This is a genomic window from Streptomyces sp. NPDC087440, from assembly GCF_044744005.1.
In the GTDB taxonomy this organism is placed as follows: Bacteria; Actinomycetota; Actinomycetes; order Streptomycetales; family Streptomycetaceae; genus Streptomyces.
Window position 1 is genome coordinate 1 of record NZ_JBIUXN010000003.1, and the last position, 113,568, is coordinate 113,568.

The following is a 113,568-nucleotide window of genomic DNA, read 5'->3' on the forward strand; positions in this document are numbered from 1 at the left end:
GTCCCTGGTCCGTCCGACCGAAGAGACACGCTCTAGTTGGTGGATCAGGTCAGAGAGAGCAGTTCGCGCTCAACACGCTCTACTTGACAGAGAAGGGGTCGCTGTTGGTGCGACGGCGTGCGGCTATCACCGCTCCGCCTCCTGCGGCGAGCAGGAGTCCGGCACCACCGACGATCCACACGGTGCCATCTGCGCCTGTGCGGGCGAGCGCTCCCTCCGGCGTGGGGTGGTTCTCGGGCGGCACGGACTCTTTGGAGGCCGGTGTGGGTGTGGCCGGGGCGGGAGTGCCGGGAGTTTCCGTGGTCGGGGTCGGGGGCTTGACCGGCGGGATTGTGCCGGGCTTGGTGGGCTCAGGCGTGGGTGTCGGCGTCGTCGGCCTTTCCTTGGCCGTGTCGGCGAAGGCGGCGACGACGGACGAGCCCGGCTTGAGGGTGATGGTGACCGGCTTGGCGTCGAGCTGGTAGCCGGCAGGCGCCTTGGTCTCGGTGGCCGTGTACGTGTTGCCGGTGCGGGAGGAAACAGGGAGGCTTCCCTTGGCGGTGCCGTCCTGGCCGGTGGTCAGGGTGATCGTGTCGCCCTTTCCGTTCGTCGGTACGACGTTGATGACGGCCCCGGCCAGAGGGGTTCCTGTCTTCCTGTCGCGCTTCTTCACGATCACGTCTCCCGGCTTGAACGGGTCGATGATCGTCAGGCGGCTGCTCTGTCCGGGGGTGACGATGACGTCCTGGTCAGCGACGGTGTCGTGGAGCGGGCTGCCGGACGCGGTCTCCGTCAGGCGGTAGATGCCCGGGGTGAGGCCGGTGAGGGTGAGCGTTCCCTGGGCGTCGGTGGTGCCCTTCCCTGCTTCCTTGCCGGTGGCATCACGGAGCAAGAATGCGGCTCCTGGGAGAACGTCTCCGGCGGGGTCCTTCTTGGAGATGGTGATACTGCCCGGCTCTGGTTCGGGAGCCGTGCTGGAGGTGCGGTTGGGCGGCGGCTCCGTCGACTGGGCGGAGGCAGTCGCTGGCCAGGTGAGTGTGCCGGTCACCACGGCAGCGAGTACGGCGGTTCGGACGGCACCACGGGGCATGCGGATGTGCACGAGCGGAGGGCTCCTGTGTCTAGGGGAAAAGTTAGGTCAACGAGTGCGGCCAGAACTGCACTCGGCGAGGCTTAGCGGGGGAGAACCTTCACGGTCTGCGTGGGGTCAAGCCCAAGGAGGGGATTGCTGTAAGCCCGCGCGGAGCGCCGGGGGACACGGACTGAGGTTCATCGCGTAGGGCCACCGCTGCGGGCAGCTGGCGGAGTGGGGACCTTGGATGCGGTCCGGACCACCGGGCGGGCCGGCCATGCGCCGGGGAACCAGATGGCGGCGTACTGCTCGATGGCGTCGCGCAACCCGCCGGTGACGGCACCCTCCCAGGGCGGGTGGCCGGGGCGGTGGTAGGTGTCGAAGGTGCCGTACTGCTTGGAACCTGGGCGGGTGTTGTGCGCCTCGTCGCGGCGGTGGAAGGTTCCGTGGCCTAGGAAGCTGAGTACCACGGCATCGATCTCACCTCGTTCCGGGTGGACTACTGCAAGGCGCAGGCCGCCGTAAGTGTTCTCGTAGATGGTTCGGGAGAAGTCGATCCGCAGCCGCAACGGTGAACCGGGGACGGGGACGGCGTAATAGGTGTTGCCCACGACCGTGCTGTCGGGGAAGGGGAAGCAGAGTTCCGCGAAGAACTCGGGGGCCTGTAGGGACGACAAGGAGCCTCCTGTCGAATGCGAACCGGTTAGCGGCGGGGGCCGGGCAGGGCGGGACGGCTGGCGGTGCTCCAGCGCGGGACGCTGGAGGTCGTCAGGGCTGCCGGTCGGCGTGCGGAGGCCCGTTGAATTTCCAGCGGAGTCGGGACCGGTGGGCTGGGCGGAAGGATCGGGGTCAGCTCGGCCAGGCCCTTGACGTAGCTGAACGTCGCGCTTCGCCAGCGCGGGAGGGGTGCGGGGTCGGCCACACACTGGGTGAGCGCCTTGAGCAGGGCCACGGGGGTGTCCGTGCTCGCGGTGGCGTACCAGGCCGGGCGATCTATGGACGTGCCGGCCCACAGCTGCCAGCGGGCGTCGCGGCTGTCCAGTTCGCCGGCCGGGTCGAGCTGACCGGAGGTGAACTCCAGCCCCGCGAGCCCGTCGGCGGGCTGGGCCGTAAAGACGCCCCAACGGGGATGGCCGACCTGCCAGTTGCTGTTGATGAGCGGTTCCACCGCGAGAAACGGGTCTCGGTCCGCGTGTCCGGGCACCGGGCCTGCGAGGTAGGCGCCCGGGCCGTCTGCGTACGCCTCGGCGAGGGCGGTGGTGAAGGCGGCGACAAACTCCGTGGGACACATGTCGTTGAAGCACACGCCCCAGGTCGGTGCCCCGAACGGGTCTTTGTAGGCGTTGATGCGCCAGAGCCCGTCGTCCTCGCCTTCGGGAAGATACCCGAGTCGGATACGGCGCTCGGGCGAGTGGACGTAGACGTTGCCGAGGTCGTCGTGCTGGAGGTCCCAACCAAGGGCCAGCAGCGGATCGAGCGCGACATCGCCGGACCCGGTGGTGCCCGCCAGGTACCGCGGGGAGACGTACACGTCTCCGTCGATCACACCCGGCGCCTCGGCGTGCGTGGTGGCCGCCTTCACACGGCCACCGTGGCTACCGGCTGAGCGGTGGGTTCGACGTCGATGACGAGCGCGCGGGCCACCTCGTCGGCACGGAACCGTGCGACCGCTGCGGTGGGTCCGGTCGTGATCGCAAAGCCAATGCGGGAGCTGTCCAGGTCCCCGCCGTCCTGCGGGAGCAGCAGCTGGTCGCCCACCTGGCGCTGCCAGTGAAGCCGGTCCAGCCAGGGGGCCCGGTCGGCGGCCCGGCCCGGGAAGTGACGGGCGACGAGCGTGCCGCTGGTGTCCGGGTAGAGCAATTCTATCGCTGCGGCCTCCGCGCGGTCCGGGGTGAGGTCGGGGGCTGTGCCGCAGGCGATGTCGGCGGCGGCGCGGGGCAGCGAGATACCGGTGGCCCGGTGCACGAGGAGGCCGATCAAGTCGCCTCCCACGCGGCCGTTCAGCTCGATCATGCGCGGCTGGCCGTCGACGAGCCGCATTTCCACGTGCTGGATTCCGTCGGTGATGCCGAGCGCTGCAACGGCGGCAGCGGCGACGGGCGCGACGGTGGCGAGCAGTGGGTCGGCCGCGTCGACGCTGTGCGCGATCTCCTCGAAGTGCGGCTCCGGGCCGAGGGATTTACGGGTGACGGCGACCACCAACGTCCGGCCCTGGTAGGTCGCGCACTCGACCGAGATCTCCGGGCCCGCCAAATACTCCTCGACCAGGACCTGCTGGCTCTCGACTCCATGGCTGGCGCCTGCGGCGGCGAAGGAGTAGCCGTCCGGCAGGTCGTCCGCGCTGTCGACGCGGATGACGCCGATGCTGGCCGCGTGGGCGGCGGGCTTCAGTACGACGGGGTACCCGATCGTCTCGGCCGCGAGCGTGGCCTCCTGAAGAGTGCTGACGGATATCGACTCCGCGGAGGGCACCTGGTGCTGGGCGAACAGGCGTCGGCCGACTGCCTTGTTGCGGGCGGCCTGCATCGAGGTCGGGTCGCTGGTGGGCAGGCCAAGCAGCCGGGCCAGTCGGGCGACGGGGACCAGATAGTCCTCGAACCACGTCATGACGCCGGACAACTGGTGGCGGGCGGAGAGGGCCTGGCCCGCCGCTGCGAGTGCAACTTCATCGACCGGGTCGGCAAGAGCGTGATCGGTGATGAACCGGGCTTCCCACGTGGGCTCTGCACCGCTGATGAGGACGACGTCATAGAAAGCAGCGACGTGCTCCAGGCAATACCCCCTGTACGCCTCGGACTCAGGGTCGGCGGAGGAAACGATCATGATCGTCGGGCGAGTGGACAAGGTGGTGCTCCTCAGAAGGTCAGGCGGGTAGGGGGTTCGGGGTGGTCGGCTTCACGCGCTTCGACGGCGCCGGACCTCGATCGCGGAGGCCCATTCCGGGTGGTCGGTGAGCAGCCGTCGCGCGTACAGCGCGGTGAAGTTGTTGTTGAGGCCCTCGACACCGTGCGGAAGGCGCCAGCGCAGGGCCTCGAACAACGCCTTGGTGCCGATCCGCTGAGCTCCGGCGGCCAGGCGCTGGGCCACCAGGCGCTCCAAGGTCCGGTACACGCGGGGGTGTTGGGCGTCGAAGGCGTGGAACTGTTCGCTGATGGTGGTGGACCGGTGGCGATGGCGCGTGCGGCCGAGGCCGGGGGTGTGGTCCTGGGGGGACGCGGACATGGGCTTCGGGGGTCCTCTCGTGGAGGTCAGGCGCGGGCGGCGGACAGTGCGGGGAGTGTCCGCAGGCGGGCGAAGGCGGCGGCGAGGCCGACTGCCTGCAGGACTGCAGCGCCGGCGATGATGTGCCCCAGCTGGGCGGGTGGGACGGCGGCGACCAGGAGGCCGGCGGCGGGGAAGGGCAGCAGCAGCACGAGGACGGAGACGGCGAGCGTGCTGCCGAACACGGCGGACGGGATGAGGTGGGAGCGCAAGGTGCGCAGGACCACGGTGAGGCCGCCCTCGCCGGCCATCAGGACGGCGATCAGGACGAGATAGGTGCGGTATGTCTCCGCTTGGGAGACGGCGAGGGTGGCTCCCGCCGCGACCGCGGCGGCGACCGCGCCGACGGGCCACAGCCCCCACCGGTCGATCGCCATGCGGGAGGCCGTGACGGCCAGGAGTGAAGCGACCGCCGCGGCGGACCAGATGAGCCCGGCGTCCGCGCTGGAATGTCCTAGCTCGCTGACGACGATTACCGGCATTGCTGCTTGGAGGAGGGCTACCGCTCCGTTGGAGACGAGCAGCCCGCCGATCAGCCAGGACAGGGCTGGCAGCGACCGCAGGGTCGACCAGCCGGTCCTGAGCCCCTTCTTCTGCACCTCAGTGGCCGGGGCCGCGGACCGTGGGAGGCCGAGAAGCGCGGCAAGGAGGGAGAACGCTGCGAGGCAGCCGAGCATGAGGGCGGGTCCGCCGTACTCGACGAGCAGCCCGGAGACCGCAGGGCCCGCGAGCATGGCGCTCTGGTCGATCCCCAGCAGGACCGACTGCACCCGGTGCGCACGCTCCCCCGCTCCCCTGCTGGCTTCGCCGCCCTCCGTCTCGACCGCGATGTAGCTGAACTCGGTGAGGACCCCGGTCAGTGCGGCGAGGCACATCACCGTCGCCGTAGCGGCCAGGGTGTGGTTGTCGAGGCTCGTCAGGACGGCGGCGGCGGCGAGCACGAGCACGGCCCGCGCAAGGCAGGCAGCCCGGAAGATGCGGGCCGTCCCGTAGCGGTCGACGAGCGTGCCGGCCACGGTGAAGGCGCCGATGCGCGGTACCCATTCCAGCGCGAACGCCAAGCCCGTCAAGCCTGCCGATCCGGTGGTGGCCAGGACCAGAAGCGGAATGCCGTACGTGGTGACCGCGAAGGCAATCCCGTCCGCTGTGCGGGGAAGGTAGACGCCGCGCAGCAGGCTCGGCGTGCGGCGGCGCGCGTGCCGCGCGCTGCGGCGGGGCGTCACGCGGCAAGCTCAACGTCAGCGAACGGGAGAGTCGGCTCGTAGACCCGCAGCCACTGGTCCAGAAGGGTCCATACCTCGGCGAGGGCTCTGGTGGCCTCCTCGCTCACCGGCAGGTGACCGGAGGCAGGTTGGGCCTTCGTGAGGACGCTGAGGACCTGTGGAGCGGACAGCAGGGCGAGAGTGTGACGGATGCGCCCTGCGAAGTCGCAGGTCGGGGCCGGGTAGGCGAAGCGGCGGGCCCAGCGGGAAATCGCGTCGTACAGCTCGGCGACGTGCAGTCCGGACTCGGTGAGTGACAGCCCCTGGCCGGCACGGACGCGGACCAGGCCGAGGTCGCGGGCGCGCTCGGTGGCCCGGCGAACGTGATGCGGGGTGAGGTCGGGAAGGGCACTGGCCAGCCCGCGGGGCGGGATGGTTCCGTTGTCGTCGATCTCAGTGATCAGCCGGACCAGGCTAGCGGTGGACAGAGCACGGCAGGCGCCTTGGGCCCGTACGAAGCGGTCGGAGAGGATCATCGCCGCGCGCCTCCGGCGGAAGCGGTCGTCGGCTGGGCCGGGACGGTGTCGGAGAAGAGGGAGCGCTTCTGCCACACAGGGCGAACGGGCTGGGCGGCTCGTGCCGGGGTGGTCGCGGGCGGAGCTATGGGTTTGCGCGAGGGGTGGCTGGCCCAGTTCTGCCGCGTGGTGTCCTGGTTGTTCGGGCCCGGCTTCCAGAGCGGGTGGGGGGTCGCCTCGGAGAAGGTCTGTCCGCTCGCCCAGGCCGAGAGGGCTCCGAAGACGTCTCCCAAGGCGTGCCCGGCCGCCGAGAGGCGGTAGGGCTGGCCGGTTCCGTTGGTGTCGACGAGGCGGTCGTCGACGAGCTGGCGCAGGGGTGAGTAGATGTGGGTTCCCTCGACGCCGGGCATGACCACGCTTGCCAAAGCCTTGCCGCTGGTTTCGCCCCGGCTTTTGAGGGTCCACAGGATCGCGGTGGCGTGCCGACGGGTGAGCAGGGTGAGGCTGTCCTCGATCTGCTCGATCGCCGGCAGCGGACGGTCCGGCTTCTCCAGGAATTTCTCGGCCCAGGTGACGACCAGGGGAAGCACCGGCAGGAGTGCGGTGCCACGGTCGGTCAGGCCGTAGGTGACGTGCCGGGGGCCGTGTTCGATGCGTTCGGCCAGGCCGCTGTCGCACACCGCGCGCAGCCGGGGATGCAGCTGACCGCTGTGCAGCCAGGGCAGTCGGGTGGCGACTTCGGTGTAGCGCAGGGGCTTGCCGGCCAGGGCCAGCAGGACCCGTACGTTCCATCGCGGGGTGATCATGGCGAGTGCTTCGGTGACCCGGGCGACGTCGGCGTCGGTGGCAGGGGGCAGTCCGGTGGTGGCCAAGGTGCAGAACTCCTGGGTGGGTTGGGGCCGAGGGCGCTCGGGTCAGCGGCTCGGTGAGGTGTGTGCCGCTGTCACGGGCGGGGAGGGCACGGCGGAGGCAGTGGTGGGTGCGGGTGCTGACGTGCGGACGAGGCTCTGCAGTACCGCTGCGGCCGTCTGGGACTGGGCGGCGTGGACCGCGATGCCCTCGGCCAAGCGGCGGGCACAGTCCACGACGTGCGGCGCATCGTGCGAGGTGAACTGCCGGTCTGGGTGAACGAGGTGCAGGAGCCGCTCGCGGTGGAAAGCGATGCTCTGCTCGGCGAAGGCCAGCTGGCTGTGGATCCCCAGGAGCGCGGCGAGCATCCCGGGAGGGCCGTTCTGAGCGTGGGCCTGCAGGTCGGCCAGCGGGGCCCCGTAGAGGTCTTCGATCCGGCCGGCAACCTCAGTGGAATCAAGCGGCTGTTGGGTCAATCGGCGGAACCTTCAGGGTCGGCGGGTGCGGGAGATCCCTGCGCGCTGTGGTTCCGGTTCGGTACGGACAGGGGCGGGGGTGACCGTGATCGTCTGCCGTGGCGGAGGCGCCAGGCGTACCTGCTCGCCTTGCTTCGGCATGGTGCGCAGCAGGTCGTCCAGGGCCGTGCGGCAGCTGTCGCGGGCGCCGAGTGCCGCCTCCAACCAGCGGGCGTCCATCCGTAGGTCGTCTGCGTCCAGCTCGTCCATGTCACGCTCGGGTTCCATGGCCTGGTGGATGCGCGCGCGGATGCCGTCGACGTGCTCCTCGGCCAGAGCGAGGAACGAGCGCAGCTCCAACGCTCGGGCCAGGGCTACCGGGGCGTCAGTGCCGACGGCCCTCTCGTACAGCTCGACGACCGGGGCGCTGAAAACCACTTGGAGGCGATGATCCTGGGTGCACGGCTTGTCGCGGACGCTCACCGGCTGGCTCCTCGGCCGGTGGCTGGTGCCGTCACAGGACGTGCCGCTGGCGGGCTGGTGGGTACGGCCGGGCCCCGGCGTCCGGCACCGCTGAGCAGCGTACGACGCGCGGCATCGCGCCCCTGCAAGCCGACGGCGGTGGGATCGAGCATCCAACGGATGACCATGGCCCGAGCGTCCCTGGCTGCGACGGCGTCATTGACGCGGAAGGCGAGTGCCAACGTCGGATCGTCAACTTCGCTGGGCTGTGTCTCCAGTGAGGCGAGGAGGTCGTCCTCTGCCTTCCCGAGGGCGGTCTGAGATTCCGTGAGGAGGTCGTGCCACCTCACGAAGGATGTGGCCTCGGAGTTGGCGTCCGGGGCCGCGGCAACCGTCATCTTGAGTTCCGCCATACCCATGGAAAAGCGGCGCTCGATTTGTTCGGTGAGGACGCCAACGACGTCTTCTAGCGCGTCGTACACGGAGAACTCCATCCTGTCTGATGCGGAATAAGGGAGGACCAAAGGACCGGCTGCAAGTCCTTTACAGAGAAGGGCTCTGCTGGAGCCCGGCTCAGGTCTGCGCGCACGCGGCATCGCGATGCTGCCGTCGTGGAGTGGTGGCGCTGAGGTTGGAACTGCTTGTCCGCAGGGCTGGTGTCGCAGCCCTGTGGGGTGGCTGCCCTCAGAACCGGACGGTCGGGGCGGTGGCCAGCGCCAGGACCGCGACCGTCGCGGCGACGATCGGTAGAGCGAGGAGACCGAACAGCACGGACGAGAGCACCACGCGGACGAAGGGCATGCGGAATTAGCCTCCAGACAAGGAAAGGGGGAATGCCAGAAGCCGGGCCGGGTGTGGGCCCGACGGCTGTTTAAGAGTCCGCGGATTCGCCGGTTTGGCCAACCGGCGTTCCTCGGTTATGTTCCGCCCCGCGCCGCACAATTGGCGGTCACCGGCTTCGGCGCACAGTGCGCGGCGCGACGGAGGGTGCCGCCGATTTGGCGGGCCGGGTAGTGGGGGCGGTCACCGTGACCGGTGGCAGCGGGCCAGCCTCTCCGCCGAGGCAGTCTGCGTACCATTCGAAGGCTTCCTCGGCGGTGGCAAACCCGCCTTCACGCAGGGTGTGGGTCCACGTCTTGGAGTTCAGTTCCTCGTGCAGTACGCGGTACGGAACAGGGTTGCGCGGATCACGGGCGCGCAGGACCACGAGCGTGGACATCGGCTCGGCGTCATGGGTGTAGCTGTCCATGGGAACGAAGTCCCTCCCGTTGCTCAGCAGTTGCTGTTCCAGCGTGCGAGTTGCTTCGTCCGCCGCTGCGCTAAGGCCGGGCACCAGGCCGATGGCGTCCTGCGGGCACCCGCGGCGGACGAGCCAGGACTGCGCCATCACCGGCAGAGGCATCACCGCGTGCAAGAACGAGTACGTCCGGGCCTGAAGATCACGTTGCAGATGAAGTGCCACGAGCTGTGGCGATCCAGGGATTCCCCAGGTGACGGAACCGTCATGCAGGACGTAGTAGCTGTGGGTGCCGTCCTCGGAGTGGTGCTGGGCAAGCGGCGTAAGTTCGCCGAGGCTGCTCCCAATCGCGTGCCCGAAGGCTTCCTCGGTGCGCGCGTCGGCGGCGTCGAAGCCGTCGAGACGAAGGTCAAATTCAGGTTGGGGCAAGGGCGGGTTTCCATCATCTGTCGGGAAGGAGCGGTCAACGACGGCCCCGGGCGGTGGCGGGCCACGTCCCGGGCGGCGGCATTGACGGTGTTGCGGTCGTGCTCGGACGCTGGCTGCTGACCAGGGCCGCACGGCCCGTGTCGGTGAGAGCAACCGGCTGCCCGGCGTGCACCGCATGGCTTGTGTCCCGTGTGACCAGCCCGGAGGCTTCGAGGCGTTCCAGGTGGTCGTGCGGGATGCGGGTGCCGGAGGCGGTGGCCACGGACCGGCGGTTGGTCAGAAGGTGCTCGTGGAGCTTGGCGCCGCCCGCAATGGCCAGCAGCGCTGCCCGGTCGGCGGCCGGCAGCGGCTCACGGCCACCGGGCAGTGCACTGAGTTCCGCGGATTCGATCGGCTCCAGTGCCTGCAGCACGCGCGCTGCGGCATCGTCGCGGGCGTTCGCCGCCTCCTCCAGCTGGTCGACGGTGCGGTCGATCCGCTCGAACAGTGCGGAGTCGATGTCGAATTCGCCGCTGCTGAGCCGGTGGAGCAACGTGCGGTAGAAGATCACGCCGGTCTGGGCCTGCGCCAACTTGCGGTGCCGGTCGACCAGAAGGGCGTGCGCTTCGTCCAGGACACCGCGGTCTCGGTAGGACCAGAGCAGGTCGACCGTGTGGCCGGTCGCGGCTTCGACGCGGTGGTCGAGCGGGGACACGGCGGGCCTGGTCGGCCCCGTATCAGGGGCAGAGGGCATGGAGAACTCCTTGCTTCAGCGGGCACGGTGGTACTGCTCTGCGCCGTGGGGAGGCCGAAGCAGGCTGGACGCGGGCGCGGTCCGCGGGCCGGGCTTGGGCACGGACGCGCGGGAGATGAGCTGCGGGGACTGGGACCGGGCAGCGTGGGTCCTTGCGCTGAGCGGTCGGCGGGCCATGCCCAGCCGGGCGCCCACGGTGTCGTAGACATCGTTCTTGGCCCGGGGCCGGACAGCCACTACATGGACTTCGCTCCGGTGCGTGGACGTCATGGGCGCGGGCCGCACGGCGTAGACGATCCGCCACTGGGCCCGGGAGTCGACCTGAAGTTTCCGGTAGCCCGCGAGGTCTCCGGTCAGCTTGGTGCCGAACCGGTTGGCGTTGACGACGTCCTGGAGCAGGCTGAGCGCCAGGTCGCGGATGTCACTGGATGCCTGGAGGAGATCGGTCAGGGCTCGCGGATCGAAGGAGAGCCCGAATGCCGGCTCTTGCCCTGCGTTCACGAGGCCGACTCACCGGCTCCGGGCTCCGCGTTCGGGGTCGTGTTCGTCTTCTCCGTACGGGCCGAGCGCTGCGGTCCCGGCAGCACCCGGTGGGCGGGGCGGTCCGGCGAGGTCATACAGGCCGACAACGGTCCCCCTGGGGATCGGATGGCGGCGATGGCGTGCGTGAGGAAGTCCCGGTGCCACACGAACATGCCACTCAAGCCCGCCTCGGGGTCCTTGTGCTGCTGGTAGGCGAGCCACAGCGCGTGGACCCAGGCCAGCACGTCGGGGTGTTCCTGCCACTGCAGGCACCAGGGGGATGCCGTGGTGACCTCGGTGCCGTAGGTCGGCAGCAGGAAGTCATCGACCCAGTCGGTGAGCGAGTCGATCTCGTCCTCGAACTCCTCGCCCTCCAGTTCCAGGATTGGTCGCGGTTCGGGCGGTGCAGCTGGGGCCGGGCCGCCGAACCCGGGCGGCATGCCAAAGGCCGCGAACGGAGACGGTGAAAGCTCCGGGGCCGGAAGCGGTGCGGCAGCAAGGTGGTCCAGCTGCTGGGCCTGTTGCTCGGACTGCTCCATCAGCCTCCGGACGCGGGCCTCGATATCCTCCAGGTCGGAGTCCGGAATTCGGATCGGCTCCAACTCCCCCTGGGAATCAGTGTTTTCGGGCATGGACAGGTGGATCTCCTAGAGGCATGGGAAAGCGAAGCACATTCCCCCGACGTGACACCCGGCATCCGCGTCGCCGAATGGACACGGGCACCGGGGGTGTGCTCGGAGGGTTCAAGCGGTCAAGGTGACGTCGTCCTGGGAAAGGGTCTTCCGGACGGTTTCACTCAGCCGGTCGGCTGCGACGGAGGCGTAATGCTCCGTCTTTTCCACGCCGATGAAGTCACGGCCCTCCAGCAGTGCGGCGACGCCCGTGGAGCCGGAACCGGCACAGAAGTCCAGTACCGTCCCGCCTTCCGGGGCGATCTTGACGAGCTCGCGCATCACCTCGACGGGCTTCTGTGTGATGTGCTGGCGGTTCTTGCCCGAGGGCTGCGATGCGGAGTAAAGGCCGGGCAGGTAAACCGGGTTGCGGGAGCCGTCGATGGCCCCCTTCGAGCCCCAGATGATGAATTCACAGTTCTGGGTGAAGCGGCCCTTCTGGGGCCTGGCCTGCGGTTTGTGCCAGGCCAGCACGCCACGCCACAGCCAGCCGGCGGCCTGCAAAGCGTCCGTCGTCGTCGGCATCTGTCGCCAGTCGGTGTACAGCAGCGCGGTGCCGCCGGTCCTCGTGGTCCGGTGGGCCTCGGTCATGATCTGCGTCAGCCAGAAGCCGTACGACCGCTGGTCCATGTTCTCGCCGGTGAAGTCCGGCAGCTCGTGCTGGGCGTCGGCGGAGGTGTACTTCTGACGCGCCGTCTTGGAGGTTCGCTCCTTCGCCGTCCTGCCCCCGCTGTTGTACGGCGGATCGGTGATCACGGAATCAACGCAGGCGTCCGGCAGGGTGGCGAGAACGCTGAGGGCGTCGCCGTGGTGAAGGGAAAAAGGCAAAGAGGTACCCCGAATCGGGTGGGAATGTGCGGGAGGAAGTGCCCGTCGCGCAGAGATATCCCCGCAGGGTCGCTATTGGGCATGCAGAAGCCCAGACCACAGAGCGGGGAAAGGCGAGGGGAGTCCCAGAACTTTAGGCCCGGATCGCCGGTCAACCAAGAAGCGCGGGTCAAGGGGACGGATTCCGACCCTTCGCTCCGGCTTTTTGGCTGACCGGCGATCCGGGCCTACTGTTTTGAACCTGCCGCGGCGCACATCGCCGCCGGCCTCCCCACCCCCTCATTCCAGGGGTTCCTGCCTGCCCGGCAGCACACGGCTCCGCCCGCCGACGAGAAGCAACTCGTCCGCGTCATAGCCCTTTTACCCGCCGCCCCCGTGCCCATCACGCCGGACACCGCTTCCCGAAGGACCACGTTCATGACGTCTCGATATCTACCCCTGCCCGAATCCGCTGCGGCGCGAGCAGCCCGCACCGGTTGAAGGCTCTCGCCGCCGGCCTCGGCGTCGTTGTGCTGCTGCCCCTGATGCTGGCCGGCCCTGCCCTGATGATGACGTCGGCCAGCGAAACCGTCCCCGGCGTCGGTGCCCTTAACCCGTGCCTGCCCGCCCTGGACACGGACACCGTCACCGAGCAGGTCAACAAGATCCTCGACGGCGGCAACGCCTCGACCGTACGGATCGAGGGCCTGGACCTGCCTGCCCAGCAAGTCCCGCACGCACGAACCATCGTGGCCACCGGCATCAGCCTCGCCGTCCCACGCCGGGGGCAGATCGTGGCACTGGCCACCGCCCTGCAGGAATCACGGCTGCGCAACCTGTCCTCCGGGGACCGCGACTCGCTCGGCCTGTTCCAGCAGCGCCCGTCGCAGGGCTGGGGCACCGCCGATCAGATCCGCGACCCCCTCCACGCCTCGGAGACGTTCTACAAGGCGCTGCTCAAGGTGAGCGGCTGGCAACAGATGACCGTCACCCAGGCCGCCCAGGCCGTGCAGAAGTCGGGTCACCCCAACGCCTACGCGCAGTGGGAGCCGCTCGCGACCGCACTGCAGAAGGCCATCGCCGCGTCCTTCCCCGGCGCCGACAAGGGGAACACCGACACGGGCACCAAGCCCGCTCCCCCGGCAGCCAACTGCGGGACTGCGGACGACGGTTCCTCCTTCGGGAAGATCCCCGAAGGGGCCATCCCGAAGGGCTACAAGATCCCCAAGGATGCCGACCCCAGAGCCCGCACGGCCATCTCCTGGGCCATGCTGCAGCTCGGCACGCTGTACCAGTGGGGCGGACACTGCACCAACCCCCACGGACCTGACCCGATGGGCCGCTGCGACTGCAGCAGCCTGATGCAGCAGGCGTACGCCAAGGCCGGCGTCCCCCTCACGCGTACCACGTATACGCAGGTCAACGAGGGCAAGGCCGTCTCCCCGAAGGCGCTGCAGCCTGGGGACCTGATCTTCTCCCGCGGTACTGCCGCCCGCCCCGAGCACGTCGGCATGTACCTCGGCCAGGGTCTCGTCATCGAGGCCCCGCGCACCACGAAACCGGTGCGCATCACGCCGCTGAAGGACTGGACCGTCCTCGCCGTGCGCCGCGTCCTCTAACGCCCCTCGCGCCTCGCGCTCCCCCTCCTCTTCCCCGCCTGCCGGGCCTTTCGGCCTGCGCAGACAAGGAGCCTCGCCATACCCATGCTCCCCCTTGCCGACCACCTCATCCAACTCGCCTACGACCCGGGAATCTCCCCCCAGCCCGGCGGTCTCCCCGGCCTCACCGTCCTCAAGAACGTCGTCAACTCGATCAACATGTTCGCCCTCATCGCCGTCGTCGGCGCCCTGGCCGTGAGTCTCGGTGTCTGGGCCTGGGGCCACCACACCGGTGGCCACCAGGCGGAGGCCAACGGCAAGAAGGGCGCCCAAGTTGCCGCCATGGCCGCCCTTGGCCTGGGTGCCGCGAACGGCATCGTGAGCTTCTTCTCGGTCCTCGGGGCGCAGGTCCAATGAAGAAACGATTCCTCTCCCTATCGGGCTACGGGATCGGCTGGTCGTCGAAGCGCCGCATTGCCGTGCTCGCGGGGGTACTGGCGCTTCTGCTGGTCCTCGCAGGAGCCGTCGCGCTCTTCACCGGCCGCGACACCCAGCCCGCCCCGTCCTCCGGCAACGGCAGCCTTCCCCCCGCGTCCCCCGCCAGCACGTTCCCCGCCGAGCCGGGCACGACCGGCAAGACGGGTTCCGTGCCCCGCCCCCCGCGGATCTCGGACCCTCTCCAGTTCGCCCAGGCCGCTGCCGAGATGCTCTGGACCTACGACACCCGCAGCACCACCCACGAGCAGCAACTCGCCGGGATGCAGGCGTGGATGACGACCGACAGCCAGTACGGCGACTGGCCTTCGGTCTCCGCCCAGATGCCCACCCCTGCCCTGTGGGCCCGGATGAGAGACCAGCAGCAGAACGCGACTGCCACGGCCACTCGGGCTCACTACCCGGCCGCGTTCAAGCAGGCTCTCGCCGAGGACCCTGCGGCGATCACCAAGGCGTACATCTACGCCGTCACGGTCACCGGCAAGCAGACCATCGCCTGGGCCAAGGGCGGCCAGGGGGCGGAGGACCGCTCCACCACCCTCGCCGTGCAGTGCCGGCCTTCCCACGACTGTTCGCTCGTCGCTATCGCCCCACGCGTCGCGCCCTGACCGAAAGGAGGTAACACCCCATGGGGTTCTGCGATCTCCCCGTCGCGAGCGCTCTCTGCTCGGTCGGCGAAGCCGTTGACTTCGCCTCCGACCCGGGCAAGGCGATAGGCGACTGGCTGGCGAAGAGTGCCGGTGAAGTCGCCGCCACCGCAGCCGACCTCGCCGCCGAAGCGGTCGACTCCACCACCAGCGTCGACCTCAACGCGGTTTGGTTCATCGACAATTACCGGCTCATTCTGCCGATCGGTCTCGTGCTGCTGGTGGCCACGTTCTGCGCCCAGCTACTGCGGGCCGCCATCCGCCGCGACGGCCAGGCGCTGTCCCAAGCCTTCACCGGAACCGCCAGCGGCGTGATCTTCGCGTTCGCCGCCGTCGCGCTCACCACCGTCGCCATCGAGGTGGTCGACGCCCTCTCCGCCGGCCTGCTGAAGGCCGCGCACTTGAACATCTCATCGGCAGTACGCCGCATCATCAAGATCGACCAGCTGACCCTGCTCAACCAACTCGGCTGGCTGGTAATGGTCCTGTGTGCCCTCGGTGCGGCCGTCGGCGCCATCCTGTGGTGGTGCGTGATGCTGGTCCGCAAGATCGGCATCCTGGTCATGGTCACTCTGGCCGTGTTCGCCGGGGCCGGTGGAGGCTGGGAAGCCGCACGCCGGTGGCGCCGGGGCTGGATCGAAGCCACCGCCACCCTGGTGGCCAGCAAGCTCCTGATGACGATCATCTTCGTCCTCGGTATCGCCGCCATGGGTAAGGCCGACCCCGACAAGGGCCTGGCCGCCTTCGCCGACGTCCTCGCCGGAATCGTCGTCCTGGTCCTGGTCCTGATCTGCCCGTACGCCACCTTCAAATTCGTCCACTGGGCCTCTGAAGGCAGCGACGGCGAGTCCCTGCACCGCGCTGGCGGTGCAGGAGCGACGATCGTCAAGCAGCATGCCGAGCGCGCTGCCAAGAAGGCCGCTTCGGCTGCGATGGCAGCAGCCTCCAGTGGTGCCGGAGCCGGGGCCGGAGCAGGAAGCGCCGCCCCGCAAGGCCCGGATGCGTCCCCCGGCGGAGGCTTCCCCGGCGACGTCGCACCGGGCGGCGGAGGCGACGAGAAGGAGAGCTCGCAGGACAGCGGCATGGGCTCCTTGCCCGACGCGGCATCTGTGAAGGACAGCGTCTCGAAGGCTGTTCAGCCGCCACCGATGCGCGCGTCCGACGACACGAGCGGCCAGGTGGGCGGCAGTCCGGGATCCAGCGGATCCGGGGAAAGCACCGCAGCCGGTCCGTCCGGCGGATGGCAGTCCACTCCGCCGAGCACACCGCCTCCGCCGCAGGGCGCCCCGCCGTCCGCCAGTTCCCGGCCCACCGGGACCAGCTCGGCAGCCCCGCCGCCGCCCCCGTCCGGGCCCTGATCCCCTGTCCGTTCCCTGGGGACGGGAAGCACTCGAAGCCTCCCGCCCCCGGGCCCTCACCGCGCCACCAGGACCAGCCCTTTGTCTGCTCTTTCCGTCGCCCCGGTCACGGTCAAGTTTCCGTATCGGTCGCGCCGTGGCATCATCCTCGGCCTCTCCCTTGCCCAACTCCTCCTCGTCTCGGCCGCTCTCGCGCTGCTGCTGCTGACCGTCCTCACCACCGGCCTGCTCGGCTCGCTGGTCCTGACCCCCTTGTGGGCAGCGGTCGTTGCCCTGGTCGCGATCCGTCGGCACGGCCGCTCCCTGATCGACTGGGCGCCGATCGTCCTGCGGTATGCCCAGCGCCGTCGCTCCGGCCAGACCCTCTGGCTCGCCCGCCCGGTCAGCCGGCCCCGCCAGGACGGCCTCCTCCACCTGCCCGGCACTGCGGCCTCTCTCTCGGTCGTCACCCCGGGCGACTCCGTGAACGGCGCCGCCGCCGTTCACGACCCGCACCACCAGACCCTGACCGCCGTCGCCCGCGTCACCAGCCGGGCCTTCGCCCTGCTCGATCCGGCAGTCCAGAACCACCACGTCAACAGCTGGGGCCGTGCGCTCGCGGGCATCGCCCGCAGCGGACACGTCGCCACCGTGCAGGTCCTGGAACGCACCGTTCCCGACTCCGGCGACACCCTCACCCGGCACTGGGCCCAGCACGGCCAGCCCCAGACCCCGGTCGCCGGAGAGATTTACGCCGAACTGGTCGCCTCCGCCGGGCCTGCCGCAGCCCCCCACGAGACGTACCTGGCCATCGCCCTCGACCTGCGGGCCGCCAAGCGCCTGATCGCACAGGCCGGCGGTGGATTGCCCGGTGCCTTCACCGTCATGGAACAGACCACTGCTGCCATCTCCCAGGCCGCCCGAAACGCCGGGCTGACCGTGACCGGGTGGCTGACCAGCAGGGAGATCGCTGCTGCCCTTCGCACTGCCTACGACCCCAAGGCGCTCGGTGCACTTCAGCAGTGGTCCGAGTCCGGCCGCGCCGAAGCAGACCCCGCAGCCGCCGGTCCGGTCGTTCAGGTCGAGGAGTACGACCGTCTGGGCACCGACACTGCCCGCCACGTCACCTATTGGATAGAGAACTGGCCACGGGTCGAAATGGGTGCCGGATTCCTGCACGGCATGATGTACACCGCCGGCGTGCGCCGCAGCCTCTCCCTCATCTACGCACCGCAGAGACTCGAATCCGCCCTGCGGGACGTCCAGCGGAAGAAGGCCGCGATCGTCGCCGACGCCAACGAGCGCTCCCGCCGCGGACAGGTCGACAGCGAAGAAGACTCCGTCGAGTACGCCGACGTCAAGAACCGTGAACGGCAGCTCATCGCCGGCCACGCCGACGTCGCCCTGACCGGCCTGGTCACCGTCACCGCCGAGACCGACGCCCTCCTCGACTCCGCCTGCGCACACATCGAAACCGCCGCTGTCACCGCCGGCGTCGACCTGCGCCGCCTGGTCTTCCAGCAACCCGAAGCGTTCGCCCTCGCTGCACTTCCCCTCGCAAGGACCGCCCTGTGACCCCCGAGCCGACACCGACGCCCTCTCCGCTCTTCGACGACCTGCTGGCACTGCTCCCCCCGCTTCGGGAGATGCAGCAACGCCACCAGGAACAGCTCGACCGCTACCGCGACGCCGACGGCGAACCGATCTGGGAGAAAATAGCCGACTACGAGGAGGCCCGCCGGGAAACGGCCATCGAAGCCAGCGACCACCTGGACACCCTCGTCCCGCGCCTGGAGCAGCTCGTCGCGGACCCTCCCCTGCGGGCCCACACGGTCCTGGTCTCCAGCTCCAGCCACGCCGTAGAGGATGACTGGCGCCTGTTCATCGTCAACGCCACCGACGTCCCGGATGCGGTTCGCGTTCTCCAGACCCTGCCCTCCTACCAGGGGTGGCTGCGCGAGGAATACCCCCTGGGTCACTACGGAGTTGACCCGCAGGTGTCCCTGGAGAGGAGCTACGCCGGGGCGGGCCCGTCCAACGCGGGCACGGATCTACGCGACGAACAAGCCCGGCTCGTCTCCGTCCGCCCCGCCCCCCGCAGCAGGCCCAGCGCCCCGCCACCGAATCCGCCACCGTCCACTCCCGGACGCTCCCGCTGAGCCCCCCGCCGCTCTTCTGCCACCCCGGCAGGAAGGACTCACCACCGCCCTTGTCCTCTCCCTCCACCGCCGACCCGGCATACCCCTACCTGCGCGCCGCCACCGCCGGACTGCGCCACCACACGGCAGCCGTCGCTGCCGGGCCCCCGCTCGCCCCCCGCCCGGTGGACCGGGTCCACCTCGACACTCTGCACACCCACCTCACCGGGCTGCACCTCCTGCTCGACCAGCTCGCCGAGGCCACCCGGCCGCCGCATCCCGCAGCCGGACGACATCTGGGCACGGCCCACACCCGCCTCTGGCAGGCCGCCACAGAAGTCCACTCCGCCTTCCACCTGCTGCCGGCCTCCGGCACGAGCGAATGCGATCCGGACCGGTTGCCCGACGGCCCGCAGGTTCTGACCATCTGCCAGCGCCACCTCGCCGCCGGGCACAGCATCCGTCGCAAGACCACGCCGACGGACCTCCGCCCGCCCGTCACGGGCTGCCTGCGATGAACACGAACCGAACCGAGGCAACCTCATGACCAGCCGGCCCGCCCGCCGCGCCCGCCGCGCCTCCGCATCACCTCTTTTCACCCCGCACGGCACCGACCGGGCCAGCCGCAGAGCGGCTCGCCGTCAGCTCGCCGAGGCCGTCGCCAAGGCGCGAAGTGAAGCGACCGCACACGAGCCGGGCACTCTCACCTCGGACGAGATGCCTGCTCCCCTCTACCCAGCGAGCGGGCGCCCCGGACCGGCCTCCGCACGCGGAAGCCGCCTGAAGCTGCCCGCCCACCGGATGACGACCGCCGTGGCCGCCGGGGCGTATCCCTTCCTCGCCGAAGGCGGACTCGGCGCCGAGGGCATCTACATCGGCAAGGACGTGCACGCCGAAGGATCTTTCACCTTCGACCCGTTCACCTTGTACGGCCGCGTCGAAGGGTTCACCAACCCGAACCTGCTGCTGGCCGGTGTGATCGGCCAGGGGAAGAGCGCGCTGGCCAAGAGCTTCGCCCTGCGCTCGGTCGCGTTCGGCTACCGCGTGTACGTCCCGTGCGACCCCAAGGGGGAATGGACGGCCGTCGCGCAGGCGCTGGGAGGCACGTCCGTCGCTCTCGGTCCCGGGCTGCCCGGCAAGCTCAACCCCCTGGACGCCGCCCCCCGCCCTCCAAGCGTCGCCGAGGGCGACTGGGACGGAGAGATCCGTAAGCGGCGGCTCTTGTTGCTCGCCTCGTTGGCCCGGACCGTACTCGGCCGGGACCTGCTGCCGATGGAGCACACCGCTCTCGACGTCGCCCTCGACGCGGTGGTCACCCACGCCGCCGCCACCGGCCAGACCCCGCTCCTCGGTGACATCGCCACCGCTCTCAACAACCCCGACGCCCTCGACCACGCCGCCGGGATGATGTCGGGGCGGCTCGGGGAGGCAGCCCGTGACCTCGCCCACGCGGTACGCCGTTTGGTACACGGTGACCTGGCCGGGATGTTCGACGCGCCCTCCACCGTCCGCTTCGATCCCACCGCCCCGATGCTCACCATCGACCTGTCACGGCTGGGCGGTTCCGCCGACGACACCGCGCTCGTACTCGCCATGACCTGCGCCTCCGCGTGGATGGAGTCCGCCCTCAGCGACCCCGGCGGCGGCCGACGGTGGATCGTCTACGACGAGGCGTGGAGATTGATGCGCCACCCCGGGCTCCTGCAACGGATGCAGGCCCAGTGGAAACTGTCCCGCGGCCTCGGCATCGCCAACCTGATGGTGATCCACAGGCTCTCCGACCTGCTCACCGCAGGCGACGCAGGGTCACAGGGACGCGCGCTCGCCGAGGGTCTCCTCGCCGACTGCTCCACACGCATCATCTACCGGCAGGAATCCGACCAGCTCCAGGCCGCCGCCTCGCTGCTCGGCCTGACCTCCGTCGAGATGGACGCCATCGCCCACCTCAACCGCGGGCGCGGCCTCTGGAAGGTCGCAGGACGGAGCTTCATCGTGCAACACCAGCTACACGCCCGCGAGCTGGCGCTCTTCGACACAGACGCGCGCATGCACTGAAAAGACGCCGAGTTCACGAATTCTGAAGCGCCACTGAATACCGCAGCGCGGGCGGCTGCTCACTCTCCCGTCAGGCACCGACCTAGGAAGCCCTCATACCCCACCCCACCCGACCGCCTGCCGCGTCGGCACCGTCGAACATAACTCCGCACTCCGTGTACAGGAGCGCCCCGGCAGCCTGGTTCATGGCGCTCGCATTTGCCTACCTGCTCGCCTTCAACCTGCTGCAGCAGCTCCCGGCCACGACACACGCACCCACTCCGCTCCCCTATTTGTTCTTGGTCGTCCTCGACGGATTCATCGCCTTCGCCCTCTACACCGCCGTACGGCTGCACGCCGACGAGAACACCGCATCCACCGCATGGGTCTTGGCATTCATCGCCGTCGTCACACGCGGAGTGACGGTGCTCGTGCTCGGCCACCTGGGCACACGCCAAAGTCCAGGCGCCGTGTGGCAGCCTGACGACGTAGCCGTCACGTGGATGTCAGCCCTCGCGCCCCTCGTCCTTGCCTTCGCCGGATGCCTCTACGCCATGGCCGCCAGCGACAGGAACACTCCGTCGCATGGCTCGTGAAGACAGCCGGCCATCGCCGTCCCCCGCCTCAGCCAACCGGACCAACAACCTCGCACCCACCGCCGTCGGCTCGCGAAAGCTGCTCAAGGACCTGGGCATCACCCCCCGCCAGCTCTGGGGCCTGCACCCGGACGACAGCACCGAGGACGTCCTCGCCAACTTCGTCGTACGGTCCGCCCGGGCCCTGGACCACCTGCACGAACGACTCGTCGATGAAGCGCGGCATTCCGCCGACAACCTCACACGCCTCGCCAACGGAACATCGGTCATCAACTCCCTCGGTGTGCTGCAGAACTCGGCGACACAGATCGACATCCTGGCAGCCCGACATGCCGACGCCGTCGAACATCTCGACGAAGCAATCCACATGTACCGGCAGGTCGCCCGGCCCGCAGAGGCCGCCTCACCCCGCCCGCCCCAGCTCGGCACGGAACCCTCCCAGGCACCTGCCGCCTCTACGCGCACCACGCGCCCTGAGCGCGGCCGATAGCGCCCCTCCTGCCTCGCGTACAAGCCCCCGGAGTCCATGCCCCCGCCTCGCACCCGCCTCGCCACATTCGCCGCTGCACTGGCCGCACGCCTGCCCGGCACCTGGACCAGCGAATACCACCACCATGCCGCCTACAGCGACCAGTTCCCCCTCGCCAGCGAGATCTGGGATGCCGGGCACGCCCAATGGGCCCTCAGTACCTTCGTCGTCCGCCACGACGCTCTGCTCCACGGTCCCGACGGACAGAGCCTGTGCGTCATCGACCGCCCCACTCATCTCGACCAGTTCCTCGTGGTGCCCCTCCTGCCCGATGACGACGTCAAGCCTCATCACTTCGACGGGGTGGAAGAGCCCAACGGGATCAAGGTGGCCAACTCGCCGGCCCGCGCCGCCGCCACCGTTGCACGCCGCCTCCTGCCCCGCTACCAAAAGGCGCTGGCCACTGTCCACGACAACGCACTGCTCATGGCTGATCCGGTGCCACGTCCGACGCCACCGAAGGTGTCCCAGGTCCTCACCCTGACTCGGTACGCGGACGGGGCACTCGGTGCCCCGTCCGCGACGGTCCCAGAGGCAGCTCGCCACACGCTCTACGCCCACGACTTCAACCACCACGAGGGTGCCTTCCTCCTGGCCGCGGAATACGGCGACGTGGGCCAGGCCCTGCGCCTGTTGGCGGTAACCGAACACCTTGCCCAGCGCGGGATCGGCGTCAACCTCCGCGTATCGCCTCCGGCGGCTGCCGACTCACGCGCCCGGGGTATCCCGCCCTCGGCCCAACCGCCCCACTCCATAACCCCACACAGGCGCGGCGCCGCCATCACCCGGTAGCTCCGCTGCGAAGTCCTCACGCCAACGGAGATCCCGCTGCCCTCACCCACCCCCGACTACCTGCACGCCAACACCCCCACCGACCCGACAACCCACTACCGCTACGGCCGCGACGTCCTGGATCTCACGGACAAGCTCAAGGAATCCGCTTCCCCCGAGCACGCCGCCGGCCTCGTCGACCAGGTCCTGGAACCCACCGACGGACTCCTCGAAAGGCTCGCCGAATTCTTCGAGTCGGCCGCCGAGAAGGTCAAGGAACTCGGTGACGAGGAGTACGACCTGCACTACGACCTCGACGACGCCGCAGCCGCCCTGCGCGAGGTCGGCGAGAACCTGCACTTCACCGTCGACAGGATTCAGGCCCTGCCGCCCCGAACCACCCCCGCCATGCGCCCCCGGGGCAACACCGCCAGCCTCGTCTCCCCGAGCGGCCGACCCCCCGTCCTCCCCGGAGCCCCCACGCGTCCGTCAACGAGGACCCGGTGACCACGCCGCAGCCACCCGCTGCTTCCCCCGGCCTCGTCGAGCGCATGTACCTGCGCTCGGTGGCCGACCGTCTCTACGGCGCGGCAGACGACCTGCCGCGCCCCGACCTCCGCCAAACCCGCCGGGACATCTCGTACGACCTGGAGGAGCACCTTCACTCCCTGACGAAACTGCTCGCCGAGATTGCCCTCCAGAACGTCCGGCACAGCCGCACGACGAACCCCGACACCCTTGCCCGGCGCCGGATCGGGTCTCTGACCCGCGCGGCGACGCCGTTGGGTCTCGCTCTGGCGGATCTCGGCGAAGTGCTGACCCAAGTCGGCTTCCTCCAGGAGATCGCCGGCCACCCTCGAACGCCCGACCGGGCAGAGGCCGTACGGTCTGCGCGCGAAGTCCTCGACGACCGTCTCGACAGCGCCCGCGGCTACCTCACCGAAGCGTCCGGCCAGCTGCACCGCGATGCCGAGCGGCTCACTGCGTCGGCCCCGGCCCGGCGCATGTCACCGACCCCGTCGGCCACCCCCGCTGCCGCGCACCCCGGACCTCACCTGCTGTCCGCGCCCAGGGGCCCGGCACGCTGACCTCTCCCCCCTACCTCTCACCGGAGCCACCCGATCCAGCCCTTTCCCATTCCCCGCTTCCTGTCCGCGACCACCGCAGCAGTCGGCATGGCTCTCGCCCTGTCCTCCTGCGGAACCAGCGACCACGGCGCTCCCGTCGCCCAGAAGAGCACGCCTACCATCACGGCCGCACCGCCCCTGGCCCCGGCACTCAGCCCGGCCCAGGCCCGTGACGCCATCGCCAACTATTCGAAGGTCAACAACACGGCCAACGCCACCCAGGACCTGAACCTCCTCGGCAGCGTCGAAGGCGGTCCCCGGGAAGCCATGTCGAAGGCCGACCACAAGGGGCAGGCAGCACTGCCGATAGGTGAACGCCGCGCCTACATTCCGTGGTCGTACCGCCTGTCGGAAACCGACCTGTTCATCCCTCGCCTCGGTTCCGGAAAACCCCGCTGGTTCGCCGCGATCACCCGGGGCGGCAACCAGCAGCAGTACGCCCGAGTCCTCGTCATGGCCGAGAACACGACGACGAAGCAGTGGGAAATGGTCTCCACCGTCGACCTCGCCGATCCTCACCAGCTCCCGACGATCGTGCGGGACAAGGACGGCTACGCCACCGCGGTCGACGCCACATCGAAGTCCCTCGCGACTCCGGTCGACCAGCTCCGCGCCGCAGTCGTCGACAACTTCGTCACCGGCGGCCTGTCCGGACAGAAGGTGCTCGCCCCCACCGCCTCCTCGCAGCAGCAGATCAAGATCCACAACGAGGCGGCCCGAAAGTTCGGCACGCGCGGCACCACCAAGTTCTCCGCCGTGCCGCCCGAGTTCACCGGCTCGTACGCACTGAAAACCACCACGGGCACCTTCGTCGTCTTCGCCCACACCCATGCCCAGAACGACGCAGTGACCGCTCCGGGATACCGCATCGTGCCGGAGATGCAGGACCGCGCGTGGCTTGGCACCACCCCGGCCCCGGGCTTTAACTACCGCTTCACCTGCTCTGATGCCGCTGCGGTTCCCACCGGCTCCGGGTCGTCCAGCCTTCTGGGATACGGCTGCCGCCGCACGGACGCGAAGCCCGTCGGCCCGAGCGAATCGGTCTAGAGGCCGACCATGCAGTACCCCGACTTCGAGCTGTACCAGCCCGCGGACCGCCACGCCGAGCAGATCGTCGCCGCCCGCCGTGGCAGCGCCACGAACAACGATCCGCGCCGGCGAGCCCGGCGGGACTCCGAGCATGTCGTCCTTCCCGGAGATCCCCTGCCGCTGGTGCTTCTACTGGCCCCCGACTCCCGCCGATAGCCGGGAAGATTCTGGAGACCCTTGTCAACGCACTCGTTCATCGCTCGCCCCACGGAAACCGGCTACGACGGGATCTACGTTCACTTCGACGGCGTCCCCAGCCACCAACTTCCCCTGCTGCTTTCCGCCTTCAACTACCGGTTCAAAGCCGACCTGGAGGCCATGACCCGTCATCTCGTCGACGACGTCTCCGTGGGCTGGGACGAACTCGGCACCGACCTTCTCGACGACGCTCCGCCCGCCCTCGTGGCCGCGCTGACCGGCGGAGAACAGTGGCCCAGCCGCAGCCTCGACCACCTGAAGACCCTGGATGGTTCGCCGCCGGTACGGATGGTGGTCAACGACGCCACCGCGGTGGCACAGGACATGAAGTGGGGGTACGTCCTGCACCCGCATGGAATCGAAACGATCAGCGTGGACTACGCGGACAGAGGCCCGGTCGTCAGCTGGCGTACGGCACCGCACACCGTCTTCAGCGACCATCCGGCCCTGTGGGCCTCCCCCCAGTTCGCCCCGGTCGTCACCTCCAGACGGACCACCCCACCGAGCACCACCCCCGCAGCAGCCCCTACCGCCACGGCCGCCACTCCACGCACCTCCGCTCACCGCTAACCCCAGCCCTCTTCCCCGGAGATCCGCCCTGTCCTCGCGCACCACCCCACCGATCACAGTCGTCATCGCCACCCGCCTGCGCGCAGACCGGCTGGACTACCTGACCGCCATGCACGCCAGCCTCACCCGCCAGTCCGTTCCGTGGGAAGCCGTGATCGCCCTCGACGGCGCCGACCCGGCCCGCCTGCCCGCCCCGCTCGCCGACGACCCCCGGGTACGCACCCTGGCCCTGCCTCGCGCGGTGGGTGCCGCCTGCGCCAGGAATCTGGCCTTGAACGACGTGCGCACCGCCTTCGTGAACTGGGCGGACGATGACGACGTATTTTCCGACGAGGCCATGTCCATGCGGCTCAGCGTCCTGGAATCGACCGGGGTCGGCTGGTGCGCGGGGTGGAGTGAGGACCTGCACCCGGACGGATCGACCGCCCTGTGGCGCTGCCCGACGCCGCCTGGACGGCACGAGGCCGGCGACGTGTGGACGTACTGGAAGAGGCCCACCGACACCATCCCGATCGGGCCCACGACGATTCTCGCGCGTACCGACCTCGTCCGGGCCGCCCCGATGGGCGGCCTGGTCCAGGGCGAGGACTACATGGCCGCCGTAGGAGTCACCAGCCTGGCACCGGGGGTACTGCTCCCGCTCCCGGTCTACCGCTATCGCAAGCACGAAGGCCAGATGACCCGGCAGAGCTCGTACGACCAATTGGAGACGGCCGCCCGCGAACACGCCTGGCAGTACGGGCGGAGCCTGCGTGCCGTACTTCGCCATGGCGCTCGTGTAGACCGTATGAAGCATCCAAAACCGTGGCCGCCGTCGGTTCTGAACGCTGATGTTCTGGGGAGAGGTTGACTTCCGTTGGCCTCCGGCCGACACGGTGGAGCGGGTACAGCCGCATACACCGGGAGGCACCGGATGTTCTCCGAGCGCACGTCGGTCGGTCTGGATGTTCATGCCCGTTCTACGACGGCCTGGGCACTGGACGGTGAGACGGGCGAGATCTTCAGCAAGCGTCTCGATGCCGAGACGCACAACGTGATGGTGTGGGTGGCCGGGCTGCCCCAGCCGACCGCCGTTGCCTACGAGGCCGGACCGACCGGATTCGTGCTGGCCCGGGCTCTGGACGAGGTCGGCATCCGCTGTGTGGTGGCAGCCCCGTCGAAGATGGAGCGGCCGGCCGGCGACCGGATCAAAACAGATAAGCGGGACGCAAAGCGGCTGGCCAAGCTGCTGCGGATGGACGAACTCCCGGCGGTGCGGGTGCCGACGCCCTCCGAGGAGACCGCCCGCGATCTGGTGCGGGGCCGGGACGATGTCCGCCGCGACCTGGCCCGCGCCCGCAACCGGATCTCCAAGCTGCTGCTGCGGCAGGGCCGGGTCTGGCGCGGCGGGACGGGCTGGACCTGCCTGCACCACGAGTGGCTGTCCAAGCAGCGGTTCGACGGCCCGGACACCCAGTTCACCTTCGATGAAGGGATGGACGAGGTTCTCACCCTGGAGGCGATGCGTGACCGCTTCGACCAGCGCATCGGTGCTGCGGCTGCCCGCCCCGAATGGGCTCCGGTGGTGCACCGACTGGCCTGCCTGCGCGGCGTCAGCACGCTGACCGCATTCGCTCTGGCCGTCGAGGTCGGTGACTGGCACCGGTTCACCGGCGCGACGATCGGCGCCTACCTCGGGCTGGTGCCCAGCGAGCACTCCTCGGGCCCCAACCGTTGCCAGGGGCCGATCACCAAGACCGGCAATACGCACGCACGGCGGCTCCTGGTGGAGGCGTCGTGGCAGCACTACCGGCCCTACCGCGGGCCGGGGGCGAGCTTGCGCCGCCGGATGGAACTGGCGCCCGCGCCGGTGCGACAGCGGGCCGATCTCGGCAACCGGCGGCTCCACCACCGGTGGCAAGCCTTTCTCGACCGGAAGAAGAACACCAACGTCGCGGCCGTGGCCGTCGCCCGCGAACTGGCGGGCTGGTGCTGGAGCCTGGCGATGATGGAGGACTGACCCCACGGGGTCCACAGAACGGCCGGCGGGAGACCGGAACGTGTCAGCGCGAGGGACGATGCCCGCGGAACCTATGAGCAGCCCCTGGCGGGCCACGCTCGGTTGTAGACCGGAGGCCCTGTCCCCGACGAACACCCGGTCATGCGGTAACCAACCCGCGGATATCAGGCTGACCGCGCGTCGTCGCACGACACGCACCCCGGCCTCCCGCCGGTCCCACAGCACCACCCCCGGCCCGCCCAGCGAGCCCAACTCCCCCTGCCCACTTGACAAAACGACCTACATATCAGGTTCCGCAATTCCGTGGACACTTCCACGTGATCATGGACACCGTTTGGACATTTCCGCGTGATCATGGGCATCAGTAACGCTCGGTAGTTGTCAGTTGTCGGCTGTTAACGGGGCTTCCGGTTTGGGCGGCGCGTTCCTTCCGCATCGTTCAACTATGGCCGTACAGCATCCGAGGACGAGCCGTAGCAAGCACAACACTCCTACGGCATCGATTCGGTACACCGACGGGCCGACTCGCGAAGTCCCCTTCAACCTGCTGCGCTTGGAAGACTTCGACGAATCGGCCCCGTGGCGCCGGGTCCGTTCGGTACACGGCATGGCGCACTACTCGGGCGACTACGCCTCGGCGACGACGGGCGGCCAGGTCGTCTACGAGAGCCGCCTGGAGCTGGCCCGCTTGCTGCTCGCTGACGCGCGACGCGGTGGCCGCACGCCTTCTCGCGGAAGTAGTGCGGCCGGTGGCCCATTGGGAATCCGGGGCGCTCACGCTTCGCCAGGACGGGCGGGTGGGCGGCCTCCTCCACCCCGAGGCAGTGGCAGACGCGACCCAGCTCGCCGCGGCTCTCCAGGACTTCCACGAGACCCTGGGCCGGCTGAAGTCGATCAAGTAGCCAGGGAGTGGCCTGGGCGTTGGTGCCAATGTGACCAGTGCTCAGGCCAGCACACAGTTACGTGCTGACCTGAACCTCCAACAGAGGGTTCCAGCGGCACCCTGACAGCGATGTCGCCGAATAGCGCAGGGTTAGACCTGAGCTGGTTCCTTGAGGTCACGATGATCGTCGCGGACCTTAAGGAGCAAGCTGACCGGCGGTTCGCCCGACCTAGGACGACTGCAACCTCTTGAGCTTGTCGGCTTCCGCCGCATCGATCTCCCCAATGCGGGCCTCGATCGCCTTCTGGACTCGCTCTCGCTCGTGACGGGCATCGTCCTCACTCAGCACCTTTGCCTTGCGCTGGGCATCCAGATCATCGGCGGCTTCACGGCCCGCAGCCTGCACGGCCTCGCGGCCCTTCTTCGCTGCATCAGCGATCTTCGCAGCGTAGGTTGCCCGGACTTGCTCGGTCATCTCCGGCAACCGAACAAGGATGTCCTTGCCCTCGCTGGTCACGGTCACCCCCAGATCAGCCTCCTCGATCGCCTTCTCCGCCCCCGCCTGGGAGCTGGATTCCCACACGGTGACCTTGAGCGTCCGGGAGCCCGTGACGCTGATCCGAGCACTCGTCTTCAGGGGAGCGGTGCCCACATGAACCCCGTCCAGAAGACCTGGATGAATTCGACCGGTGGGGATCTTGCTGATCTCCTTCATGAACGCCCCAACGACAGCGTGCATCCGAGCATCGGCGCTTTGAAGGATGAGTCCCATCAGGTCCTGCCTCTCCGGTTCGCTCTTATGTGCCGCCCTTGTCAGTTCCTGGCTGCGGCGGCGCAGTGATCTTGGCCTCCCCCGCACCACGGCGAGGCAAACTGCCGCGGCAAGGAACACGTCAAGAAGAGATAGCGGTCATCGACCTCACCGAGAACGAACGCGGCGTCATCACCCAACTCCCCCGCACCGCCGTCGATGTCGCCTTCGCTCCGTTCACCCGCTCCGACGAGACCGCGTGACAGTCGACCGCGGGCCCGAGCCGGACCCAAGATCTGGGTCCACTAGCTGCGGTCCGGGGTAAGCGCGGCAACGAAGGAGCACTGCCTGCCCAAGATGATCAGTGGGGCTGGTACGGCACGGTCCGTCACCGCAGAAACGATCCGCCCTGACCTAACCGGCCCAGCAGTCTGCCCTGCCACCAATCCATTGCAGGAGCCCACCGGAGAGCGAGCAGACAACGAAGATCAGCGCGCGCGGAGAACACCCGACTTCGGAAGGACTCCAGACCGGGACCTCACGTCTCAGCCGACCTCGGCCCAGACCAATGGCCGAGAACCTGTCAGCCACGCCAACCGAGCGGGCGCAATGTAGACGACGATCGCCGGTTCGCCTAACCGGCGATCGTCGCGACCCTTGAAGCTCACCCCAACTCCCGACCGGTGATGAGCCCTTGGACGCCCCACCCTCCCTGCTACCCCCAACCGGAAGTTCGCTACCGACAGCGGCTCCGGCTCAAACCCGACCAGGCAACATTGCTCATGATCACCCGTATCCGAACTGCTCACGAAAGGCGGATTCCAGCGTTTCCGCAGAAGCCACTGCTCATGAAGTCGCGTTCCCTACAGCTCGACCTGAGCCAGCGACGGCACAGGATGACGCACTCCCGGCGACGAATCGGCCCGGAATATAGCCGGACATCGCCGGTTGGGCCAACCGGTGTTCCTCGCGACCATTGATAGCTCAGCGCCACCGAGCCCCGCACGAAGGATCGATTGCCCATTACCCACCGACCACACCGCCGTTCGCCAGGATCGGGCGCCGGCATTCCGGCAGGACTGACAGCTCACGAAGTCGCGTGCCCACACGAGGTCCTGGTCCGTGGCTGAAGCACACATCGATCTGTCGTACAGCCGGGATGCGGGCGTCGTGGCCATCTCCTCCGGTCCTCAGCACCCCTGGGCCGCCACCGCGCTGCGCGAGGCCGGATTCCGTTCGCGCCAGGACGGTACCTACCACGTGCCTGGGCGCGACCCGGATGTCTCCCGCAGCGCCTTGGCCAATCTCGTAGAGTGCGCGGCGCGTCACCGCACCAGCGTCAGCACCAACAGTCGGCGCTACATCGGCGATGCCGCCCGCGACATCGCCGAGCGGCTGCCCGGCCGGTGGAGAGCAGAGGTCGAGGTCTACTCCCACCCGGTGTGGCAGGAAGACCTGGTGCACTGGCTGTGGGACAACGGCGATCTCGGCCGCATCGCGCAGACAGAGCGGATCGCGTACGCCGCCTCGCTCACAGACATGGCGGAAGGAACGACGCTGCTGCTCGTCGAGCACCCTGGCAAGGAGTTCGGCTACCTGGTCGGCGCACTCGCCTCGCGTCCGTTCAACGGGGGCCACGATGATCCGCATGCCCCGAGCAGCGTCGCCGTGGGTCCCTTTCCCGGCCGTTCGGCGAAGGCCATCGCCGACCACTATCTGCCCGGCTACCACCGTGCCCTTCATGCCCGGCGCACCGACGCCGTCGCTACCGCACTCACCCACATACGCGACGAGTACGGCGCCTGGAATTCCATGGCCGAGTCGGAAAGGAACAGCGACGCCACTTCGCTGCCCGCCCCGCTCTCGGACACCGAGTTCACAGAATTCCAGGATCGCGCTTGGCGCATCTTCCAGGACGTCATCGACCACGTGGATCCGCTGGCCCGCTCGTGCCGCCCCGCGAGCAGCCCCTGGCCCCAGGACACGGTGCCGCTCGGCCGGATCACCTACGCACTTGCACAACTCTCTGGATTTCGGTTGGAGTTGGGGGACGGACAGGACCTCGCACGCGAGGAACGCATCGCAAGAACGTGGCCAGCCATCGAGACCTGGCTCACGCACACCGACGCCTTCCTACGACAGGTCCACCATTCGGCCCCTCAGCTCCGCCTTGCCCTCCCGGTCACAGCGACTCCTCGCGCGCTGCCTGTGGCCCGCCCCGCATCTCGTCGCTGACCTGCATCAACACCATCTGAGGAGACCCCTGCTTGGACCCTGGCACCCACTTCGTCTTCGGCACCCACAAGAACCACGGCATCGTCGCCGCCTTCACACCCACCGTGTCCAGCCACCTGGCCGACTGGCTTCTCGTCCGTGAACAGTTCCAGCCGGTCCCCGGTGAAACCGGGCTCTACCGCCTCACCGAACCCGAACGTGACGGCATCCGCAGAGCGCTGCAGGCCGCCCAGGACCTGCGCGGCCTGGGCTACGCCGTGCACACCGACGCGGACCTCGCCGCTCCCGGGCCGGCCCTCCACGGCCAGCCGAGGGAGAGCCGCGCCCGTAGCGCGCAGGCAGCAGCGAACCGCTCGCCGCAGCGCGGACCGGCCCTGACGACATCCCCGCCCCGCGCCCGTCCGATCCCTCCGAAGCCCACCGCCGCACCCTCCGTCCACATGTCGGCAACAACGGCTGGGCGCGGCCGATGACCTCCGATGCCGAACCGATTCGAATCGTCCGAGGCCCTGGCGGCGAGGTGGAGGTCCTCGGCGGCTTCGATGCCTTCGCCGGGGAAATCCTGCGGCGCGCGGACTTCCTGTTCGAGCCGTCCCTGAGCGGCTGGTGGGTCCGGCTTCCCTTCGGCACGGGACGCCGCTGCGAGAACGAACGCGCCTCGTGGGCAGCCGAGATGCTCACCGCTGCCCGATACCCCGTACAGCTCGACCCCACCCTCCGTGCCGAACTCACGGAACAGAGCGCCCCCGCCGGTCCAGCACGCCCACCAACCATGACCGCGCAGGGCCCGCCCCCAGGCCGCCGACCTCATCGCTGAATCCGACCCCCAGGAGCACCGATCCCCGACACGCCCCCGCTCACGCCGTCCGACCTCGCCACCGGAGCGCGGAACTTCCGGCTGAAGATGGCGGTCCTCACGCTCCGAGCCGAAAGGGCACTGAACGCCACACGCGACCGCTATGGACGCACAGTGCTCCCGGAAGCCGCCGCAACGGCCCGCGCTCTCCGCGCACGGGAGGCCATCGCGGAGTACCGCTCACACCTCGCCCCGCACGCCGAGGAACTGCTCGGGGCCGCACATCTCGCGATCGACGAGCGGACTCCCGCCCGGCACGCCTCCGGGTGGCGCAGCGTGCTCTACGATCTCGCTTCCTCAGCCTCCACGATCCGGCATGCTCTCGACCACCCTGCCGCTCCTGGCTCGGCCACCGAGCGAGAGCAGCACCAAGATCTGTGGCCTCATCTCGCCGCCTGGGCGGACCACGGCTACATCGCCGCCGACCTCGCCGAACAGCACCGTCGCCCGGGGGTTCCGTTGACGGGCGACGAGCTCCTGGACTGGACCGACAGGGCGCAGGCCGCGCAACGGCGTGACGAGTTGGAGCTCATCGAGTCCTGGTACGCAGCCGACGGCAAGCCGATCACGCTCGCCTACCTCCACGAGGACGACGACTCCACGGTGGTAGCTCTGTCAGGCGACCCGGACGCGCCGGGCTGGCACGTGCTCGGTCACTACGCCGACGAGTACGCAGCCGGGCAGGCGCTACCGCCTCCCGTGCCGCCGGGCGTGTTTAAGCCGGATGCCTCCCGCTTCAACCGCCCGGAGCAGGCGCCCGAGACCACGTTGCAGGAGCTGCTCCGTGACATACACGAAGCCCGTTCCGCGGGCGACGTGTCCGAGACCCTGCTCACTGTCGCCCAGCATGGCTACGAGGCTGGCCCCATGGTTCGTCTCCACGAACTCCTGCGCACCGCTGGCAAGTTCGCGGCAGCTCTCGAAACAGTGCAGGGACGGCAGATCGGCGGGCGGCTCACCGCGCTCAGCCGACAACTCGACTTCCTCACCCAGGAAGTGCACGAGGCGGCCGAGGAGCTCGGAGAGACCGTCGCGGTCCTGCCGCCGTACCGCATCCCGCACACGCGGAGCCGAGAGCAACCTGCCGTGAACACCACCCCGGCCGTTCCCCCGCCCCGCACTTCGACGCCCGCCCGCCACCGGTAGCTCACCGCCAAGAACCAGCTCGGCACTGGTCACTGCTCCTGCCGCACCTTGCCCTGCCCACAGCTTCGACTTCGAAAGGTCCTCGTGTCGTCCTCTCAGCCCTTGCCCGTTCCCAGGCGCCGCCCGGTACTGACCCAGCGCCACGTCGCCCGGCTGCTGGTCGGCACACTGATCGGCCGTCTGCCCACGGGCATGGCTCCGGTGGCGATCATGCTGCTCGTCACCGGCCAGGGGGGCACCCTCGCGCAGGGCGGGACGCTGTGTGCGCTGTACGGACTGACGGCCGCCCTCGGACAGCCGTTGCTGGGACGTCTCGTCGACCGTCGCGGACAGACGTCCGCCACCACCATGGCGGTGCTGGTTACCACGGCCTGTCTGTCGGTGCTTCCCCTGATCGACACCGCGACACAGCAGGCGTACGCGGCGGCAGCCGTGACCCTCGCCGGATTCAGCACGCCCCCTCTAGAAGCCAACCTCCGAGCCCTGTGGAGCTCGGTCCTGCCCGACCCCGTCCAGCGGCGGGCAGCACTCGCTCTGGACACCGGGTGCCAAGGACTGGTCTTCATCGTCGGCCCTCCGCTGGTCGCCGTGCTGCACACCGCGTACGGGCCCGCCACCGCAATGGCGGTAACCACCGGACTGGGCCTGTTCGGTGCTCTCCTGGTCCTGACCGCGCGGCCATCCCGGCGGTGGCGACCTGAGCCCGATCGCCGCCCGGCCGGAATACTCGGCCCGCTGCGCCACCGAGGGCTGCCGAGCTTGTTGCTGGCCCTCACCGGCACGGGGTTCGCCCTGGGCGCGTTGAACGTGTGGGCCATCTCCGAGGCCGACGCTCAGGGGATGAGCCTGCTGTCGGGGATGATCCCGGCAGCACTGTCCGTCGGCAGCCTTCTGGGCGGCGCCCTCTACGGGCGCCGGGCCTGGCCGGGCTCCCTGCGGACCCAACTAACCCTAGGAGCATCGCTCTTCACCTTCGCCTGGCTGCCGCTGGTACTCACAGAAGGACCGCTCTCCGCGAGCCTTCTGCCCCTGCTGCCGGGGCTGTTCCTGCCCGTCGTGATCACCTGCTCGTTCTTGGCCATCGAGGTACTCGCACCGGTCGACTCACTCACCGAGGCGTACGCGTGGCTGATCGCCGCAGTCGGCATCGGCCAGGCCGCGGGCACCGCGCTCGCCGGTCAAGCGTCCGCCGAGCCGGTCCTCGGCGCCATGCTCCCGGCGGCCGGAGCCGTCGCCACCCTGCTCGTCCTGCTTGCCGCCCGTCGCGCGCTCGCCGCTGCCCACAGCGCACCCCGTCGGGGGCGCCACCGGCGCACTGCTCCCGGCCGTCATGCCGTTTGCCCCTGACGCCCTTCCCCCCTTCCCCTTCCTGCTTGAGGAGTTTCCCTATGGCCGTTGTTGGTACGCCCGAAGTACCAGCAGAGCCGTTCATGTCGATCCGGCACAGCATCACCGGAGAGATCACCACCACCGGCTACAACGCCGCCGCCCGGCGGATCCTGCTCCAGTCCGGCTTCGACGAGACGCCAGGCTGCGCCTGCCAAGCGACGGAACCCGGTACGGAGCGGACGCGCGGGCCTGCTCGGCAGCCAGAGAGCTGCTCGTCGCCGGCCACCCCGTGCCCCCGGACCGAGCCCTCGGTCGGCCAGTAAGCGCCGACGGTACGCCCCGGTTGGCCCGGCCGCCGCTGCCAGCACAGCCGGTGATCCGCTCCGAGAGCGGCCAGACTCACCGCCTCATCACCAACCCCGCCCGCACCCACATCTGTTGAAGGGGCCTCGCTTTTGGCCACACCCGCAACGCCTGCCAGTCCAGCGCGTACCAAGGGCGGCGAACTACGGGCCAAGGTGGCCCGACTGCTGGCTGACCGGCCGACGGACACGCTCACCATCGGGGACATGGCCCGCCAGCTGGGCCACTCCCACGGCGCCGTCCGCAACGCCGCCCTCACCCTGGTGCAACGCGGCGAGGCCGACCAAGGCGGAACCGTACAGCCGCGGTTCGGCGCGAACGCCAGAACTGCCACGGCCGCGCAGACCGCTGTGATCAGCCCCCCGGGTACCCACGCTCCCCGTGCCCAGGCGGCCCGGGCCCGCACGACCATTGCCGCAGCAGCCACGCCCCGGCAGACCGGGCCGATCCGCCGCGCAGGGGGCCAGATGTACCACCCCCGGGAACTTGCCGATCTGCCCGACGTCGAGGCGTTGAATCGCTTGCGGGACGCTGATGTGCCGGTGCTGCTTTACGGCCCTCCGGGCACCGGCAAAACGTCGTTGGTGGAAGCGGCGTTCCCGGACCTGCTCACCGTCGCCGGTGACGGCGACACCACGGTCGGCGACCTGATCGGCGAGTACACGCAGGCCGACAGCGGAGGTTATGTCTTCCAGTACGGTCCGCTGGTCACCGCGATGACCGAGGGCCGCGCCCTGCTGATCGACGACGCCACCTTGATCTCACCGAAGGTCCTGGCGGCGCTGTACCCCGCGATGGATGGGCGCAGGCAGATCCAGGTCAAGGCCCACAAGGGCGAGACCATCAAGGCCGAGCCGGGCTTCTACGTGGTCGCGGGCCACAACCCCGGCGTCCACGGAGCAATTCTGACGGACGCGCTGTCGAGCCGGTTCAGCGTGCAGATCCAGATCGGCACGGACTACGACCTCGCCCTGGCGCTGAAGATCGACGCCCGGGTGGTCCGGGTCGCCCGACACCTTGCCCGCCAGGTCGAACTCGGCGAGCTGGGCTGGGCCCCCCAATTGCGGGAGCTGCTCAGCTACCAGAAAACTGAGGCCGTCCTCGGCACCAATGCCGCGCTCGCCAACCTCGTCGGCATCGCCCCTGAGGAGGATCGCCAGGCCGTCGTCGACGCCGTCAAAAAGACTGTCGGCGTCACGAAGGCCGCTCCCCTGACCCTCGGCAAGCAGCTTTCCGCCTCGGCCCTCCGGCAACGCCCGGTCAGCACCGGCTCCTCGCACCCGGGCCGCTCGCGATGAGCGCCCACCGCCACGTCCAGTCCCCCGGCACCACGCCGGACGATGCCGACCTCGCGCGCTGGGACGACGACGGCGCCCCGCCCGCGCAACCCCGCTCCTCCCCCGCGGCGTGGCTGCGCGTGGGAGCCGAACTCGGCGACCGGCTGGTCGCCCTCTCCGGCCGCCAGGACCTCCTCGTCACCTGCCGACCCGGCACGCGCAGCGGCGCATCGGCCGCCTATTTCCCTGCGCTGAGCGAGGTCGAGTTCGACGCCGGCCTCTTCGCCCCGCTGAAGCCCCACGAGATCCACCCGCGGATCGTGGGTGACGAGGAGCGGTATCCCGCCGCCTGGGGTGTGCTCGTCCACGAGGCCGCGCACGCGGCCCACTCCGTCTGGACGGAGCCTGCCGGAGCGAACCCCCGCGTTGTCGAGGCCGCGCTCCTGCTGGAGGAGAGCCGGGTCGAGGGCACGCACCTGAGCAGGCGGCCCACGGACCGCACGTACCTGCGCACCAGTGCCCGAACGCTGGTCATGCCCGACATCGCCCACCCCACCGTCCAAGGCATCGAGCACGCCGCCGCCACGGCCGCCCTGATCCTCGGCCGCCGCGACGTCGGCATCCTGGACGCCGGTGAGACCCGGGCCGTCGCCGATCTGTGCGCAAAGGTGCTGGGCGCCGACCTGCTGGCCACCCTCACCCGCATCTGGACCGCAGCCCACCAGTGCGCCGACCACGACGCCACGACCATGCTCGCGCACGGTCAAGCATGGTGCGACGCTCTGGACATCGCGACCCCGGCCCGGCCCGTGCCGGAGAACCTGTCCGATCTGCTGTCCGGCGCCGTGGGCATCGTCATGGACAGCACGGCAGCCACCGATGCCGCCGACCGCGCGGCACAGTCCGCAGCGGACACTGCCCTGGCCGCGCAGTCCAAGGCGCAGGCGCAGGACCGCGCCCAGCGGGCCAGCCAGCGACGCAAAGCCGCAGCCACCGCCAAGTCGGTCTTCAACACCCGTGGAACCACCGTCACCTCCGACGGGAAACCAGCGCCCCGCGAGAACCCGGTCACCGGCACCCGCAAGCCCACCGCCGCCGAGCACAGTGCCGCCGCCCGCCTGAGCCGCGCCCTGCGTGCCGCCGCCTACCGCGAGCGGACCGAGGAGCGCACCACCAGCCCCACACCGCCCGGCCGCCTCAACATGGGTCGTGCCCTCGCCCGCGACGCGCAGCGCGCCGCCGGTTCGGTCCCCACTGCGGAGCCGTTCACCCACACCCGCCGCCGGAACTCCCCCACCCCACCGCTGCGTGTGGGGATCGCCGTCGACGTCTCCGGCTCCATGTATGCCGCCTGCGCGCCCGTCGCGTCCGCTGCCTGGATCGTGGCACGCGCAGCAGCCCTGACCGACCCCGACTCCCGTGCTGCCGTCGTCGCATTCGACGAGCACCTCACCGCACTGACCCGGCCCACCCACCGAGCACCCACGCTCGTAACGACGTTCGATGCCAACGGCGCCAGCCACAATCTCGGCGATGCCCTCGACGCACTCGACCACGGCCTCGACCTCAGCCGCCCCGGCACCGGCCGCCTCCTCGTGATCGTCACCGACGCCCAGTACGACAGCGACGAAACCGCTCAGGCGGTCTCCCGCGTCAAGCGGCTCACGGCCGCCGGCTGCGCTGTACTCCAGCTCACCCTTACCAAGGGTTCCCGTCACTTGCCGGGGACCACCTTGCTGCACCTGCCCAAGCCCTCCAGCGCTCCCGCCGCCATCGCCACGGCAGCCACAGACGCCATCCGCAGGACCCGCTGAGACAACACAGAAGACAGAAAGCAGGAACAACCACGTGGCAGTTGTTGGTAAGTCCGGCTATCAGTACCTGAGGAATGGCCTGCGTTTGGAGAGTCAGTTACTGCGAGCGACGTACATCATCGCGGCCATCCCCGAGAGGCAGACGAGAGTGCCGATGGTGTCGTGGCGGTCAGGAGGACAGCCGTCGGCGACCATTGTCGAGGCGCTCAAGCCGGCAACGAAGATGCCGCCGAGTTGGATATCGTCGAGTTGGCCACGCTCGACGAAGGTCAGGCCGTACGACGCGGAACGGGATACGCCTTGCCGCGTTTCAAGAGAGGAATTTCCCGACGGTTACTTTGCTCGACCGCTACGGGTCCTGGTGGCGTGAGCCATACGGGTGAAGCCTGTCCCTCCCCCGCGTGATGTCCGGTCGGTGTGACCGAGATCTGAGCTGGCGAGTCCGCTACTAATCGTGCGTACCGGAAAATGATCATGGACGTATGAGGAGTTGCGTATGCCTAGTTCCCTCAGCCGCCGCATGTTGCCCGCGGCGCTGGCTCTTGTGCTGACAGCGGCGTCTTCGGCTCTCGCGCCCGCCGCAGTGGCCGTCGCGGGAAGAGCGGGCTGCGTCGTTCCGGAGCGGCCTGCGAAGACTGACACGGCGGTTCCTGCCAGTGCGGCCGATGAGGCGAGGGCGCTTCGGGCGATCACGCGCGCCAAGCGTTCCACGGTCTCTCGATCCGAGGCCAAAACGCCGATCAAGGTGACCTGGCACATGATCAAGAAGGATGATTCGGTTCTGGGTGGCGACATCGAGGACGAGAGAGTCCAGATGCAGATCGACGAGCTCAACGAGGGGTTCAAGGACTCGGGTCTCTCGTTCACGCTGGACGGTATCGAGCGCACGACGAATGCCGACTGGTTCAACAATGCGGCCCCCGAGTCTCCGCAACACGCCGCGATGACCAAAGCCCTGCACAAGGGTGGGGCAGCCGACCTGAACATCTACTCGGTGGGGTCCATCGGTATGCCCGGGTACGCGTCCTTCCCCTGGGACTACAAGGATGAGCCGACGAAGGATGGTGTGGTCATCGACTGGACCACCGTTCCCCATGGCTGGTACCCCGGCCACCCATTCGGCAAGAGGGCGATTCACGAGGTCGGCCACTGGGTGGGCCTGCAAGACACCTTCCACGGCGGATGCGAGGGCGGAGACTACGTGGCCGACACCGCTGCCGAGGCATACGCCTCGGCCGGCTGCCCCGAGGGACGCGACACTTGCCTTAGCGATGAAGGGTGGGACCCGATCCACAACTACATGGATGACAGCGACGACGGCTGTGTCACCCACTTCACCCCGGGACAGATCAGGCATTTCCTGGCGGCCAGCGAAGCATACCGCCGAATCTGACACGCACTCCGCGCGCAGGCAGTGGGTGCACTGCCTGCGCGCTCTCATTCTTCGAGTACCGGCAGGACCTACAGGATGCCGGGTCCGCCGCACACAGTCGCTGACGGTAGGCACGGGGCGACCGTGAAGGCCACTAAGCCCGCCACAACGCTCGTCCGGCCTCGGGGGAACATCGGTACAGCGGTTATCGGTGAGGACGATGATGGCCGTCTAGCACAATCCACTTCGCCGCTGAGGGTCGGTGGAATTCCTCTGAGCCCGGCCCGGGGCTGGCTACGGTCCGGCTTATGCCGGTGGAATTCCTGAGTGATGAGCAGGCCGAGGCGTACGGGGCGTACGCCGAGGAGCCGACAACCTGAACCTGCTCGGCCGCTACAGCTTCACCGCCTCCGCCCCGGCCGCCGGCGCCCTTCGCCCACTGTGCGACCCGGACACGCCGGAACTGGACGGGGACGAGGCCGACGGGTGAGTCCCGCTGATCTTGTTTCTGGTTCAACCGCTGACCAGAGGCGGCCTCAGCCGATCGTTTCGAGGATCTCCCGCTCCTCGCGCCGCCCGACTCCCCCCCGGAAGCCCCCCATGAGGCCCACCCCGGACCTCATTCCTTCCCTGAGGTCCGGGCCAGACGACGGGGCGTCCCCCATCACGCAGACGGCGCCTGCGAACTCGCCGGTGTCGGAGACATCCTCCGTCCACCTCCCCAGCGTGTTGTCGCCTTCGGTGTCGACCTGCTGCGTCGGGCGGCTGGTGTAGAGCGTCACCCTCCACGAAATCCCCGGGATCTCCCTGGGCATCTTGATGGAGGCGATCTTGTCCAGGCCCGTCGCCGACAGGGAATACGTCTGGTGGTCCATCGGCAGCTCACAACTCTCGCCGGTGAAGTTGGTGCCGCTGTAGAGAATGGCCTGAGGTGCACCGTTCATGACTCTGCTCCCTGATCTGTGCGTTGTCACCGACGATCACTTCCTTGATCGTTAGCTGGCGCCTATCCCACACCAACAGCAGGGCGTTCACGGGAAATCCGGCAGGATTCGCCCATTCTGGTGACAACTACGGGAACCCAGCGGAAGGGCCCTCAAGCCACGCGTCCCCGCGGGCCCGGCCTCGGGGATCAATCAGGCGACGCTCAGTGCCCGTGCCATATCTCCAGGTAGATCAGTGGGCAGGGAGTGGCATGGGGTCCCCCACATGGCCGCCGGGGGAAGGTTTCGGCGTTCACGAAAGGGTGACAGCACACGGCCCTCCGCCTTGAGTCGCTGGCGGCGTGGGACAGCCTGGGGGAGGAATCCATCCCTCCGAAAAAGGATGCCTCATGCGTTTCCGTACCTCCCTCGCCGCCGCCCTGGGCGCGCTGGCGCTCGTCGTCACCCTGCCCACCTCCGCCAACGCCGCGACCGGAAGCGTCCGGATACGCGGAGCCTCCGCGTCATGGCGCGCTCGGTGCCGGTGTCGCATCGCTCTGGCTCGCCGGGCGGGCGCTGCCCGCACGGCGTGCACGGTGGGCGGCATAGGACGCGTCTTCGCCACCGCTCTCGGCCATCCAGTTCGCTGCCGTCTGCTCGCAAAAGCCGAGCAGACGGCTGAAGACGAACGCGGGAAGCTCAGCGGCGAGGTCCATGAGTGAGGCGTTCCGGGTGGGCCGGGGCCGGATGCCAAGCGTCTTGAGCCTGCGAGAGAGGCTGACCGGCTCCATCGGCCGGCCGGCCCGGGACCCGGGGAACAGCCAACGGCTCGGGCCAGGTTCAAGGCGATGGGCCTTGCCGACCGGATGGCGCACCAGCTCGCGGAGCATCGCGTCCAGCGGCGGCGGGATCTCCACCGGGTGTGTGCCCAGGCGCAGTCGCAGCGTGGCGCCGTCGTCGAGGACGTCGTCGCGGGTGAGTGCGCAGATCCGGGACGGGGGCTGTGCGAATAGCAGCAGGAGCAGTCCGGCCGTGCGGTCGCGGACTGCGATGTCGGGCTCGTTCACGAGCCGGTGTACCAGTCGCCAGCGTGTGTCGGCGGCGATGATGTCGGTGGCGAGCGAGCTGGTGTAGAAGGGGGCCGTCAGGGCTCGGGTGTGCTGGTGGCGGCTGGTCCAGTGCAGGAAGGACCGGATCCGCAGGCGCTCGACCGGGCCCGAAGCCAGGTAGGCGTCGATGTGATCCTGCGTGCACGTGGCGAGAGTGCTGCCCTGGGAGGGCAGCCACTCCAGCAGACGCACGACGGAGCGGATTTCCTGGCGGAGTCCGCAGGCTTGCCCAGGGCTGGTGTGCGCCTCCTGTCGGTGCAGGCGGCGCAACGGCTGCCAGCGGGCCCACGTTTCGACGATCCGCCTCTCCCCTGCGTCGGGAACACGGCCCAGCACCTTCGGCAGCCACCGCTCGATCTTGGCGAGGTGTTCGTCGCGGACGGCCAGGACGCCGTGCGCGACGAGAAGTGCGCGCAGATGGTCGGCCACCTGTCCATCGGCTACGGCGTCCAGGCCCTGGTGTGTCACCGGGCCGGTCGCGGTTGCGAGTGCCCGGAAGGCAGCGCGGCGGGCTGGGGTCTTGTGCACCCACCGCAGGACGGTGCGGGCATCGAGCGTGCGGAGCCTGTCGATGACGCCCTTCAGTTCGGGCCGCACCTGGCCGTCGGAACCGTCGAAGACTTCGCGCAGGCTCCGGTCGCGCGCGCAGTTCGGGCACATGCCCCGGTGGAAGAGTCGGACGACAGCTCCGCAGCGCGCGCAGGGCTTCTTCGCGCTGGGGTGCTTGGTCCAGCAGGTCTGGCACAGGCGACGGTCACCGGGAAGGAGCGCGGAGATCCGGTAGGTCTTCCCGCAGCCGTCGCACGGTGAAGGTGGGGTGCCGCAGGTCGCACACAGGGGTTCCCCGTCCGCGGTGCGGTTGTTGACCCGGCGCAGCTGGCCGCAGCGCACGCACACATCCTGGCGGCGGGCCCTGGCCGTGCACGGCTGGCAGCGCGGCGTCGCGGTCGAGGCGAACCAGCACGGCCGCCAGGCCCCGCAGGTCGCGCACAGGGCATAGGGGTTGGTACAACAGGCCGGGCACAGCCCGCCGCCGTCGGTGCGCTGGCGGCGGATGCGGATCTCGCCGCAGCCGTCACAGCGCCGGTGATGCAGCGGGTCCGTCTGACGGCAGGAGACACACACCGCCCGGCCCTCACCGTCGTGGCCGCCGATGGGCCGGTCCCGGCGACAGCGGGCGCATCGGGCCGTCCGGCTCTTCGTCCAGCAGTGTGAGCAGCAGCGGATTCCTTCGCGCAGGCTGACTAGGTTGGTGCTGGCGTTGCACCAGGGGCAGAGTGGAACGACGACGCCCCTCGCACCGCGGTCGACCAGGATCTTCGACAGGGCGGAGACCGACTGCGGGCCGTGGGCGCCCGCACCCGTCAGCAGGTCAGGGCGGTCCGACAGCGCCCACCACAGGCGCAGTTGCCCAGCCCGGCTCCGCTCCGCCTGCCTCACCGCGTCCTCCAGCACGGCACGCTGCAGGCCCGTGGATGGTGCGAGCAACTCTGTGATCTCACGGATCGGGTCGACGTCCTGGTCGGGCAGGTGCTTGCGACACCGCGGACGCCCCTCTCGGTCCCGGCCGCAGAAGTCGCGCCGGCCGCACTCGACACAGCGACGGTCCTCGATCCGGCCGCGGTTGTAACACGACCCGCAGATCCGCCCGTTGGGGGACGTCGCCGTAAGACGTCGCTGGCGCCCGCACCCGGCGCAACTAGGGAGCACGAGCCCCGTGGCACCACTCTCGACCAGGGCCCGGATCAGCCGCTCCACGAGCCGCGGCACCTGCGGCAGACCTGAGGTCAACACGTACGGGTCGCCCTCCACCAGTCGGGCGAGTTCGCGTCGCTGCGGACGCTGACGGAACACCCGCTCCACCACACCCGTCACCGCTTCCGTCATGCAGGAGGGATCGACCGCAGCGACCACCTCGGCCACGACCGCCACGGGATCCGACTGCCACCGCGGCAGCTCCACCTCAGTCACCTACTTCGCCGGCCCGTCCTCGGGCGGCGGCAGAACACGCGCCCGCCGGGGACGGAACTCCCCCACCCCCGCCCCACCAGGCCGGCCCGCACCCTCCTGCCCGGCAGCGCGGCGGGCAGCAGGCGCCTGTACGGCCACCGGCTCGATCAGTTCCTCCATCCGGCAGCCCAGGATGTCCATCAAGGCCATCAGCACCGCCAGGTTCAACCGCTCGGGCCGCTCCGTCACCAGCCGGTAGACCTGCGACGGCGACAAGTCGATCCCCCGCTCGGCCAGCAGAGGACGCAAGTCAGTGGTGGCGAACATGCCCCGCATCGCCATCACCTCGCGCAGATGCCACCGGTAGTCCAACTTCCGCACCGTGTCCCCTCTCCCCGTCGTCGCCCGCTAGCGCACCGGGCTCAGGGCCCGGTCCAGCATCCGTCGCATCATCGCGTTCATGAAGTCCCCGCTCACCCCGGTGTACAGGGCCGTGGTCGACGCGTAGCGGTGACCGACCTGACGCTGCACGAACGCCGGGTCGGCCCCGTCCTCGATCTGGTGCGTGACGTGGCTGTGCCGCAGGCAGTGCGGCACCAGATCCCCATCCAGGCCCAGCGCATCACGGTAGGAAGCGAACCGATCCTCGATCTCTCGGGGCTGCAGCCGCCCGCCCCGCTCGGTCAGCCACAACGCCGGATGCTCCGCCGCCCCCGCGTACCGTGGCCGGACATTCGTCACGTAGTCGGCCACTGACTCCACCGCCCAGGGCATCACCGACAAGGTCGTGCGCCGCCGCCACGGCGAACCCTTCGTGCGCTTCCCGTACCGCACATGCAGGGAGCCGAACTCCCCCAACTCCGGTGCCGATGAGTTGCGATGAAAGTCGACGGTGTCCAGGCGCGACGTCTCCGTGCAGCGGCAGCCCCACCCGTACATGACCTTGAAGACTGTCGCGTCCCGGTACGCCGCCAGCGCGCCCTTGCGGCCCAGTCGCACCGCCCGCTCGACCTGGTCGTCGGCGTAGTCGAAGAACATCTGGAGTTCGGCCCGCGTCATCGGCCGACGCCCCGGCCGGGCCTCACACTCCACCAGGTGCGCCACGGTGTTCCACTCGTGGCAGATCTGCACCGGGTGCGTCCCGAAGCGCTCTTCGCACTCGGCGGGCCACTGGTAGTGCGGCGAGGTGACGTAGTCGCAGAACAGCCGGATCGCGCCCTGATAACTGCGGATCGTCGACTCGGCCCGCCGCACGACACCGATGAGATGCGTCATCCAGTCGTCGAGATCCGACGCAGTCCACTGCCACGGGTAAGCGTTCACGAACGCCGAGAACCGCTCCACCACCCTGAGCCGTTCACCGATCGTCTTGGCCTGCAGACGCCGTCCGCCGCGCTGCTGACGTGTCCACCCCTCCAGCATCGCCTCGAAGACCGCGTCCTCCGGACGCAGCAGAGACACACCCCGCAGCAGCACCAGCCGCGCGGAAGCGTCCCCAGAACCGCCACCAAGCACCCCGACCACCTCCGTCCGCCGCGTGAATCGTGCATCCAATGCACGAAGCCCCGCAACGATGCAGGCCACCACCCCTCAGCCCTACAGAGAGACTCTCGAATTGAAGCCGCAGAACAACCGCCCGACCTCGAACGCAACGCCCGTTAAACGGAATTACCCGCGGGCACGCACGGCCTGGAAGATCATCCACAGCTGTGGACACGAAGTAACGCACAACCTGTCCAATCGTCCCGCCGACCGGCGCGCTGGATTCGCCCGCTGGCTCGAAGGCCGCGACTGCACCGACTGCTGGAAGGCCGCCCGCGACTCCGACACCGAGTCCAAAGAGGCATGGCTGGCCACCAAACGCGCCGAGGAGCAGCAGGCCGCCACCGAGTGGGCCGAGAAGTTCGACATGCCCGCACTCGAAGGCCCCGAACGGGCCCTGGAGTGGGGCGAGCGCTCCCGCCACCAGTTGATCGCCGCCGCCCACACCGAACTCGTCGTCGAAGGGACTTGGGACGAGACCGACTGGGCGGAACTGGAAGAGAAGGCGCGCACGATCACCCGCGCCGGGTGGTGGATCGACCAGCGCGACGCGGAGGGCTCTGACCTGCCCGAACTCCTCGATGCCGCAGGTGAAGCAGACCGGGGAACGGAGAACCCGTTCCGGTAGCGGCGGGGCGGAACATAACCGGTGATCGCCGGTTAGCCAAACCGGCGATCCTCCGGACCATTGTTCCTCCCACCACCACCGCCCTGTGGAAGGAATCCCCATGTCCCAGCCGTGCCTGCCACCGAACACGCCGGCCGCCCTGCCGATACCCGACCCGATCACCCCGGCCCGGGACATCACTCACGAGCACTTCGAGACCGGTGACCAGGTGGTCGTCCTCAAGGGCGCAGCCGGCGGGGAACTCTGGGGTGACGCGATGCGCGTGGTCGCGCCGTCCTGGCACACGGCAACCGACGAAGACGGATGGCGGCTGCGCGACGCGACCGGTGGCGCGCAGTCGTTCATCACCGCGCACCCCCGCTACCTCATCCACCTTTCGCGTCGCTGCGCGGACTGTCTGATCCACCTGCGGGCCATGGAGGACTACCTCCTGCCGAAGGTGACCACCCGCAACGAGTTCATCGACTGCGAGTGGTACGCCATCACGCACCTCGGTCAGTTGGTGCACGTCAACGACGCGCGGGGCGGCCGGTGATCCCTCGCGTCCACGAGCGGAGGATGGCCGCCCAGGCCCCCGTCGAAGCCGCACTGGGCCGCCCGGTCTCCCACCAAGAGGGTCTGACCACCGACGACACGATCGTCGCCCACTGGTCACGGCCGGACTGGCTCCCGTTGGACGACAGGGAGGCACCCCGGACATCTGCCCAGTGGGCTGAACACCTCGACGCTCCGCTCGTCATGCACCCTTCCATCACCAGCTCCCGTGGAGACCGACGGGCCATCCTTCACCTCGGCGTCCGCCTGCACCCCGACGACCGTGTCCTCAGCGTTCCCGAGTGGGCCGAGATCGCCCAACGCCTCGCCCGTTCAGCTGACTTCGAGATTCCCGGGGATGACCTCGGCTGCCGGTGGATTGCCCTGCAGGGCCAGCCGGGACGCCTGGACCTGATCGCCAACGCCATCCGAATGGACGGCCGTTGGCACCAGCAACCCCATGACCTTCCCGCACGGATCGCAGCCGAGGCCCGCCGCATCGAGAGCGACCTCCGCCTCATCTCCCCCGTAATCACGCCCGAGCAGCAGACCACGGTCCAGCACGCCCCGAACGTGGCGGCACACCTCGCTGTGATCCTGTCGCAGCTGTCCGACGAGAAATCCGGACCGCTCGCCACCACGCGCGGATTCGTCGAGCACACCGCACATCGCCTCGCGCGTCAGCCAGAGGCCGCCGGCCCCGACCTCGCCCACCGACTGGAGATGATCGCCCGTCGTCTCCACGGCGTCCAGCGGGACTTGGACGCCACCGCCCACCTGATCGCCGCACCCCGTCCACGTACCGGTGTCCCTCGGCACGATGTCGCCGCCGCCCCGCCGAACACCGCACGCCACGGACGGCAGACCCTCTAGGAGCCTCTCCTTCGTGCCCCTCGCCGACCGCCTCCTGGACATCCGCCGCGAACCCCACTCGGGCGAGGTCCTCGCTCGCGGCGGTGATCCGGAAGCACACAGCATCCTTCAACGCAGTGGATTCGTGCCCGTCGTCCGCGTCCACGACTCCTACCACCGTGCCCCCGTCGGCCTCGACGAAGCCGAGGAAGTGCGCCTCGCCACCGACGCCGTGGCCCGCCTGCGCGCCGTCGGCTACCACGTCGACTGCGACAGCGACTTCGATACAGATCGCCGAATCCCCCACTACCTGCCGCTTGGCGCGCAAGTCAGCCACCTCGCCGACAGGATCCGCGAAACCACCACCACCCAGGACGCGGCAGACGTACTTACCGAGCTGACCGCCTCCCACGACGGCATCCTCGCCGGAATCGAAGCGGTCCTCACCGCGACCGCGGACTTCCACGAAGGCGCGATCAGCGACAACACGGCCGCTCACCTGCGCCATCTCGTGAACGAGCCGCTGCACGCCGTCCTGACGGGCCTCGCCCGCACCCGCAACGCGCTCGCCGACCAGCACGCCCCGCACCCCGGCCGCAGCGTTTGCACCCAACAGGTACCGACCACGGAACGCGAAGCCTCCGCGGTATGCGCCTGCCCGCCCCCACCGCGCACCGTCCCGGCTCCTCCCCCTGCCGCCACCGGTATGCGCCGCTGAACCCCACGCCCGCAAAGGAATCCTTGTACAACCACGACCCCGCCTACGACCCCGAACGCCTCGCCTCGTTCGCCGACGTCCTCGCCGGCGAACTGCCCGGCGCCTGGAGCAGCACCTACCACCCGCCGCGCCACAAGGACGAGCTCGCCGACCTCGCCGACCGCATCTGGGACCTGGACCTGGTGGCCGAGTCCCTCGCCGAGCACCCTCTGCTGCACGCGTCCGTCCTCACACGGGACGACGGCGCCCAGCTCGTCGTTCTGGATCGACACGACGCCCAGGACGGCTTCCTCATCGCCGCCGTAGCCCCGCGTCTTCCGGCCGAGGCGTTCCGCGGACTGCATGAACCCAACGGAATCGCCCTCGACCCGGACCCATTCCTGGGTGCCGAAACGGTCTCCCTCGACCTGCTGGCCCGCTACGACGCCTCACTCGCCCAGGCCCGCGTCAACGCCCAAGACCAGGCCACCGACAGCACCCCCGCCCCCTCGGAGCGCCTGGTGCTGGCCTGGCAGGCCGACGGCGGGCTCGCCGCAACCACGTCCAGTCCGACGATCGCGACCGTGCTGCAGGCCAACGGGTTCACCAAGGACGAGAAGAATCGTTCCTTCCGTCTGGGTGGCGGCGACCCCAGCGCCCTGAGCCGCGCCGTCGACAAGACCAGCCGGCAGCTCAGCACGCTGGGCATCTCCACAGCCGTTCAGCACGCCGCCGCTCGAACCGTGCGTCCGGGGACATCACCTGCTCCCGCAGCCCCGGCACCGGCAGCTCCCGCGCGCACACGCTGACGCCTGGACACAACGCCCCGCCCGCCGGCGCCACATGGCACTCGCCACCCACCTCGAAGGCACCCATCGCATCGCCCTGACCGGGGCGATCGGTAGCCGCCCGTAAGCCGTTCTCTTGCCGATTCGCCTCGCGCCCCAGCCGACCACCGCCTGGAGAAACCCGTAACACCCCCCACGCCCCCCTCAATCTCCCGTCACCTCCCCCCTCGCCTCGCCACCGCGCTGTTCCGCCGCTATCTGCGGGCCTGCATCCCCACCAACCCCAGCCGACCCATTCTCCTGGCCGGTGCACGGCCGGAAAGCGTTCTCGACGAGGCCAGGCGAACCGGCAAGACCCCCCTCTGATGCCGCCCTGTTCCGGAGGAACATGCCTCACCCGTACCCCTATCCGTTCTGGCTGGTCGACGAGATATCCCGTCACCTCGGCCAGCTCTCAGCCCATCTCGCGGACCTTCCCGCACGGCAGGCCACCCAGGTCATCGCCCGCGTACTGGACCCCAAAGCTGGTGTTCTGACCGGCGTCGCTCAACTCGTCGGCACCAGCAGCACCTTCGCCCAGCGTGAAGCCGAACGCGGCGCGTTCCCACCGGAGGTCTGGCTCGCCCTCGGCCGCGCCGCGAACGAGCTCGACGCCATCGGCGGCGACCTCGACGACCACCGCGAAGCCATTGCAGCGGCTGGCGCACGGCCGATCAGCACCGCAGCCGTCCAGCCCGCCCCCGCTCCGCTCGTCGTACGGCGGCGCCGATGAGCAAGAAGCAATGGCAAGGATGGGGGCCCGCCGAGCAGGCGCAACAGCACTACCTCGTAGAGCCGCGCAGCCTCGCCGGCGGCGGCGACGTGCGACACGTCGCGGAGTTCCTGCGCGCCTCCGGGTGGACGGACAAGTCCAAGCGGGACCGCATGGTCCTGCACAGCCCCGACCGCAACATCCGAGTCTCCTACGACCCCGTCTCCCACCCGGGCGGCTGGACCATCCACAGCAAGGCCACCGCACACCAGCCCGAATGGGTCGCAGCACTGGGCACGCAGACACCCGTGGAGATCGTCGCCGGTCTGACCGATGCCCTCACGCAACCCCGATCCGCACATGCCCCGAACGTCTGGGCGCCGCTGCAGGAGCAGAAGTGGCGTACCGTCCCGGGGGCCAAGCACTCCACCGCCGCCAGTCCCGACGGAACCGCGTGGATGCAGTTCCGCCAGGAACCCGACGGCCAGGCCATGTGGTGTGCCGGAGCCGGGGACCAGAACGGCAACAGCTGGAGCGCCACCTTCTCCACCACCACGCCGATGCACCTGGTCCAGGCCGTTTCCACCGCGCTCGCCAGCCCTGAGCCGGTAATGCGCCCCCGCGGACGTGTCCCACAGAGTCCGCAGATCCGCACCACCTCCGTCTCCGTCCTCCCCTCCCAGCTGAGCGCCTGGCAACAGCGACGCGTCGACGCCGCCCGCGCCCTCACCTGGGCCCGCAACTGGCGCCCTCGGAAGCCCGGTACGACCGACCCACGGCTCACCACCAGTTACGCCCGTACCGCCCACCGCTGACTTCACCGCATAGCCGAAGGAACCTCGTGTCCGACCTGTCCCCCGCCGATATCCGAGCCGTCACCGAGACCCTGTCCCGGTTCACCGCGTACCTTCGCGGCACCCCCGACCCCCTGCACGCGCTCGCCCTGGCCGAACCCCTGCTCCACGAGGACACCGGCGTCCCCACCCAGCTCGGGGACATCCTCCGCACGCTCTCCAGGATCATCCGCGCCCACCCGGACACCCCGTGCCCCTACCGCCTCTACGATCACACCGAGGCGCTGCGGAACGCCGCGTGGGAGCAGACCGACCAGTACGCCCTTCACTACACCCTGGACGGCATCCGGACCCTGCTGGCCGCTCCGGCGTGCGTCCCGACGGAGCACTGCAGGTGCCGGTAAGCGACCGTCAGCTCGACCAGTTCGCAGCGAAGCACGCCTGGCAGATCCCGTTCGATACGAGCCCGAGGGACCTCGCGGGCCCAGGCGATGCCCGCCATGTCACCCACGGGCTCGCCGCCGCCGGATGGGATCTCGCCACCGATCCGCTGAGCTCCGAGATCGTGCTCCGCAGTCCCGACCTGCGCCACCGCCTCCAGTTCGACCCGCAGCCCGGCACCTCCACCGCTTGGTGGCGGCTGCGGGCCGAGTCCACCGAGACCCAGCCAGGCTGGTACGCCGAATTCGGTGCCCTCGTGCCCGCCGAGATCCTCAGCAGCCTCACCGACAGCCTCGCCTTCCCTCCGTCCGATCCCCTTCCGGACCCCTTCCCTGTGCTGGAAGCCGCTGGGTGGTTGCGCGACTCGCCCAGCACCGCGCACAGCTCCGACGGCCGATGTCACCTCATCACGGAGACGGATCCCCGATACGGACAGACGGAGTGGCGCCTGATCGTCCATGAAGAGGGCTACGGCGAAGCACGGGGCCAACAGATCTGGCACGCCCGCTTCGACAACACCCCGCAGCACCTGGTGTCCGCGTTCATTACCGCGTTCGTCGACCCAACGCCCCTACAGCGCGGCATGTACGAGCGCACCGGCACCTTCTGGACCAACATCACGCAGGAGCAGAGCCCGCTCTCGCCGGATCAGGTCGTCGATGCGCACACCAAGCGTGTCGAAGCGCTCCGCGCGCAGGCACGTGCCGCCGCCCGCCGTCAGCAGCGACTGGCCACCAAAGCGCCCGCCCCGCCGCCGCGCAGCACCGCACCTTCACGCCGCTGACGTGACCGAACTCCACGTTGCACACAGAGGAATCCGCGATCTCCGCACCCGCTGCCCACCACCGTGAGCTGCTCGACAGGCTCACCCGCTACCTGAACGACAGCGAGAAGATCCTCGCCGCCTGGAATATCTACTTCGCCAATCGGGTCAACGAGAAGGGGTGGCCGCTCGACGGGCATGCCTACGGGCTCCGGGCCAGCCGCCGCGACGCCGAGACCGAAAGAGCCTTTCAGCCGCTGCGCGCGGGCGCGCACTACCTGCTTGCCGTCGCGGAAAAGCAACTGGTGACGCTCCCTGCCCGCTCCGTACACGAGGGATGGGTGTGGAAGCTCGGCAGCCTGCGCACCGCCCTTACCTCTCTGGACGGACTCGCCGCCGAGTGGCATCAGACCCGGCAGCGTCTGGGCCCGAACGCAGGCCCTGGCACGTCCTGGTACGAGGCCGCCCTCGCCGAGCACCACTTCGAGTCCGGGGGCTACCTCTACGACTGGGCCCGCCACGGCCACGCCCTCCTCGACATTCACTCCGCCGCCCAGACGGCCCCCTCGGTGCTGGCCCCGCCGCCGAAGGCGGTCGCCTCGCCGACTGCAGCCCCGGTCACCAGGTCACGCGGCTGACTCGCCCGTCCTGGACAGCCCCTCACCTTCCGCGAAAGAGACACCTCCATTCCGCCCTCCCTTGACCCCCACCGCACCCAGCTCCACCACCTCGACCGCTACCTGCGGGAAAGTCGGCGGATCCTCGACTCCTGGGACGCGTACTCGGACGAGCACACCGACCCCGACGGCTGGCCGCACGACCAGGACGCCTACGGGCTTCGCGCCAGCCGCCGCGACGCCGAGACGGCCGCAGCGTTCGAGACCGTCCACCAGGGTGCCCACCGTCTCCTCGCCACCACGAGAACGCGGTTGGCCGACCTTCCCCGACACGCGGTACAGAACCGCTGGACCTGGCAACTCGACACTCTGAGCGACGCCCTGGAGCATCTCGACGAGCTGCACGACGAGTGGCTGAAGACCGTCGACGCCCTACCCGCCGACGCCAGCCCTGGCACCCCCGCCTACGAGGACACCCTGGCCGAATACCACGCCGAAGCCTGGACCTACCTCGAAGACTGGCTCAGCCACGGCTACATCGTCAGGGAGATCCACACCGCATCCCGCCGTACCGCTGCGGTGCTCACGCGGGCGCCGGTCGCCGCGACCGTGCATGCGGCCAAGACGGCTCGCCGCTGACCACCGCACTCCCGGGGTGGCATAACCAGCTGCGGCGCCCCGGAAGTGCCGGACAGACCCGACCAGTACGGGACGCACCGCGCTGGACTGCCTCCGCCCTGGTAGGACCTGTCACGATCCCCCTCGCTGAAAGCCCTCTCCCGTGCCGACCTTCAATCCCCAACCACTCGCCCACCCCTGGCACGAGCAACCGCCGCCCCGCTGGGTCGCCCTCAACTCGTACATGTACGAGATCAAGCAGATCCGCACCGAGTGGAACTCCTACGCCACGGCCCACAGCGACGCCCGGGGCCGCCCTCACGACCGCACCGTGTTCGCCCAGGTGAGAGATGCCCGTAACGCAGCGGCATGGAAGTCCTTCCTGAACATCGAAGCCCAGGTCGGTCACATGCTGCGCTCGGCCAAGCACAAGGTGCGCTCCCTTCCCCCAGCGCAGATCGAGAGCCACTGGACGCCCCAGCTCACGAAGCTCGACAAGGCCCTCGTACGTCTCGACGACGCCCTCGACGACTGGACAGTGGAGTGGGCCACTGCGGATCCGCCGTGGCCCAGGGGCGGCCCCGAGCGCCAGCACTCGCTGGCCCGAAGGCACGCAAGGAGCTGGAGACCGCTGACCACCTGGGCCGACCACGGGCAGGCGCTGTTCGACATCTGCTCGCCTTCGCGGGCCAGTACGTCTCCCCCGGCACGCACCGTGGCTCTGCCGCTGTCCCGACCGAGTGCCCACCGACAGGGGCGCTGAATGACACCGGAAGAATCGTTCACCCAGAAGCTCGTGGCACCGCGCGCGCTGGCCGGCATCGGCGATATCCGCTGGCTCTCCATGCCCCTCCACCAGGTGTACGGCTGGACAGCCTCACGTGACCCGCTGACGCCTTCGGTGCTGCTGACCAGCCCCGACCAGCAGGCCCAGGTGCGGCTCAATCCCCACCCCGACACCCGGTGGTGGGACATCTGGCACGCCGCCACCCCAGGCCGTCCCGCCTGGTCCGTCAGCGCCGGTTCCCGCACGCCGGTGGAAATCCTCGCCGCGCTGACCGACGCACTGACCGACCCACAGCCTGCACCGCCAGGACGGGACCTCCACCCGTACGACCTCCTGTCCGAAGCCGGGTGGGGAAGCTCCGGCCAGCACGACGGTCTCACCTCCCCCGACGGGTACACCGACGTCGAAGTCGGTTACAGCGCCTTGAACGTCGAGACCGCCGTCAACGGGGACCCCGAAGGCCAGGTCTGGGAGGCGTACCTGACACGCAGCACCCCGCTGCCGCTCGTCAACGCCTTCCTCCAGGCGGTCGCCGACACCGAACCACTGCCCCGCGACCCCAGCGACATCCCCTTCGTCGTACGCCAGCACCTCACGACCCGCACCCGGCACGTCACCGAGCCCGAGATCCACCTGCCGCTGGAGCGCCGCATGACGGCACTGGCCGCACGCTCGACCACATCCCCGGGACCGCCAGCCCCTCAGCAGCCACCACCGCCACGACGGCGCACGCGCTGACCCATGCCCTCTCCCCCTGGAAGCCCTTGACCCGCACGCCCTCCACCGATGGCACCGACTTCGCCTTCAAAGCGCTGCTCGGCGTTGTTGCCATCGCCGTCCCCTTGGCCCATCTCGCCTGGCTCGGCGGAAACCTCGCCGCCTGGCTGACCGACACCCCCACCGCCGCGTACCAGCCGACCCAGTCGCTTCTCCATCCTGATCAGCTCTGGCCGGCCACCGGATCCACCCTCCTGCTCATCGCCACACGTATCGCCCCTGCCGTTCTCCTGGCCGCGCTCGCCCTCGTCGTCGGCCTGCTCTGGGCCCGGCGCAGAAACGCCGGAGGCGGAAGGAAGAAACGTATCTCTGGCATGGCGAAGCGCGGGGACATCCAGCCGCTGCTCATCAAGGCGACCACCGCGAAGGCCCGCTCGCTGCGACCGAGCCTGAAAGACGCCAAGGCCCTCGCGCCCGCCGACACCGGCATCCTGATCGGCAACCTGCAGGGAACGAAAACCGAACTCCGCATGGGGTACGAGGACGTGTGCGTGGCGATCATGGCACCGCGGTCCGGCAAGACGACCTCGCTGGCCATCCCGTCGATCCTGGCTGCCCCAGGACCTGTCCTACTCACCTCCAACAAGGCCGCCAACGACGCCTTCACCGCCTGCCTGGACGCCCGCGCACAGAAGGGCCGGACGTGGACCATGGACCCGCAGCAGATCGCGCATGCCGACCGGACCATGTGGTGGAACCCGCTGGCCACCGCGAAGACCCTCGACGGGGCGAACCGGCTTGCCTCGCACTTCCTCGCCGCGTCTGTGGACGCCTCGCAGTCGGGCGACTTCTGGTCGAAGGCAGGCAGCAACATCCTCGCCCAGTTGCTGCTGGCCGCCGCCCTCGACGAGCGGCCGATCACCGACGTGATGGCATGGTTGGCCTTTCCCGCCGACCGCGCCCCGCTCGACGTACTTCGGGACCACCAATTCCATTCCGTAGCAGCTCAGTTGAAGGGAACAGTTGAGGGGCCGCCGGAGACAAGAGACGGAATCTACGAGACGGCACGCCAGTACGCGTCAGCCCTGCTGAACGCAGATATCGCCGCCTGGGTGACCCCGCAGAAGGGCGTCGACGAATTCCAGCCCGCCGAATTCGTCACCAGTACCGACGCCCTGTTCCTCTTGTCGAAGGACGGCGGAGGTGGAGCGAGCGCCTTGATCGCAGCGTGCGCCGACGCGGTCATGCGGGCCGCAACTGCGCAGGCAGAACGCGCCGGTGGGCGTCTCGATCCGCCCATGCTGGCCATCCTCGATGAAGCCGCGAACGTCTGCAAAATCTCCGATCTCCCGGATCTGTATTCACACTTGGGGTCGCGCGGCATCATCCCCATGACCATCCTCCAGTCGTACCGGCAGGGACAGAAAACGTGGGGTGATGCGGGAATGGACAGCATGTGGAGCGCGTCCACCATCAAAATCATCGGTTCCGGCATCGACGACCCCGACTTCGCCGACAAACTGTCCCGGCTGATCGGCGATCACGATGTGGCCACCACGTCCACCTCGCACTCGGAATCGGGGAAGAGCACCTCGGTGTCCATGCGCCAGGAGCGCATCCTTCCGGCCGACGCGATCCGCGCCCTGCCGAAGGGCACCGCGATCTGCTTCGCCACCGGACTGCGCGCCGCCATGGTCGATCTGCGTCCCTGGTACGCCGAGCCCGGCGCCGACGAAGTGGCAGCCGCGTCCGCGCGCGCGGCCCAGGCCATCACGGAGCGCGCGCTGGCCAAGCAGCCGTTGGGACAGGCCGACTTCGGGAAGGCCGCGTGAGCGAGAACCGTCTGCACGTGGTGCCGGTCCGTTCGCGGGCGGCGAAGGACTTCGTGCGCGCCTGGCACCGCCACCACCCGCCGTCGGCCGGGCAGGTCTTCGCGGTGGGTGCTGCTGACGACACGGGGGTCCTGCGGGCGGTGGCGGTCGTCGGACGCCCGGTGGCACGCCACCTCGACGACGGCGCCACGCTCGAAGTCACCCGGATCGCCACCGACGGCGTCCGCAACGCCAATTCCCTGCTGCTCGGAGCGTCCTGGCGGGCGGCCAAGGCTCTTGGGTACCGGCGCCTGGTCACCTACACCCAGGAGAGCGAGGGCGGCGCGTCGCTGCGCGGCGCCGGATGGCGTCTGATCGCCCGGCGCCCTGCCCGCCGCGGTTGGCACACCGCCGCCCGGCCCCGTACCGATCATCGCAATGACCAGGTCGCCCGCCTGCTGTGGCAGGCACCTGGCCCTGAACTCCCGGAGTGACTCTGCCTCTGTACGAACCCGTCGATCTGGAAGACATGCTGCCGCGTCAGGCCGTGGACGCCGTCACCGCTGACATGCACGAGCACAAGATCACCGCCGACCCCACCGGGGTCTTCCACGCCAGTCGGCACACCGCGCTCCTGAGCCACGTCACCGCGCAGCTGGCCGCCGCCGTCGAGTACCAGCTCACCCCGAACGCCTTCGGCTTGCCGCCCGCCGCCGTCCTCGCCCAGGCGGCCACCCACCTCGGGCGGGCCGTCGCCCACCACTGCCAGGCCCTCGAACAGGTCGTCACCCTGGCCACCAGCGCACAGGACACCCTCCCGCAGCAGGTCGCCGCCCTCGGCCAGCACCGCGCCCTGGGCGTCCACCTCAGCAACGCGCACGCCGCCCTGACGGAAGCCCGCCTCCTCCTGCACGCCCCACCGACACCCGCCGCCCCGGACGCCCACCAGCCGTCCCGCTCCACCGGAATCGCTCCGGCGCCTCCCGTGGCCGGAGTCCGGCCTGCCGGCGGCGAGCACACGCGCCGATGACGCAACCCGCCCGTGACGACCGTGTGCTGGTCGCACCCCGGTATCTGGCCGGCGGCGGACTGTCCCGGCTCGCGTGGGCGCTCCATCCCCTCCTTCACGACTTCGGCTGGTCCGTCAAACGGGTGCACAGCGCAGGACGCATCACCCTGTACAGCCCCCACCGGGCGCTGACGGTCACCTTCGACCCGACGCAGGACGAGGACCGCTGGTGGACGATCGCGCACCGCAGCACGGATGAGGAGGCCGACTCCTGGGAAGCCGTCTTCGGCCAGCACACGCCCATCGAGGCGGTCGCCGCCACCCTCCAGCTCCTGCCGCTCCTCACCGGCGACGCACGGCACCTGGAACGGCTGGGCCTCCTCCACGAGGACTCCCCCGGCCAGCTCGCCGCAGCCCGGGGCTGGACGGCGTCCGCCAGTGCCAAAGGCGAGCGGTTCACCTCCCCCGGGCTCCGCTGCACCCTCCTGTATGCCCGGGGGGAACGCGACGGGTGCTGGTTCGTCGAGACGTCGGCGCCCAAGGAGGCTGCCGCCGCATGGCGGGCCGCCTTCGACGCTGCCGTACCCGAGGGGCTCGTCCGGCGCTTCTTCGCGAACATCTCCGGCCCCATGCCCGCGGAACGCCTGGCAACGGAAATCCCGCCGGCGCTGGCGGACATGCCAGGGACCCGGATGCTCCCCTCCCTGCCGCCCCGCGCGGCCCCGCTCCGCACCAGCCCTCCCACCACCAGCGCCCGCCCACGGGCACCGTCGGTGCGTCGTCTCCGCTAGCCCGCAGCCCGGTGCCCTGGGCCTCGCACGGCACCCGACCACCGCGGCGTGACCTGGCGCACCGCACCACATCCCACGAAACGAGCCTCCTCTGCCTCACCTCCACCTCGTCACCGCCGAGGGCAGCACCCTCGGCCCGTACCTCGCCCTCTCGAACGCCGGGACGCTGAGCGGGTACGACACGCTCACCGTCTCCCGGGAAACCGCCCAGCAGATCGCTGCGGAGGTGAACGCGGACCCCAGTGGCCTGCGTGCCGAATGGCACGGCCACCACCTCCACTTCCTCGCGGACCCGGGGTACTCAGGGACCGCCTTCGCCCACACCGTGACACCGAACTGGGACGGCCACTACGCGCTCCCGAACATGTGGCCCTGGGAAACCTGGGACGGCGACCGCGAGCAGACCAGCACCCAACACGCCTACGCCCAGGGCGCGACCGGCCAGCTCGTACCCGAGGGGGCGGCCAATGACGACGTCGCCGCGTGGCAGCGAGGCCGCGCCGACGTGCTCACCCTGCGCACGCGGGCCACCGATCTACCGCGCCCCGGCACAGGCGGGCTGGGTGAATCCCTGTCGAAGGGGTTCGGCGTCCTGTTCGGCAGCGACCTCGACGGCACACCGCTGATCACCGTGCACCCCCGCGCTGCGCACGCCGTCCCCGTCCTGCTCCGCCACCACATGATCCCGGCAGCCACGGCGCTGACCTTCACCACCCCCACGAACACCCGTGACGACGTGGTCGCGGACGCCTACGGCGCGCTTATCGAGGCCGGGACGCACGCGGTGTACCTGATGAACACACCCCTGCTGGGCGGCCAGTTCCAGCATGATGTGCGGTTCCAGCACACCCCGCACGGCCTCATCGCGGCCACCGTGCTCGACCCGGTCGTGCGGGAAACCCTGCTGCAGTGCGCCTTCCGCGAGGTCGACGTCAACCACTCCTGGCGCGAGCGCACGTACCTGCTCCCCCGGGACATCGGACAGCCCCTGGCAGCTGTCGAGCGGGCCTACACCTCGCTGCTGGCACGCGGACGCAGCGTGGCCGTGCGCAATCTGCTGGCCGACCCCCTCGTTCCCGCCACGGCACCGCCCTCCATCCTGGGGGTGCCGCGCCCTGTTCCGCAGCCCGCCGGGATCCCGGCGGTGCGCCGATGACCCAGTTCGCCCCTGATGCCCGGGTGATGGTCTCCCCGCGGTACATGGCCGGTGCCGGGGACCGGGTCGCCGACGTGATCGGCCCGCTCATCCACCTGTTCGGCTGGAAGTACGAGCACGACCCCGCCGCCGGACACGTCACGATCGACAGCCCCGACGGCACCCTGTTCGTCGACTTCACCCCGCTGCACCCGCTCGGCCAGCAGGTCACGGTGGCCCACCACGAGCCCCACTGGGAGATGACGTTCAGCCGGCAGTCCCCCCTGGAAGCGGTCGCCGCCGTCACCCAGGCGCTGCCTCAGCTGCACGGCGACCGGCGGCACGCCGAGCGCATTCCGATCACGGACATGTCCCTGGACCAGCTCGCCCGCCTGAACGGGTGGTCGGCCGAAGACGGCACCCTCACCTCACCCGATCTGTACTGCCGACTGGAGCACGCGCCCGACCAGCGCGTCGCCTGGCGGGTGGAGCACCTCTACTTCGAGAACGCGCCGCTGGCCACCTTCACGCAGGACACCCCCAAGGAACTCGTCGGCAACTACTTCTCCCACCTGGCCTCGTCCCTGGCGGTGGAGCGGACCTTCGCCGACGTCCCCCTCAGCACACGGTTCGAGCACAGCTCCCTGATCACACCCGTCCACAACGCCGCGATCAATCCGCACATCCAGCACGCCCTCGCCCAGCTCTCCCACCCCGGCCGGCACCGCTGACCCCGCCCCCTCCCGCCCTGGAGCCACCCCTGACCGAGAACACCGACCCTCTGGAGCCCGCCGAGCAACTCCTTGCCCTGGCAGGGGACTTCACCCGCTTCAACGACAGCCACCAGCTCCGCGGGGCACCCTTCACCACCCAGCTGACCACGCAGACGGACACAGCTCAGCGCCTGGCCCGAGCAGCCCTACGCATCGTGGACACGCTCAACGCCCAGCCGATGTACCACAGTCCCGAGATCCGCGCGGTGTACGCGCGGGTGCGCCAGCTCGCCCAGCTCGCCACCGATGCAGCAGACCACCTCCTCGACGCCTTCGACATCCTGGAGACCACCCGCGCAGGGCTTCCGCTGGAACTCGGCGACGACTTCCTGGCGGTCCTGTCCGAGCAGGAGGCCCGCCGGGAAGCCGGCCGCCGCTTCACCCTCGTCGCCAGCCTCACCGCCCTTGGCGCCCCGGACGCCCTGGCAACCGCCGAGCGATACGTCATCGAACGCCGGAACCGGGGGGTCGTGTCCGCGTACCGGCCCCCTGCCCTGTCCCCCGCGCAGCACACCACGCTGCGCGCGGTGGCCCAAGGGGATGTGTCACTCACCAACGACGGCCCCTACCTGCGCCGCGAGGACATCCGCGTCAGCATCAGCACCATCCGCGCACTGGAAAGCCGCGGCCTGGTGATGCGCGCGGACTGCCCGGACTGGGACCGCCACGAACGCGTCCACCTCAGCGCAGACGGGCGCCGCGACCTCGCCGCCTCCTTCGCGCGGCCACAGCCCACCACCCTGACCACCACACAACCCGCCGCCCCGCGACCGGCGGCCACTGCCAGCCGCTCTCGCTGATCCCCCCACCCCGGCCCGAGGCCCAAGGTCCGGGTAAGCCCCCCTGCACCATACGGCGTCGCTCCCCCTGCGGCCGATCTGAATTCCCTCCACACGAATCGCACCAACTTCCCCTGCAGGAGACGCTCTTGGCTCTGCCCGACCATTTCGACGTGACCATCGCCTGCACCCCTGACGGCCGGCAGGGCCACTTCTTCCTGTTGCTCGCCCCACACGTCGCCCGGCGCGGTGACGTCCAACGCGCCCTGCACGATGCGGGTTTCACCTCACGCATGTATCAGGGACAGCACCTCGCCGTTCTGCCGGACGGGATATCCGTCGACGACGCGTACGACGCCGTTGACGAGCAGATCCTGCTCGATCTGCACCGCATGGGGTTCGCCTCGGTGGACCTGCGGGGCACCACGCGCACCATCGAGATCCGTGACCCGGCGGGCCTGGCCTTCGTCACCTTCAGCCTCATCCCCGACCGGACCACCGCCATGCTCGTTCCCTACATCCAGCGGACGGCCCCCGCTTTCGACCTGCCCGCTGCCCTCACCGACAACCACTTCACCCTGGCCGTCCTCGACGGGCGGACCGTCTTTCAACTGCCGCCGCAGATGCCGGAAGAGCAGCGGGTCGCTGCGGTCCTGGCCGCGGTTGACGACCTGGACGAAATGGGTGCCGCAGCTTCCATCGACGCCGGTGTCCCGACCGGGGCCCTGCGGGCATCCCACGGCACGGACACGCTCCCAGCGTTCGCCCTCTTCGACGAGCTGGATGCGGTCCTGGGGTCCACCACCGACGAGGGCATCCCCTTCGCCGTCGTCAGCGAATCGCTCCGCCCGCGCGCACATCCCCTGCTCACCGACGCGGGATTCGTCCCGGCGGTATTCCAGGACCGCATCGTCTACCAGCTGACTCCCCCGAGGGCAGCGCCGGAGGACGGCGGCACCGCACGGAACGAGGCGCTCCTCGCCGCCTATCAGGGGCTGCTGGCTCTCTCCCCGAACATCGTGAACCTGGCCACTCCCGCATACCGCCGGGCGGGGCCGCTGCCCGACGTCTTTGTGGACCTGACCGGCGTCGTGGCCACTGCGGTGGCCCGCCATCCCGACGGGCGCGAGGTCCTCGAACGCCACGGTTTCACCCTCACCGCCCCCGGCCTCGCCCTCCAACTGCCCTACCTGCGCCCGGCAGCGGTTCTGGGCACCGTGCTGGACGTCGACACCGACCTGCACCTGGCCGGGCAACGCGTCGGCATCGACTTCGGCATGCCACGCCTGCACCCGACGCCAGCCCGTCAGCCCGCCACCGGCCCCACGCCCGTCCCCTGCCTCCCGCCGCCCACGGCCGGCCACCGCCGCTGACCACCGCCCTGAAACGGAGCCCCTTGGACACCGCCTCTGACGATAAGCAGCTGTTCGACGTGGCACCGCCGCCGAGCCTGCCTGACCGCATCCTGGCCCTGGCCGGTGACTTCGCCCGCCACCACGACCTGCTCGCCGACCACCGCCTGAACACCCCCTCCAGCGCATCCCAGCTGACCGCCCCCCGCACCTCCGCCGAGCGCCTCGTGCGGCTGACCCGCGACCTGCTCCACGAGATCACCGCCGCCCTCCCCCGCCACCGGCCCCTCGTCCGCGACTGCACCGCCCGTCTACGCCAGCTCACTCACCTCACCGAGATGGCCGCCGCTCAACTCGACGGTCTCCAGCGCACGCTGGAAACCGGCGCACCGGCCACCCACAGCACCGCGATCACCGGGGCCCGCGCTCTCACCCGCCTCGCCGCCGAGGACCTCACCACGTGCGCCGCCGCCGTCGCCCACGAACTGCGTGCCCGCGGGATCCAGGACCTCAGCACGCAGGCCCTGCCCCTGTCCACGACGGAGAACGACGCGCTGTCAGCGGTCGCCTGCGGACACGTCGCGCTGAATGACCCCCAGAAGTCGCCGTCCGTCGAATCCCGCGTCCCGGTGGCCATCAAGACCCTTCGTGGACTCGCCGCACAGGGGCTGATCGAGTCGGTTCCCATCCCCCGCGCGTACGACTGGCTCGAACAGGACCGCCTCCACCTGACCGACACCGGCCGCGCCCACCTCGCCGGACTGGCCAGCCGCCCGACCAGCGCCGCGCCGACGGCCGCGCGCCTCCTCTCCGCAACGCCCGCCGCCTCCCCGGCCCCCGGACCTGCCGTCCCCCGCCGCTGACCCGGCCCGCACAGAACCCGCCACGCCATGCCCCTGCCCCCCGGCGAAAGCGAGCCTCTGCACGCGCTCGCCGACCGCTTCGACACCCTGTACATCCGCCTCGACGACCTCCCGCCCGCAGACGCCGCGGAGTACCTGCCCGGCCTGCGCCGCCTCCTCGCCGACGCCCACGACCTGACCAATGACGCCCTGCACCTGCTGTTCAACCTCAGCAACCCCGCATCGCACCCTGGCTCCGTCCCCGTCAGCCCCGTCGCTCTCATGACCCTTGGCACCGCCGTGACCCGCTCGGCATCCGTCAGCACCGACCTCGCCAACGCCGCAGCTGCCCAGGTCATGCGGAGTGCGGCACAGCGCCAGCCCGCCACTCCACCTTCCACGCGCCAGGACACCGCGCAGCCCTATGACGCATCGGTCGAGAAGGCTCTCGACAGCCTGGAGGACTGCGCCGAGGGATGCCGCATCGCCGCCCGGCTCGCCACCCACCAACCGCAGCCCGCGCGCGTACCGCTGCACCTCGCCGTCTCCACACCGGCCGCCGACATCGGCCGGTCCCTCACCTCGTACCAGCACGCGGCGCTTCATACGATCGCGCAGGGACAGGCCACCCTGCGGCAAACCGCGGGCGGACGCAGGTACATCAGCGCACCGGGCGGCAGGGAAATCCTGCTGACCACCTACGAAGCGCTCGCCAGGAACGGCCTCGCGACACGGGACACCCGCACCCCGCTCGCGTTCGGCCAGCCCCTGACCACCACCGATCTCGGCCAGCGCACCCTGGCACACCTCCCGCCCGCACCCACCGCTCCCGTGCCGGGCCACCCCCTGCGGTCCATTCCCGCGCCCGCGACCAGCCCCCGCCACTGACCCAGCCTCCTCCGACATCAGGAACCGCCATTTCGTCCTCTGCCGCCTCTCCGCGCTTCCGGGCAATTTCCCTGGGCGCCGGAATCCAGTCCAGCGCCATGCTCGCCCTTTCCGCCGAGGGAACTCTCCCCAAGGTCGACTACGCAATATTCGCCGACACGGGATGGGAGCCCCAGGCCGTCTATGACCACTTGGACCGCCTGGAGCGGGAAATCGCCGCCCCGGCAGGTATTCCCGTACTCCGCGTCTCCACCGGAAACATCAGAAACGATGCACTCGACCCTGAGCACCGTTTCGCATCCATGCCGCTCTACATCCTCAACAAGGACGGCAAACCGGGCATGACCAGGCGTCAATGCACCGGCGAATACAAGATCAAACCAATCAAGAAGGCTGTCCGCGATCTTCTGGGATACCCCTACCCTGCCCGTATACCCAAGGATGTCTACGTCGAGCAGTGGGTCGGTATCTCCACCGATGAATTCCACCGGGCAAAAGACGCCGACGTGAAGTACATGCGCAACCGGCACCCGCTGATCACGGATATGAACTGGTCACGGGCCGACTGCGTCACCTACCTGACGTCACGCGGTCTCGCCGACACACCGAAATCCAGTTGCCTCGGGTGTCCATTTCACGGAAATGCGCAGTGGAGACATATCCGCGATACCAGTCCGGACGAATGGCAGGACGTCATCGCCTTCGACGCCGCGATCCGCCAGGGGAACGCGCGCGCCAACGCGAACGGGAACGCACTGCTGGGCGAGGCGTTCTTGCACCGCTCCCGCGTCCCGCTCAGCGAGGCGCCGATCGATCACGTGACCGCTGCCGAGCGCGCCGCCCTCCAAACCCCGTTGTCCGGCGGCACCGACGCGGACGAGCTGGAGCACGGCGTGCTCGACGGCTGCTCCCCGTGGGCGTGCCGCGGTGAAGCCGAGCCCCTCCAGGCAGACTTCGGACTCGCTTCTTGATCCTGGACCTGTTCGCCGGGCCCGGCGGCTGGAGCTGCGCTCTGGCCGCCCTGGGGATCCGGGACGTGGGCCTGGAGTGGGACGAGTGGGCGTGCAAGACCCGTGCCGCGGCGGGACAGTTGACAGTGCGTACCGACGTGGCGATGTACCCCACCCGCCCGTTTGTCGGGCGCGTCGGCGGGTTCATAGCGAGCCCGCCCTGTCAGGCATGGTCGACGGCCGGCAAGCGACTCGGCCTCCTCGACCAGCCCTTGGTCCACCAGGCGGTCGCCGACCTGGCCTCGGGCCGCGACACCCGGGATCGGCTCCTGTCCTCCTGCCGTGATCCGCGGAGCCTGCTCGCCGCCGAGCCGATGCGCTACCTGCACGCCCTGCACGCGGCGGGCGGACCGCAGTGGGTGGCAATGGAGGAGGTCCCCGACGTTCTCGCACTGTGGAAGCAGTACGCGTCCATCCTGCGCTCCTGGGGATTCTCGGTGTGGACGGGCATCCTCAACGCGGCGGATTACGGCGTGCCGCAGACGAGAAGGCGGGCGATCCTGCTCGCCTCCCGCACTCGCACCGCCGCCCCGCCGCCGCCCACCCACGCGAAGGTGGCCGAGCCGGAGAGCCTGTTCGGGCCGGGCCGCGCCCGCTGGGTGTCCATGGCCGAAGCCCTCGGCTGGGGCGCCACCGACCGGCCCACCCCCACGGTGTGCGCGGGCGGAGGCCCCGGAGGCGGGCCTGAACCCTTCCCCTCGGGCTCCCGCAAGACGCTGTCGGATGCCCGCGACCGCGGCACCTGGGCGCCCCGCCCCACCGGAGTCGTGCTGCAGTCGCGGCGGGAGGGGGCCGGCTGGGCCGCCCGGCACGGCACCCGCGACAACCGTCCCGCCACGAGCCCGGCGCCCACCTTCACCGCCGAGGCACACCGGTGGGCCTGGGCCCTGCGCAGCAACAACCAGGCGAACGCCACCACCCGCCGCAGCCACGAGCCCGCCGGCACCCTGTTCTTCGGACACCGCGCGAACGAGTGCGTCTGGATCGCCGAGCCCGCCCCCGCACTGCCGGACCAAGACCCGGTCACACCGCCGGCTCCCATCCGGATCACCGCCGCCGAGGCCGGCACCCTGCAGACCTTCCCCGCCACCTACCCGTGGGCCGGGAACAAGGGCCAGCAGTTCAGCCAGATCGGCAACGCGGTCCCCCCGCGCCTGGCCCTGCACCTGCTGGCCCCGCTCCTGGACAAAACCTTGACCACCGACGACTTCACCCTGGCGGCCTGATGTCCGCACGCCCCCACAGCCGCCCCCGGCGGGACGACGATCTCCCGTACGCCGGAACGCCCCCGCAGCCGGTGGACTTCGCCGAGCAGGCACTGCTCGGCGCCCTCCTCATCCAACCCGCGCTCGCCCCCGGCATCCGCCTCACCCCCGAGCACTTCACCACCCACGTGCACGGCAGCCTCTTCGCCGCAATCCAGCAACTCGCCCCCCAAGTACCGGAGCAGGCAGGGGAGTCGCCGCCGTTGCTGCCGAGCCTGCACTGGATCAATCAGGTGTTCACCACCGCCACGGCACAGGCCCGCGGTCTGACCCTGCCCTACCTCCACCGGCTCGTCAGTTCCTGCCCCGCGCCCGCCCACGCCACCGCGTACGCACGGATGATCCAGACCGGACACGCCCGCCGCAGCCTGCACGCCCAAGCCGACCAGCTCGCCCACACAGCTGCCGACACCCGCCTGCCCGCCCCGGCCACCACCGTCGCGGAGCAGTGCGCACGCCTGCTGCTGCACGTGGATGCCCTGCAACAGCAGATCGGCTCCCCGACCGGCACCGCACCGCGCACCCCCCTCCCGGAGGCACCCCAGGACACACCCTCCGAGCAGGAACTCGCCGACGAGCAGGGCCTGTTGGCGGGACTCGTCCGCCTGCCCGACGCGCTCCTCGCCCTGCGAGCGCTGCGACCCGAGGACTTCGCGATCCCGCTGCACGGCGGGCTGTACCGGTGCCTGACCGCCATGGTCCACCGGGGCGATCCCCTCGACCCCATCACCGTGCTCGGCGAGGCCGAACACCAGGGTCTCCTCACCGGCCGTGTCACCCCGCAGACGGTGCTGGCCCTGGTGCAGCCCAGCCCCGACGACCCCGTCTACTGCGCGGAACAGATCCTCCAGCAGTCCCTGCTGCGTTCCGCGCGCCTCGCCGCCCACCACATCCGCGTGTACGCGAATGACCCGGTCAACACCGTGCACCAGCTCCTGATCGGCAGCCGCCGCGCCCTCGCCCCCGTCACGGCCGCCCACCGCCGCTGGCAACACCTGCACCACCCACCCCCGCCGCCCGGCCCTGCCACGGCACGCGCTCCCGTCGCCCGCCCGGCACGGCCGCCCACCGCCCGCACCGCCCGATGACCTACCCCTCCCGGGAGACTCCCTCTGCACACCCCCCTCCATGCCCCGCGTCGGCAGCGCATCGCGTTCGCCTGCGCACTCGTGCCCCTCGCCGTGGTCCTGCTCCACACCCAGCTGCCCGCTCCCGTCAAAGTGATCGCCCTGGCCGTCCTTGGCGCCCTCGGTCTCACCCTGCTCGGCCGTGCCACCCGTCCACGCCGGCGGACTCAGCCGTCCGGGCCTGGGACCCCTCCCCCCTCCACTGACCCCGCGGCCTTCACACGACGCCACCACCTCAACTAGCCCACCAGCCACGAATCGAGCAGCGCATGGCCTCAGACGCCCCAACAGCCCACATCCTCCTCAGCAAGCACCCCACGCACTCCAGCGCGGTGATCGCCACCCTCATCGATCCCACCAGCGCCGACACCAGCCTCGCCCGCGCCATCCTCTACCAGTACGGCTTCGTGGCCGCCGCCGCGCAGACGATGGTCCTGGCCCGCATCGACAGCGAGGAGAGCCACTACGCCAGCCGGGCCGCCCGAGCACTCCGCGGTGAGAACCTCCGCGTGACGATCACCTCCGAACTGCAGGAGGACATCGATACCGAATGGACCTGGCACGGCCATCCCATGCACTGGCTGGACCGCGAGGAAATACGAGAGGTCTCCGCCGACGCCCAGAAGATCCACGACGACATCCGTGACGGCCGCCTCATCATCCACGCCCACGCCGACGACGGATGGACCACCGTTGCCGCCGGAACCTACCGCGACGGCGAGAGCATCCACCTCCACGGCCAGAACCATCTGCGTACCGTCTCCACGACCTACGAGACCCCCCGCGAGGCGCTGACGGAATTCCTACGCCTCTACAAGGACGCCGTCCGGCCCGGTCCTGCCCCACTCACCAGCACCGAAAAGGCAACAGCAGCGGCCCTCGCGGAAGCCCTCCTGCTTCCCCCGGCCCTCCTTCCGGCACCGGCCCCGGAGGCCGCGCCCGCCTACGCGGCCCACCCGGGCAACCACGACGACGTACTCGACGAGTTCCTCAACACGCACGACGCGTGGTCGAAGTGGCGCACCTGGTCCGACCTCACCACCCACCTCGTCCACGACGAACAGACCCTGCGCATCGAACGCGAACACGAAACCACCCGGGGCGACACCGCCTGGACCATCGCCGCCTACGAAAGCCCCGTCTCCGACCGCACCTGGCGCCTCTCCCTCTCCACCGACACCCCCGAGCCGATCCTGCGCACCGTGCTCGCCACCCTCGCCGACAACGACCTCGGCCCCCGGCCACCCTCCGAGGAGACCGTCCGCGACATCACCTCCCCCCTCCTGCACGCCGGATGGGAACACACTGCGGACGAGCACCACCGCACTTGGGAAATCCCCGGCGCAACGGGCCTCCAGCTCAACCGCTCCACCAGCTGGCACCTCGATGCCGACATCTGGACCCTGTGGGGCGGCGAGAGCATCCACTACCCCACCTGGACACTCACCGCCTCCCGAACCACCCCCACGGAAATCCTCAGCGCCCTCACCGAGAAGCTCGCCAGCGACCCCAGCCTGCCCCAACTCACAACCCCCGTGCACTTCCGCGCCGACCACCACACCCGCACGTCTCAGCCGCCCGCGCCCGCCCACAAGCAGGGCACCGTGCTCCCGCCGTCCAGCACCGTCCCCCCTCCCCCGGCACCCCGTACGCACCGCTAAGCGCCCGGCCGCAAGGCAGCGCCCCGTGCAGAGAGTCCCTCTCGCGAAACCAAGGGACCCAAGGGACCGACTTCCCGAACCAATCCCCCGCGGGCCCTGTTGGCCTTCTTCCACATCCGGCACTCCGGGTTCGGTGCAGAAAATCTTCGTCGCCCCCGGACTCGTTCTGACCGAGACCCTGGAGGAGGCTGGGGATACCTTGACCTCACCACTGGCCACCACTGCTCCCCCAAGCCCCGACCCACACTTCACCACCCGGCTCAAGGCCCTCAACCCACACCGCTAGAACGCCCCATCGCGGACCCTGCGGGCTAGCAGATCGGTCCTCCCGTAGAGGGCTCGATGGGTCACCCTTGTTCGCCGCTTCCGCACCCTCGTGTCGCGAGGCGGTCAATAACCTGTCGAACAGGGAACCCGGTGAGCCAGAACCTCCATACCGACTTGGATATCGCGATCACACCGGCCGCATGAAGATCACGATAGCCATGGCCAGCCACTTAGAGCGACCTTGACCCCTCTGAGAATTACGACCGCTCCCGCTCTGCGATGGCCTCTCGGATCATCGCGACATCGTCGACCAGCACGTCGAAAATTTCACTTTCCGCCTCGTCGGGAACCTGATACTGCCCGACGGGAAAAGCGAAGATCGTTTCAGAATAAGGATTCTTCTGACTGTTCGGGTCGTACGTGGAATCAAAGAACTCGTCGATTTCCGGGTGCTGATTTCTTGTCAGGAACGCAGGCCGCCTCCCTGAACCCGCCATCACTGACAGATCCGCACCGGGACAGTTGACGACTCTAGGTCCCGGATGCACCAGCACGATTCGCCCCGTCTTCCCTAGGGACTTTGCGTGCGCCAGGTCTAGCTTGGCCGCATCGTGCACGCGTTCCCTCTCCATGAGGTCGTAGGCAGCTTCCTCACCGGGTTCGAGGTACACGTACACGTTGCCTTCTTCCCCCCACGGATCGACAGCCCATGACACCCGAGAAACAGTGAAGGAGGTTTCCCGCCATAGCAGCTCATCTCCGCACCGAGGAACTCCAGGCATCTCGACCTTCCGCTGAGCGTGCGGGAAGCAGAGTCGAATCTCGACCATCGGATTCTCCCTATTCGACCGGCCTTAGACCGGCCTCGACGTTTCCTTCCCCCGGACCGACCCACCTCGCACAGTAACGCAACCATGAAGCCCGGGTGGGCGGCACTGCCTCCCTTGCGACGAGCCGGCGGTGGAAGTTGCATAGCGGGACACATTCCTGCGCGAACTCCTCCCGCGTCAGCCAGGCGGCAACCCGTCCCGGCCCACTGGCTAGACGCCGAACCCGACGCCGACCGCGTTCATCGCCCCGGCAGCAGAGGGGGCGACTACGACTACAACGACGGTCTGCACCAGCGGGCCTCGCACGTCGCCGCCGGAAATCGATTTGCTCTGTGAGTGTTCCTCCGTAGCAACCGCGGCCGGTCCGTCGTCATGGACCCGCACGGCCATACCGGCTACAGCGTGGGCAACCAGCCACTCGGACCGCTCGCGGACCTGCAGGTGTACGCCACCGACCCGCACGGCCGCTCTCGGGGCCAGTTCAAGTCCCACGGCCTGTGCATCCACGGCGAAGTACCTGGGCTCCGGCCACGGACTCCTCGCCCTGGAGGAGTTCGTGCCGCTCTACCAGCAGGACCCAGGGAGCGGCTCCTGGTCGGGCTCGGGCTGGTGCAGCAAGTGCGCCGGGTACGCCGTCCGACGCCTGACCGAAGAACAGTTCACCCACTACTGGGACAGCGTGTAAAAGGCCGAAGCCGGATAGCCACAGGCGGTGCCGGTCCCCACCGTGAGCTAGGCAGCGGCGTAGCTCAGCCGCAGCAGGTCCTGGGCGCGTTCCAGGTCCGCTTCCGACCGGAGCTGCAGTTCCAGGTCGCCCGTGCCGTGGTGGCCGATAGTCGTGACATCGCGTGTGTAACCCGGAACCAGGTCGACCTGGCGGGGGTCGGCCTTCAGGTAGACGAGGAGTTTGGTCTGCTGGGGCGGGCAGACGCAGGCGAAGTTCTGCACCCGCTGGTAGGCGGCGTACTGCTTGCGCTGGACCCGCGTCACCCCGCCACCAAAGCCCAGCAGCACCTCGTCCAGGGCCTGGGCCAGCTCCCCCATCGCCGTGGGCGCCGTACGGCGCTGAGCCGCCCCGGTGGCCCGCAGGCGGGGCCTGGGGGCCGTGCTTCCGGTCACCGAGGCGACCTCCTCCAGCGCGATGTGATCGGATCCGAAGTAGCGGTAGCGGACCAGGTCGATACTGCGCCGGTGCTCGCGCACCGCGTGCACGTCGTAGCGGGTGAAGTCACCGGCGATGCAGATCACCCGCGGTGCACTCCAGAGCACCTGCGCCGCCGCCGTGGCCCCGAGCCGGTCGCGGACCAGGCGCTCGAACTCGGCACGGTGGTCCATCAGCCACGCGAGGTAGAACAGGCCCTGGTGGATGACGCCCGCGTCCGTGCCGCGCTTGAACTCCACGACGACCGGCGCCCCGTTCTCGTCGAGACCGAGCGAGTCGATCCGCCCGCCGTGCACCGGGCCGGTGCTGTACTCGCTCGCCAGGAACCGGACGCCCAGCATCGTCTCCATGTGTGCCTCGACCAGGCCCTGCACATCTGCCTCGACTGCAGCAAGACGCGGCACGACCTCAGCCATGCCGCCATTCAAAGTGTCCGTACGGAACAGCCTCAGCTCCGACACACCTTCCCTTCCTCGACAACCGACCTCACAACGCCAAGGGGGCTCGCGTTATTTCCGCTCCGCCCTCCTGTTGCAGAGGAACCGACTGTGGAACTCCGAGGCAGGGCAGGTTCCTGACACATCCCCACCGCTTGCCGGCGCGGACGCAGCAGCCAGAGGGCATGACAAAACGAGGCTCGGCTTCCCTGCTGGGAGGGCCGAGCCTCGTTTGTCATGTGCTGCCGACGATTAGCATCGGCGTCGGCACCTCGTCCTCACACCGCTTCCCGGCTACAAGCCAGACGAATGGTCACTTGACCAACGCATGTCCAACAGCGGGCAGGAGCAGGCTGAAACACCCAGGTCGGCGAACAGGCCACGTCCTGAAGGGCTGGCGGCTCCTTCAGAAGCTCCGCTGCTGCCCTGACCGCATCACCGACATCGTGAAGGCCGTCCTCGCCCTTCACCACGCGTCAACGTGAGGTTCGAAAAGGCTCCCTGCAGCGCCCGGGATGAACGAGGAGCTGGGTGCATGACCCCTTCACCGGCTGACTTGGCGTCAATCTCACGGCGTCACCCTTGCTATGGATCCGCAGAAGGATTCCTGTGAAGGGGGGAATATAGCGCCGCATTGCCGGTTGGCCAAACCGGCAATCCTTCGGATCATTGCTGCTCCACCGCTCTTTCCTGCTCACGCACCAAAAGCACTAGGTGGTGCACGCGTTCCCCCGAATAACAGCTGTCGTGCAGGCCCTCGCCGTGACTCCCATCTGGGGCTCCTGCCAGCAGCGCCGTCTGAAAGGTACTGACGAACCGAAAATGCACAGCCCTCCCAGCACTGCGCACACCCCCCTCCATAACCCCGCGCACATACGGGCCACCTGGAGTGGAACGGGAAGCGTCGAGGACGCAGCGCGAGTGTTCGGCATGTCGAGATCCAAGGGCTACGACCTCGTACGCCGCGGGGAGTTCCCCTGCCGCGTGCTGATGATCGGCCGTACCGCCCGCGTCGTCACTGCTTCGCTCCTCCGCGTCCTTGAGAGCGGCGAGCCGGAGTACAATACGGCCCCCAGGACAGGCACCGAACGGCCCTGAGCAGCCGTACAACGAAGCCCCGCCAGCGCAGCACCGGCGGGGCTTTCTCATGTCACGCATGTCACTCGGCTGTCACGAACCCCATGGACACTCACCTGCCGCACAGACCGAAACTGGACATACACGGCTGCACTGGACTGGATGGACGCCTCTGGACGGCTAAGCCGACTTGTGCCATGTCGTACCGAGGGACGGGCCGAGCACCAGGACCGGTGCGTCGTCAGGGCCGTCGAAGCGGTATTGCAGGGATGGGTGGGGATGCACGGTTGCGTTCGTCGTCTCACTCACCCGATCAGGCTGCCATCCCCCGTGCCCGTGGTCAGGAGGGGGTCCCGGGTGACCTGGGTCGGCCGCGGCGGGGCCGGGGGTCAGGGGGTCGCGGTGGAGACCGCGTAGACCCAGGGGCGCTGCGGGACGGTGCGGTCGACGGTGATGTCGACGGTGGGCAGCGGGTCCTTCTGCGCGTAGACCAGGCCCGACCACTTGCGGCGCGGGGTGAAGACCCAGCCGACGGTGGAGCGGTCGTGCGGCTTGATGGTCACCTCGCCCTCCTTCAGGGCGGCGGTGGAGGTGCCCATGTCCTTGAGGAAGGTGTCCAGGTCGGCGGGGGTGGTGGCGAACCGTGCGTAGAGCCGGTTGGTCTTCCAGTTGTTGGTCTCGTAGTAGGCGAGGTTCTGCGCCATCAGCGGGATGGGCAGGTGGTAGATGCGCCGCTGCACCTGGGAGGGCCAGCCGACGGTGAGTCCGGCGTTGGCGGCCTCGCGCTCCTTGTTCACACCGCCCTGGCGGCTCTGCTCCGCGGAGACCAGGAGGTATCCGGCCGGGATGCCGATGAGCATCACGATGATGGCCAGGGTGAGGCTGCGGCGCACGATGACGTGGCGGCGGCTCTCCGGCGGCTTGGCCTTCTTGCCGTGCTTGTCCTTCTTGCCGCCGCGCCCGGTGCCGTGGGGGGCGTCCTGGGAGGGGCTCTGGCGCGGGATCGCTGACGTCATTCGGTGGTTCCCTGGGCGTTCTCGGCGCGGTCGGAGCGGGGGGCGGTGGTGTCGGGGGCCGTCCGGTCGACGGTGTCCGGGGCGGTGGTCGTCCCCTCCACGGTACGGTCCGGGCCGCCCGGCGCGACGGCGGCGGCCGGTGCGGTGGCCGTGCGCAGGGCCTGGGCGTAGCGCTCGTACCGCTCGTGACGCTCCACCCGGCGCCGGTTGGCGCGCCGGAAGCGGCGGGCGACCAGGCGGGCCAGGTCGGCGGCCCCGACCATGCCGGCCTCGGGGCCCAGCTGCGCCTTGGCGATGCGCGCCTCGGGACGGTAGCCGCGGCCGGTGAGGTGGCGGCGGAAGGCGTCCCGGGCGGGGCCGATCAGGAGGTCGTCGGCGGCGCTGACGCCGCCTCCGATGACGAAGCAGGAGGGGTCGAGGGCGGCGGCCAGGTTGGCGATGCCGACGCCGAGCCACTGGCCGATGTCCTGGAGCAGCTCGACGCACATGGCGTCGCCCTCACGGGCCAGCTCGGTGATGAGGGGCCCGGTGATCTCGGGGATGTTCCCGCCGACGCGCTCGATGAGGTGGTACGCGACCGGGGAGTCGGCGGCGGCCAGCTCGCGGGCCTCGCGGACCAGAGCGTTGCCGGAGCTGTACTGCTCCCAGCAGCCCCGGTTGCCGCACGGGCAGCGGTGGCCGCCGGGGACGACCTGCATATGGCCGAACTCGCCCGCCACCCCGTACTCGCCCCGCTTGACCTGGCCGTCTTCGAGGATGGCCCCGCCGATGCCGGTGCCGAGGGTGATCATGACGAGGTGGTCCTCGCCGCGTCCGGCGCCGAAGCGCCACTCCGCCCAGGCGGCGGTGTTGGCGTCGTTGTCGACCAGGACGGGGACCGCGAGGCGCGAGGAGACGGCGTCGCGCAGGGGCTCGTTGCGCCAGGCGAGGTGCGGGGCGAAGAGGACCTTGTTGCGGTCCGCGTCGACCCAGCCGGCCGCGCCGATGCCGACCGCGTGGACGTCGTGCCGGTCGGAGAGGTCCAGGACCAGTTCGACGATGGTGTCCTCGACGACCTTGGGGCTCTTGGACTTGTCCGGCGTCTCGGTGCGCAGGGTCTCCAGGATGGTGCCGTCGGCGTCCACGACGCCCGCCATCACCTTCGTACCGCCGATGTCGATGCCGACGGTGGGCACGCGCGGGGCGGTCAGGTGGGAGCGGCGCTCGCGGGGGCCGACGGTGCGCAGGACGGTGGCGCGGGCGGTGCCTCGGTTCGCGAAGTCGCGGTAGCTGCTGCTCATGATCGGGAGCCTTCCGCGTGGGGCGTCCGGGCGGGGCGGGGGGAACGCACGAGGGGGATCGTCCCTGCGGGGTGTCGGGGGGCCGGGGGCTCGGGGCTGGGCCGATGCACCGGCGGCGGACGGCGCCCGCCGCCGCCGATTCTGCCATCCATGGGCATAAGGAACCTGTCCGGGCGGGCGTGCGGGGGCCGGGGGAAGCGTCGTCCGGGGGCTCGGCGCGGGGGGTTGCGCCGGGCCCCCGGACGGTGCGGCGGGGGTTACGGCGCGGGCTTGTCGCCCTCCGGGTCGACCGGGTGGCCACCGATCCGGGCAGGGGCCGGGGCCCGCTCCAGTTCGTGGCTGAGCTCGTCGAGTTCGCTGCCGCCGGCCATCTGCCGGGTCAGCTCGTCCAGGGTGGTGTCCTGCTTCGTGCTGCTGCCGGACATGGCGCCGCGCTTGAGGAGGACGAAGCGGTCGCCGACGAGGTAGGCGTGGTGCGGGTTGTGTGTGATGAGCACGACACCCAGGCCCGCGTCGCGCGCGGCGGCGACGTACTTCAGGACGACGCCGGACTGCTTGACGCCGAGCGCGGCCGTCGGCTCGTCCAGGACGAGGACCTTCGCGCCGAAGTGCACCGCGCGGGCGATGGCCACGCACTGGCGCTCGCCGCCGGAGAGGGTGCCGATGGGCTGGTCGACGTCGCGCAGGTCGATGCCCATCCGCAGCAGCTCGGAGCGGGTGGTCTCGCGCATGTGCGCGACGTCGAGGCGGCGGAAGGGGCCGCGGCCCTTGGTGGGCTCGGAGCCGAGGAAGAAGTTCCGCCAGACGGGCATCAGCGGGACGACGGCGAGGTCCTGGAAGACGGTGGCGATGCCCCGGTCGAGGGCGTCGCGCGGGTTGACCAGGGTGGTCTCCTCGCCCTCGATGCGGAAGGTGCCCGCGTCGTGCTGGTGCAGCCCGGCGATGATCTTGATGAGGGTGGACTTGCCCGCGCCGTTGTCGCCCAGGACGCAGGTGATCTCGCCCGCGTGGACCTCCAGCGAGACGCCCTCCAGGGCCTTGATGTTGCCGTAGAACTTCGAGACGTCGTCGAGCTGGACGAGGGGGGTTCCGGACGCGACTGCTGTGCTCATGACCGTGCCTCCGCGCGCTTGCGTACCCATGCGTTGAGCAGGGTGGCCAGAAGGAGCATGGCTCCGAGGAAGAACTTGAACCAGTCCGGGTTCCACTCCGCGTAGACGATGCCCTTGCTCGTCATGCCGAAGATGAACGCGCCGACCGCCGAGCCGATCGCGGAGCCGTAGCCGCCGGTGATCAGGCAGCCGCCGATGACGGCCGCGATGATGTACGTCAGCTCGTTGCCGACGCCCTCGCCGGACTGCACGACGTCGTAACTGAACAGCAGGTGCTGGCCGGAGACCCAGGCGGCGAAGGCGACGCCCATGTAGAGGCCGATGCGGGTCTTGTTGACCGGGACGCCGGTGGCGCGGGCCGCGTCCTTCTCGCCGCCGACCGCGAAGATCCAGTTTCCGGCGCGGGTGCGCAGCAGGATCCAGGTGGCCAGGGCGATCAGCACGAACCACCACAGGATGGTGACCTTGAGGTTCACCGAGCCGATGGTGATCTGCGAGGCGAAGACGGCCTTGGCGGACGCGAAGCCCTCCATGTCGCCGATGCCCTTGGTGGAAACGGTGCCGCTGATGAGCTTGGTGAGGCCGAGGTTCAGGCCGGTCAGCATCAGGAACGTACCGAGCGTGATGATGAAGCTCGGGAGTTTGGTGCGGGTCAGCATGAAGCCGTTGAAGACCCCGATCAGCAGCGTGACCAGCAGCGACACGAAGACGCCCACCCAGACGTTGGCGGTCATCTGGTAGCTGAACATCGAGGAGATCAGCGCGGAGCTGGTCACCATGACGCCGGCCGACAGGTCGAACTCGCCGCCGATCATCAGGAGGGCGACGGGGACGGCCATGATGCCGATGGTGGAGGCCGCGTACAGGACGGTGCCGAAGCTGGAGGCGCGCAGGAAGCTGTCGGCGGCGATCGAGAAGAACAGGAACACCGCGATCGCGCCGACGATCGAGCCGAGCTCGGGGCGGCCCATCAGCTTGCGCAGGGGCGAGGTGTGGACGAGGCGCTCGTCGGTCTTCGTACCGGGTGCCGGTGCCGGTGCTGGTGCCGGTGCTGGTGCTGTCATCGGGTCCCCCGCTTCGTGTACGCCTTCAGCTCGGCCGCGTCGTCCTTGGTGATGATCTGCGGGCCGGTCAGGACGGGCTTGCCGCCGCCGAGCATGTCCGCGTTGTAGCGGTAGAGCCAGAGCAGGTCCACGGCCTCGTAGCCCTGGAGGTACGGCTGCTGGTCGACGGCGAAGCCGAGCGTGCCCGCGTCGAGGGAGTCGGCGACCTTGGCGTTGAGGTCGAAGGTGTCGATCTCGGCCCGGCTGCCGGCCTGCTGCTTGGCCTGCACGGCGGCGTCGGCGAAGGGAGCGCCGAGGGTGACCACGGAGTCGATGTCCTTGGCGGTCTGGAGCTTGGCCTCGATGGACGCCTGGACGTCGGGCATGTTGGTGCCGTCGACGTAGAGGTTCTCGACCGTCCCCTGGAAGGACTTCTTGACGCCCTCGCAGCGCTGCTCGTGGCCGACGTTGCCGCGCTCGTGCAGCACGCACAGGGCCTTCTTCTTCGAGCGCTTGGTCAGCTCCTCGCCGACCGCCTCACCGGCGATGGTCTCGTCCTGGCCGATGTGGGTGAGCGCGCCGAAGGCCTTGGACGCCTCGGTGCCGGAGTTGATGGTCACCACCGGGATCCCGGCCTTCTTCGCCTTTGTCAGGACATCCTTCATGGCGTCCGGCTTGGCGAGCGTGACGATCAGCCCGTCGACCTTCTTGTCGATGTACGTGTCGACCAGCTGGGCCTGCTGCTGGGCCTCCGCGTTGTTCGCGTAGAGGAAGTCGATGTTGTCCTTGGCGGCGGCCTGCTTGGCCCCGTTCTGCACGATGTCCCAGAACGTGTCGCCCGCACCCGAGTGGGTGACCATGGCGAAGGTCCACCGAGGGGTGTTCACCGCGGCCTTGCCCTGGGCGGCGGCCGCGGCCGCACGCTCCTCGGCCCGCTTGCCGCCTGTGCTGCTGCAACCGGTGAGGGAAGCCCCGAGCACCGCCGCCAGCACGGCGCCCAGTGCGCGTACCCCTGTCCGAACCCTTGCCACGACGTCGTGCCCTTCTCGCTGTACTCCTGGGTGCGGCCGGGGGGTATTGAGCCAGACCCCGGCCGCCCAAGTATCCGGCATGGGGGTCCGTCGTGTGGTCGGCGGGTACGTCATCGGGTGCCGCGGGCGGTGTATTTCTCCAGCGCGGGTACGTCCTTCTCGGTGACGATGGCGGGTCCGGTGAGGACCGGCTTGCCGCCGCCGAGGACGTTCCCGTTGGTGCGATTCAGCCAGATTTCGTCGATGGCGAGGTAGCCCTGGAGGTACGGCTGCTGGTCGACGGCGAAGCCGACCGCCTTCGCCTTCAGGCTCTTCACGACGGCCGCGTTCAGGTCGAAGGTGTCGACCTCGGCCGTGCTGCCCGCTCCCTCCTTGGCCTTCACCGTTGCGTCCGCGAACGGTGCGCCGAGGGTGACGACGGCGTCGATGTCCTTGGCCGCCTGGAGCTTGGCCTCGATGGAGGAGGTGGTGGCGGGCATGTTGGTGCCCTCGACGTTGAGGTTCTCGACGCTGCCCTTGAAGGTCTTCTTCACGCCCGCGCAGCGCTCTTCCAGGGAGACGTTGCCCTGTTCGTGGATGACGCACAGGGCCTTCTTGCGGCCGCGCGTGTTGAGCTCCTCGCCGACGCCCTCACCGGCGACGGCCTCGTCCTGGCCGATGTGGCTGAGCGCGCCGAGGGCCTGGGAGTGCCGGCCGCCGGAGTTGATGGTGACGACGGGGATGCCTGCCGCGACGGCTTTCTTCACGGCGGCGCCGACCGCCTCGGGCTTGGCGAGGGTGACGACGATGCCCTGGACCTTCTGGTCGATGGCCGCCTCGACGAGGGAGGCCTGCTCCTTGCCCTCCTTGTTGGCGGAGTAGAGGAACTCGACGTTGTCCTTGGCGGCGGCGGCCTTGGCGCCGCTCTGCACGATGTCCCAGAAGGTGTCGCCCTCGCCGGAGTGGGTGATCATCGCGATCTTGATGCGGGGGGTGTCGGCGGCCTTTCCGCCCGCGCCCTGGGCCTGGGTCGGTTTCTCCTCGGAGCCCTTGCCGCCGGAGCCGCTGCATCCGCTGAGGACGAGGGCCGCTGCCGTCAGGCCCGCTGCGGCCAGGAATGTCGATTTCCGCGTGGTACGAGTGGTACGCATCGTGGGTCCGCCTCGTGTCCCCCGCCGCCCGGTTGCGGCTGGGGGTGTTCTAACGGGGGGTGTGCGACGGCGTCAATGGTTTGTCCGGACATTCGCCAGGTGCACACGTCACGTCCGTACGAGCAGCTGGAAGTCGAAGGCGTACCGGGACGCCCGGTAGAGGTGCGAGCCGAACTCGACCGCGCGCCCCGTGCCGTCGAAGGTGCGCCGCTCCATGGTGAGCAGCGGTGCGCCCGTGTCCTCCCCGAGGAGCTTGCCCTCGGCCGCCCCCGCCGCCCGCGCGCCGACGGACTGGCGGGCACTGTGCAGGCTGATCCCGGCGGCCCGCATCACGCGGTACAGGCCCGTGGCCTCCAGCTCGGCGCTGTCGAGGGGCAGCAGGCCGAGGGGGAGGTGGTTGCGGAGGTACGCCATGGGCTCGCCGTGGGCCGAGCGCAGGCGGTCGATGCGGTGCACCTCGGCGCCCTCGGGGACGCCCAGGGCGGCGGCGACGGCCGGGGCGGCGGGCTCGACGGTGTTGTGCAGGACGAGCGTGGTGGGGCGCTGCCCGGCCGCCTCCAGGTCGTCGTACAGGCTGCTGAGCGCGAGCGGGCGTCTGACCTGGCTGTGCACGACCTGGGTGCCCACTCCTCTGCGCCGCACCAGGAGCCCCTTGTCGACGAGGGACTGGATGGCCTGGCGGACGGTGGGGCGGGACAGGCCGAGGCGGGCGGCGAGCTCGACCTCGTTGCCCAGGCGGCTGCCGGGCGAGAGCCTGCCCTTCTCGATGGCGGCTTCGAGCTGCTGGGAGAGCTGGAAGTAGAGCGGGACCGGGCTGGAACGGTCCACACCGAGTCGGAGGGCGACGGTGGGGTCGGTCGCTGGTTTCGGCACGGGGGTGAGCGTAGCCCCGGGGCGTCGGCGCGTCACCAAGTCCCGTTGTTCACAGGTCCTGTTGTCAGGACAAAGTCCTTGACAGGGACCGGGGGCTGTTGTCGGCTGGGCGGCATGCGTATCGGACTCATGGGCACGGGCCGCATCGGTTCCTTCCACGCCGAGGTGCTGTCCCGGCACCCGTCGGTGGGTTCGCTGGTGCTGGCGGACGCGGACGCGGGACGGGCGGCGGAGGTGGCCGCGCGGGTGGGCGCCGAATTCACCCCCGCGGAGGACCTGTTGACGGCGGGCCTCGACGCGCTGGTGATCGCTTCGGCGACGGCCGCGCACGCGGAGCTGATCGGGCGGGCGGCGCGGGCCGGGCTGCCGGTGTTCTGCGAGAAGCCGATCGCGGTGGACCTGCCGGGCACGCTGGAGGCGCTGCGCCAGGTGGAGGCCGCGGGCACGGTGCTCCAACTCGGCTTCATGCGCCGCTTCGACGCCGGGTACGGGGTGGCGCGGGCGCGGGTGCGCGCCGGGGAGCTGGGGCGGCTGCACACGATCCGTACCGTCTCCTCCGACGCGGCCCTGCCGCCCGCCGCGTATCTCCCGCTCTCCGGGGGCCTCTACCGGGACTGCCTGGTGCACGACTTCGACATCCTGCGGTGGGTGACCGGGCGCGAGGTGGTGCGGGTGTACGCGGTCGGGTCGGCGGCCGGTCCCGGGATGTTCGCGGCGGCGGACGACGTGGCGACGGCCGCCGTCGTGCTGACGCTGGACGACGGGACGCTCGCCACGGCGACCGCGACCCGCTGCAACGGCGCCGGTTATGACGTACGCATGGAACTGGCCGGTGAGATCGACCAGGTGGCGGTCGGCCTGGACGACCGCACCCCGCTCACCTCCGCCGAGCCGTCGGGCCCGCCCGCCCCGGCGAAACCGTGGTCCGGGTTCCTGGAGCGGTTCGCGCCCGCGTACGAGGCGGAACTGGACGCCTTCCTCGACGTCGTACGGGGGCTGCGGCCCAACCCGTGCGACGGGCGCGAGGCGCTGGAGGCGCTGCGGGTGGCGGAGGCGTGCGAGGTGTCGCGGCGGGAGGGGCGGGCGGTGGGGCTGGCGGAGGTGCCGGGGCGGTGAGCCCGCGCTGGGCCCCGGCCCCGTTCGGCTTCGCCCGGACCTTCTGCGGCTTGGCCCCGGCCCTGTTCGGCTTCGCCCCGGCCCTGTTCAGTAGCCGACGGTGAACCGCTCGCCGACGTGCTGCGGGCGCTCGATCTCGTCGATCAGCGCGACCGCGTAGTCCTCGGCGCTGATGCGGCTGGTGCCCTCGGCGTCCAGGACCAGGCTGTCGGTGTCGGTGCGGTAGGCGCCGGTGCGCTCGCCGGGCTCGATGGTGGCGGCGGGGCTCAGGCTGGTCCAGCGGACGTCGGTCACGGTGCGCAGGAAGTCGAGGGCGTCGCCGTGCGCGTGCATGATCTGCAGGACGAACTCCGGGAGGCCCTCGGCGTCCCAGACCTGCTTGCCGTCAGGGGTGCGCAGCGAGCCCGCGCCGCCGACCATGATCAGTCGCGGGGCCTCGTCGCCCAGCGTGCGGACGCCGCCCACCAGGGCCTTCGCCGACGGCTCGACGGTCGCGAGGTGGCCGGGGCCGTCGCCCTGACCGCCGCCGACCGCACCCACCAGCACGTCCTGTCCCTTGGCGGCCTCGGTGACGGAGGCCGGGTCGAGGACGTCACCGACGACGACGCTGAGATTCTGGTGGGTCTCGCCGGTGAGCTTCGCGGGGTCGCGGACGACGGCGGTGACGTGGTGGCCGCGGTCGAGGGCTTCGCGCAGGATGCGGCTGCCGATGGTGCCGGTGGCTCCGAAGAGGGCGATCTTGGCCATGGGAGGGATCCTTCCGGGGGCTTTCAAGGATGGTGAATTTCCGGGTTGCGGACCCGGTGGTCTTTTGTCGCTCTTCCAACATAGGAGGTGAAGGCCCCGAATGCCGGGTACGCTCCGGACACATGGTGGTGAAAAAGCGACAGCCGGGCTTCTCGGGCACTCCCGGCATCCCCGAGGTCCGGTTCAGCGCCCCCGGCGGCGCCCCGGCCGGGGTGGAGGTGCTGACCCTGGCCGCGCTGCGGGAGAACGCCTGCGCCGACTCGATCTCGGCGACCCACCGCCCCGACTTCCACCACCTCCTGCGACTGGAGGGCGGCGCGCTCCCGCTGATGGTCGACTTCGCCTCCTACCGGGTGCTGCCGGGCGAGTGGCTGTGGGTGCGGCCGGGGCAGGTGCACCGCTGGGACGACCTGCACGGGGCACAGGGCACGCTGGTGCTGTTCGAGGCGGGCTTCCCCGACCCGGCGACCAGCGCGGCGGCCCGCCTCGACGATCCCTTCGGGCCGACGGTGCGACGGCCAACGGCGGCGGGCGACGAGGCCGCCGGGCGCGCTCTGGGGCAACTGCACGCGGAGTACCGGGCGTTGCGGGAGGCGGGGACGGACCGGGGGCTGCCGGACGCGGCCACGGACCCCGAACTCCCGCTGGACGCCCACCTTTCCGTACTCCGCCACCTCCTGGCCGTCCTGCTGCTGCGCCTCGCGCACACCGGGGAACCGTCGGCAGCCCGCGACACCCCGGACGCCTTCCTGCGCTTCCGGGCCGCCGTGGAGCGGGACTTCGCGCGCACGCGGCGCGTCGACGACTACGCCCGGGAGCTGGGGTACGCCCCGCGCACCCTGTCGCGGGCGACGCTGTCGGCGGCCGGGGTGGGCGCGAAGGAGTTCATCGACCGGCGGGTGGTACTGGAGGCCAAGCGACTGCTCGCGCACAGCGACCACAGCGCGTCCCGGGTGGCGGCCCTGCTGGGCTTCCGGGACGCGGCGAACTTCGGGAAGTTCTTCCAACAACGCACCGGCGAGAGCCCGTTGGGCTTCCGCACGACGGCCCGGGGCGGAGCCGTCTAACCTCGGCTTCCATGGACGCACAGCGGGAGTACGTGAAGACGGACGACGGTGTACGGATCTGGGCGGCCCGCACGGAGAGCACCCCGGAACAGGGCGCGGGCGGAGCCGTGCCGGGTGCCGTCCTGTGCCACGGCGGGCCCGGGCTCTGGGACACCCTGGAGGACGTGGCGGCCCTGCTGCACTGGGCGGGGGCGCCTTCCGTGCACCGGTGGGACCAGCGCGGGTGCGGCAGGTCGGAGCGGTCGGGACCGTACACGGTGGAGCGGAGCGTCGCCGATCTCGACGCCGTGCGCGGGCACTTCGGACTGGAGCGGATGGTCCTGGTGGGCCACTCCTGGGGTGCACGACTGGCGTTGCACTACGCGCTGCGGCGTCCGGAGCGGGTCGCTGCACTGGTGTACGTGTCGGGGACGGGCATCGACGCGGACTCCACATGGAAGCCCGACTACGAGCGGAACCTGCGTGAGGGCATCGGCGAAGGGCTCGCCAGGTGGCGGGAGTTGGGGGAGCGTGAATCTCTCGCGCCCGCCGAGGAGCGGGAGATGTGCGTGCTCCAGTGGTCCGCGGACTTCGCCGACCCGGACCGCACCCGCGCCCGGGCGCTCGCCGAGCGGATGGCCACCCCCTGGCGGGGCGTCAACTTCGCGGCGAACAAGGCGCTGAACACCGAACTGCGCGCCCAGGATCTCGCGCAACTCCGTGCGGAGTGCGCCGCGTTGACCGTACCGACGCTGATCGTCGACGGGGCGCGCGACATCCGGCCCGGGGCGGCCGTGGACTCGCTGGCCGACGTGCTGCCGGACGCCACCCGCGTCGTACTGCGGACGGCGGGGCATCTGCCGTGGGCGGAGGACCCGGCCGGGTTCAGGGACGCGGTGGCCGGGTTTCTGGGCGTGCTTCCTCCGGCTGCACGGTGAAGACCGTGCCCTGCGCCACCGCGCACAGGGTCTCGGCGCCGGCCGCGTCCGCCACGTACAGCTCGCACCGGCACACCGCCTGACGTCGCCCGCCGTGGACCGTGGCGGCGCGGGCGATCAGGGTGGGGCCGGTGGCGGGGCGGATGTACTGGATGGAGAAGCCGCCGGTGAGGACGGCGGGGCCGAGGGCGGAACCGGCGGCGAAGGTGAGGGCGTTGTCGGCGGCGTAGGCGAGGACACCGCCGTGCAGGAAGCCGTTCTGCTGGCGCAGGTCGTCCCGGGCGTCCAGTTCGAGGACGGCTTCACCGTCACCGAAGGCGGTGATGCGGGCACCGAGGAGGACACTGAACGGCTGTGCCTCCAGGGTCTTCTGAGCCAGGGTCAGGTCGAAGGTCTCGCTCATGCGTCACCACCGTACCGGCAGCTTGCGGACACCCCTTATGAGCAGTCCGGGCAGCCAGTCCAGCGTGTCCGCGCCGGAGGCGAGGGCCAGGTCCGGGCAGCGCTCCAGCAGCGTACGGATCGCGATGCGGCCCTCCAGGCGGGCCAGCGGGGCGCCCAGGCAGAAGTGGATGCCGTGCCCGAAGGCGAGGTGGCCCTGCGGGGCGCGGCGGATGTCGAAGCGGTCGGGGTCCGGGTAGCGGGCGGGGTCGCGGTCCCCGGAGGCCAGGCAGACCAGGACGGGCTTGCCCGCGGGGATCGGCACTCCGGCCAGCTCCAGGGGTTCGCAGGTGAAGCGGAAGGTGGCGTTCTCCACGGGGCCCTCGTAGCGCAGCATCTCCTCCACCGCGCCGTCGATCAGGCCGTCGAAGTCGGCCCGGAGGTCGGCGAGTTGGTCGGGGTGGGAGAGCAGGGCGCGGACGCCGTTGGAGATCAGGTTGACGGTGGTCTCGTGTCCGGCGACGAGCAGCAGGAAGGCCATGCCGACGAGTTCGTCGGGCGACAGCCGGTCGCCGTCCTCGTCACGGGCCTTGATGAGGTCGCTCATCAGGTCGTCGCCGGGTGAGCAGCGCTTGTCCTCGATCAGCTCGACGAGGTAGGCGCCCATCTCGCCGACGGCGGCAATGCTCGCCTCGGTGCCGGTCGGTGCGACGACCTCGTTGGACCAGGCGCGGAAGCGGTCGCGGTCCAGGTCGGGGACGCCGAGGAGTTCGCAGATGACGGTCATCGGCAGGGGGAAGGCCAGCGCGTCGATCAGGTCGGTCTGCCCTCCCGAACTCCCCTTCGCCAGCAGGGAGTCGATGAGGCCGTCGGTGATCTGCTGCACGCGCGGGCGCATCCCCTCGACGCGTCGGCCGGTGAACTCGCGCGTCACCAGCTTGCGCAGCCGGGTGTGCTGCGGCGGGTCCGTCTCCAGCATGTTGCTGCCCATGGCGGAGTGCTGTTCCGGGTCCCAGAGGTCGGAGGTGCGCCAGTTCTTGGCGAGCCGGGGGTCGGCGAGGGCCTTGCGGCCCTCCTCGTACCCGACGACCAGCCACATCTCGTCCACGTCGGCGGTGCGGACGTGGTGCACGGGCCCGGCCTCGCGCAGCTTTTCGTAGTACGGATACGGGTTCGCCGTGAAGGCCTTGGTCTCGTCCCGCAGATCCACGATCGCCATGGTGAGCCTTTCCGTCGAGCCGGGCCCGCCCCTCGGTCCGGCCTCCGGTTCAGCCTACGTCGCCGACCCGTTGAGTCCGTGTCAGCCCTCCGGGGAGTCCAGGAGTCCGGCGTCGTGGGCGAGCAGGGCGATCTGGACCCGGTTGTTCAGGTCGAGTTTGGCGAGGATGCGGGAGACGTGGGTCTTCACCGTGGGGACGCTCATGTACAGCTCGGCGGCGATCTCGGCGTTGGAGCAGCCTCGGCCGACGGCGACGGCGACCTCGCGTTCGCGTTCGGCGAGCAGGTCCAGCCGGGTCCGGGCCCGGCCCTTGCGGTCCACCGTGCCGCCGCTTTGGGCGACGTGCGCGATGAGTTGCTGGGTGACGGCCGGGGACAGCACCGGGTCGCCCGCGGCCACGCGTCGTACCGCTGCGACGATCTCGGCGGGCGGGGTGTCCTTGAGGACGAACCCGGCGGCGCCGACGCGCAGGGCGCGCAACACCTGTTCGTCGGCGTGGAAGGTGGTGAGGACGACGACCTCGGGGGCGTCGGGCCGTGCGCGTACCGCCTCGGTCGCGGTGAGACCGTCGACGACCGGCATCCGGATGTCCATCAGGACGACGTCGGGCTTCAGGTCCGCGACGGCCTGGGGCACTTGGGAACCGTCGGAGGCCTCGCCGACGATCTCGATGTCGTCGGCGCCGCCGAGCATGAAGGTCAGCCCGGCGCGGACGAGCGGGTCGTCGTCGACGAGGAGGAGCCGGATGGGGGTGGCGCTGGTCATGGTGCTCCCGGCAGTCGCAGCGCTCCCGGCGATCGGAGCGGGTCGGTCGTCATGGTCCCCACGACAGCCGGCGGGTCGGTCGTCATGGTCCTCACGGCAACCGGCGGACGGGTCGTCGCGGTGCCCACCGTAGCCGGACGGTCGGTCGTCATGGTGCCCACGGTAGCCAGGCGGTGATCCGGAACCCTCCGTCGGGTTCGGGTCCGTGGTCGAGGCGGCCTCCGGCGAGTTGGGCGCGCTCGGTGAGGCCGATGAGTCCCTGGCCGGAGCCCGGCACCGTGGGTACGTCGCCGTCGGGGGCGGGGTTGTGGACGGTGACGGTGAGGCCGTCGCCCGCACTGCCGGTGACGGTGACGGCGACCTCGGCCCCGGGGGCGTGTTTGCGGGCGTTGGTGAGGGCTTCCTGGGCGATGCGGTAGACGGTGCGGCCCACGGCGGCGGGGACCGCTGCGGGGTCGGCGACGCGGTTGTCGAGGGTGACCTTCGCACCGGCCTCGCGGGACTCGGCGACCAGGGCGTCGAGGGTGGCGAGGGTGGGCTGCGGGCGGTCGTCGTCGCCGGTGCCCGGGCTGCGCAGGACCCCGATGATCTCGCGGAGGTCCTGGAGGGCTTCGTGGGCGCTGTCGCGGATGACTCCGGCGGCGCGGGCGACCTGGGCGGGCGGGGCGTCGGGCCGGAACTCCAGGGCTCCGGCGTGCACGCTGAGCAGGGTCAGCCGGTGGGCCAGGACGTCGTGCATCTCGCGGGCGATGGCCTCGCGGGCGAGCCGCTGGGCCTGCTCGGCGCGGAGAGCGGCCTCGGCCTCGGCGCGTACGGTGCGCTCGCGCAGCGAGAGGACGAGCTGGCGCCGGGCCCGGACGAACATGCCCCAGCCGACGACCAGCAACGTGATCACCAGGGTGAGGACGACGGCCAGCCGGAAGGACGTACCCGGCTCGGGGCGCAGCCAAGACTGCAGCAGCCCCGCGGCCAGCGCGACACCGGCCACCGGGCCCGCAACCCTGAACGGCCGGTGCACGGTGACGCCGAACAGGGCGGCGATCATGGCCCCCGAGGCGAGGGGCGCGCCGACGGAGAGCAGGATGAGACCGACCGCCACGCCCACCGGCCAGCGCCTGCGCAGCCACAGGGCGCAGCAGGCGAGCGCACCGGCGACCTGGTCGAAGGCCAGCAGGACCTCGGAGTCCGCGTGGCCCGCCATCTCCCCGACCGTCACGAGCCCGAAGAACGCGGCGAGAACGAACATCAGGACGTCGACGATCCAGTCCCGCAGGGTCCGGCGCGGACGTCGGGCGGTGCGGGCGTCCGGGCCCGGGCCGGGACCCGGGCCCGGCGCGCCGTCCTCGGCCGGTCCTTCCGGCAGCTCGGGTCCGCCCATCGCCGACGGCAGCAGCCACCGGTACTCCTGTTCGCTCATGCGTACAAAACTACGCAGGCGGGGACGGGGCGGGCCGCCGTCCGGGGCAGGCAGCTACCAAAGTCGTCCGGTCGGCGACTTTGGACGAGGGCAGGGCGGTGGCGGACAGCCCGGAGAACGATGGCGCAGGGAAGATCCGACGGACCAGCATGGTGGCCATGAAGAAAATCTTCGAGGTCGTCGGTTTCCTCCTGACGCTGTGGGGCGTGGCAGGACTCCTCCACGAGTGGTTCGACTGGTTCAAGCTGTGGCAGTTCGTGGAGAAGCTGGGCTGGTTCGAGGGCTACGAGGTCTACGCGAACATCGTGATCGCGGTGGTCGGCGTCGCACTGATGATCGCGTCGGAGCGCGTCGGGCGGAGCGGCGGCAAGAGCGGTGCCGGTGACCGGGACCCGAACGTCGTCACGCGGAAGACCCCGGGAAGCGACTGAGGATCCCGGGGAGCGACGGGAGCAGCCGGGGAGCCCCCGCGCCTTCATACGGTACGGTCCTGGCCTGCCGCCCGCCGTCCCCACGCCGTGCCCGCCAGCACCAGGACGCCGCCCAACAGGCCGAGTGCGCCGAGCCGTTCGCCGCCCACCGCGATGCCGACGGCCGCCGCCCAGAGCGGTTCCGTACCGAGCAGCAGGCTCACCCGGGACGGCGAGGTCCTGCGTACCGCCCACATCTGCACGGCGAACGCGAACAGTGTGCAGAACACGGACAGGAACAGCAGCCCCGCCCACTCCCCCGCCCCGAACCCGGCGGCGACGCTCCACGGCGGGGCCCCGGTCCCGGGCACGGCGGCCAGCACCGCGAACACCGCCACCGCCGCCCCCAGCTGGACGGTGGTCAGGGACAGTGCGTCGGCGTCCTGGACCGCCTTGATCCGGGCCATGAACAGCACGTGCGCGGTACGGGCCAGGGCCGCCAGCAGCATCAGGAGGTCGCCGAGCGAGGGGGCGGTGAAGCCGCCGCCCTGCGTCAGCAGCACCACGCCCAGCACGGAGAGCCCCGCGGCGGCCAGGAAGCCCCGGGACGGCGCGGCCCGGGTGACGGCGGCCTCGGCGAGCGGTGTGAAGATCATCGTGAGGCTGATGATGAGCCCCGCGTTGGTCGCCGAGGTGTGCACGACGCCGTAGGTCTCCAGCAGGAAGATCCCGCTGAGAACGAGGCCGAGCAGCGTCGCGCCCCGCCACTGTGCCGCGCTGAGCGCCCGCAGCTTCTTGCGGCCCGCGACCGCGAGCACGGGCAGCACGATCGCGAACCGGAGCACCAGCACCGCGACGACGGTCTGTGCGGTGGTGATCCCCTTGGCGGCGAGGTAGCTGGCGCCCCAGACCACCGCCACGCCCAGTACGGGCAGATCGGCGAACCGGGCCGCGCGGGCGGGCGCGGGGGCGAGGACGGCGGAGGGTGCGGCGGCCACGGCGAGGTCTCCAACGGGCGGTGTGGTGTGGAGACTTCGGCGGCTCGCACGCGGAGCGCTCACCGTACCGGGCGACGGCTCTTCCCGGGAGGGGATTCCGGCAGGTGGACGGCTCTACCCGGGTCCGCTGACAAGGGGTCCGCCGGACTCCCGTTGGACCGTCGCCGGGGCTGTGACCAGGGTGTACGCGACCAGCGACAGGGAGGCGACGGCCAGCCAGGACAGCAGGACCAGCGGCCTGAGGACCGTGTACCGCAGGGGCTTCTCGACCGCCTTGTACATCACGCAGGCCAGCGCGAGCGACAGGGCGAACGCGAGGGCCCCGCGCACGGCGAGCGTCAGCCCGGGACTGCCCAGGATTCCGGAGCCCCCCAGGATTTCGGGGCTCTCCAGGGTGAGGAACACCCAGACCGGCCAGTGCCAGAGGTAGAGGCTGTAGCTGACCCTGCCGAGCGCGGGGAGGGCCCGCAGCGGCCCCCGGTCCAGCGCCCGGTGCAGCGCCGTCGGCCGGTCGAGCGCGGCGATCAGCAGCGCGGCCGCGCACCCGGCGAGGGGCAACTGCCAGTGCGGGAGCGCCGCCTGCCCGAGCCGGGCGACGCCCCAGATGGCGGCCAGTCCCAGCGCGGCCGCCGCGCCGAGCGCCGGGGCGGCCCGGCGCGGCAGGCGGTGCGGGGCGAGTGCGACGGCCGCGCCGAGGAGCAGCGCGCCCGAGCGGGTGTCCGTACCGAGGTAGGAGCGGTCCGGGGCGGCCGGGTCGAAGAGCACGACGGCCAGGACGTACGAGACGCAGGCCCCCGCCACGCAGAACGCGGTGGCCGCCCACGGTCCCCGCAGGGCCGTCGGCCACCGCGTGTTCGCGATGAGCAGGAGGAGGACGAGGACGGGCGGCCAGAGCAGGTAGAACTGCTCCTCGACCGAGAGGGACCACAGGTGGGCGAGCGGGGCGGCGTCCCGGCCGACGGACCAGTAGTCGACGTGTCCGTGGAGGGCGTACCAGTTGGCGACGTCGGCGAGTGCCGCGAGGGTCTGGCCGTCGGTGGTGGTGCGCAGGGCGGGGAACTCGTCGTCCGCCAGCCACAGGTGGACGCCGATGAGGACGGCGAGCAGGGCGGGCAGGAGGCGTTTGGCGCGGCGGAGCCAGAACCGGCCCAGCCGGACGCGTCCCGTCGTGGCGTGCTCGCGGAGCAGCAGGCGGGTGATGACGAAGCCGGAGAGGACGAAGAAGAGGTCGACGCCGAGGAAGCCGCCGGGCAGGCCCCACTGGTGGTGGAAGGCGATGACCCCGAGGACGGCACAGGCCCGGAGGCTGTCGAGGGCGGGGTTCCGCTTTCCGGTCACCGGGCGGGTCCGTGGGGGCGGGTCAGTGGTGCGGGGCGGCGGCGGGGGCGGATGCCGGGGCGGGCTGTTGTGCGGTCGCCCGGCCGGTCCGGGTCCCCGCCGCAGCCGCCCCGGGCGTCGGCTGCGGGGCGAACATCGTGTTGAGGGCCCAGGTGGCGAGGCGGTCGCGGACGGCGGGGGCGGGGTGGCCGGTCTCGTCGTAGACGGGCTTGCCGTCGGTGCCCGGCGGGCAGCCGTCGTCGTTGCAGAGCTGGGCGCGCAGGTCGAGCAGGCCGCCGCCGAAGCGGGCCTGGCGGGCGGCGGCCGCGTAGATCGCCTCGTTGAGCACGAGGGCCCGGTCGCGGTAGGTGGGGTTGGCCGTGGCCTTGGAGTTCATGAGGAAGACCCTGGCTCCGCCCGCGGAGAGGATGCGGGTGCCGTGGGCCAGGTTGTCGGCGAACAGCTTGCGGTAGAGGGGGTCGACCGCGTCGCGGAGTCGCGGGGAGTCGTCGATCCGCTGCGGGGCCAGGTCCCACTGGGCGGTCATGAGGAGTACGGCGTCGGGGCGGTGCTCGGCCACGTACCGGGCCCAGTTCTCCTGCCAGTCGCGGCATTCCGGCGAGGCTCCGGGCGTGGCGGCCTGCATGATGCCGCAGCCCCCGAGGCCCGCGTTGACGACGGTGTTCGCACGGGAGGCGACGGCGGCCATGCCGGTCCCGATGCTCGCCGCCCAGGAGTCGCCGACGACCAGGATCTTCTTGCCGCGCACGGCGGGGTCCAGGGTCTGCTGCCCGAACGGAGGGGTGCCGGTGCCGAGCGGGCGGTCCTGGGCGGGGACGCCGTGTCCCGGGCCGTGCAGCAGGCGGGATCCGTACGGGTCTTGGCCCGCCCCCGAACAGGCGGTGGCCGAAGCGGCGCACAGGGCGGCGAGCACGGCGGCGACGAGCCTTCGACCGACCATGTGTCAACTCTCCGTAATCGTCGGGAACCCTGAGTGATGATCACCCGTTGTCCGGTCAGCGGCAACCGGAGGACGGCCGGGGGCGGCCCCGAGTACAGGCAGACGGGCGAAAGGGAGAGGGGGTGGAGTCGGTGTCCGAAGGGCGCCAGCGCAGGAAGCGGCCGGGACGTTTCCTTGAACTCGCAAGCAGCTCTTCGGGCCTGCGACACACGAGGAAAAGGACGACACGATGTCGACGACCAGCAACAGGACCGCACTCGTCACGGGCGGCAGCCGGGGCATGGGGGCGGCCATCGCCCAGCGGCTGGCCCAGGACGGGACCGATGTGGCGATCACTTACGTGGAGGGGGAGCAGGCGGCACAGGACGTGGTGCGCACGATCGAGGCCGTGGGCCGGCGGGCCCTCGCGGTACGGATGGACGCGGCGGACCCGGAGTCGGTCACCTCCGCGGTGGCGACCGTCGCCGACGCCTTCGGGCGGCTGGACGTCCTGGTCAACAACGCGGGCATCGGTGTGCTGGGCCCCGTCGAGTCGCTGACGCTCGCGGACGTGGACCGGGTCCTGGCGGTCAACGTACGAGCGGTGTTCCTGGCCTCCCAGGCGGCGGCTTCCGTGCTGGAGGACGGCGGCCGGATCATCTCCACCGGCTCGGCGCTCACCCGGTACGCGGGCGGGCCCGGCGGCAGTCTCTACGCGATGAGCAAGTCGGCCCTGACCGGGCTGACCAAGGCCCTCGCGAGGGAGGTCGGCGACCGGGGCATCACGGTCAACCTGATCCACCCGGGCGCGGTCGACACGGACATGAACCCGGCTGACGGTCCGTTCGCCGAGCCGCAGCGGGCGAACACGGCGATCGGCAGGTTCGGCCGCCCGGACGAGGTGGCGTCCCTGGTCTCCTTCCTGGCGGGCGACGAGGGCGCGTACCTGACCGGCGCGGAACTGGTCATCGACGGCGGCCACGCGGCCTAGCGGAGGCGGGGCGGCCCAGCGTCCTGGCGGAGGCGGGGCGTCCTGCCTAGTCGGCGGAGGCGGCCGAGGGTCGGGGCTCCCGCTCCGCCTCGGCCGCGACCGCGGCGCGGGTGGCCGCGAAGTGGGCGGCGACACCGGTGATGTCGAGGATGCGCAGGAGGTGGTCTCCGGCCCCCCGGAGGGCCAGGGCGACGCCGGCCCGGGTGGTGTGGCGGTGGGCCATGATGAGCGCGGACAGGCCCGAGGAGTCGAACAGACCGACCCCGCTCAGGTCGAGGGTCAGTTCGGAGCCCCGGGGCAGGTCCGGCAGGACGTCCAGGACGGCCGCGCGCAGCAGTTCGGCGGTGACGAAGTCGCAGTCGCCGCTGAACTCCAGGACCGTCTCCCGGACGCCGGTGGCCCGGTTCTCGGTCTGCCGGGCGGTGACGTCGAGGGGATTGCCGCTCATCATGATCGGAAGGCGCTTTCCGTGTTCGGGGCCGCAACGCGGGCCCGGGGTGGTGGGCAGGGGTGGGGTTCGGGGCACGGGTCGACCTGCGGGGCAGACGGCCGGGACCGTACGACACGGGTACCCGGCACGCCGGGCCCGACGCGGGCGGAGTCCACGGCCCGCAGGGGGTCCACGGCACGGACGGCAGCCGCGGCCGGCACCGCGGGGGCGGCCCACACCGCAGCCGCAGCCCGCACGGGGGCCGCGGCGCGGCCGGGGTCCACGGCACGGACGGCGGCTGCCATCCGCACGGAAGCCGCAGCCCGCACCGCAGAAGCAGCCCGCATCGCAGGGGCGGCCCGCACCGCAGCCGCAGCCCGCACGGGGGCCGCGGCGCGGCCGGGGGCCACCGGCTGCGGACGGTGCCGGAGCCGGGCCACGTGCTCGGCCCCCGGCAGGTCCCCGGTCCGCCCGCCCCACGACGGGGGTGGGCCGGCGCCCCGGAACGGGGGTGGGCCGGCGCCCCGGAACGGGGGTGGGCCGGCGTCCCGTGACGGGTGCCGGGGGCGCGGGGTGCGCTCGGGTCGGTCCACCGGTGCCACTCCGTGATCCGGCTCAGCCGGTGAAGCGGCCGCGGCCGGTGCCGTTGACCATGCTCAGGTGGGTGCCGCGCGGGGCGGCGATGCCGAGGAGGGCGATGTCGTCGTGCTCCCGGGTGCCGAGCCACTGGGTGGTGAGGCTCTCGACCCGTTCGATGACCGCCTCCACCGGCATGCGCGCGCACTCCGCGAGGGCGGCCCGCAGTCGCTCCTCGCCCAGCATCTCCCGTCCGTCCGGCCCGCCCCTGGCCTCCGTGACGCCGTCGGAGTAGAGCAGGCAGAGGTCCCCCGCGCGCAGCACGGTGCGACAGGTGCGGGTGGTGATCTCCGGGAGGGCGCCGATGAGGGTGCCGCCGGTGGGGATCTCCTCGATCGTCCCGTCGGCGCGCAGGACCAGCGGCTGCGGGTGTCCCGCGGCGGTCAGCCGCAGGGCGACGTCGCCGTGGGCCAGCGGGGTGGCCCCGGCCAGCACCATGGTGGCGAAGCGGCTGTCGGTGTCCTCCAGGAGCGTGGCGTTGAGGAGCCCCAGCAGACGGCCGTGGTCGCTCTCCAGGTGGCGCAGCGCCGAGAGGGTGTTGCGGATCTTGCCGGTGAGGACGGCGGCCTTGGCGCCCTTGCCGCAGACGTCGCCCAGGACGAGGAAGGTCTCGTCGCCCGGGTCGGCCCCCGGATGGACGTCGTAGAAGTCGCCGCCGATCAGGTCGGTGGCCCGCGACGCGCGGTAGGTGGCGGCCAGGTCCAGGCCGCTGGAGCGGCGCAGCACCGGGGGCAGCAGGGAGCGCTGGAGGACGGCCGTGGTCTCGGCCTTCTCCGCGTACAGGGCGGCGGCCGACACGGCGGCCCCGGCGCGGGCGGCGAAGACGCGGGCGAACACCTCCTCGTCCTCGTTGAAGACCGGTGTACGGGTGCGGCGCAGCAGGATCAGCGCCCCGGCGGGCACCCCGTTGCCCGGCATCGGGGTGACGACGACCGAGCCCAGCGGCCCGAAGCCGTCCGGGATCAGCCAGTCGGGGGCGAGTTCGGGGGCCAGCCAGCGCGCGGGCAGCGGCGGGAACCCGGCGAGGGCGTCGGCCAGGCCGGGGACCTCGGCGACGTCCTCGCTCAGGATGCGCTCGTCGGTGACCCGCCCGTCGACGGCGGAGGTGAACCACATGCGGCGCGCCCCCGTCCCCGCCACCACGACCGCGGCGTCGGCCATCCGCTCGCTGGCCAGCTCCGCCGCCGCCTGCACCGACTTGTGCCAGTTCAGGGAGGTGAGCAGCCGGGCCGACGCCCGGGCGAGGAACTCGGCGCGCTCCCGCTCCTCCTGCCAGCGGCGCTGCCAGACGACCTCCAGGGTGACGTCGTCCAGCAGCCAGGCCGCGTACCCCTCGGGCAGCGGCATCCGGCGGGCCGTCACCTCCCGTGCTCCGACGACTCCCTGGGCCTGCGGCAGCAGGCCGCCCTGGGCATCGGCCAGCCAGTCGGGCACCAGGGGTTCGCTCAGCGTCGACGCCTCGCGCAGCAGCGGGAAGAGGTCGCGCGCCGATTCGTTGAGCAGACGGACCAGCCCGGCTCCGTCCAGCATCACAACGGCGCCGAGTCCGCTCTCCACCAGGGCGTGCACCTGCGCCGCACCGGGAACGGCGACGGAGGATGCGCCCTCGGCGGGGCGGTCGGTGGAGCGAGGGAAGGAAGTCACAACGGAAGACGAAGCCCACGACGGCCATGGCCGTGCGGCTCCTGTCACCCTCTCCGAGCTATCGGGATATCGTGGCGCGACGACAATTGTTGCCGCACGGCAACCGTCTCGCGTTCGGCAGTCGGATGGCAAGCGGAGCCCACAGGACCTTCACAATGAATCCCGAACTGTCCGCCCATATCGGGACGTTGCGCACCTTCGTATGCACGGGTTCCACACACCGGATACGATGCGCGCGCGGACCGGCTAGCCGGGTTGTCACCGGGCGGAAGCCCGCAGCAGTCGGGAAAGGCAGGAGCCGTGATGAACAAAAGCGGTGTCCCCGGAGGCGGTTCCCCCGCCCTCCGCGACCGTCTGCGCCGCACCGCGCACCGCACCCGTCCGCGCACCGCGCTACGCGGTCCGCGCGGCCCCGTCCGGGTTCGCGCCCGGTGCCTGGGCCCGGTCGGCCAGCGGCCAGGTGCGCCCCACGATGCCCGTCTCCACCGCCGCCCGGAACTCGTCGAGCCCGTGGATGAGCGCCTCCCGCGCCGCCGCCGGCATCGCGGCGACGGCCGCCACCAGCGCCTCCTCCCGCCGTGCCCGCAGGTCGCTCAGGTAGCTGCGCCCCGGCGCGGTGAGCCGCAGCTCGACCTCGCGGCGGCTGACCGTACTGGCCGAGCGCTTCACGTATCCGAGCGCCTCCAGCCGGTCGCAGAGCCTGCTGACCGACGGCGGGGCGGCGCCCAGCACCTCGCCGAGGGTGCGCAGGTTGATGCCCTCGGCCCGCTCCAGAATGTGCATGACCCGCAGCTGCGAAGACGACACGGGTGCGGGGGAGACCGCGTCCCGGCCCCGCTCCCACAGCACTTCCAGCAGTGCGATCACCTCGCAGGCGGCGCCCGCGACGGCCTCGGCGGCAGCCGGGGCCGATGCCGGGACGGCGACCGCCTCCACCGCACCCGCGGTCGCCGAAGTGTCCTCGCCCGGACACTGCGGACCCGGACACTGCGGGCCGCGACGGTGTGAGCCCTGGAGGTCCACGCTTGCCCTCCCCGTACATCCTTCGAGAAAGTGAATCTCCGACGTTGGACAGACTCGCGTCCGTGGAACGCACCTTGCGGACCGCCGACCCCCATGCACTGCTCGACGCGGTGCGCGAGGTCCTCGCGGACCTCTACGGTTCTCTTGAGGCCGACCTGCTCATGGCCGACTACGCCATGACGATACTGCAACCGGTCGGAGCGCTCCCCCATACCTTCGAGCCCGTTTCCGCGCACACAGGCGCGCCGGGACGGGCCTTCGGTGCGCAGGAGCCCTATCCGTGCGAGGGCCCCGTCCCCGATTCGGTGACGGCGCACCTGCCGGTGACGGTGCGCGGGGACCGGCTGGGGGTGCTGTCCGTCACCCTGCCGAAGGACCGCTACGACGCGGACGTGCTGGAGGAACTGGCGGACGTCGCCGAGGCGTTGGGTCACCAGATCGTGGTCGCCGAGCGCGACACCGACCTCTACCTCCAGGCGCGCAGGGCCGAGCGGCTGACGCTGGCGGCCGAGATCCAGTGGGAACTGCTGCCGGGACGTTCCTGCGCCCGCGCGGAGTACGAACTCGGGGCGCAGTTGGAGCCCGCGTACGCGATCCACGGCGACAACTTCGACTGGTCGACCTCGGCCGACCACCTCACCCTCGCCCTCACCAACGGCATGGGCGAGGGCATCGACGCCGCCCTGCTCACCAGCCTCGCCATCAACGCCCTGCGCAACGCCCGCCGGGCGGGCCTGGGCCTCACCGACCAGGCCTGCATGGCCGACCAGGCAATCTACGGCCAGCACCGGGGCGCCCTGCACGTCTCCGTACTGCTGCTGCGCTTCCACCTCCCGACCGGGAACGTGGAGGTCGTCGACGCGGGCTCGCCGCGCGTGTGGCGACTGCGGGACGGCGCGGTGGAGGCGATCGAGATGGACGGACAGCTGCCGCTCGGCATGTTCGAGGACTCCGTCTACACCTCGCAGACCTGGCAGGTACGGCCGGGCGACCGGCTGCTGTTCGTCAGCGACGGGGTGTACGACGTGGCCTCCCCCGCCGGTGAGCGCTACAGCGAGAAGGCGCTCGCCCGCGCCATCCAGGCCACCCGTCTGCTGCCCCCGCCGCAGGTCCCACGCGCGGTACTGCACGAACTGGCGGGCCACCGGGGCGAGGTCATGGCGGAGGACGACGCGATGATCGTGTGCCTGGACTGGCGGGGCCGTCCCACCGCCTGAGCAGGGGTACGGGGAAGGGGCCCCCGGCGCCGAGCACCGGAGGCCCCTCCTCGTACCGTCAACTGCGGTGATCAGCCGCCGAGTTCATGGTGCCGGGCGGCCAGCGACGCCGCACCGGACTCGGTGAGCGAGCCGAAGAGGCGCAGCCGGGAGATGCCGCCGTCGGGGTAGATGTCGACCCGCACCTCGGTGGCCGCCGGGGCGGAGGCCAGCACGAAGCGGTGGTTGGTGTCGGGCTGGAGGCGCGTGCGCGGCAGGATCTCGGTCCACTCCCCCGCCTCGCCGTCGCGCACCGAAAGGGCCGCCCAGCCCGCCGAGTTGCCCTTGAGGTAGGCGGTGTCGATCTCGACGGCGCGGATCTCGGCCTGCTCGACCAGGTGGTAGCTGATCCAGTCGTTGCCCTTGTCGCGGCGGCGCCGGGTTTCCCAGCCGTCGTCCATCTTGCGGGAGCGGCCCGGCTGGATGGTGTTGGTGGCGGGCGAGTAGAAGCGGTCGGAGGCGTCCTCGACGCGGCCGCCGTTCTCCAGGGCCACCAGGTCGAAGGTGCCCAGCGTGGTCAGCCACGCCGGGTCGGGGACGACCTCGCCGTAGACCCGCAGGCGGGCGATGCCGCCGTCGGGGTGCTGGTTGACGCGCAGGTGCGTGAAGCGCTGCTCGACGGTGACCTCGAAGCCGTTGGCCGCGTGGCCGCCGACCGCCGTGCGGGGTACGAGCGTCGTCCACTTCACGTCGCCGGAGAGCAGGTCTTCGGGGGACGGGGAACCCGGCACCGAGGTGCCCTCGACGGAGACGGCCTGCGGGTAGTTGCCGCGGAAGTGGGCGGTGTCGACGACGATGCCGCGTACGACACCGGGCGCGCCGAGGCGGACGAGCGCCCAGTCGTGGTCGTCCTCGGTCGGGTGCGGCTGTTCGGCCGAGACGCCGCGGCGGCGGCGGGTCTCCCAGCCGTCCATGATCTTGCCCTTGTGCCCGAAGTGCTCGGGGTCGAAGTGGGCGGGCTCGGGCAGGAGCAGGTTCTCGCGCTCGGCGAAGAACTCGTCGTTCGCGGCGATCACGCCCGCGCCGAGGCGGCGGTCGGCCAGGTCGGCGTAGTGCGTGAACGGGAAGACGGCCGTGCGGTAGTCGGCGTACGGGTCGCCGCCGCCGTAGGGGCTGGCGTCACCGGTGAAGGAGGGTATCCCCGTCATGGTCAGTTGTTCCTTTCGAGCAGGCGGCCGGCGGGCTCGGTGAGGGTGCCTTCTTCGTTGATGCGCGTTCCGCGCAGCCAGGTCTGCTTGACGACGCCGTGCAGGGTCTTGCCCGCGTACGCCGTGACCTGGTTGCGGTGGAAGAGGTGCGCCGGGTCGACCGTGAAGGTCTCCTCGGGGGCGAGGACCGCGAAGTCGGCGTCGCGGCCCGCCTCGATGGCGCCCTTCTGGGTCAGACCGGCGAGCTGCGCGGGTGCGGCCGACATCCAGCGGACGACGTCGTCGAGCGAGTGGCCGCGCTTGCGCGCCTCGGTCCAGATGGCGGGCAGGCCCAGCTGGAGGGAGGAGATGCCGCCCCAGGCGGACGCGAAGTCCGGGGTCTTGAGGTCGGTGGTGCACGGCGAGTGGTCGGAGACGATGCAGTCGATCGTGCCGTCGGCCAGGCCCTGCCACAGGACGTCCTGGTTCTCGGACTCGCGGATCGGCGGGCAGCACTTGAACTCCGTCGCCCCGTCCGGGACCTCCTCGGCGGTGAGGGTGAGGAAGTGCGGGCAGGACTCGACGGTGACCTTGACGCCCTCGGCCTTGCCCGCCGCGATCAGCGGCAGCGCGTCGGAGGAGGAGAGGTGCAGGACGTGCACGCGGGCGTCGAGGCGCTTGGCGAGCGCGATGAGGCCCTCGATGGCGGTGTTCTCGGCGTCGCGCGGCCGGGAGGCAAGGAAGTCGGCGTACTTCTCTCCGGACTTCTGCGGGGCCGCGGCCAGGTGGTGCGGGTCCTCGGCGTGCACGATGAGCAGGCCGCCGAGCCCGGCGATCTCCGCCATGGAGCGGGCCAGCTGGTCCTGGTCGAGCTCGGGGAACTCCTCGACGCCGGACGGCGACAGGAAGCACTTGAAGCCGAAGACGCCCGCCTCGTGCAAGGGCTTGAGGTCCGCGACGTTGGAGGGGATCGCACCGCCCCAGAAGCCGGTGTCGACGTGCGCCTTGGGACGGGCGACGTCCTTCTTGACCTCGAAGTTCTCGACCGTGGTGGTCGGCGGCAGCGAGTTCAGCGGCATGTCCAGGAGGGTGGTGATGCCACCGGCCGCCGCGGCGCGGGTGGCGGTCCAGAAGCCCTCCCAGGCGGTGCGGCCCGGGTCGTTCACGTGGACGTGGGTGTCGACGAGGCCGGGCAGCAGGGCCTGCTCGCCGAGGTCCTCGAAGCGGGTGCCCTCGGGGATCTGCTCGCCCCGGGGCCCGTAGGCGTCGTACGGGAGCACCTCGACGATCTTCCCGCCGGCGACGGCGACCGAGGCGGGGCGGGTGCCCTCGGGGGTGACGACGCGCGAGGAGCGCAGCACCAGGTCCACGGTGGTGTTGGGCACGGCCGACTCAGTCACTCACGTCTCCTTACTTCAACGTTCTGTTGAAGCGGAGTCTTTCTCCGGGGCGGGGAGCCGTCAAGGGGTCCCCGGGTGGGGCGGGCCGGGATGTGATCACCGACACCAACCTTGGATGTTTCCACAGAATGGAATTAGACTTCCGCTTTGTAGAATGTAGCTCCTGCCTAGAGGGGCTTCCGGGACCACCACAGGTAGTCTGCTGCCTTGCCTGCCAGCCCCGAAAGGACCGCTCCGTGCCGACGTCCAGCGCCAGCACCACCGACGCTTCCAAGCCTGCCGCCGCGACTGGCGGCGTGCAGTCCCTGGAGCGCGCCTTCGACCTCCTTGAGCGTATGGCCGACGCGGGCGGTGAGGTCGGCCTGAGCGAACTGTCCGCGAGCAGCGGCCTGCCGTTGCCGACCATCCACCGTCTGATGCGCACGCTCGTCGCCTGCGGTTACGTACGTCAGCAGCCCAACCGGCGCTATTCGCTGGGCCCGCGCCTGATCCGGCTCGGCGAGAGCGCGTCCCGCCTGCTGGGGACCTGGGCCCGGCCGTATCTGGCCCGCCTGGTCGAGGAGACCGGCGAGACCGCGAACATGGCGCTGCTCGACGGCGACGAGATCGTGTACGTGGCGCAGGTGCCGTCGAAGCACTCGATGCGGATGTTCACCGAGGTGGGCCGCCGGGTGCTGCCGCACTCGACGGGCGTCGGCAAGGCGCTCCTCGCGCACACCCCGGCGGAGGAGGTACGGGCGCTGCTCGCCCGCACCGGCATGCCGGCCGCCACCGAGAAGACCATCACCACCCCGGACGGCTTCCTGGAGGCGCTGGAGCAGGTGCGCCGGGTGGGGTACGCGGTGGACGACAACGAGCAGGAGATCGGGGTGCGCTGCCTGGCGGTGTCCGTCCCCAACTCCCCCACCGCCGCCGCCGTTTCGATCTCCGGTCCGGCCGGCCGGGTCACCGAGGCGGCCACCGAGCGGATCGTCCCGATCCTCCAGGAGGTCGCCCAGGACCTCTCGGTGGCGCTGGCCAACACGGGTCCGGCGCAGGGCTGAGCACGTCGCGAAGGGGGCTGCGGGGAGACCCCGCAGCCCCCTTTGTCACACCCCCGACGGGCTCATCCGTCACACCCCCGTCGGGCTCATCGCCCCCAGGCGTCCGTCCGCCATCCGCACCACCCGGTCCGCCACCTCCAGGTGCGACCGGTCGTGCGTGACCAGCACCGTCGCCACTCCGCGCTCCCGCGTCAGCCCGGCCAGGAGGTCCAGCACCGCCGCGCCCCGTTCGTGGTCGAGGGCGCTGGTCGGTTCGTCCACGAGCATCACCGCGGGCTCGTTCATCAGCGCCCGCGCGATGTTGATCCGCTGCCGCTGTCCGCCGGAGAGCTGGTGCGGGCGTCGGTCCGCCTTGTCGGCGAGGCCCACCGCGGCCAGCAACTCCCGTGCCCGGTCGCGCACTTCGCGCGGCTTGCGGCCCGACAGGTGGGCCATCACCTGGAGTTGCTCCGCCGCCGTGAGCGAGGCGAGCAGGTTCGGCTGCTGGAAGACGATCCCGATCCGGTCCCGCCGCAGCTCCGCCTTCTCGGCGCGGCTCAGCGTCCCCGTCGGCGTACCGTCGACGACGACGCTGCCCGAGTCCGGTGTCACCAGCGTCGCCGCGACCGCGAGCAGGCTGGACTTGCCGGAGCCCGACGGGCCGACCACGGCGGCGAGTTCACCGCCCGCGACCTCCAGTGTCACCGCGTCCAGCGCGGTCAGCCGGGACGTGTCGCCGTCCGGGTAGGTGAGGGTGACGTCGTGCAGGGTGAGGGTCATCGGGCGCTCCCGAGCGCGGTGAGGGGGTCGACGGCGGTGATGCGCCGGATGGACAGGGCGGCGCCGACGATGCCGAGCGCGATCATCACGAAGGCCGGGACGAGCAGGGTCGCCGCTTCCAGTACGAAGGGGACGGCGCCGCCGATCAGCACGCCCAGCAGCGTCGCCAGCGCCGTACCGAGCAGGGTGCCCAGTGTCAGCATGACGACGGCCTGGCCGAGCGCGTCCTTCAGCAGGTACGGGGTGGAGGCGCCCAGTGCCTTCAGTACGGCGATGTCGCCGCTGCGCTGGATGGTCCAGACGGTGAAGAAGGCCCCGACGACGAGCGCCGAGATGGCGAAGAGGAAGCCGCGCATGAGTTGCAGGGAGCCGTTCTCCGCCTGATAGGAGGCGAGGGCGGCGAGGGAGTCGCCCAGCGGCACGGACCGCGTCTTGGTGGCCTCGTCGCCCGCCGCCCAGTCGGCCGAGCCGGTGAGCGCGACGACGGTCGCCTGCTCCTCCATGGACGTGCCGTTGTGGCCGAGCTTCTGCCAGTCGTCCAGCGAGGTCCACACCACCGGCTGGTGGCTGAACATCGCGCCGCCCTCGACGGCGGCGACCGTCTCCTCGACCTCGCCGAGGCGCACCGTGTCCCCGACGCCGATGTTCAGCTCCTCGGCGGCCTTCTCGGAGAGCACCACCGTGCCGGGGCCCAGGTCCCGGGCGGCCGGGGCGATCTTCGCGGAGGGTTCGACGCCGAAGGCGGCGACGGCCACCGTGCGGTCTCCCGCCCAGCCGTTGACGGTACGGATGCCGATCGGCTCGGCGCTCGTGACGCCGGGCCGCTTCGCCCAGTCGCGCCAGGCGCTCTCCCCCACCGAGGAGTTCGTGAACGACACCTCCTGCCCGTCGGGCGGGGCGGCGAAGGCCAGCCGATCGGCGGGCAGTGAGGTGACGGCCACGGTGTTGTCCCTGGCCAGCCCCGCGGTCAGCCCGGACAGCAGACCGACGAGCAGGGTGATCAGGACCACGACCGTGCCCATGAGGGCGAATCGGCCCTTGGCGAACCGGAGGTCTCTCCATGCGACGAACATGGTCACCAGGCTGGTCGCCGACCCGGGGGAAAACATCGGGCGCGGGATCGCACCGGCATCAATCCTTTGGTTGATACGCCGCGAAGACGTCCCCTTTAGGCTGGTACGAACCATGGATGCGCTCCCCTCGCCCTCGACCTCCCTCCCCCTCACGCCCGTCCTGCGGGTGCTGCGGCTCTGTCTGCACGCACTCCTGGCCGGGCTGCTCGCGCTCGCCGCGCTCAAGGCGGTCGCCGCGGGGGGTGCTGGGAGTACGGGGAGTACGGGGAGTGCTGGGGGTGCGCACGCCGTTGCGGTCGTCGCGTCGGCCGTACTGATGGCCGTCGTGTACGTCGCCGGGACGCTGAGCCCCTCCGTCGGCCGCTCGCCGCGTGCCGCCGCCTGGTGGCTGGCGGCACTGTGCGCGTCGTGGCTGCTGCTGCTCGCCCTGTCCCCCGACGGCCTGTGGGCGGCCTTCCCCCTCTACTTCCTCCAGCTGCACCTGCTCCCGATGCGCTGGGGGCTGGCGGCGGTGGCGGCCACCGCCGCCGCGGCCATCGCCAGCTTCGTGCTGCACGGGCAGCAGGTCACGGCGGGCACGTTCATAGGGCCGCTGCTGGGCGGCGCGGTCGCGGTGGCGACCGTCCTCGGGTACCAGGCCCTCTACCGGGAGAGCGAGCGGCGGCGCGAGCTGATCGACGAACTGCTCTCCACGCGTGCGGAACTGGCGGAGGCCGAGCGCGCCGCCGGCACCCTCGCCGAACGCGAACGCCTCGCCCGCGAGATCCACGACACCCTCGCCCAGGGCCTGTCCAGCATCCAGCTCCTGCTGCGGGCCGCCGAGCGCGCCCTGCCGCCCGACGACCCGGCCCTCGCGCACATCCAACAGGCGCGCGAGGCCGCGCAGGACAACCTCGCCGAAGCACGCCGTTTCGTACGGGCCCTCAGCCCGCCCGACCTGGAGCACGGGTCGCTGGCCGCCGCCCTGGAACGCCTCTGCACCCCCGCCCCCGGCGGGCCCGCCGTGCAGTTCGGGGTCAGCGGGACACCGGTCGAGCTGCCCACACCGTACGAGGTGGCCCTGCTGCGCATCGCACAGTCGGCCCTCGCGAACACGGTCCGGCACGCGAAGGCGGACCGCACCGAGATCACGCTCAGCTTCATGGAGACCTCGGTCTCCCTCGACATCGTCGACGACGGCATCGGCTTCGACCCGGGCGCGGTGCGCCGCAGTCCCGTGGCGGATGCCTCGGACGGCGGCTTCGGGCTGCCCGCGATGCGGGCGCGGGCGCGTTCGCTGGGCGGCACGCTGAGCGTGGAGTCCGCGCCCGGGCAGGGCACGGCCGTCGCGATCACCCTCCCCCTGCCCGTGTCCCCGCCCCTCGCTGGAGTCGCCCCGTGAGCACGCCCTCCCCCATCCGGCTGCTGCTGGCCGACGACCATCCCGTCGTACGGGCCGGACTGCGCGCGGTGCTCGACACGGAGGCCGACTTCGTGGTCGTCCAGGAGGCGTCCACGGCGGAACGCGCGGTGGAGCTGGCGGCGGCGGGCGGGATCGACGTCGTCCTGATGGACCTCCAGTTCGGCACCGGCCGGATGCACGGCTCGGAGGCGACGGCGGAGATCGCGGCCCGCCCCGGCGCGCCCCGGGTGCTGGTGCTGACGACGTACGACACGGACGCGGACATCCTGGCGGCGGTCGAGGCCGGGGCGGCCGGGTACCTGCTCAAGGACGCTCCGCCGGAGGAGCTGGCGGCGGCGGTCCGCACGGCGGCGGCCGGTCAGTCGGCGCTCGCCCCGGCGGTCGCGCACCGCCTGATGGACCGGATGCGGACGCCCGCGGAGGCGTTGACGAAGCGGGAGCTGGAGGTCCTCCAGCTGGTCGGCGAGGGCCTGTCCAACCAGCAGATCAGCAAGGCGCTCTTCCTCAGCCAGGCCACGGTGAAGTCCCACCTGGTGCACATCTACGCGAAGCTGGGCGTCGACTCGCGGACCTCGGCGGTGGCGGCGGCCACGGCGCGGCGGCTGATCAGGCGCTGACCTGGGAGGACGCGGGAGAGCCCCGTGCGGTCCGTTCCCGGTGCGTCCTCCATAGTGGAGCCATGACCTACTTCATGTACGACGTCCACGGCAACGCGGTGGACGAGCCCGACGCGGCGGCGCGGCGCACCCTGATCGTGGACGGACTCGCGGACCCCGAGGCGGTCAATCCGGAGGTGTCGCTGACGCACGAGAGCGGGTGGTCGCTGACGGCGTATGCGGGTGGGCTGCTGCTCTGGGAGAACGTCGAGGAGGAGGGGACGGCGGCGCCGGAGACGCGGGACGGGGTGTCCGTGGACGAGGTCGTGCGGGTCTTCGACCTGCTGGCCGAGGGGGAGGTGGAGAAGGTCGGGGGGACGTTCTAGGGGACCATTGGGCGCAGGTGGGGCTCGGTAGGGGCGGCACCTTGTGCCGGGTTCCTCCCCTCCGCGCCCCTTAGATGCCCGCCCAGCCGTCGCCGAAGGTTTCGACGGCCTCGCGGACCAGGCCGACGGCCGGGGCCAGTGCGCTCACCGAGCCGATCGCCCCGGCGATCAGCAGCAGCGAGCGGCGTAACCGCAGGACGTCCGGCGAGCCGCTGAGCAGCATCGCGGCGAGCGCCGCCAACTCGTCCTCGGCGATCGCCCGGTCCGACAACTCGGCGGGATGCGCGGCGAGTTCGCGCCGGAGCCGGGACACGACCGTATGGAGCCGCGCCACCCTCGGGTCGCTGTCCGCGCCGGTCACGCACCGCTCCTCAACGCTTCGCAACAAAGCTCTCCCCCTCGCACGCCGTCGTGCTGCTTCTCGGGGGTCGTTCTCCAGCGAACGATCCCGGGCGACGGCACGTTAACGCTCTCACCGCGTGCGCGCCAGCGTACGGACCGTAATCCGGGCTGCGGGGTTGAGCGGAGGGCCGTCACGTTTCCGCTGTGACCCTGCCCCGGTCCTGGTACAGCAGGGGTCGCTCGCACCCCTGCTGACCTGCACGGATCTACCGTGAAGGCAGAGCGTGCACAGCGGGTGCGCGCCCTGCGGAAGGAGTGGTCATGGCGGACGGTTGCCGCGACTGCCGTACGTGCACGAAGAGCCTGGTGGGCCGCACCGCGCGGGGCGTGATGTACGCGGTCACGTTCTCCTGGCTGGTGAAGCCGGTGTTCCTGCGGAACTGTCCGCAGTGCGGGCATGTGATGCGCCGCCACGAGCGCCGCCGGGACGGGTCCTTCCAGGACTGAGCCTCCGTCGCCGGTCGGCGGGCTGGTATGCAGGGGCCCATGACACACACCCCGCAGGCACCCGTCGCCGGTCTCCTCCTCGCCGCGGGCGGGGGCCGCCGCCTGGGCGGCCACCCCAAGGCCCTCCTCGGCTTCCGCGGCCGCCCCCTGGTCGAGCACGCGGTACGGGTGCTGCGGGAGGGCGGTTGCCACCGGGTGTACGTCGTCCTGGGCGCCGCCGCCGACGAGGTGCGCCGGCGCGCCGAACTGCCCGGGTGCGTACTGATCGAGAACCCCGCGTGGGAGCAGGGCATGGGCTCCTCGCTCCGCGCGGGCCTGCACCGCCTCTCCGACGAGGAGGGTTACGGGGCCGCCCTGACCTCTCTCGTCGACCAGCCCGGCATCGGGCCCGCCGCCGTCGCCCGGGTGCTGGCGGCGGGCGGCGCGACGGGGCTGGCGGCCGCCTCGTACGACGGGGAGCGCGGGCACCCCGTCCTCTTCCGCGCCGACCGGTGGGCGGACATCGCGAGGACTGCGACCGGTGATCGCGGGGCACGCGCCTATCTGAAGGAGCACGCTGCGGAGCTGACGCTCGTCGAGTGCGGGGACGTGGCACGGGCGTACGACATCGACCTGCCGGAGGATCTCGCGCACCTGGAGGCGTGACCTCCACTTGCCGTGAGCGGCACGGCACTCAGGGCCACGTTCTGTCGCCCCGAAGAATCTCGACATCAACAAACCATTGAACTTCCACCATGAGGAAACTAATATCCACTGTTCAGAAGCGCCTGTTCGACCGAATCACATCAAACGGCGCCTGCGCCCGTATCTCGGCACCCTCGGCACCCCGTGCCGTGGCGACTGCCCGGCGGACGCGAAGGCACCGCCCGCGAAGGAGTGACAGCTCATGTCCGCACCAGCGCCGTCCCCGCTGGCCATCGTCGACGCCGAGCCCCTGCCGAGGCAGGACGAGGTTCTGACCGACGCCGCCCTCGCGTTCGTGGCCGAGCTCCACCAGCGGTTCACCCCCCGCCGCAACGAGCTGCTGGCCCGCCGCGCCGAGCGCCGCGCGGAGATCGCCCGCACCTCCTCGCTGGACTTCCTGCCGGAGACCGCCGCGATCCGCGAGGACGACTCCTGGAAGGTCGCCCCGGCCCCGGCCGCGCTGAACGACCGCCGGGTGGAGATCACCGGTCCGACCGACCAGAAGATGACCATCAACGCCCTGAACTCGGGCGCCAAGGTCTGGCTCGCCGACTTCGAGGACGCCTCGGCTCCCACCTGGGAGAACGTGATCCTCGGCCAGCGCAACCTGATCGACGCGTACACCCGCAACATCGACTTCACGGACCCGAAGTCGGGCAAGTCGTACGCCCTGAAGGACAACTCCGAGCTGGCGACCGTGGTCATGCGGCCGCGCGGCTGGCACCTGGAGGAGCGTCACCTGCGCGACGCCGACGGCAACGTCGTCCCGGGCGCGCTGGTCGACTTCGGCCTGTACTTCTTCCACAACGCCAAGCGCCTCATCGAGCTCGGCAAGGGCCCGTACTTCTACCTGCCGAAGACGGAGTCGCACCTGGAGGCGCGCCTCTGGAACGAGATCTTTGTCTTCGCCCAGGACTACGTCGGCATCCCGCAGGGTACCGTCCGCGCGACCGTCCTGATCGAGACGATCACGGCGGCGTACGAGATGGAGGAGATCCTCTACGAGCTGCGCGACCACGCGGCGGGCCTGAACGCGGGCCGCTGGGACTACCTCTTCTCGATCGTGAAGAACTTCCGTGACGGCGGCGCCAAGTTCGTCCTGCCGGACCGCAACGCGGTGACGATGACCGCCCCGTTCATGCGGGCGTACACCGAGCTGCTGGTGCGCACCTGCCACAAGCGCGGTGCGCACGCGATCGGCGGCATGGCGGCGTTCATCCCCTCGCGCCGCGACGCCGAGGTCAACAAGGTCGCCTTCGAGAAGGTCAAGGCGGACAAGGACCGCGAGGCCGGCGACGGCTTCGACGGCTCCTGGGTCGCGCACCCGGACCTGGTGCCGATCGCCATGGCCTCCTTCGACGCCGTCCTCGGCGACAGGCCGAACCAGAAGGAGCGGCTGCGCGAGGACGTGTCCGTCGCCGCCGGTGACCTGATCGCGATCGACTCGCTGGACGCGAAGCCGACCTACGCCGGGCTCGTCTCCGCCGTTCAGGTCGGTACGCGCTACATCGAGGCGTGGCTGCGCGGCCTGGGCGCCGTCGCCATCTTCAACCTGATGGAGGACGCGGCCACCGCCGAGATCTCCCGCTCGCAGATCTGGCAGTGGATCAACGCCGGTGTCGTCTTCGAGAACGGCGAGAAGGCGACCGCCGAGCTGACGCGGAAGATCGCGGCGGAGGAGCTCGGGAAGATCCGTGAGGAGATCGGCGAGGAGGCGTTCGCGGCCGGGAAGTGGCAGCAGGCGCACGACCTGCTGCTGACGGTCTCGCTGGATGCGGACTACGCGGACTTCCTGACGCTGCCTGCGTACGAGCAGCTCGTGGGCTGAGGTCACCCCTCGCGCCCTGACGGCCCGTGGCCGCGCCCGCATCCGACAGTGCGGGGGTGGCCGCGGGCCGTTGTGGGTGGGGGTGTGGTTGCTGTTCGTGCCGGGGGCGCTGCCCCCGGACCCCCGGGATTCGCCCCGGTCCCGCCCCTTCACCTAGAGCGCTCGCCGCGCGGCTTGAGTTTTTGGTTGCTCGCGCTGTTCCCCGCGCCCCTGGAAGGGGCAACTCGGCTGCCACAATGGGCACATGATCCCCACCACGCGTCTCGCCGTCATCGGCTCCAGCATCGCCGGATGCGCCGCCGCCCTCGCCGCCCAGCGGGCCGGGGCCGCGTCCGTCACCGTCTTCGAGCGGACCGACGGGCAGCTCGCCGCGCGCGGGGTCGGGCTGGCCGTGCACGGGGAGCGGTACCGGGAGTTGGAGGCCGCCGGGTTCCTGGACGCGCGGATGCCGTACGTACCGCTCGCGCAGCGGACCTGGTACGTCAAGGACGACTCCGCGCCCTCCCCGCTCGGGCGGACGCTCTCCGTGATGCCCTTCGGGTTCCGGACGTACAGCTGGGGTTCGCTGTGGCGGGAGCTGCGGGACCGGGTTCCCGAGTCGGTGGAGTTCCGGCCCGGAGTCACTGTCAAGGAGATCCAACTCACCAGCCGGGGCGTGGAGTTGGAGGGGGAGTCGTTCGACGCCGTGGTGGGGGCGGACGGTTACCGGTCGGTGGTGCGGGGCGCCGCCTGCCCCGGGACCGAACCGGAGTACTCGGGGTGCCTCGCGTGGCGCGGCGCGTACGCGGAGGCGGAGCTGCCGGACGCCCACCTGTGGCCCGCCGACGACTGCGCGTACGTCGTCTTCGACGGCGGGCACATCGTCATCTACCGCATCCCCGACGACTCCGGCGGCCACCGCGTCAACTGGGTCTTCTACACCACCCCGCCCGCCGGACACGTACTGCCGCCGGACGGGCAGCGGGCACTCACCGACGACCTCGCCGAGCGGCTCGCCGGGATCACCGAACACCAACTCCCGCCGTTCTTCGCCTCGTTGATCGAGGCGACCCCGGTGGAGGAGCGCTTCGTACAGCCGCTGTACGACTTCACCGCCCCGCACTACGCCACCGACCGGCTCGCCCTCGTCGGCGACGCCGCCACGGTCGCCCGCCCGCACACCGGCGCGGGCGCGGTGAAGGCCCTCCAGGACGCGACCGCCCTCCAGGAGGCGCTGCGGTCCGCCGCCTCCCCCGCCGACGCCTTCGCCGCGTACGACGCGCAGCGCTCCCCCGTCGGCCGCACCATGGTCGACCTGGGGCGCACGCTGGGGCGCGTGCTGGTGCAGGAGACGCCGGACTGGGCGGGGATGCGGGACGGCGACCTGGACGCGTTCTGGAGCCGGGCGGACAAGGTCGGGGCCTTCGGCGGACGGGAGTTGGGGCGCGCCTGAGCCGCCCCGCCCGGCACTCGGCGCACGCGTGACACCGGGCGGGCACCCCTGCCCGCTCGCATGCTCAGCCCGCGTCCTCCTTGTGCCGCTGGTAGTACCGGCCGACCCGCACCCGGTTTCCGCACAGCACCGGTGAGCACCAGCGGCGCCTGGGGTTCACCGCGAGGAACAGCAGCCTGCACCCCGGGCCCTCGCAGCGCCGCACCCTGCCGAGCGACACCGGGTCGGTCAGCAGGTCGACGGTGGCGTCGGCCAGTTCGGCGAGCAGGACGTCGGTGGCGCTTCCGGTACGCACCCGGGCGGCGGTGACACTCCCGTCGGCCCAGGTGAGTTCACGGTGCAGGGGGCCGGCGAGCTGGGCCCGGGTGAGCGCCCGCAGAGCCTGCGCGGGCGGCTCCACGCCCTCGCGGGCGCAGTCGACCGCCGCCCCGATCCGCCCGCGCAGGGCGCGCAGCGCGTCGAGGTCGATCTCGCCCGGGGCGGGGGCCGGCCGGGCGAGGCGTCCCGCCTGGGCGTCCAGCCAGGGGTGGAACCCCTCGGTGGAATCCAGCAGATCGACTTCTCCCGCAGGGCCGTTCGCGAGGGTGTTGATCAGGTCCAGCGGAAGGGGCTCACCGACCAGGGGCAGCTTGTCACTCATGGATCTAATGCTACTCCAACCCATTGACCCATTAGGGATCCGGCCGCTATAACTAATGCATCAACACAACCAGGGAGCATGTGACATGACGAGGCACACCCCAGCGGGCATCGATGTCGCGCGGACCGTCCACCGGTTCGTGGAAGTGGACCGGGTCCGGGTCTTCTACCGGGAGGCGGGTCCCGCCGACGCGCCCACCCTGCTCCTGCTGCACGGCTTCCCGTCCGCCTCGCACCAGTTCCGGCGGCTGATCGACACCCTCGGCACCCGCTACCACCTGATCGCCCCCGACTATCCCGGCTTCGGCCACACCGAGGCCCCCGAGGACTTCACGTACTCCTTCGAGAACCTGGCCGACGTCATGGAGGGCTTCGTCGAGGCCCTGGGGCTCGGCACCGACGGATTCACCCTCTACACCTTCGACTTCGGGGGCCCGGTCGGCATGCGGCTGGCCGTCCGGCACCCCGAGTGGATCAACGGGCTGATCGTGCAGAACGCCAACGCCTACACCGAGGGCCTCTCGGACCTGGCCCGGGGGATGACCGCGAACCGGCCGGGCGTACCGGGCGCCGAGGAACGCGTCCGCGAGATCCTGACCCTGCCGGTCACCCGGGGCCAGTACGAGGGAGGGACCGGCGACGCCGCCCTGGTCGCCCCCGACGGCTGGACCCTGGACCAGCACTTCCTCGACCTGCCGGGCCGCAAGGAGGCCCAGGTCGCGCTGGCCCTCGACTACCACTCCAACATCGACCGCTACCCGCTCTGGCAGCAGTGGCTCCGTGAGCACCGACCGCCCGCCCTGGTGCTGTGGGGCCGCAACGACGCGTTCTTCCCCGAGGCCGGGGCGCACGCCTACCTGCGCGACCTGCCCGATGCCCAGGTGCACGTGTTCGACACCGGCCACTTCGCGCTGGAGGAGAAGCTCCCCGAGATGGCCCCGCTGATCGCCGCATTCCTCGACTCGTCCGCACGGCCCGCCGCAACCAGGAAGAGGACCACCATGAAGATCGCGATCGTCGGAGCCGGCGGAAACCTCGGGAGCGCCGTCGCGGCGGAGGCGTCCGCACGCGGGCACCGGGTCACGCCGCTCGGCCGGGCCACCACCGATGTCACCGACCCCGCAGCCCTGGCGGCGGCCGTCGCCGGGCACGACGCGGTGGTGGTCGGCGTCAAGGGTCCGGACCGCCTGGTGGCGAGAAGCGCGCAGGCGCTGCTGGAGGCGCTGCCCGGGGCCGGGGTCACCCGGCTGGTGTTCCTGGGCGGCGGCGGCTCTCTGGAGTACGCACCGGGCGAACGGTTCGTGGACGCCCCCGGCTTCCCCGCCGCGTACCTGGAGACGGCACGGGACCAGACCGAGGCCCTCGACCTGCTGCGCGCCACGCCGACGCCGGTCGAGTGGACGTACGTCAGCCCGCCGCCCATGCACCTGGTCCCGGGACCGAAGACCGGCACCTTCCGGGCCGAGGCCCGGGACACCCCGATCACCGACGCCGAGGGCGAGAGCCGGATCTCGGTGGGCGACTTCGCGGCGGCGGTCGTGGACACCGTGGAACAGGGCACGTTCACCCGGGAGCGGATCACCGTCGGCTACTGACGGGGCCGCCGCGGCCAGCGGGCGTGGGGCGGGCGGGGCCGTGGTCGCCGCAGCCGCCGACCGCGGACGAGACCGGAGGCCATTAGGCAAACGGGCCGGACCCGACCAGGGCCGAGGACCACCCCGCAGACGGCCGGGGCCGGGGCCCCGCAAACGCCGACCACGGACGAGACCGGAGGCCGCCAGGCAGGCAGGGCCAGGCCCTGGCAGACGCCGGACCCGACCAGGGCCAGCGGCAACCCCGCAGACACCAGAAGGCCGGGGCACCCCAGACGCCGAACGCGAACGAGACCGGAGACCGGAGACCGGAGGCCGCCAGGCAAGCAGGGCCAGGCCCTGGCAGACGCCGGACCCGACCAGGGCCAGCGGCAACCCCGCAGACACCAGAAGGCCGGGGCGCCGCAAACGCCGAACGCGGACGAGGCCGGAGGCCTCCAGGCAGGCGGGGCCAGGCCCCGATAGACCCCGAACCCCGCCAGGGCCGAAGGCCACCCCGCAGGCGCCGGACGGGGCCGAGGCCGGACCCCGCAAACACCCCACGCGGACGAGGCCAGAGGCCACCAAGCAAGCGGGACCAGGCCCAGGCAGACCCCGAACCCGGCCAGGGCCTAGGGCCACCCCGCAGGCGCCGGACGGGGCCGAGGCCGCCCCGCACTCGCCCGTCCGGCCCCCTCACCCCCGCACTCGCCCGTCCGGCCCCCTCACTCCCGTACGACGCCCGTCCGGTCCGGCCCCCTCACCCCGCCCCGTTGTACGCCCTCGACCACCCTCCGCCCCAGTAGTCGCCCCGCGTGAACACCACGGCCCCCCGTCGCCCCGCCGACGCGTCCGTGCCGGCCGGCGTCGGGTACGCCACCGGCTCCGCCCCGTCCGGCACCTGCGCCAGCACGGCCGCGCCGTCCCAGACCCGCACCACCGCCCCCGGCGGGACCTCGGCCCGTACGCCCGAGGTCTCCAGCTCCAGCATCGATCCCGTCGACCGGTCCGCGAGCAGCGCCAGATACCGGTCCTGCGACAGCGCGCAGCCCGTCGGGGCCCGCGTCCCCCGCCAGTCCGGTGCGCCGATCTCCCGCTCCCGCGCCGCCCGCCACATCTGCGGCACCACGCGCTGCGCGTGCGGCGCGGTCGCCATCTGCTCGCACATCCACAACAGCCGCCCCGACCCGCGTTCCGGGCCGAGCGCCCGCCACCGCACCCGCTGTGCCAGGTCGGACGCCACGACCGCCGCCCACGGGTGCACGGTGCCGAGTTCGCCCTGCGCGCCGAGCCACGCCAGGTAGCGCTGGGACTCCTCCAGGATCGGGGCCATGCTGCCCAGCGGAACGCCCAGGACGTACCCGCTGCGGGTGCGGAACAGCTTCGGGTTGTTCGCGACGAGCAGCAGCACGGCCCGCGCCAAGTCCCCTGCCACCGGCTTGGGTTCGCCCTCCGGGAGGTCCCCGTCCTCCTCGCCGCGCAGGCCCCGGTTCCGCAGCACCCCCATGAGCGCCTTCTTCGCCCGCTCCGTGAACGGCGCCTGCTCCAGCGTCGGCAGTGTCGCCGCGAGCACCGCGATCAGTACGTCCTCCGCCTCGTCGGCCGACCCCGGCACCAGCGCCGCGCCGAGTGCCGTCCGTACGCCGTCCGCCAGGTCGGCCGACACCATGAACCGGCTGGTGAGCATGCCGGTCGGGGTCGGCTCCAGCAGGTCGTCCCCGTTCTCGCCCGCCGTGCGGCGCAGGAAACCCCCGGTGACGAGGAAGCCCACCGCGTCGTACAGCGGGTCGAAGCTCTCGTGCCCCTGGTGGAAGGCGAGCGTGCGCGTCCACCAACTCTCCGCCTCACGCAGCGAGTTGATGCTCCCCTGCACCGCCTCCGCGAGGACGTGGTCGGGCAGGACGTCCCTGATCCGGGAGGTGACCGTGTACCCGGCGGCCAGCCG

General features: G+C 70.7%; 120 protein-coding genes and 2 pseudogenes (1 of these 122 only partly in view). 72 read left to right on the plus strand and 50 right to left on the minus strand.

Going from position 1 to position 113,568, the window contains the following annotated elements; all coding sequences use genetic code 11:
• Positions 1-79: 79 nt before the first annotated feature.
• The 16 genes from ACIO3O_RS08190 to ACIO3O_RS08265 form a co-directional block, all read right to left on the minus strand.
• Positions 80-1,069, minus strand: coding sequence for a collagen binding domain-containing protein (locus tag ACIO3O_RS08190; protein WP_401744436.1), 990 nt, complete (start codon positions 1,067-1,069; stop codon positions 80-82).
• Between the two features lie 179 nt (positions 1,070-1,248).
• Positions 1,249-1,728, minus strand: a complete 480-nt coding sequence (locus ACIO3O_RS08195) for a hypothetical protein (protein ID WP_401743452.1) — start codon at positions 1,726-1,728, stop codon at positions 1,249-1,251.
• Between the two features lie 26 nt (positions 1,729-1,754).
• Positions 1,755-2,633 (minus strand): DUF317 domain-containing protein, encoded by an 879-nt coding sequence (locus tag ACIO3O_RS08200; RefSeq protein WP_401743454.1) that lies wholly within the window; start codon positions 2,631-2,633, stop codon positions 1,755-1,757.
• Positions 2,630-3,874: an ATP-grasp domain-containing protein gene (locus ACIO3O_RS08205; protein WP_401744437.1), complete on the minus strand. Its 1,245-nt coding sequence runs from the start codon at positions 3,872-3,874 to the stop codon at positions 2,630-2,632. Before ACIO3O_RS08205 ends, ACIO3O_RS08200 begins: the two co-directional genes overlap by 4 nt.
• Positions 3,875-3,946: 72 nt before the next feature.
• Positions 3,947-4,273 (minus strand): hypothetical protein, encoded by a 327-nt coding sequence (locus ACIO3O_RS08210; RefSeq protein ID WP_401743457.1) that lies wholly within the window; start codon positions 4,271-4,273, stop codon positions 3,947-3,949.
• A 26-nt stretch (positions 4,274-4,299) separates the two neighbouring features.
• The gene (locus ACIO3O_RS08215) at positions 4,300-5,535 is read right to left on the minus strand and encodes an MFS transporter (protein WP_401743460.1); all 1,236 of its coding nucleotides are present in this window, start codon (positions 5,533-5,535) and stop codon (positions 4,300-4,302) included.
• Complete coding sequence (locus ACIO3O_RS08220) at positions 5,532-6,050, minus strand: regulator (protein WP_401743465.1); 519 nt, start codon at positions 6,048-6,050, stop codon at positions 5,532-5,534. Before ACIO3O_RS08220 ends, ACIO3O_RS08215 begins: the two co-directional genes overlap by 4 nt.
• Positions 6,047-6,901, minus strand: a complete 855-nt coding sequence (locus ACIO3O_RS08225) for a winged helix-turn-helix transcriptional regulator (protein WP_401743469.1) — start codon at positions 6,899-6,901, stop codon at positions 6,047-6,049. Before ACIO3O_RS08225 ends, ACIO3O_RS08220 begins: the two co-directional genes overlap by 4 nt.
• 42 nt (positions 6,902-6,943) lie before the next feature.
• Entirely contained in the window at positions 6,944-7,354 is a 411-nt protein-coding gene (locus ACIO3O_RS08230; RefSeq protein ID WP_401743471.1) for a hypothetical protein, read from the minus strand.
• 12 nt (positions 7,355-7,366) lie between these two features.
• Positions 7,367-7,816: a hypothetical protein gene (locus ACIO3O_RS08235; RefSeq protein WP_401743473.1), complete on the minus strand. Its 450-nt coding sequence runs from the start codon at positions 7,814-7,816 to the stop codon at positions 7,367-7,369.
• Positions 7,813-8,277 (minus strand): hypothetical protein, encoded by a 465-nt coding sequence (locus tag ACIO3O_RS08240; protein ID WP_401743475.1) that lies wholly within the window; start codon positions 8,275-8,277, stop codon positions 7,813-7,815. The genes ACIO3O_RS08235 and ACIO3O_RS08240 overlap by 4 nt, the downstream gene beginning before the upstream one ends.
• A 467-nt stretch (positions 8,278-8,744) precedes the next feature.
• Positions 8,745-9,461, minus strand: coding sequence for a hypothetical protein (locus ACIO3O_RS08245; RefSeq protein ID WP_401743476.1), 717 nt, complete (start codon positions 9,459-9,461; stop codon positions 8,745-8,747).
• A 34-nt stretch (positions 9,462-9,495) separates the two neighbouring features.
• Entirely contained in the window at positions 9,496-10,194 is a 699-nt protein-coding gene (locus ACIO3O_RS08250; RefSeq protein WP_401743479.1) for a hypothetical protein, read from the minus strand.
• Between the two features lie 15 nt (positions 10,195-10,209).
• Positions 10,210-10,695 (minus strand): hypothetical protein, encoded by a 486-nt coding sequence (locus tag ACIO3O_RS08255; RefSeq protein WP_401743481.1) that lies wholly within the window; start codon positions 10,693-10,695, stop codon positions 10,210-10,212.
• Positions 10,692-11,255 carry a DUF4913 domain-containing protein gene (locus tag ACIO3O_RS08260; protein ID WP_401744439.1) on the minus strand — a complete coding sequence of 188 codons (564 nt, stop codon included), beginning with the start codon at positions 11,253-11,255 and terminating at the stop codon, positions 10,692-10,694. The genes ACIO3O_RS08255 and ACIO3O_RS08260 overlap by 4 nt, the downstream gene beginning before the upstream one ends.
• A gap of 204 nt (positions 11,256-11,459) precedes the next feature.
• Positions 11,460-12,215 carry a DNA-methyltransferase gene (locus ACIO3O_RS08265; RefSeq protein ID WP_401743483.1) on the minus strand — a complete coding sequence of 252 codons (756 nt, stop codon included), beginning with the start codon at positions 12,213-12,215 and terminating at the stop codon, positions 11,460-11,462.
• 476 nt (positions 12,216-12,691) lie between these two features.
• Here ACIO3O_RS08265 and ACIO3O_RS08270 point away from each other — a divergent pair, with 476 nt between their 5' ends.
• The 11 genes from ACIO3O_RS08270 to ACIO3O_RS08320 all read left to right on the plus strand — a co-directional run bounded on the left by ACIO3O_RS08270 (position 12,692) and on the right by ACIO3O_RS08320 (position 22,360).
• Positions 12,692-13,813, plus strand: a complete 1,122-nt coding sequence (locus ACIO3O_RS08270) for a C40 family peptidase (RefSeq protein WP_401743484.1) — start codon at positions 12,692-12,694, stop codon at positions 13,811-13,813.
• An 84-nt stretch (positions 13,814-13,897) separates the two neighbouring features.
• Positions 13,898-14,209, plus strand: coding sequence for a DUF6112 family protein (locus ACIO3O_RS08275; protein ID WP_401743487.1), 312 nt, complete (start codon positions 13,898-13,900; stop codon positions 14,207-14,209).
• Positions 14,206-14,895, plus strand: coding sequence for a hypothetical protein (locus ACIO3O_RS08280; RefSeq protein WP_401743489.1), 690 nt, complete (start codon positions 14,206-14,208; stop codon positions 14,893-14,895). Before ACIO3O_RS08275 ends, ACIO3O_RS08280 begins: the two co-directional genes overlap by 4 nt.
• A 20-nt stretch (positions 14,896-14,915) precedes the next feature.
• Complete coding sequence (locus ACIO3O_RS08285) at positions 14,916-16,292, plus strand: ATP-binding protein (RefSeq protein WP_401743492.1); 1,377 nt, start codon at positions 14,916-14,918, stop codon at positions 16,290-16,292.
• Between the two features lie 81 nt (positions 16,293-16,373).
• A complete protein-coding gene (locus ACIO3O_RS08290; RefSeq protein WP_401743493.1) occupies positions 16,374-17,846 on the plus strand; it encodes an SCO6880 family protein in 1,473 nt (490 codons plus the stop codon).
• Positions 17,843-18,430 (plus strand): hypothetical protein, encoded by a 588-nt coding sequence (locus ACIO3O_RS08295; protein ID WP_401743496.1) that lies wholly within the window; start codon positions 17,843-17,845, stop codon positions 18,428-18,430. The genes ACIO3O_RS08290 and ACIO3O_RS08295 overlap by 4 nt, the downstream gene beginning before the upstream one ends.
• A 50-nt stretch (positions 18,431-18,480) precedes the next feature.
• Positions 18,481-18,927 (plus strand): DUF6238 family protein, encoded by a 447-nt coding sequence (locus ACIO3O_RS08300; protein ID WP_401743497.1) that lies wholly within the window; start codon positions 18,481-18,483, stop codon positions 18,925-18,927.
• A 25-nt stretch (positions 18,928-18,952) separates the two neighbouring features.
• A complete protein-coding gene (locus ACIO3O_RS08305; protein WP_401743499.1) occupies positions 18,953-20,464 on the plus strand; it encodes an ATP-binding protein in 1,512 nt (503 codons plus the stop codon).
• A gap of 185 nt (positions 20,465-20,649) precedes the next feature.
• Positions 20,650-21,039 (plus strand): hypothetical protein, encoded by a 390-nt coding sequence (locus ACIO3O_RS08310; RefSeq protein ID WP_401743501.1) that lies wholly within the window; start codon positions 20,650-20,652, stop codon positions 21,037-21,039.
• Positions 21,029-21,529 (plus strand): hypothetical protein, encoded by a 501-nt coding sequence (locus ACIO3O_RS08315; RefSeq protein WP_401743503.1) that lies wholly within the window; start codon positions 21,029-21,031, stop codon positions 21,527-21,529. The genes ACIO3O_RS08310 and ACIO3O_RS08315 overlap by 11 nt, the downstream gene beginning before the upstream one ends.
• Positions 21,530-21,565: 36 nt before the next feature.
• Positions 21,566-22,360, plus strand: a complete 795-nt coding sequence (locus ACIO3O_RS08320) for a hypothetical protein (protein WP_401743505.1) — start codon at positions 21,566-21,568, stop codon at positions 22,358-22,360.
• Positions 22,361-22,402: 42 nt separating this feature from the next.
• Here the strand turns inward: ACIO3O_RS08320 and ACIO3O_RS08325 are convergent, their stop codons facing one another.
• On the minus strand, positions 22,403-22,699 hold the full coding sequence (locus ACIO3O_RS08325; RefSeq protein WP_401743508.1) for a hypothetical protein: 297 nt from the start codon (positions 22,697-22,699) through the stop codon (positions 22,403-22,405).
• 143 nt (positions 22,700-22,842) lie between these two features.
• Between ACIO3O_RS08325 and ACIO3O_RS08330 the strand changes: the two genes are divergently transcribed.
• The 7 genes from ACIO3O_RS08330 to ACIO3O_RS08360 all read left to right on the plus strand — a co-directional run bounded on the left by ACIO3O_RS08330 (position 22,843) and on the right by ACIO3O_RS08360 (position 28,224).
• On the plus strand, positions 22,843-23,427 hold the full coding sequence (locus ACIO3O_RS08330; protein WP_401743509.1) for a hypothetical protein: 585 nt from the start codon (positions 22,843-22,845) through the stop codon (positions 23,425-23,427).
• An 87-nt stretch (positions 23,428-23,514) separates the two neighbouring features.
• Positions 23,515-24,513, plus strand: a complete 999-nt coding sequence (locus tag ACIO3O_RS08335) for a hypothetical protein (RefSeq protein ID WP_401743511.1) — start codon at positions 23,515-23,517, stop codon at positions 24,511-24,513.
• Between the two features lie 9 nt (positions 24,514-24,522).
• Complete coding sequence (locus tag ACIO3O_RS08340) at positions 24,523-24,711, plus strand: hypothetical protein (protein WP_401743514.1); 189 nt, start codon at positions 24,523-24,525, stop codon at positions 24,709-24,711.
• A 21-nt stretch (positions 24,712-24,732) separates the two neighbouring features.
• On the plus strand, positions 24,733-25,323 hold the full coding sequence (locus ACIO3O_RS08345) for a hypothetical protein (protein WP_401743516.1): 591 nt from the start codon (positions 24,733-24,735) through the stop codon (positions 25,321-25,323).
• Positions 25,324-25,375: 52 nt separating this feature from the next.
• On the plus strand, positions 25,376-26,173 hold the full coding sequence (locus tag ACIO3O_RS08350; RefSeq protein ID WP_401744440.1) for a glycosyltransferase family 2 protein: 798 nt from the start codon (positions 25,376-25,378) through the stop codon (positions 26,171-26,173).
• 63 nt (positions 26,174-26,236) lie between these two features.
• On the plus strand, positions 26,237-27,322 hold the full coding sequence (locus ACIO3O_RS08355) for an IS110 family transposase (protein ID WP_401743518.1): 1,086 nt from the start codon (positions 26,237-26,239) through the stop codon (positions 27,320-27,322).
• Positions 27,323-28,071: 749 nt separating this feature from the next.
• Positions 28,072-28,224: a hypothetical protein gene (locus ACIO3O_RS08360; RefSeq protein ID WP_401743521.1), complete on the plus strand. Its 153-nt coding sequence runs from the start codon at positions 28,072-28,074 to the stop codon at positions 28,222-28,224.
• 210 nt (positions 28,225-28,434) lie between these two features.
• Here ACIO3O_RS08360 and ACIO3O_RS08365 read toward each other — a convergent pair whose 3' ends face one another.
• Positions 28,435-28,920, minus strand: coding sequence for a ribosome recycling factor (locus tag ACIO3O_RS08365; protein ID WP_401743524.1), 486 nt, complete (start codon positions 28,918-28,920; stop codon positions 28,435-28,437).
• 122 nt (positions 28,921-29,042) lie between these two features.
• Between ACIO3O_RS08365 and ACIO3O_RS08370 the strand changes: the two genes are divergently transcribed.
• The 8 genes from ACIO3O_RS08370 (at position 29,043) to ACIO3O_RS08405 (ending at position 37,976) form a co-directional block, all read left to right on the plus strand.
• A complete protein-coding gene (locus tag ACIO3O_RS08370) occupies positions 29,043-29,219 on the plus strand; it encodes a hypothetical protein (protein WP_401743525.1) in 177 nt (58 codons plus the stop codon).
• An 859-nt stretch (positions 29,220-30,078) separates the two neighbouring features.
• Positions 30,079-31,191 carry a hypothetical protein gene (locus tag ACIO3O_RS08375; RefSeq protein WP_401743528.1) on the plus strand — a complete coding sequence of 371 codons (1,113 nt, stop codon included), beginning with the start codon at positions 30,079-30,081 and terminating at the stop codon, positions 31,189-31,191.
• 32 nt (positions 31,192-31,223) lie between these two features.
• A complete protein-coding gene (locus ACIO3O_RS08380; RefSeq protein WP_401743529.1) occupies positions 31,224-31,664 on the plus strand; it encodes a hypothetical protein in 441 nt (146 codons plus the stop codon).
• Positions 31,665-32,008: 344 nt separating this feature from the next.
• Complete coding sequence (locus tag ACIO3O_RS08385; protein WP_401744442.1) at positions 32,009-33,193, plus strand: hypothetical protein; 1,185 nt, start codon at positions 32,009-32,011, stop codon at positions 33,191-33,193.
• Between the two features lie 102 nt (positions 33,194-33,295).
• On the plus strand, positions 33,296-34,540 hold the full coding sequence (locus tag ACIO3O_RS08390) for an MFS transporter (protein WP_401743532.1): 1,245 nt from the start codon (positions 33,296-33,298) through the stop codon (positions 34,538-34,540).
• A gap of 83 nt (positions 34,541-34,623) precedes the next feature.
• Positions 34,624-34,845, plus strand: coding sequence for a hypothetical protein (locus tag ACIO3O_RS08395; protein ID WP_401744443.1), 222 nt, complete (start codon positions 34,624-34,626; stop codon positions 34,843-34,845).
• A gap of 195 nt (positions 34,846-35,040) precedes the next feature.
• Positions 35,041-36,183, plus strand: a complete 1,143-nt coding sequence (locus tag ACIO3O_RS08400) for an AAA family ATPase (RefSeq protein WP_401744445.1) — start codon at positions 35,041-35,043, stop codon at positions 36,181-36,183.
• Positions 36,180-37,976: a hypothetical protein gene (locus tag ACIO3O_RS08405; RefSeq protein ID WP_401743534.1), complete on the plus strand. Its 1,797-nt coding sequence runs from the start codon at positions 36,180-36,182 to the stop codon at positions 37,974-37,976. The genes ACIO3O_RS08400 and ACIO3O_RS08405 overlap by 4 nt, the downstream gene beginning before the upstream one ends.
• 93 nt (positions 37,977-38,069) lie before the next feature.
• Here ACIO3O_RS08405 and ACIO3O_RS08410 read toward each other — a convergent pair whose 3' ends face one another.
• Positions 38,070-38,249 (minus strand): hypothetical protein, encoded by a 180-nt coding sequence (locus ACIO3O_RS08410; protein WP_401744446.1) that lies wholly within the window; start codon positions 38,247-38,249, stop codon positions 38,070-38,072.
• Positions 38,250-38,472: 223 nt separating this feature from the next.
• On the opposite strand from ACIO3O_RS08410, the gene ACIO3O_RS08415 reads away from it, so the two are divergent.
• Complete coding sequence (locus tag ACIO3O_RS08415; protein WP_401743537.1) at positions 38,473-39,369, plus strand: zinc metalloprotease; 897 nt, start codon at positions 38,473-38,475, stop codon at positions 39,367-39,369.
• A 515-nt stretch (positions 39,370-39,884) separates the two neighbouring features.
• Here the strand turns inward: ACIO3O_RS08415 and ACIO3O_RS08420 are convergent.
• The 4 genes from ACIO3O_RS08420 to ACIO3O_RS08435 all read right to left on the minus strand — a co-directional run bounded on the left by ACIO3O_RS08420 (position 39,885) and on the right by ACIO3O_RS08435 (position 44,791).
• Entirely contained in the window at positions 39,885-40,292 is a 408-nt protein-coding gene (locus ACIO3O_RS08420) for a hypothetical protein (RefSeq protein WP_401743540.1), read from the minus strand.
• Positions 40,293-40,795: 503 nt separating this feature from the next.
• Positions 40,796-43,342 (minus strand): hypothetical protein, encoded by a 2,547-nt coding sequence (locus ACIO3O_RS08425; RefSeq protein WP_401743543.1) that lies wholly within the window; start codon positions 43,340-43,342, stop codon positions 40,796-40,798.
• Positions 43,343-43,351: 9 nt separating this feature from the next.
• Positions 43,352-43,672 (minus strand): helix-turn-helix domain-containing protein, encoded by a 321-nt coding sequence (locus ACIO3O_RS08430; RefSeq protein ID WP_401744448.1) that lies wholly within the window; start codon positions 43,670-43,672, stop codon positions 43,352-43,354.
• 66 nt (positions 43,673-43,738) lie between these two features.
• Positions 43,739-44,791, minus strand: a complete 1,053-nt coding sequence (locus tag ACIO3O_RS08435) for a tyrosine-type recombinase/integrase (protein WP_401743545.1) — start codon at positions 44,789-44,791, stop codon at positions 43,739-43,741.
• A 154-nt stretch (positions 44,792-44,945) separates the two neighbouring features.
• On the opposite strand from ACIO3O_RS08435, the gene ACIO3O_RS08440 reads away from it, so the two are divergent.
• From ACIO3O_RS08440 to ACIO3O_RS08570, 27 genes are all read left to right on the plus strand, one after another.
• The gene (locus tag ACIO3O_RS08440) at positions 44,946-45,500 is read left to right on the plus strand and encodes a hypothetical protein (RefSeq protein ID WP_401743548.1); all 555 of its coding nucleotides are present in this window, start codon (positions 44,946-44,948) and stop codon (positions 45,498-45,500) included.
• Between the two features lie 100 nt (positions 45,501-45,600).
• Entirely contained in the window at positions 45,601-46,035 is a 435-nt protein-coding gene (locus tag ACIO3O_RS08445) for a hypothetical protein (RefSeq protein ID WP_401743550.1), read from the plus strand.
• Between the two features lie 23 nt (positions 46,036-46,058).
• Complete coding sequence (locus tag ACIO3O_RS08450; protein WP_401743552.1) at positions 46,059-46,907, plus strand: relaxase/mobilization nuclease; 849 nt, start codon at positions 46,059-46,061, stop codon at positions 46,905-46,907.
• A 13-nt stretch (positions 46,908-46,920) separates the two neighbouring features.
• A complete protein-coding gene (locus tag ACIO3O_RS08455) occupies positions 46,921-47,604 on the plus strand; it encodes a hypothetical protein (RefSeq protein WP_401743553.1) in 684 nt (227 codons plus the stop codon).
• Between the two features lie 23 nt (positions 47,605-47,627).
• A complete protein-coding gene (locus tag ACIO3O_RS08460) occupies positions 47,628-48,392 on the plus strand; it encodes a hypothetical protein (protein ID WP_401743556.1) in 765 nt (254 codons plus the stop codon).
• A 367-nt stretch (positions 48,393-48,759) separates the two neighbouring features.
• Positions 48,760-49,143, plus strand: coding sequence for a hypothetical protein (locus ACIO3O_RS08465; protein WP_401743559.1), 384 nt, complete (start codon positions 48,760-48,762; stop codon positions 49,141-49,143).
• Positions 49,140-49,937, plus strand: a complete 798-nt coding sequence (locus ACIO3O_RS08470; protein WP_401743561.1) for a DUF317 domain-containing protein — start codon at positions 49,140-49,142, stop codon at positions 49,935-49,937. Before ACIO3O_RS08465 ends, ACIO3O_RS08470 begins: the two co-directional genes overlap by 4 nt.
• 26 nt (positions 49,938-49,963) lie before the next feature.
• Entirely contained in the window at positions 49,964-50,320 is a 357-nt protein-coding gene (locus ACIO3O_RS08475) for a hypothetical protein (RefSeq protein WP_401743563.1), read from the plus strand.
• Positions 50,311-51,141, plus strand: a complete 831-nt coding sequence (locus ACIO3O_RS08480; RefSeq protein ID WP_401743566.1) for a DUF317 domain-containing protein — start codon at positions 50,311-50,313, stop codon at positions 51,139-51,141. Before ACIO3O_RS08475 ends, ACIO3O_RS08480 begins: the two co-directional genes overlap by 10 nt.
• A 17-nt stretch (positions 51,142-51,158) precedes the next feature.
• A complete protein-coding gene (locus tag ACIO3O_RS08485) occupies positions 51,159-51,758 on the plus strand; it encodes a hypothetical protein (RefSeq protein WP_401743568.1) in 600 nt (199 codons plus the stop codon).
• Between the two features lie 291 nt (positions 51,759-52,049).
• Positions 52,050-52,376, plus strand: a complete 327-nt coding sequence (locus tag ACIO3O_RS08490; protein WP_401743571.1) for a hypothetical protein — start codon at positions 52,050-52,052, stop codon at positions 52,374-52,376.
• A gap of 142 nt (positions 52,377-52,518) precedes the next feature.
• On the plus strand, positions 52,519-53,118 hold the full coding sequence (locus ACIO3O_RS08495; protein ID WP_401743572.1) for a hypothetical protein: 600 nt from the start codon (positions 52,519-52,521) through the stop codon (positions 53,116-53,118).
• Entirely contained in the window at positions 53,119-53,880 is a 762-nt protein-coding gene (locus ACIO3O_RS08500; RefSeq protein ID WP_401743574.1) for a DUF317 domain-containing protein, read from the plus strand.
• A gap of 26 nt (positions 53,881-53,906) precedes the next feature.
• On the plus strand, positions 53,907-55,691 hold the full coding sequence (locus ACIO3O_RS08505; RefSeq protein WP_401743575.1) for a type IV secretory system conjugative DNA transfer family protein: 1,785 nt from the start codon (positions 53,907-53,909) through the stop codon (positions 55,689-55,691).
• Complete coding sequence (locus ACIO3O_RS08510) at positions 55,688-56,164, plus strand: XF1762 family protein (protein WP_401743577.1); 477 nt, start codon at positions 55,688-55,690, stop codon at positions 56,162-56,164. Before ACIO3O_RS08505 ends, ACIO3O_RS08510 begins: the two co-directional genes overlap by 4 nt.
• Positions 56,161-56,700 carry a hypothetical protein gene (locus tag ACIO3O_RS08515; RefSeq protein WP_401743580.1) on the plus strand — a complete coding sequence of 180 codons (540 nt, stop codon included), beginning with the start codon at positions 56,161-56,163 and terminating at the stop codon, positions 56,698-56,700. Before ACIO3O_RS08510 ends, ACIO3O_RS08515 begins: the two co-directional genes overlap by 4 nt.
• Complete coding sequence (locus ACIO3O_RS08520; RefSeq protein ID WP_401743581.1) at positions 56,697-57,470, plus strand: DUF317 domain-containing protein; 774 nt, start codon at positions 56,697-56,699, stop codon at positions 57,468-57,470. The genes ACIO3O_RS08515 and ACIO3O_RS08520 overlap by 4 nt, the downstream gene beginning before the upstream one ends.
• 226 nt (positions 57,471-57,696) lie before the next feature.
• The gene (locus ACIO3O_RS08525) at positions 57,697-58,626 is read left to right on the plus strand and encodes a hypothetical protein (protein ID WP_401743583.1); all 930 of its coding nucleotides are present in this window, start codon (positions 57,697-57,699) and stop codon (positions 58,624-58,626) included.
• Complete coding sequence (locus tag ACIO3O_RS08530; protein ID WP_401743585.1) at positions 58,623-59,336, plus strand: DUF317 domain-containing protein; 714 nt, start codon at positions 58,623-58,625, stop codon at positions 59,334-59,336. Before ACIO3O_RS08525 ends, ACIO3O_RS08530 begins: the two co-directional genes overlap by 4 nt.
• A 197-nt stretch (positions 59,337-59,533) precedes the next feature.
• A complete protein-coding gene (locus tag ACIO3O_RS08535) occupies positions 59,534-60,178 on the plus strand; it encodes a hypothetical protein (protein ID WP_401743586.1) in 645 nt (214 codons plus the stop codon).
• Between the two features lie 128 nt (positions 60,179-60,306).
• A complete protein-coding gene (locus tag ACIO3O_RS08540) occupies positions 60,307-61,530 on the plus strand; it encodes a hypothetical protein (RefSeq protein ID WP_401743587.1) in 1,224 nt (407 codons plus the stop codon).
• A gap of 23 nt (positions 61,531-61,553) precedes the next feature.
• The gene (locus ACIO3O_RS08545) at positions 61,554-62,372 is read left to right on the plus strand and encodes a hypothetical protein (RefSeq protein ID WP_401743589.1); all 819 of its coding nucleotides are present in this window, start codon (positions 61,554-61,556) and stop codon (positions 62,370-62,372) included.
• Positions 62,373-62,399: 27 nt separating this feature from the next.
• Positions 62,400-63,239: a hypothetical protein gene (locus tag ACIO3O_RS08550; RefSeq protein ID WP_401743591.1), complete on the plus strand. Its 840-nt coding sequence runs from the start codon at positions 62,400-62,402 to the stop codon at positions 63,237-63,239.
• A 98-nt stretch (positions 63,240-63,337) separates the two neighbouring features.
• Positions 63,338-64,210 carry a hypothetical protein gene (locus ACIO3O_RS08555; protein WP_401743592.1) on the plus strand — a complete coding sequence of 291 codons (873 nt, stop codon included), beginning with the start codon at positions 63,338-63,340 and terminating at the stop codon, positions 64,208-64,210.
• On the plus strand, positions 64,207-65,475 hold the full coding sequence (locus ACIO3O_RS08560) for a DNA cytosine methyltransferase (protein ID WP_401743594.1): 1,269 nt from the start codon (positions 64,207-64,209) through the stop codon (positions 65,473-65,475). Before ACIO3O_RS08555 ends, ACIO3O_RS08560 begins: the two co-directional genes overlap by 4 nt.
• Complete coding sequence (locus ACIO3O_RS08565) at positions 65,475-66,602, plus strand: DnaB-like helicase N-terminal domain-containing protein (RefSeq protein WP_401743596.1); 1,128 nt, start codon at positions 65,475-65,477, stop codon at positions 66,600-66,602. The genes ACIO3O_RS08560 and ACIO3O_RS08565 overlap by 1 nt, the downstream gene beginning before the upstream one ends.
• A gap of 308 nt (positions 66,603-66,910) precedes the next feature.
• Complete coding sequence (locus ACIO3O_RS08570) at positions 66,911-68,302, plus strand: DUF317 domain-containing protein (protein ID WP_401743597.1); 1,392 nt, start codon at positions 66,911-66,913, stop codon at positions 68,300-68,302.
• A 524-nt stretch (positions 68,303-68,826) separates the two neighbouring features.
• Here the strand turns inward: ACIO3O_RS08570 and ACIO3O_RS08575 are convergent.
• Positions 68,827-69,399: a hypothetical protein gene (locus ACIO3O_RS08575; protein WP_401743599.1), complete on the minus strand. Its 573-nt coding sequence runs from the start codon at positions 69,397-69,399 to the stop codon at positions 68,827-68,829.
• Between the two features lie 556 nt (positions 69,400-69,955).
• Here ACIO3O_RS08575 and ACIO3O_RS08580 point away from each other — a divergent pair.
• Entirely contained in the window at positions 69,956-70,084 is a 129-nt protein-coding gene (locus tag ACIO3O_RS08580; protein ID WP_401743600.1) for a hypothetical protein, read from the plus strand.
• A gap of 47 nt (positions 70,085-70,131) precedes the next feature.
• Here the strand turns inward: ACIO3O_RS08580 and ACIO3O_RS08585 are convergent, their stop codons facing one another.
• Positions 70,132-71,022: a DUF5655 domain-containing protein gene (locus tag ACIO3O_RS08585; protein ID WP_401743603.1), complete on the minus strand. Its 891-nt coding sequence runs from the start codon at positions 71,020-71,022 to the stop codon at positions 70,132-70,134.
• Between the two features lie 362 nt (positions 71,023-71,384).
• On the opposite strand from ACIO3O_RS08585, the pseudogene ACIO3O_RS08590 reads away from it, so the two are divergent.
• Together ACIO3O_RS08590 and ACIO3O_RS08595 are read left to right on the plus strand one after the other, a co-directional pair.
• Positions 71,385-71,483 (plus strand): annotated as a pseudogene (locus ACIO3O_RS08590) (IS5/IS1182 family transposase); the annotation flags it as partial.
• A gap of 337 nt (positions 71,484-71,820) precedes the next feature.
• Positions 71,821-72,096 carry a helix-turn-helix domain-containing protein gene (locus tag ACIO3O_RS08595; RefSeq protein ID WP_401743606.1) on the plus strand — a complete coding sequence of 92 codons (276 nt, stop codon included), beginning with the start codon at positions 71,821-71,823 and terminating at the stop codon, positions 72,094-72,096.
• Positions 72,097-72,464: 368 nt separating this feature from the next.
• Here the strand turns inward: ACIO3O_RS08595 and ACIO3O_RS08600 are convergent, their stop codons facing one another.
• The 7 genes and pseudogenes from ACIO3O_RS08600 to ACIO3O_RS08630 all read right to left on the minus strand — a co-directional run bounded on the left by ACIO3O_RS08600 (position 72,465) and on the right by ACIO3O_RS08630 (position 79,560).
• Positions 72,465-73,091 (minus strand): sugar kinase, encoded by a 627-nt coding sequence (locus ACIO3O_RS08600; protein ID WP_401743609.1) that lies wholly within the window; start codon positions 73,089-73,091, stop codon positions 72,465-72,467.
• A gap of 146 nt (positions 73,092-73,237) precedes the next feature.
• Positions 73,238-74,371, minus strand: a pseudogene (locus tag ACIO3O_RS08605) (ROK family glucokinase); the annotation flags it as partial.
• A 257-nt stretch (positions 74,372-74,628) separates the two neighbouring features.
• A complete protein-coding gene (locus tag ACIO3O_RS08610; RefSeq protein WP_401743611.1) occupies positions 74,629-75,513 on the minus strand; it encodes an ATP-binding cassette domain-containing protein in 885 nt (294 codons plus the stop codon).
• Positions 75,480-76,547 (minus strand): ABC transporter permease, encoded by a 1,068-nt coding sequence (locus ACIO3O_RS08615; RefSeq protein ID WP_401743613.1) that lies wholly within the window; start codon positions 76,545-76,547, stop codon positions 75,480-75,482. Before ACIO3O_RS08615 ends, ACIO3O_RS08610 begins: the two co-directional genes overlap by 34 nt.
• Positions 76,544-77,557: a sugar ABC transporter substrate-binding protein gene (locus ACIO3O_RS08620; RefSeq protein WP_401743615.1), complete on the minus strand. Its 1,014-nt coding sequence runs from the start codon at positions 77,555-77,557 to the stop codon at positions 76,544-76,546. Before ACIO3O_RS08620 ends, ACIO3O_RS08615 begins: the two co-directional genes overlap by 4 nt.
• Positions 77,558-77,667: 110 nt before the next feature.
• A complete protein-coding gene (locus ACIO3O_RS08625) occupies positions 77,668-78,687 on the minus strand; it encodes a substrate-binding domain-containing protein (protein WP_401743618.1) in 1,020 nt (339 codons plus the stop codon).
• Positions 78,688-78,795: 108 nt separating this feature from the next.
• Positions 78,796-79,560 carry a GntR family transcriptional regulator gene (locus ACIO3O_RS08630; RefSeq protein WP_401743620.1) on the minus strand — a complete coding sequence of 255 codons (765 nt, stop codon included), beginning with the start codon at positions 79,558-79,560 and terminating at the stop codon, positions 78,796-78,798.
• Between the two features lie 114 nt (positions 79,561-79,674).
• Between ACIO3O_RS08630 and ACIO3O_RS08635 the strand changes: the two genes are divergently transcribed.
• Positions 79,675-80,676, plus strand: coding sequence for a Gfo/Idh/MocA family oxidoreductase (locus ACIO3O_RS08635; RefSeq protein ID WP_401743623.1), 1,002 nt, complete (start codon positions 79,675-79,677; stop codon positions 80,674-80,676).
• Between the two features lie 87 nt (positions 80,677-80,763).
• Here the strand turns inward: ACIO3O_RS08635 and ACIO3O_RS08640 are convergent, their stop codons facing one another.
• Entirely contained in the window at positions 80,764-81,423 is a 660-nt protein-coding gene (locus tag ACIO3O_RS08640) for an NAD(P)-dependent oxidoreductase (protein WP_401743626.1), read from the minus strand.
• 122 nt (positions 81,424-81,545) lie between these two features.
• Between ACIO3O_RS08640 and ACIO3O_RS08645 the strand changes: the two genes are divergently transcribed.
• Both ACIO3O_RS08645 and ACIO3O_RS08650 read left to right on the plus strand, forming a co-directional pair.
• Positions 81,546-82,490 (plus strand): helix-turn-helix domain-containing protein, encoded by a 945-nt coding sequence (locus ACIO3O_RS08645; protein ID WP_401743628.1) that lies wholly within the window; start codon positions 81,546-81,548, stop codon positions 82,488-82,490.
• A gap of 11 nt (positions 82,491-82,501) precedes the next feature.
• Positions 82,502-83,407, plus strand: coding sequence for an alpha/beta fold hydrolase (locus ACIO3O_RS08650; RefSeq protein ID WP_401743631.1), 906 nt, complete (start codon positions 82,502-82,504; stop codon positions 83,405-83,407).
• On the opposite strand, the gene ACIO3O_RS08655 is transcribed toward ACIO3O_RS08650, so the two are convergent.
• The 4 genes from ACIO3O_RS08655 to ACIO3O_RS08670 form a co-directional block, all read right to left on the minus strand.
• Entirely contained in the window at positions 83,355-83,810 is a 456-nt protein-coding gene (locus ACIO3O_RS08655) for a PaaI family thioesterase (RefSeq protein WP_401743633.1), read from the minus strand. The two genes, ACIO3O_RS08650 and ACIO3O_RS08655, sit on opposite strands and share 53 nt — an antisense overlap.
• Before the next feature lie 3 nt (positions 83,811-83,813).
• On the minus strand, positions 83,814-85,007 hold the full coding sequence (locus ACIO3O_RS08660) for a cytochrome P450 (protein ID WP_401743634.1): 1,194 nt from the start codon (positions 85,005-85,007) through the stop codon (positions 83,814-83,816).
• A gap of 81 nt (positions 85,008-85,088) precedes the next feature.
• On the minus strand, positions 85,089-85,772 hold the full coding sequence (locus ACIO3O_RS08665) for a response regulator (protein WP_401743637.1): 684 nt from the start codon (positions 85,770-85,772) through the stop codon (positions 85,089-85,091).
• Between the two features lie 148 nt (positions 85,773-85,920).
• A complete protein-coding gene (locus ACIO3O_RS08670; RefSeq protein ID WP_401743640.1) occupies positions 85,921-87,189 on the minus strand; it encodes a sensor histidine kinase in 1,269 nt (422 codons plus the stop codon).
• 158 nt (positions 87,190-87,347) lie between these two features.
• Between ACIO3O_RS08670 and ACIO3O_RS08675 the strand changes: the two genes are divergently transcribed.
• A complete protein-coding gene (locus ACIO3O_RS08675; RefSeq protein WP_401743641.1) occupies positions 87,348-87,620 on the plus strand; it encodes a hypothetical protein in 273 nt (90 codons plus the stop codon).
• Between the two features lie 44 nt (positions 87,621-87,664).
• Here the strand turns inward: ACIO3O_RS08675 and ACIO3O_RS08680 are convergent, their stop codons facing one another.
• From ACIO3O_RS08680 to ACIO3O_RS08690, 3 genes are all read right to left on the minus strand, one after another.
• Complete coding sequence (locus ACIO3O_RS08680; RefSeq protein ID WP_401743643.1) at positions 87,665-88,597, minus strand: DMT family transporter; 933 nt, start codon at positions 88,595-88,597, stop codon at positions 87,665-87,667.
• A 114-nt stretch (positions 88,598-88,711) separates the two neighbouring features.
• Complete coding sequence (locus ACIO3O_RS08685; RefSeq protein WP_401743645.1) at positions 88,712-89,935, minus strand: acyltransferase family protein; 1,224 nt, start codon at positions 89,933-89,935, stop codon at positions 88,712-88,714.
• 22 nt (positions 89,936-89,957) lie between these two features.
• Positions 89,958-90,875 (minus strand): SGNH hydrolase domain-containing protein, encoded by a 918-nt coding sequence (locus ACIO3O_RS08690; protein WP_401743647.1) that lies wholly within the window; start codon positions 90,873-90,875, stop codon positions 89,958-89,960.
• 229 nt (positions 90,876-91,104) lie between these two features.
• Between ACIO3O_RS08690 and ACIO3O_RS08695 the strand changes: the two genes are divergently transcribed.
• On the plus strand, positions 91,105-91,845 hold the full coding sequence (locus tag ACIO3O_RS08695) for an SDR family NAD(P)-dependent oxidoreductase (RefSeq protein WP_401743649.1): 741 nt from the start codon (positions 91,105-91,107) through the stop codon (positions 91,843-91,845).
• Positions 91,846-91,891: 46 nt separating this feature from the next.
• Here ACIO3O_RS08695 and ACIO3O_RS08700 read toward each other — a convergent pair whose 3' ends face one another.
• The 3 genes from ACIO3O_RS08700 to ACIO3O_RS08710 form a co-directional block, all read right to left on the minus strand.
• Positions 91,892-92,293: an STAS domain-containing protein gene (locus tag ACIO3O_RS08700; RefSeq protein ID WP_401743651.1), complete on the minus strand. Its 402-nt coding sequence runs from the start codon at positions 92,291-92,293 to the stop codon at positions 91,892-91,894.
• A gap of 597 nt (positions 92,294-92,890) precedes the next feature.
• On the minus strand, positions 92,891-94,555 hold the full coding sequence (locus ACIO3O_RS08705) for a PP2C family protein-serine/threonine phosphatase (RefSeq protein WP_401743654.1): 1,665 nt from the start codon (positions 94,553-94,555) through the stop codon (positions 92,891-92,893).
• A gap of 393 nt (positions 94,556-94,948) precedes the next feature.
• Positions 94,949-95,491, minus strand: coding sequence for a MarR family transcriptional regulator (locus tag ACIO3O_RS08710; RefSeq protein ID WP_401744450.1), 543 nt, complete (start codon positions 95,489-95,491; stop codon positions 94,949-94,951).
• Positions 95,492-95,622: 131 nt separating this feature from the next.
• Here ACIO3O_RS08710 and ACIO3O_RS08715 point away from each other — a divergent pair, with 131 nt between their 5' ends.
• Positions 95,623-96,795, plus strand: coding sequence for a PP2C family protein-serine/threonine phosphatase (locus tag ACIO3O_RS08715; RefSeq protein WP_401743656.1), 1,173 nt, complete (start codon positions 95,623-95,625; stop codon positions 96,793-96,795).
• 71 nt (positions 96,796-96,866) lie between these two features.
• Here ACIO3O_RS08715 and alc read toward each other — a convergent pair whose 3' ends face one another.
• Positions 96,867-97,982, minus strand: a complete 1,116-nt coding sequence (gene alc, locus ACIO3O_RS08720; protein WP_401743659.1) for an allantoicase — start codon at positions 97,980-97,982, stop codon at positions 96,867-96,869.
• A gap of 2 nt (positions 97,983-97,984) precedes the next feature.
• Positions 97,985-99,361 carry an allantoinase AllB gene (gene allB, locus ACIO3O_RS08725; RefSeq protein WP_401743662.1) on the minus strand — a complete coding sequence of 459 codons (1,377 nt, stop codon included), beginning with the start codon at positions 99,359-99,361 and terminating at the stop codon, positions 97,985-97,987.
• A gap of 236 nt (positions 99,362-99,597) precedes the next feature.
• Between allB and ACIO3O_RS08730 the strand changes: the two genes are divergently transcribed.
• Entirely contained in the window at positions 99,598-100,404 is an 807-nt protein-coding gene (locus ACIO3O_RS08730; RefSeq protein ID WP_401743665.1) for an IclR family transcriptional regulator, read from the plus strand.
• A gap of 69 nt (positions 100,405-100,473) precedes the next feature.
• Here ACIO3O_RS08730 and ACIO3O_RS08735 read toward each other — a convergent pair whose 3' ends face one another.
• Together ACIO3O_RS08735 and ACIO3O_RS08740 are read right to left on the minus strand one after the other, a co-directional pair.
• Positions 100,474-101,163 (minus strand): ABC transporter ATP-binding protein, encoded by a 690-nt coding sequence (locus ACIO3O_RS08735; protein ID WP_401743667.1) that lies wholly within the window; start codon positions 101,161-101,163, stop codon positions 100,474-100,476.
• Entirely contained in the window at positions 101,160-102,236 is a 1,077-nt protein-coding gene (locus ACIO3O_RS08740; RefSeq protein WP_401743670.1) for an ABC transporter permease, read from the minus strand. Before ACIO3O_RS08740 ends, ACIO3O_RS08735 begins: the two co-directional genes overlap by 4 nt.
• A gap of 112 nt (positions 102,237-102,348) precedes the next feature.
• Between ACIO3O_RS08740 and ACIO3O_RS08745 the strand changes: the two genes are divergently transcribed.
• From ACIO3O_RS08745 to ACIO3O_RS08755, 3 genes are all read left to right on the plus strand, one after another.
• Positions 102,349-103,617: a sensor histidine kinase gene (locus tag ACIO3O_RS08745; protein WP_401743673.1), complete on the plus strand. Its 1,269-nt coding sequence runs from the start codon at positions 102,349-102,351 to the stop codon at positions 103,615-103,617.
• Positions 103,614-104,255 carry a response regulator gene (locus ACIO3O_RS08750; protein WP_401743675.1) on the plus strand — a complete coding sequence of 214 codons (642 nt, stop codon included), beginning with the start codon at positions 103,614-103,616 and terminating at the stop codon, positions 104,253-104,255. Before ACIO3O_RS08745 ends, ACIO3O_RS08750 begins: the two co-directional genes overlap by 4 nt.
• A 62-nt stretch (positions 104,256-104,317) precedes the next feature.
• Positions 104,318-104,620: a hypothetical protein gene (locus ACIO3O_RS08755; RefSeq protein ID WP_401743678.1), complete on the plus strand. Its 303-nt coding sequence runs from the start codon at positions 104,318-104,320 to the stop codon at positions 104,618-104,620.
• Between the two features lie 70 nt (positions 104,621-104,690).
• Here ACIO3O_RS08755 and ACIO3O_RS08760 read toward each other — a convergent pair whose 3' ends face one another.
• Entirely contained in the window at positions 104,691-105,008 is a 318-nt protein-coding gene (locus ACIO3O_RS08760; protein WP_401743680.1) for a DUF5955 family protein, read from the minus strand.
• A gap of 275 nt (positions 105,009-105,283) precedes the next feature.
• Between ACIO3O_RS08760 and ACIO3O_RS08765 the strand changes: the two genes are divergently transcribed.
• The 4 genes from ACIO3O_RS08765 (at position 105,284) to ACIO3O_RS08780 (ending at position 109,413) form a co-directional block, all read left to right on the plus strand.
• The gene (locus ACIO3O_RS08765; protein ID WP_401743683.1) at positions 105,284-105,469 is read left to right on the plus strand and encodes a hypothetical protein; all 186 of its coding nucleotides are present in this window, start codon (positions 105,284-105,286) and stop codon (positions 105,467-105,469) included.
• A gap of 39 nt (positions 105,470-105,508) precedes the next feature.
• Positions 105,509-106,114, plus strand: a complete 606-nt coding sequence (locus ACIO3O_RS08770) for an NTP transferase domain-containing protein (RefSeq protein ID WP_401743686.1) — start codon at positions 105,509-105,511, stop codon at positions 106,112-106,114.
• Positions 106,115-106,355: 241 nt separating this feature from the next.
• Positions 106,356-107,981, plus strand: a complete 1,626-nt coding sequence (gene aceB, locus ACIO3O_RS08775; RefSeq protein ID WP_401743688.1) for a malate synthase A — start codon at positions 106,356-106,358, stop codon at positions 107,979-107,981.
• 244 nt (positions 107,982-108,225) lie between these two features.
• A complete protein-coding gene (locus tag ACIO3O_RS08780) occupies positions 108,226-109,413 on the plus strand; it encodes an FAD-dependent monooxygenase (RefSeq protein ID WP_401743691.1) in 1,188 nt (395 codons plus the stop codon).
• Positions 109,414-109,477: 64 nt separating this feature from the next.
• Here ACIO3O_RS08780 and ACIO3O_RS08785 read toward each other — a convergent pair whose 3' ends face one another.
• A complete protein-coding gene (locus tag ACIO3O_RS08785) occupies positions 109,478-110,053 on the minus strand; it encodes a CGNR zinc finger domain-containing protein (protein ID WP_401743694.1) in 576 nt (191 codons plus the stop codon).
• A gap of 85 nt (positions 110,054-110,138) precedes the next feature.
• On the opposite strand from ACIO3O_RS08785, the gene ACIO3O_RS08790 reads away from it, so the two are divergent.
• Positions 110,139-111,647 (plus strand): alpha/beta fold hydrolase, encoded by a 1,509-nt coding sequence (locus ACIO3O_RS08790; protein WP_401743697.1) that lies wholly within the window; start codon positions 110,139-110,141, stop codon positions 111,645-111,647.
• 736 nt (positions 111,648-112,383) lie between these two features.
• Here ACIO3O_RS08790 and ACIO3O_RS08795 read toward each other — a convergent pair.
• Positions 112,384-113,568, minus strand: partial view of a DEAD/DEAH box helicase gene (locus ACIO3O_RS08795; RefSeq protein ID WP_401743700.1) — the final stretch only. 1,956 nt of this gene lie beyond the right edge of the window; 1,185 of the gene's 3,141 nt are visible here — the last part of the coding sequence; its start codon lies off the right edge, out of view — the gene reads right to left on this strand; the stop codon is at positions 112,384-112,386.

Bases quoted from the DNA above. Each gene is read 5' to 3' on its own strand.
- ACIO3O_RS08190 (WP_401744436.1), bottom strand. From the start codon at position 1,069: ATGCCCCGTGGTGCCGTCCGAACCGCCGTACTCGCTGCCGTGGTGACC.
- ACIO3O_RS08205 (WP_401744437.1), bottom strand. From the start codon at position 3,874: ATGATCGTTTCCTCCGCCGACCCTGAGTCCGAGGCGTACAGGGGGTAT.
- ACIO3O_RS08210 (WP_401743457.1), bottom strand. From the start codon at position 4,273: ATGTCCGCGTCCCCCCAGGACCACACCCCCGGCCTCGGCCGCACGCGC.
- ACIO3O_RS08220 (WP_401743465.1), bottom strand. From the start codon at position 6,050: ATGATCCTCTCCGACCGCTTCGTACGGGCCCAAGGCGCCTGCCGTGCT.
- ACIO3O_RS08250 (WP_401743479.1), bottom strand. From the start codon at position 10,194: ATGCCCTCTGCCCCTGATACGGGGCCGACCAGGCCCGCCGTGTCCCCG.
- ACIO3O_RS08260 (WP_401744439.1), bottom strand. From the start codon at position 11,255: ATGGAGCAGTCCGAGCAACAGGCCCAGCAGCTGGACCACCTTGCTGCC.
- ACIO3O_RS08275 (WP_401743487.1), top strand. From the start codon at position 13,898: ATGCTCCCCCTTGCCGACCACCTCATCCAACTCGCCTACGACCCGGGA.
- ACIO3O_RS08280 (WP_401743489.1), top strand. From the start codon at position 14,206: ATGAAGAAACGATTCCTCTCCCTATCGGGCTACGGGATCGGCTGGTCG.
- ACIO3O_RS08285 (WP_401743492.1), top strand. From the start codon at position 14,916: ATGGGGTTCTGCGATCTCCCCGTCGCGAGCGCTCTCTGCTCGGTCGGC.
- ACIO3O_RS08305 (WP_401743499.1), top strand. From the start codon at position 18,953: ATGACCAGCCGGCCCGCCCGCCGCGCCCGCCGCGCCTCCGCATCACCT.
- ACIO3O_RS08310 (WP_401743501.1), top strand. From the start codon at position 20,650: ATGGCGCTCGCATTTGCCTACCTGCTCGCCTTCAACCTGCTGCAGCAG.
- ACIO3O_RS08315 (WP_401743503.1), top strand. From the start codon at position 21,029: ATGGCTCGTGAAGACAGCCGGCCATCGCCGTCCCCCGCCTCAGCCAAC.
- ACIO3O_RS08320 (WP_401743505.1), top strand. From the start codon at position 21,566: ATGCCCCCGCCTCGCACCCGCCTCGCCACATTCGCCGCTGCACTGGCC.
- ACIO3O_RS08335 (WP_401743511.1), top strand. From the start codon at position 23,515: ATGGCTCTCGCCCTGTCCTCCTGCGGAACCAGCGACCACGGCGCTCCC.
- ACIO3O_RS08340 (WP_401743514.1), top strand. From the start codon at position 24,523: ATGCAGTACCCCGACTTCGAGCTGTACCAGCCCGCGGACCGCCACGCC.
- ACIO3O_RS08355 (WP_401743518.1), top strand. From the start codon at position 26,237: ATGTTCTCCGAGCGCACGTCGGTCGGTCTGGATGTTCATGCCCGTTCT.
- ACIO3O_RS08365 (WP_401743524.1), bottom strand. From the start codon at position 28,920: ATGAAGGAGATCAGCAAGATCCCCACCGGTCGAATTCATCCAGGTCTT.
- ACIO3O_RS08395 (WP_401744443.1), top strand. From the start codon at position 34,624: ATGTCGATCCGGCACAGCATCACCGGAGAGATCACCACCACCGGCTAC.
- ACIO3O_RS08405 (WP_401743534.1), top strand. From the start codon at position 36,180: ATGAGCGCCCACCGCCACGTCCAGTCCCCCGGCACCACGCCGGACGAT.
- ACIO3O_RS08415 (WP_401743537.1), top strand. From the start codon at position 38,473: ATGCCTAGTTCCCTCAGCCGCCGCATGTTGCCCGCGGCGCTGGCTCTT.
- ACIO3O_RS08420 (WP_401743540.1), bottom strand. From the start codon at position 40,292: ATGAACGGTGCACCTCAGGCCATTCTCTACAGCGGCACCAACTTCACC.
- ACIO3O_RS08430 (WP_401744448.1), bottom strand. From the start codon at position 43,672: ATGGCGATGCGGGGCATGTTCGCCACCACTGACTTGCGTCCTCTGCTG.
- ACIO3O_RS08445 (WP_401743550.1), top strand. From the start codon at position 45,601: ATGTCCCAGCCGTGCCTGCCACCGAACACGCCGGCCGCCCTGCCGATA.
- ACIO3O_RS08450 (WP_401743552.1), top strand. From the start codon at position 46,059: ATGGCCGCCCAGGCCCCCGTCGAAGCCGCACTGGGCCGCCCGGTCTCC.
- ACIO3O_RS08465 (WP_401743559.1), top strand. From the start codon at position 48,760: ATGCCTCACCCGTACCCCTATCCGTTCTGGCTGGTCGACGAGATATCC.
- ACIO3O_RS08470 (WP_401743561.1), top strand. From the start codon at position 49,140: ATGAGCAAGAAGCAATGGCAAGGATGGGGGCCCGCCGAGCAGGCGCAA.
- ACIO3O_RS08500 (WP_401743574.1), top strand. From the start codon at position 53,119: ATGACACCGGAAGAATCGTTCACCCAGAAGCTCGTGGCACCGCGCGCG.
- ACIO3O_RS08520 (WP_401743581.1), top strand. From the start codon at position 56,697: ATGACGCAACCCGCCCGTGACGACCGTGTGCTGGTCGCACCCCGGTAT.
- ACIO3O_RS08530 (WP_401743585.1), top strand. From the start codon at position 58,623: ATGACCCAGTTCGCCCCTGATGCCCGGGTGATGGTCTCCCCGCGGTAC.
- ACIO3O_RS08550 (WP_401743591.1), top strand. From the start codon at position 62,400: ATGCCCCTGCCCCCCGGCGAAAGCGAGCCTCTGCACGCGCTCGCCGAC.
- ACIO3O_RS08555 (WP_401743592.1), top strand. From the start codon at position 63,338: ATGCTCGCCCTTTCCGCCGAGGGAACTCTCCCCAAGGTCGACTACGCA.
- ACIO3O_RS08565 (WP_401743596.1), top strand. From the start codon at position 65,475: ATGTCCGCACGCCCCCACAGCCGCCCCCGGCGGGACGACGATCTCCCG.
- ACIO3O_RS08570 (WP_401743597.1), top strand. From the start codon at position 66,911: ATGGCCTCAGACGCCCCAACAGCCCACATCCTCCTCAGCAAGCACCCC.
- ACIO3O_RS08575 (WP_401743599.1), bottom strand. From the start codon at position 69,399: ATGGTCGAGATTCGACTCTGCTTCCCGCACGCTCAGCGGAAGGTCGAG.
- ACIO3O_RS08595 (WP_401743606.1), top strand. From the start codon at position 71,821: ATGCACAGCCCTCCCAGCACTGCGCACACCCCCCTCCATAACCCCGCG.
- ACIO3O_RS08600 (WP_401743609.1), bottom strand. From the start codon at position 73,091: ATGACGTCAGCGATCCCGCGCCAGAGCCCCTCCCAGGACGCCCCCCAC.
- ACIO3O_RS08610 (WP_401743611.1), bottom strand. From the start codon at position 75,513: ATGGGTACGCAAGCGCGCGGAGGCACGGTCATGAGCACAGCAGTCGCG.
- ACIO3O_RS08615 (WP_401743613.1), bottom strand. From the start codon at position 76,547: ATGACAGCACCAGCACCGGCACCAGCACCGGCACCGGCACCCGGTACG.
- ACIO3O_RS08625 (WP_401743618.1), bottom strand. From the start codon at position 78,687: ATGCGTACCACTCGTACCACGCGGAAATCGACATTCCTGGCCGCAGCG.
- ACIO3O_RS08635 (WP_401743623.1), top strand. From the start codon at position 79,675: ATGCGTATCGGACTCATGGGCACGGGCCGCATCGGTTCCTTCCACGCC.
- ACIO3O_RS08640 (WP_401743626.1), bottom strand. From the start codon at position 81,423: ATGGCCAAGATCGCCCTCTTCGGAGCCACCGGCACCATCGGCAGCCGC.
- ACIO3O_RS08645 (WP_401743628.1), top strand. From the start codon at position 81,546: ATGGTGGTGAAAAAGCGACAGCCGGGCTTCTCGGGCACTCCCGGCATC.
- ACIO3O_RS08650 (WP_401743631.1), top strand. From the start codon at position 82,502: ATGGACGCACAGCGGGAGTACGTGAAGACGGACGACGGTGTACGGATC.
- ACIO3O_RS08655 (WP_401743633.1), bottom strand. From the start codon at position 83,810: ATGAGCGAGACCTTCGACCTGACCCTGGCTCAGAAGACCCTGGAGGCA.
- ACIO3O_RS08660 (WP_401743634.1), bottom strand. From the start codon at position 85,007: ATGGCGATCGTGGATCTGCGGGACGAGACCAAGGCCTTCACGGCGAAC.
- ACIO3O_RS08665 (WP_401743637.1), bottom strand. From the start codon at position 85,772: ATGACCAGCGCCACCCCCATCCGGCTCCTCCTCGTCGACGACGACCCG.
- ACIO3O_RS08670 (WP_401743640.1), bottom strand. From the start codon at position 87,189: ATGAGCGAACAGGAGTACCGGTGGCTGCTGCCGTCGGCGATGGGCGGA.
- ACIO3O_RS08675 (WP_401743641.1), top strand. From the start codon at position 87,348: ATGAAGAAAATCTTCGAGGTCGTCGGTTTCCTCCTGACGCTGTGGGGC.
- ACIO3O_RS08690 (WP_401743647.1), bottom strand. From the start codon at position 90,875: ATGGTCGGTCGAAGGCTCGTCGCCGCCGTGCTCGCCGCCCTGTGCGCC.
- ACIO3O_RS08695 (WP_401743649.1), top strand. From the start codon at position 91,105: ATGTCGACGACCAGCAACAGGACCGCACTCGTCACGGGCGGCAGCCGG.
- ACIO3O_RS08700 (WP_401743651.1), bottom strand. From the start codon at position 92,293: ATGAGCGGCAATCCCCTCGACGTCACCGCCCGGCAGACCGAGAACCGG.
- alc (WP_401743659.1), bottom strand. From the start codon at position 97,982: ATGACGGGGATACCCTCCTTCACCGGTGACGCCAGCCCCTACGGCGGC.
- ACIO3O_RS08735 (WP_401743667.1), bottom strand. From the start codon at position 101,163: ATGACCCTCACCCTGCACGACGTCACCCTCACCTACCCGGACGGCGAC.
- ACIO3O_RS08740 (WP_401743670.1), bottom strand. From the start codon at position 102,236: ATGTTCGTCGCATGGAGAGACCTCCGGTTCGCCAAGGGCCGATTCGCC.
- ACIO3O_RS08745 (WP_401743673.1), top strand. From the start codon at position 102,349: ATGGATGCGCTCCCCTCGCCCTCGACCTCCCTCCCCCTCACGCCCGTC.
- ACIO3O_RS08755 (WP_401743678.1), top strand. From the start codon at position 104,318: ATGACCTACTTCATGTACGACGTCCACGGCAACGCGGTGGACGAGCCC.
- ACIO3O_RS08765 (WP_401743683.1), top strand. From the start codon at position 105,284: ATGGCGGACGGTTGCCGCGACTGCCGTACGTGCACGAAGAGCCTGGTG.
- ACIO3O_RS08770 (WP_401743686.1), top strand. From the start codon at position 105,509: ATGACACACACCCCGCAGGCACCCGTCGCCGGTCTCCTCCTCGCCGCG.
- aceB (WP_401743688.1), top strand. From the start codon at position 106,356: ATGTCCGCACCAGCGCCGTCCCCGCTGGCCATCGTCGACGCCGAGCCC.
- ACIO3O_RS08780 (WP_401743691.1), top strand. From the start codon at position 108,226: ATGATCCCCACCACGCGTCTCGCCGTCATCGGCTCCAGCATCGCCGGA.
- ACIO3O_RS08785 (WP_401743694.1), bottom strand. From the start codon at position 110,053: ATGAGTGACAAGCTGCCCCTGGTCGGTGAGCCCCTTCCGCTGGACCTG.
- ACIO3O_RS08790 (WP_401743697.1), top strand. From the start codon at position 110,139: ATGACGAGGCACACCCCAGCGGGCATCGATGTCGCGCGGACCGTCCAC.